The organism is Mesorhizobium sp. M0698 (assembly GCF_040320455.1).
Lineage (GTDB): Bacteria > Pseudomonadota > Alphaproteobacteria > Rhizobiales > Rhizobiaceae > Mesorhizobium.
In genome coordinates, this window is the sequence record NZ_JAMYPQ010000001.1 from 220,013 (window position 1) to 333,383 (window position 113,371).

The 113,371-nt window shown below is 63.4% G+C and carries 104 protein-coding genes, 1 other RNA gene and 1 pseudogene (2 of these 106 cut by a window edge); 76 read left to right on the top strand and 30 right to left on the bottom strand.

The features are described from left to right. The 4 genes from NKI16_RS01160 to NKI16_RS01175 form a co-directional block, all read left to right on the top strand. Positions 1–608, top strand: partial view of an ABC transporter permease gene (locus NKI16_RS01160; RefSeq protein WP_352621208.1) — the 3' portion only. 271 nt of this gene lie to the left of the window's left edge; only the last 608 of its 879 coding nucleotides appear in the window; its start codon lies off the left edge, out of view; it ends in the stop codon at positions 606–608. Continuing rightward, the gene (locus tag NKI16_RS01165) at positions 605–1,741 is read left to right on the top strand and encodes an ABC transporter permease (protein ID WP_352684704.1); all 1,137 of its coding nucleotides are present in this window, start codon (positions 605–607) and stop codon (positions 1,739–1,741) included. Before NKI16_RS01160 ends, NKI16_RS01165 begins: the two co-directional genes overlap by 4 nt. 40 nt (positions 1,742–1,781) lie before the next feature. Beyond that, positions 1,782–2,753 (top strand): ABC transporter substrate-binding protein, encoded by a 972-nt coding sequence (locus NKI16_RS01170; protein WP_023675876.1) that lies wholly within the window; start codon positions 1,782–1,784, stop codon positions 2,751–2,753. 153 nt (positions 2,754–2,906) lie between these two features. Then, positions 2,907–3,350, top strand: coding sequence for a CHRD domain-containing protein (locus tag NKI16_RS01175; RefSeq protein WP_352578725.1), 444 nt, complete (start codon positions 2,907–2,909; stop codon positions 3,348–3,350). A gap of 40 nt (positions 3,351–3,390) precedes the next feature. Here the strand turns inward: NKI16_RS01175 and NKI16_RS01180 are convergent, their stop codons facing one another. The 3 genes from NKI16_RS01180 to NKI16_RS01190 form a co-directional block, all read right to left on the bottom strand. Then, on the bottom strand, positions 3,391–5,040 hold the full coding sequence (locus NKI16_RS01180) for a thiamine pyrophosphate-binding protein (RefSeq protein ID WP_352784188.1): 1,650 nt from the start codon (positions 5,038–5,040) through the stop codon (positions 3,391–3,393). Continuing rightward, entirely contained in the window at positions 5,037–6,212 is a 1,176-nt protein-coding gene (locus NKI16_RS01185; RefSeq protein WP_023675879.1) for a CaiB/BaiF CoA transferase family protein, read from the bottom strand. The genes NKI16_RS01180 and NKI16_RS01185 overlap by 4 nt, the downstream gene beginning before the upstream one ends. A 78-nt stretch (positions 6,213–6,290) precedes the next feature. Continuing rightward, on the bottom strand, positions 6,291–7,226 hold the full coding sequence (locus tag NKI16_RS01190) for an alpha/beta fold hydrolase (protein ID WP_023675880.1): 936 nt from the start codon (positions 7,224–7,226) through the stop codon (positions 6,291–6,293). A 266-nt stretch (positions 7,227–7,492) separates the two neighbouring features. On the opposite strand from NKI16_RS01190, the gene NKI16_RS01195 reads away from it, so the two are divergent. The 4 genes from NKI16_RS01195 to NKI16_RS01210 all read left to right on the top strand — a co-directional run bounded on the left by NKI16_RS01195 (position 7,493) and on the right by NKI16_RS01210 (position 10,546). Further along, positions 7,493–8,278 carry an alpha/beta fold hydrolase gene (locus NKI16_RS01195; RefSeq protein ID WP_198023545.1) on the top strand — a complete coding sequence of 262 codons (786 nt, stop codon included), beginning with the start codon at positions 7,493–7,495 and terminating at the stop codon, positions 8,276–8,278. Beyond that, positions 8,275–8,724, top strand: a complete 450-nt coding sequence (locus NKI16_RS01200) for a MarR family winged helix-turn-helix transcriptional regulator (protein WP_023675882.1) — start codon at positions 8,275–8,277, stop codon at positions 8,722–8,724. The genes NKI16_RS01195 and NKI16_RS01200 overlap by 4 nt, the downstream gene beginning before the upstream one ends. Before the next feature lie 120 nt (positions 8,725–8,844). Beyond that, positions 8,845–9,858: a ribonuclease T2 family protein gene (locus NKI16_RS01205; protein ID WP_352621201.1), complete on the top strand. Its 1,014-nt coding sequence runs from the start codon at positions 8,845–8,847 to the stop codon at positions 9,856–9,858. A 73-nt stretch (positions 9,859–9,931) separates the two neighbouring features. Beyond that, the gene (locus tag NKI16_RS01210) at positions 9,932–10,546 is read left to right on the top strand and encodes a hypothetical protein (protein WP_156937311.1); all 615 of its coding nucleotides are present in this window, start codon (positions 9,932–9,934) and stop codon (positions 10,544–10,546) included. Between the two features lie 27 nt (positions 10,547–10,573). Here the strand turns inward: NKI16_RS01210 and NKI16_RS01215 are convergent, their stop codons facing one another. Beyond that, positions 10,574–11,869, bottom strand: a complete 1,296-nt coding sequence (locus tag NKI16_RS01215) for a GGDEF domain-containing protein (RefSeq protein ID WP_352571800.1) — start codon at positions 11,867–11,869, stop codon at positions 10,574–10,576. 241 nt (positions 11,870–12,110) lie between these two features. Here NKI16_RS01215 and ettA point away from each other — a divergent pair, with 241 nt between their 5' ends. The 5 genes from ettA (at position 12,111) to NKI16_RS01240 (ending at position 17,086) form a co-directional block, all read left to right on the top strand. Next, positions 12,111–13,760: an energy-dependent translational throttle protein EttA gene (ettA, locus tag NKI16_RS01220; RefSeq protein WP_352453385.1), complete on the top strand. Its 1,650-nt coding sequence runs from the start codon at positions 12,111–12,113 to the stop codon at positions 13,758–13,760. Positions 13,761–13,805: 45 nt separating this feature from the next. Continuing rightward, positions 13,806–14,576, top strand: a complete 771-nt coding sequence (gene tam, locus NKI16_RS01225; RefSeq protein WP_023675886.1) for a trans-aconitate 2-methyltransferase — start codon at positions 13,806–13,808, stop codon at positions 14,574–14,576. 114 nt (positions 14,577–14,690) lie between these two features. Further along, entirely contained in the window at positions 14,691–15,026 is a 336-nt protein-coding gene (locus NKI16_RS01230) for a hypothetical protein (protein WP_023675887.1), read from the top strand. Between the two features lie 121 nt (positions 15,027–15,147). Continuing rightward, on the top strand, positions 15,148–16,269 hold the full coding sequence (locus NKI16_RS01235) for a beta-ketoacyl-ACP synthase III (protein WP_023675888.1): 1,122 nt from the start codon (positions 15,148–15,150) through the stop codon (positions 16,267–16,269). 199 nt (positions 16,270–16,468) lie between these two features. Continuing rightward, complete coding sequence (locus tag NKI16_RS01240; protein ID WP_023675889.1) at positions 16,469–17,086, top strand: MOSC domain-containing protein; 618 nt, start codon at positions 16,469–16,471, stop codon at positions 17,084–17,086. A 638-nt stretch (positions 17,087–17,724) separates the two neighbouring features. Here the strand turns inward: NKI16_RS01240 and NKI16_RS01245 are convergent. Both NKI16_RS01245 and tsaA read right to left on the bottom strand, forming a co-directional pair. Beyond that, positions 17,725–18,036: a DUF2293 domain-containing protein gene (locus NKI16_RS01245; protein ID WP_023676798.1), complete on the bottom strand. Its 312-nt coding sequence runs from the start codon at positions 18,034–18,036 to the stop codon at positions 17,725–17,727. Next, positions 18,033–18,575, bottom strand: a complete 543-nt coding sequence (gene tsaA, locus NKI16_RS01250) for a tRNA (N6-threonylcarbamoyladenosine(37)-N6)-methyltransferase TrmO (RefSeq protein ID WP_051406133.1) — start codon at positions 18,573–18,575, stop codon at positions 18,033–18,035. The genes NKI16_RS01245 and tsaA overlap by 4 nt, the downstream gene beginning before the upstream one ends. Before the next feature lie 142 nt (positions 18,576–18,717). Between tsaA and NKI16_RS01255 the strand changes: the two genes are divergently transcribed. From NKI16_RS01255 to NKI16_RS01270, 4 genes are all read left to right on the top strand, one after another. Then, on the top strand, positions 18,718–19,740 hold the full coding sequence (locus NKI16_RS01255) for an ArsR/SmtB family transcription factor (protein ID WP_023676796.1): 1,023 nt from the start codon (positions 18,718–18,720) through the stop codon (positions 19,738–19,740). Further along, positions 19,740–20,657: a methylenetetrahydrofolate reductase [NAD(P)H] gene (gene metF / locus NKI16_RS01260; protein WP_023676795.1), complete on the top strand. Its 918-nt coding sequence runs from the start codon at positions 19,740–19,742 to the stop codon at positions 20,655–20,657. Before NKI16_RS01255 ends, metF begins: the two co-directional genes overlap by 1 nt. A gap of 603 nt (positions 20,658–21,260) precedes the next feature. Further along, positions 21,261–21,698 (top strand): MbcA/ParS/Xre antitoxin family protein, encoded by a 438-nt coding sequence (locus NKI16_RS01265; protein WP_023676794.1) that lies wholly within the window; start codon positions 21,261–21,263, stop codon positions 21,696–21,698. Beyond that, positions 21,699–22,388, top strand: coding sequence for an RES family NAD+ phosphorylase (locus NKI16_RS01270; RefSeq protein ID WP_352589415.1), 690 nt, complete (start codon positions 21,699–21,701; stop codon positions 22,386–22,388). 111 nt (positions 22,389–22,499) lie between these two features. On the opposite strand, the gene NKI16_RS01275 is transcribed toward NKI16_RS01270, so the two are convergent. After that, positions 22,500–23,417 carry a DMT family transporter gene (locus NKI16_RS01275; protein ID WP_023676792.1) on the bottom strand — a complete coding sequence of 306 codons (918 nt, stop codon included), beginning with the start codon at positions 23,415–23,417 and terminating at the stop codon, positions 22,500–22,502. A gap of 226 nt (positions 23,418–23,643) precedes the next feature. Here NKI16_RS01275 and NKI16_RS01280 point away from each other — a divergent pair, with 226 nt between their 5' ends. Beyond that, positions 23,644–24,864: an alanine racemase gene (locus tag NKI16_RS01280; RefSeq protein WP_023676791.1), complete on the top strand. Its 1,221-nt coding sequence runs from the start codon at positions 23,644–23,646 to the stop codon at positions 24,862–24,864. 140 nt (positions 24,865–25,004) lie between these two features. On the opposite strand, the gene NKI16_RS01285 is transcribed toward NKI16_RS01280, so the two are convergent. Next, positions 25,005–25,736: an SDR family oxidoreductase gene (locus NKI16_RS01285; protein ID WP_023676790.1), complete on the bottom strand. Its 732-nt coding sequence runs from the start codon at positions 25,734–25,736 to the stop codon at positions 25,005–25,007. 123 nt (positions 25,737–25,859) lie between these two features. Here NKI16_RS01285 and NKI16_RS01290 point away from each other — a divergent pair, with 123 nt between their 5' ends. After that, positions 25,860–26,753: a LysR family transcriptional regulator gene (locus tag NKI16_RS01290; RefSeq protein ID WP_023676789.1), complete on the top strand. Its 894-nt coding sequence runs from the start codon at positions 25,860–25,862 to the stop codon at positions 26,751–26,753. Positions 26,754–26,861: 108 nt separating this feature from the next. Here NKI16_RS01290 and NKI16_RS01295 read toward each other — a convergent pair whose 3' ends face one another. Further along, positions 26,862–28,034, bottom strand: a complete 1,173-nt coding sequence (locus NKI16_RS01295; protein WP_023676788.1) for a lytic murein transglycosylase — start codon at positions 28,032–28,034, stop codon at positions 26,862–26,864. Between the two features lie 80 nt (positions 28,035–28,114). Then, positions 28,115–28,912, bottom strand: a complete 798-nt coding sequence (locus tag NKI16_RS01300; RefSeq protein WP_023676787.1) for a glycoside hydrolase family 25 protein — start codon at positions 28,910–28,912, stop codon at positions 28,115–28,117. Between the two features lie 406 nt (positions 28,913–29,318). Between NKI16_RS01300 and NKI16_RS01305 the strand changes: the two genes are divergently transcribed. Next, complete coding sequence (locus tag NKI16_RS01305; protein WP_023676786.1) at positions 29,319–30,698, top strand: serine hydrolase domain-containing protein; 1,380 nt, start codon at positions 29,319–29,321, stop codon at positions 30,696–30,698. Positions 30,699–30,722: 24 nt separating this feature from the next. Here NKI16_RS01305 and NKI16_RS01310 read toward each other — a convergent pair whose 3' ends face one another. From NKI16_RS01310 to NKI16_RS01330, 5 genes are all read right to left on the bottom strand, one after another. Further along, a complete protein-coding gene (locus NKI16_RS01310) occupies positions 30,723–31,031 on the bottom strand; it encodes a HigA family addiction module antitoxin (protein ID WP_023676785.1) in 309 nt (102 codons plus the stop codon). A 12-nt stretch (positions 31,032–31,043) separates the two neighbouring features. Continuing rightward, positions 31,044–31,340 (bottom strand): type II toxin-antitoxin system RelE/ParE family toxin, encoded by a 297-nt coding sequence (locus NKI16_RS01315; RefSeq protein WP_352456184.1) that lies wholly within the window; start codon positions 31,338–31,340, stop codon positions 31,044–31,046. Positions 31,341–31,475: 135 nt separating this feature from the next. Further along, positions 31,476–32,141 carry a class I SAM-dependent methyltransferase gene (locus tag NKI16_RS01320; RefSeq protein ID WP_352625430.1) on the bottom strand — a complete coding sequence of 222 codons (666 nt, stop codon included), beginning with the start codon at positions 32,139–32,141 and terminating at the stop codon, positions 31,476–31,478. Further along, entirely contained in the window at positions 32,138–33,385 is a 1,248-nt protein-coding gene (locus NKI16_RS01325; RefSeq protein ID WP_352625428.1) for a BtaA family protein, read from the bottom strand. The genes NKI16_RS01320 and NKI16_RS01325 overlap by 4 nt, the downstream gene beginning before the upstream one ends. An 82-nt stretch (positions 33,386–33,467) precedes the next feature. Next, on the bottom strand, positions 33,468–37,343 hold the full coding sequence (locus NKI16_RS01330; protein ID WP_352782015.1) for a hydantoinase B/oxoprolinase family protein: 3,876 nt from the start codon (positions 37,341–37,343) through the stop codon (positions 33,468–33,470). Positions 37,344–37,525: 182 nt separating this feature from the next. Here NKI16_RS01330 and NKI16_RS01335 point away from each other — a divergent pair, with 182 nt between their 5' ends. The 7 genes from NKI16_RS01335 to NKI16_RS01365 all read left to right on the top strand — a co-directional run bounded on the left by NKI16_RS01335 (position 37,526) and on the right by NKI16_RS01365 (position 41,528). After that, positions 37,526–37,732: a hypothetical protein gene (locus NKI16_RS01335; protein ID WP_023676780.1), complete on the top strand. Its 207-nt coding sequence runs from the start codon at positions 37,526–37,528 to the stop codon at positions 37,730–37,732. Between the two features lie 197 nt (positions 37,733–37,929). Then, positions 37,930–38,649 (top strand): TerB family tellurite resistance protein, encoded by a 720-nt coding sequence (locus NKI16_RS01340; RefSeq protein WP_352622670.1) that lies wholly within the window; start codon positions 37,930–37,932, stop codon positions 38,647–38,649. After that, entirely contained in the window at positions 38,646–39,413 is a 768-nt protein-coding gene (locus tag NKI16_RS01345) for an N-acetylmuramoyl-L-alanine amidase (RefSeq protein ID WP_352622672.1), read from the top strand. The genes NKI16_RS01340 and NKI16_RS01345 overlap by 4 nt, the downstream gene beginning before the upstream one ends. Before the next feature lie 185 nt (positions 39,414–39,598). Further along, complete coding sequence (locus tag NKI16_RS01350; protein WP_352782014.1) at positions 39,599–40,342, top strand: lytic transglycosylase domain-containing protein; 744 nt, start codon at positions 39,599–39,601, stop codon at positions 40,340–40,342. Between the two features lie 59 nt (positions 40,343–40,401). Beyond that, positions 40,402–40,800, top strand: an RNA gene (gene rnpB / locus NKI16_RS01355) — RNase P RNA component class A. Between the two features lie 151 nt (positions 40,801–40,951). Further along, a complete protein-coding gene (locus tag NKI16_RS01360) occupies positions 40,952–41,236 on the top strand; it encodes a type II toxin-antitoxin system ParD family antitoxin (protein WP_352622674.1) in 285 nt (94 codons plus the stop codon). Beyond that, complete coding sequence (locus tag NKI16_RS01365; RefSeq protein ID WP_352622676.1) at positions 41,226–41,528, top strand: type II toxin-antitoxin system RelE/ParE family toxin; 303 nt, start codon at positions 41,226–41,228, stop codon at positions 41,526–41,528. Before NKI16_RS01360 ends, NKI16_RS01365 begins: the two co-directional genes overlap by 11 nt. Before the next feature lie 8 nt (positions 41,529–41,536). Here NKI16_RS01365 and NKI16_RS01370 read toward each other — a convergent pair whose 3' ends face one another. Then, positions 41,537–42,652, bottom strand: coding sequence for a cystathionine gamma-lyase (locus NKI16_RS01370; RefSeq protein WP_352622678.1), 1,116 nt, complete (start codon positions 42,650–42,652; stop codon positions 41,537–41,539). 406 nt (positions 42,653–43,058) lie between these two features. On the opposite strand from NKI16_RS01370, the gene mraZ reads away from it, so the two are divergent. From mraZ to NKI16_RS01490, 24 genes are all read left to right on the top strand, one after another. Next, on the top strand, positions 43,059–43,517 hold the full coding sequence (mraZ, locus tag NKI16_RS01375; protein ID WP_352570487.1) for a division/cell wall cluster transcriptional repressor MraZ: 459 nt from the start codon (positions 43,059–43,061) through the stop codon (positions 43,515–43,517). Continuing rightward, positions 43,514–44,545: a 16S rRNA (cytosine(1402)-N(4))-methyltransferase RsmH gene (rsmH, locus tag NKI16_RS01380; protein WP_352622680.1), complete on the top strand. Its 1,032-nt coding sequence runs from the start codon at positions 43,514–43,516 to the stop codon at positions 44,543–44,545. The genes mraZ and rsmH overlap by 4 nt, the downstream gene beginning before the upstream one ends. Positions 44,546–44,549: 4 nt before the next feature. After that, positions 44,550–44,927, top strand: coding sequence for a cell division protein FtsL (gene ftsL, locus NKI16_RS01385; RefSeq protein WP_023676771.1), 378 nt, complete (start codon positions 44,550–44,552; stop codon positions 44,925–44,927). Next, positions 44,924–46,669 carry a peptidoglycan D,D-transpeptidase FtsI family protein gene (locus NKI16_RS01390; RefSeq protein ID WP_352570485.1) on the top strand — a complete coding sequence of 582 codons (1,746 nt, stop codon included), beginning with the start codon at positions 44,924–44,926 and terminating at the stop codon, positions 46,667–46,669. Before ftsL ends, NKI16_RS01390 begins: the two co-directional genes overlap by 4 nt. 52 nt (positions 46,670–46,721) lie before the next feature. Beyond that, positions 46,722–48,176, top strand: a complete 1,455-nt coding sequence (locus tag NKI16_RS01395; RefSeq protein ID WP_352622682.1) for a UDP-N-acetylmuramoyl-L-alanyl-D-glutamate--2,6-diaminopimelate ligase — start codon at positions 46,722–46,724, stop codon at positions 48,174–48,176. Continuing rightward, entirely contained in the window at positions 48,173–49,606 is a 1,434-nt protein-coding gene (locus tag NKI16_RS01400) for a UDP-N-acetylmuramoylalanyl-D-glutamyl-2,6-diaminopimelate--D-alanyl-D-alanine ligase (protein ID WP_023676768.1), read from the top strand. Before NKI16_RS01395 ends, NKI16_RS01400 begins: the two co-directional genes overlap by 4 nt. A gap of 24 nt (positions 49,607–49,630) precedes the next feature. Next, positions 49,631–50,713, top strand: a complete 1,083-nt coding sequence (mraY, locus tag NKI16_RS01405) for a phospho-N-acetylmuramoyl-pentapeptide-transferase (RefSeq protein ID WP_023676767.1) — start codon at positions 49,631–49,633, stop codon at positions 50,711–50,713. Positions 50,714–50,721: 8 nt separating this feature from the next. Next, positions 50,722–52,122 (top strand): UDP-N-acetylmuramoyl-L-alanine--D-glutamate ligase, encoded by a 1,401-nt coding sequence (gene murD / locus NKI16_RS01410; RefSeq protein ID WP_352622685.1) that lies wholly within the window; start codon positions 50,722–50,724, stop codon positions 52,120–52,122. After that, positions 52,122–53,273, top strand: coding sequence for a putative lipid II flippase FtsW (gene ftsW / locus NKI16_RS01415; protein ID WP_023676765.1), 1,152 nt, complete (start codon positions 52,122–52,124; stop codon positions 53,271–53,273). The genes murD and ftsW overlap by 1 nt, the downstream gene beginning before the upstream one ends. Position 53,274: 1 nt before the next feature. After that, entirely contained in the window at positions 53,275–54,399 is a 1,125-nt protein-coding gene (gene murG / locus NKI16_RS01420) for an undecaprenyldiphospho-muramoylpentapeptide beta-N-acetylglucosaminyltransferase (RefSeq protein WP_352456167.1), read from the top strand. Then, positions 54,396–55,802 (top strand): UDP-N-acetylmuramate--L-alanine ligase, encoded by a 1,407-nt coding sequence (murC, locus tag NKI16_RS01425; RefSeq protein ID WP_352456166.1) that lies wholly within the window; start codon positions 54,396–54,398, stop codon positions 55,800–55,802. The genes murG and murC overlap by 4 nt, the downstream gene beginning before the upstream one ends. Next, positions 55,799–56,764, top strand: a complete 966-nt coding sequence (murB, locus tag NKI16_RS01430) for a UDP-N-acetylmuramate dehydrogenase (protein WP_031211769.1) — start codon at positions 55,799–55,801, stop codon at positions 56,762–56,764. Before murC ends, murB begins: the two co-directional genes overlap by 4 nt. Positions 56,765–57,079: 315 nt before the next feature. After that, positions 57,080–58,006 carry a D-alanine--D-alanine ligase gene (locus NKI16_RS01435; RefSeq protein ID WP_352619502.1) on the top strand — a complete coding sequence of 309 codons (927 nt, stop codon included), beginning with the start codon at positions 57,080–57,082 and terminating at the stop codon, positions 58,004–58,006. Then, on the top strand, positions 57,994–58,935 hold the full coding sequence (locus NKI16_RS01440; RefSeq protein WP_352456163.1) for a cell division protein FtsQ/DivIB: 942 nt from the start codon (positions 57,994–57,996) through the stop codon (positions 58,933–58,935). The genes NKI16_RS01435 and NKI16_RS01440 overlap by 13 nt, the downstream gene beginning before the upstream one ends. Further along, positions 58,932–60,239, top strand: coding sequence for a cell division protein FtsA (gene ftsA, locus NKI16_RS01445; RefSeq protein WP_023676759.1), 1,308 nt, complete (start codon positions 58,932–58,934; stop codon positions 60,237–60,239). Before NKI16_RS01440 ends, ftsA begins: the two co-directional genes overlap by 4 nt. A gap of 68 nt (positions 60,240–60,307) precedes the next feature. Then, complete coding sequence (gene ftsZ / locus NKI16_RS01450) at positions 60,308–61,978, top strand: cell division protein FtsZ (RefSeq protein WP_352570480.1); 1,671 nt, start codon at positions 60,308–60,310, stop codon at positions 61,976–61,978. 279 nt (positions 61,979–62,257) lie between these two features. After that, positions 62,258–63,205 carry a UDP-3-O-acyl-N-acetylglucosamine deacetylase gene (lpxC, locus tag NKI16_RS01455; protein ID WP_254818982.1) on the top strand — a complete coding sequence of 316 codons (948 nt, stop codon included), beginning with the start codon at positions 62,258–62,260 and terminating at the stop codon, positions 63,203–63,205. Positions 63,206–63,409: 204 nt separating this feature from the next. Continuing rightward, positions 63,410–64,279, top strand: coding sequence for an outer membrane protein assembly factor BamD (locus NKI16_RS01460; protein WP_023676756.1), 870 nt, complete (start codon positions 63,410–63,412; stop codon positions 64,277–64,279). 13 nt (positions 64,280–64,292) lie between these two features. Beyond that, the gene (gene recN / locus NKI16_RS01465) at positions 64,293–65,966 is read left to right on the top strand and encodes a DNA repair protein RecN (protein ID WP_352622688.1); all 1,674 of its coding nucleotides are present in this window, start codon (positions 64,293–64,295) and stop codon (positions 65,964–65,966) included. Between the two features lie 241 nt (positions 65,967–66,207). Then, a complete protein-coding gene (gene ligA / locus NKI16_RS01470; protein ID WP_352622690.1) occupies positions 66,208–68,415 on the top strand; it encodes an NAD-dependent DNA ligase LigA in 2,208 nt (735 codons plus the stop codon). After that, positions 68,415–69,107 carry a DUF2461 domain-containing protein gene (locus tag NKI16_RS01475; RefSeq protein WP_023676753.1) on the top strand — a complete coding sequence of 231 codons (693 nt, stop codon included), beginning with the start codon at positions 68,415–68,417 and terminating at the stop codon, positions 69,105–69,107. Before ligA ends, NKI16_RS01475 begins: the two co-directional genes overlap by 1 nt. 122 nt (positions 69,108–69,229) lie before the next feature. Further along, the gene (locus NKI16_RS01480; RefSeq protein ID WP_023676752.1) at positions 69,230–69,958 is read left to right on the top strand and encodes an AzlC family ABC transporter permease; all 729 of its coding nucleotides are present in this window, start codon (positions 69,230–69,232) and stop codon (positions 69,956–69,958) included. Then, positions 69,955–70,251 carry an AzlD family protein gene (locus NKI16_RS01485; RefSeq protein WP_023676751.1) on the top strand — a complete coding sequence of 99 codons (297 nt, stop codon included), beginning with the start codon at positions 69,955–69,957 and terminating at the stop codon, positions 70,249–70,251. Before NKI16_RS01480 ends, NKI16_RS01485 begins: the two co-directional genes overlap by 4 nt. Before the next feature lie 316 nt (positions 70,252–70,567). After that, positions 70,568–71,458 (top strand): LysR family transcriptional regulator, encoded by an 891-nt coding sequence (locus NKI16_RS01490; RefSeq protein WP_023676750.1) that lies wholly within the window; start codon positions 70,568–70,570, stop codon positions 71,456–71,458. Here the strand turns inward: NKI16_RS01490 and NKI16_RS01495 are convergent. After that, positions 71,448–73,292, bottom strand: a complete 1,845-nt coding sequence (locus NKI16_RS01495; protein WP_023676749.1) for an aminopeptidase P family protein — start codon at positions 73,290–73,292, stop codon at positions 71,448–71,450. The genes NKI16_RS01490 and NKI16_RS01495 overlap by 11 nt on opposite strands. 200 nt (positions 73,293–73,492) lie before the next feature. Between NKI16_RS01495 and NKI16_RS01500 the strand changes: the two genes are divergently transcribed. Continuing rightward, positions 73,493–73,672 carry a hypothetical protein gene (locus tag NKI16_RS01500; protein WP_031211768.1) on the top strand — a complete coding sequence of 60 codons (180 nt, stop codon included), beginning with the start codon at positions 73,493–73,495 and terminating at the stop codon, positions 73,670–73,672. Positions 73,673–73,711: 39 nt separating this feature from the next. Here the strand turns inward: NKI16_RS01500 and NKI16_RS01505 are convergent, their stop codons facing one another. Both NKI16_RS01505 and NKI16_RS01510 read right to left on the bottom strand, forming a co-directional pair. Further along, positions 73,712–74,584 (bottom strand): 50S ribosomal protein L11 methyltransferase, encoded by an 873-nt coding sequence (locus NKI16_RS01505; RefSeq protein ID WP_023676747.1) that lies wholly within the window; start codon positions 74,582–74,584, stop codon positions 73,712–73,714. A gap of 11 nt (positions 74,585–74,595) precedes the next feature. Further along, complete coding sequence (locus NKI16_RS01510) at positions 74,596–75,174, bottom strand: SCO family protein (protein ID WP_023676746.1); 579 nt, start codon at positions 75,172–75,174, stop codon at positions 74,596–74,598. A gap of 205 nt (positions 75,175–75,379) precedes the next feature. Here NKI16_RS01510 and NKI16_RS01515 point away from each other — a divergent pair, with 205 nt between their 5' ends. The 3 genes from NKI16_RS01515 to NKI16_RS01525 all read left to right on the top strand — a co-directional run bounded on the left by NKI16_RS01515 (position 75,380) and on the right by NKI16_RS01525 (position 77,206). Continuing rightward, a complete protein-coding gene (locus tag NKI16_RS01515; protein WP_023676745.1) occupies positions 75,380–75,868 on the top strand; it encodes a CreA family protein in 489 nt (162 codons plus the stop codon). Positions 75,869–75,964: 96 nt separating this feature from the next. Next, positions 75,965–76,606: a DapH/DapD/GlmU-related protein gene (locus NKI16_RS01520; RefSeq protein ID WP_352570472.1), complete on the top strand. Its 642-nt coding sequence runs from the start codon at positions 75,965–75,967 to the stop codon at positions 76,604–76,606. A gap of 168 nt (positions 76,607–76,774) precedes the next feature. Continuing rightward, a complete protein-coding gene (locus tag NKI16_RS01525; RefSeq protein WP_031211766.1) occupies positions 76,775–77,206 on the top strand; it encodes a low affinity iron permease family protein in 432 nt (143 codons plus the stop codon). Between the two features lie 69 nt (positions 77,207–77,275). On the opposite strand, the gene NKI16_RS01530 is transcribed toward NKI16_RS01525, so the two are convergent. Then, entirely contained in the window at positions 77,276–78,148 is an 873-nt protein-coding gene (locus NKI16_RS01530; protein WP_352922221.1) for an SDR family NAD(P)-dependent oxidoreductase, read from the bottom strand. Between the two features lie 130 nt (positions 78,149–78,278). On the opposite strand from NKI16_RS01530, the gene NKI16_RS01535 reads away from it, so the two are divergent. Beyond that, complete coding sequence (locus NKI16_RS01535) at positions 78,279–78,560, top strand: hypothetical protein (protein ID WP_023676741.1); 282 nt, start codon at positions 78,279–78,281, stop codon at positions 78,558–78,560. A 7-nt stretch (positions 78,561–78,567) separates the two neighbouring features. Here the strand turns inward: NKI16_RS01535 and NKI16_RS01540 are convergent, their stop codons facing one another. After that, positions 78,568–79,143: a TMEM175 family protein gene (locus NKI16_RS01540; protein WP_023676740.1), complete on the bottom strand. Its 576-nt coding sequence runs from the start codon at positions 79,141–79,143 to the stop codon at positions 78,568–78,570. 156 nt (positions 79,144–79,299) lie between these two features. On the opposite strand from NKI16_RS01540, the gene NKI16_RS01545 reads away from it, so the two are divergent. Continuing rightward, positions 79,300–80,508 carry an MFS transporter gene (locus NKI16_RS01545; protein ID WP_023676739.1) on the top strand — a complete coding sequence of 403 codons (1,209 nt, stop codon included), beginning with the start codon at positions 79,300–79,302 and terminating at the stop codon, positions 80,506–80,508. Between the two features lie 9 nt (positions 80,509–80,517). Here the strand turns inward: NKI16_RS01545 and NKI16_RS01550 are convergent, their stop codons facing one another. After that, positions 80,518–81,990 carry an MATE family efflux transporter gene (locus tag NKI16_RS01550; RefSeq protein WP_352622699.1) on the bottom strand — a complete coding sequence of 491 codons (1,473 nt, stop codon included), beginning with the start codon at positions 81,988–81,990 and terminating at the stop codon, positions 80,518–80,520. Between the two features lie 192 nt (positions 81,991–82,182). Here NKI16_RS01550 and NKI16_RS01555 point away from each other — a divergent pair, with 192 nt between their 5' ends. Continuing rightward, positions 82,183–82,971 carry a L,D-transpeptidase gene (locus NKI16_RS01555; RefSeq protein WP_023676737.1) on the top strand — a complete coding sequence of 263 codons (789 nt, stop codon included), beginning with the start codon at positions 82,183–82,185 and terminating at the stop codon, positions 82,969–82,971. Positions 82,972–83,117: 146 nt separating this feature from the next. Here NKI16_RS01555 and NKI16_RS01560 read toward each other — a convergent pair whose 3' ends face one another. Next, a complete protein-coding gene (locus NKI16_RS01560; protein WP_352922223.1) occupies positions 83,118–84,596 on the bottom strand; it encodes an esterase-like activity of phytase family protein in 1,479 nt (492 codons plus the stop codon). Positions 84,597–84,843: 247 nt separating this feature from the next. Between NKI16_RS01560 and NKI16_RS01565 the strand changes: the two genes are divergently transcribed. Genes NKI16_RS01565 through NKI16_RS01590 form a run of 6 tightly spaced genes read left to right on the top strand, consistent with a single transcriptional unit; the run spans position 84,844 to position 91,301 of the window. Further along, positions 84,844–85,833 (top strand): sugar phosphate isomerase/epimerase family protein, encoded by a 990-nt coding sequence (locus NKI16_RS01565; RefSeq protein ID WP_023676734.1) that lies wholly within the window; start codon positions 84,844–84,846, stop codon positions 85,831–85,833. 40 nt (positions 85,834–85,873) lie between these two features. After that, on the top strand, positions 85,874–86,932 hold the full coding sequence (locus tag NKI16_RS01570; protein ID WP_352456545.1) for a sugar ABC transporter substrate-binding protein: 1,059 nt from the start codon (positions 85,874–85,876) through the stop codon (positions 86,930–86,932). A gap of 56 nt (positions 86,933–86,988) precedes the next feature. After that, the gene (locus tag NKI16_RS01575) at positions 86,989–88,521 is read left to right on the top strand and encodes a sugar ABC transporter ATP-binding protein (protein ID WP_352622703.1); all 1,533 of its coding nucleotides are present in this window, start codon (positions 86,989–86,991) and stop codon (positions 88,519–88,521) included. Positions 88,522–88,537: 16 nt separating this feature from the next. Further along, positions 88,538–89,515: an ABC transporter permease gene (locus tag NKI16_RS01580; RefSeq protein WP_352456543.1), complete on the top strand. Its 978-nt coding sequence runs from the start codon at positions 88,538–88,540 to the stop codon at positions 89,513–89,515. Next, positions 89,512–90,387 carry a MurR/RpiR family transcriptional regulator gene (locus NKI16_RS01585; RefSeq protein ID WP_352622705.1) on the top strand — a complete coding sequence of 292 codons (876 nt, stop codon included), beginning with the start codon at positions 89,512–89,514 and terminating at the stop codon, positions 90,385–90,387. Before NKI16_RS01580 ends, NKI16_RS01585 begins: the two co-directional genes overlap by 4 nt. Beyond that, on the top strand, positions 90,384–91,301 hold the full coding sequence (locus NKI16_RS01590; protein WP_352622709.1) for a ribokinase: 918 nt from the start codon (positions 90,384–90,386) through the stop codon (positions 91,299–91,301). The genes NKI16_RS01585 and NKI16_RS01590 overlap by 4 nt, the downstream gene beginning before the upstream one ends. Positions 91,302–91,311: 10 nt before the next feature. On the opposite strand, the gene NKI16_RS01595 is transcribed toward NKI16_RS01590, so the two are convergent. Further along, positions 91,312–92,337, bottom strand: a complete 1,026-nt coding sequence (locus NKI16_RS01595; protein ID WP_352622711.1) for a LacI family DNA-binding transcriptional regulator — start codon at positions 92,335–92,337, stop codon at positions 91,312–91,314. A gap of 196 nt (positions 92,338–92,533) precedes the next feature. Between NKI16_RS01595 and NKI16_RS01600 the strand changes: the two genes are divergently transcribed. From NKI16_RS01600 to NKI16_RS01620, 5 genes are all read left to right on the top strand, one after another. After that, positions 92,534–93,568, top strand: a complete 1,035-nt coding sequence (locus NKI16_RS01600) for a Gfo/Idh/MocA family protein (RefSeq protein ID WP_352622713.1) — start codon at positions 92,534–92,536, stop codon at positions 93,566–93,568. Then, complete coding sequence (locus NKI16_RS01605) at positions 93,568–94,473, top strand: sugar phosphate isomerase/epimerase family protein (RefSeq protein ID WP_502897559.1); 906 nt, start codon at positions 93,568–93,570, stop codon at positions 94,471–94,473. Before NKI16_RS01600 ends, NKI16_RS01605 begins: the two co-directional genes overlap by 1 nt. Positions 94,474–94,578: 105 nt before the next feature. Next, positions 94,579–95,592, top strand: coding sequence for a substrate-binding domain-containing protein (locus NKI16_RS01610; protein ID WP_352622716.1), 1,014 nt, complete (start codon positions 94,579–94,581; stop codon positions 95,590–95,592). A gap of 86 nt (positions 95,593–95,678) precedes the next feature. After that, positions 95,679–96,473 carry an ATP-binding cassette domain-containing protein gene (locus NKI16_RS01615; protein WP_352622718.1) on the top strand — a complete coding sequence of 265 codons (795 nt, stop codon included), beginning with the start codon at positions 95,679–95,681 and terminating at the stop codon, positions 96,471–96,473. Further along, entirely contained in the window at positions 96,470–97,519 is a 1,050-nt protein-coding gene (locus NKI16_RS01620) for an ABC transporter permease (RefSeq protein WP_352589528.1), read from the top strand. Before NKI16_RS01615 ends, NKI16_RS01620 begins: the two co-directional genes overlap by 4 nt. Positions 97,520–97,528: 9 nt before the next feature. Here NKI16_RS01620 and NKI16_RS01625 read toward each other — a convergent pair whose 3' ends face one another. After that, positions 97,529–100,252, bottom strand: coding sequence for an ATP-dependent helicase (locus NKI16_RS01625; RefSeq protein ID WP_352922225.1), 2,724 nt, complete (start codon positions 100,250–100,252; stop codon positions 97,529–97,531). 252 nt (positions 100,253–100,504) lie between these two features. Between NKI16_RS01625 and NKI16_RS01630 the strand changes: the two genes are divergently transcribed. After that, positions 100,505–102,817, top strand: coding sequence for a glucose/quinate/shikimate family membrane-bound PQQ-dependent dehydrogenase (locus tag NKI16_RS01630; protein WP_352622722.1), 2,313 nt, complete (start codon positions 100,505–100,507; stop codon positions 102,815–102,817). A 10-nt stretch (positions 102,818–102,827) separates the two neighbouring features. On the opposite strand, the gene NKI16_RS01635 is transcribed toward NKI16_RS01630, so the two are convergent. Continuing rightward, the gene (locus tag NKI16_RS01635) at positions 102,828–103,259 is read right to left on the bottom strand and encodes a hypothetical protein (RefSeq protein WP_352622724.1); all 432 of its coding nucleotides are present in this window, start codon (positions 103,257–103,259) and stop codon (positions 102,828–102,830) included. Between the two features lie 9 nt (positions 103,260–103,268). After that, positions 103,269–103,418, bottom strand: a complete 150-nt coding sequence (locus NKI16_RS01640; RefSeq protein ID WP_023676719.1) for a hypothetical protein — start codon at positions 103,416–103,418, stop codon at positions 103,269–103,271. 264 nt (positions 103,419–103,682) lie between these two features. Here NKI16_RS01640 and NKI16_RS01645 point away from each other — a divergent pair, with 264 nt between their 5' ends. Next, the gene (locus NKI16_RS01645) at positions 103,683–104,582 is read left to right on the top strand and encodes a dienelactone hydrolase family protein (RefSeq protein WP_352622726.1); all 900 of its coding nucleotides are present in this window, start codon (positions 103,683–103,685) and stop codon (positions 104,580–104,582) included. Here NKI16_RS01645 and NKI16_RS01650 read toward each other — a convergent pair whose 3' ends face one another. Next, complete coding sequence (locus NKI16_RS01650) at positions 104,583–105,485, bottom strand: EamA family transporter (RefSeq protein ID WP_352622728.1); 903 nt, start codon at positions 105,483–105,485, stop codon at positions 104,583–104,585. It abuts the gene before it with no gap. 90 nt (positions 105,486–105,575) lie between these two features. Here NKI16_RS01650 and NKI16_RS01655 point away from each other — a divergent pair, with 90 nt between their 5' ends. Then, complete coding sequence (locus NKI16_RS01655) at positions 105,576–106,055, top strand: Lrp/AsnC family transcriptional regulator (RefSeq protein ID WP_352622763.1); 480 nt, start codon at positions 105,576–105,578, stop codon at positions 106,053–106,055. Between the two features lie 72 nt (positions 106,056–106,127). On the opposite strand, the gene NKI16_RS01660 is transcribed toward NKI16_RS01655, so the two are convergent. Next, positions 106,128–106,325, bottom strand: a complete 198-nt coding sequence (locus NKI16_RS01660) for a hypothetical protein (RefSeq protein WP_023676715.1) — start codon at positions 106,323–106,325, stop codon at positions 106,128–106,130. Positions 106,326–106,472: 147 nt separating this feature from the next. Continuing rightward, positions 106,473–106,958 carry a thioesterase family protein gene (locus tag NKI16_RS01665; protein ID WP_352622730.1) on the bottom strand — a complete coding sequence of 162 codons (486 nt, stop codon included), beginning with the start codon at positions 106,956–106,958 and terminating at the stop codon, positions 106,473–106,475. A 119-nt stretch (positions 106,959–107,077) separates the two neighbouring features. Here NKI16_RS01665 and NKI16_RS01670 point away from each other — a divergent pair, with 119 nt between their 5' ends. The 4 genes and pseudogenes from NKI16_RS01670 to NKI16_RS01685 form a co-directional block, all read left to right on the top strand. Then, the gene (locus NKI16_RS01670) at positions 107,078–108,496 is read left to right on the top strand and encodes an FAD-binding oxidoreductase (protein WP_352622732.1); all 1,419 of its coding nucleotides are present in this window, start codon (positions 107,078–107,080) and stop codon (positions 108,494–108,496) included. 5 nt (positions 108,497–108,501) lie between these two features. After that, entirely contained in the window at positions 108,502–109,059 is a 558-nt protein-coding gene (locus NKI16_RS01675; RefSeq protein ID WP_352622734.1) for a hypothetical protein, read from the top strand. Positions 109,060–109,162: 103 nt separating this feature from the next. Further along, positions 109,163–109,680: pseudogene (locus NKI16_RS01680) on the top strand (hypothetical protein). Between the two features lie 114 nt (positions 109,681–109,794). Further along, on the top strand, positions 109,795–113,371 hold the 5' portion of the coding sequence (locus NKI16_RS01685; RefSeq protein WP_352622736.1) for an AsmA family protein. Its footprint extends 545 nt past the window's final position; the window shows 3,577 of its 4,122 coding nt (coding positions 1–3,577); its start codon is at positions 109,795–109,797; its stop codon lies beyond the right edge, outside the window.

The window sequence follows — 113,371 nt, forward strand, 5'->3', positions numbered from 1 at the left end:
CCTGGGTGACGCTGTCGTCGACGCTGCTCGGCTTTGCTTTCGGCACGGCGCTCGGCATCGTCATCGCCGTCGGCATCGTGCATGTGGCGACGCTCGACCGCAGTCTGATGCCGTGGATCATCGCCTCGCAGACCATTCCGATCCTGGCGGTGGCGCCGATGATCATCGTCGTGCTGGCGGCGATCGGCATCACCGGGCTTATCCCGAAGGCGCTGATCTCGACCTATCTGTCGTTCTTCCCGGTGGCGGTCGGCATGGTGAAGGGACTGCGCTCGCCCGAGCTCACCCATCTCGACCTGATGCACACCTATAATGCCAGTGCCTCGCAGACCTTCTGGAAATTGCGTGTGCCGGCTTCGGTGCCGTTCCTGTTCACCTCGATGAAGGTGGCGGTGGCCGCCAGCCTGGTCGGCGCCATCGTCGGCGAGTTGCCGACCGGCGCCGTCGCCGGCATCGGCGCCAAATTGCTCGCCGGCGCCTACTACAGCCAGACCATCGACATCTGGTCGGCTCTGGTTGCCGGGTCGGTGGTCGCGGCGCTGCTGGTGATGGTCGTCGGCATCGCCGGGCGCCTTGTCGACCGCGCCATGGGCGGGAGGCCGGCATGAGCTCCATCCTGAGCCTTTCCTCAATCACGCCTCGATGCTGGCAGGGGTATGCCGCGCTTGTCCTGCTTGCCGGCGCGCTGCTTCTTTGGCCGCTCGTCAGTGCTACGCCCGGTTACGGCATGGCAACTGCGGTTTTGATTTTCATTTTGCTGCTCGTGGCAATCGAGGCCGACAACTTTCCACCGATGATCGGGCTGGTGTTGCTGTTCCTTGGCGCGCATGGTGCAGCGTGGATGCTGCTCGCCGGCATAACCGGCAATGAGGGCAGCGCTCGCGCATCCTTCTATCTGCTGCTCGTCGCGGCGTGGTTTTTGGCCTGGCGCTGCGTAACGGTCTTGTCGTCGTTTCGCCCGACATCGCGCTGGGCGTCAACCGCCCTGCGCCTGATCATTCCGGCCATCTTCGGCGCCTGGATCCTGATCATCTGGGAGGCGGTGACGCGGGGTGCCGGCATTCCCTTCATCCTGTTGCCGCCGCCAAGCGCCATCGGTGCACGCATCGTCGGCTCGCTGCCGGTGCTGGGGGCCGATGTCAGGCAGACCATCTTCAAGGCGGTTATCTTCGGCTATGTGGTGGGGAGCAGCGCCGGCTTCCTCGTTGCCATCGCCGCCGACCGCGTGCCGTTCCTGCGGCGCGGGCTTTTGCCGATCGGCAATATGGTGTCGGCGCTGCCGATCATCGGCGTCGCGCCGATCATGGTCATGTGGTTCGGCTTCGACTGGCAGTCGAAGGCAGCGGTGGTCATCATCATGACCTTCTTCCCGATGCTGGTGAACACCGTCGCCGGGCTTGCCGCCTCCGGCCATATGGAGCGCGACCTGATGCGCACCTATGCCTCGAGCTACTGGCAGACGCTGTTCAAGCTGCGGCTGCCGGCGGCGGCACCCTTCATCTTCAACGCGTTGAAGATCAATTCGACGCTGGCGCTGATCGGCGCCATCGTCGCCGAGTTCTTCGGCACGCCGGTGGTCGGCATGGGCTTCCGCATTTCGACGGAAGTCGGGCGGATGAACATCGACATGGTGTGGGCGGAAATCGCAGTTGCAGCACTTGCGGGTTCGGTCTTTTATGGCGTGGTCGCTCTTTTCGAGAGAGCAGTCACGTTTTGGCATCCCTCTGTCCGTGGTGGATAGGGGCGGTGGGTTTAGGGCGCTAACTTCAGAGGGTAAAAACATGAAAAGACTTGTTGTTTCGATGCTGGCCGGCGCGATGTCGCTTGCCGCGTTCCAGGCGATGGCCGCGGACAAGGTGACGCTGCAGCTGAAATGGGTCACCCAGGCACAGTTCGCCGGCTATTATGTCGCCAAGGCCAAGGGCTTCTATGACGCCGAGGGCCTCGACGTCGACATCAAGCCCGGCGGACCGGACATTGCACCGGAGCAGGTTATTGCCGGCGGCGGCGCCGACGTCATCGTCGACTGGATGGGCGGTGCGCTGGCTGCGCGCGAGAAGGGCGTGCCGCTGGTCAACATCGCCCAGCCGTTCAAGAAGGCCGGCATGGAGCTGGTCTGCCCGAAGGACGGTCCGATCAAGACGGAAGCCGACTTCAAGGGCCACACGCTCGGCGTCTGGTTCTTCGGCAACGAGTATCCGTTCTATGCCTGGATGAACAAGCTTGGCCTCAAGACCGATGGCGGGCCGGACGGCGTCACCGTGCTCAAGCAGAGCTTTGACGTGCAGCCGCTGATCCAGAAGCAGGCGGATTGCATTTCGGTCATGACCTATAACGAGTACTGGCAGCTCATCGACGCCGGCTACAAGCCGGAAGAGCTGACCGTCTTCAACTATTCCGCCATGGGCAACGATCTGCTCGAAGACGGGCTCTATGCCCTGGAGGACAAGCTCAAGGATCCGGCCTTCGAGGACAAGATGGTGCGTTTCGTGCGCGCTTCGATGAAGGGTTGGAAATACGCCGTCGACAATTCCGACGAAGCGGCCGGCATCGTCATGGACAATGGCGGCCAGGACGAGAATCACCAGAAGCGCATGATGGGCGAAGTCGCCAAGCTGATCGACAATGCCGATGGCAAGCTCGATCCGGCGACCTACGAGCGCACCGCCAAGGCGCTGCTCGACCAGAAGATCATCAGCAAGGAGCCTACCGGCGCCTACACGACGGCGATCACCGACAAGGCCATCAAATAGGGACTATCAGGCAAGCTCTGTTGGAAGACGAAAAGGGGCGGGCGACCGCCCCTTTTTAGTGGGATGTAAAATGAACGTTACCGGCGGAAACATCCGCTCGCAAAATCGTTGTGCCGGTGCATCCGCCTCAAGGGTGTCACAACGGAGGTTTCCATGCGCATCCAGTCCTTCACGCCGATGCTTTCGGCGCTGGCCATTTCTGCAGCCATCTTCTCTGCTTCACCGGCCTTGGCCGAAACCATAAAGATGGCGGCGACGCTCGATGGTGCTCAGCAGAACCCGCCCGTCACAACGAAGGGCAAGGGCACCGCCACGCTCAGGTTCAACACCGCCACCAAGAAACTCAGCTGGACCGTGAGATATTCCGGCCTCAGCGGGCCGGCGAAGGCCGCACACATTCACGGCCCGGCGGCAAAGGGTCAAAACGCCGATCCAGTGGTGCCGTTCGAAGGCAAGCTGAAGAGCCCGATCAAGGGTTCGGCGACATTGACTGATGCCCAGGCCACCGATCTTGAGGCTGGCAAATATTACGTCAACATCCACACCGCGGCCCACGCGGACGGCGAGATCCGCGGCCAGATCGAGAAGGCCAAATAGGCAGATCACGACGACAAAACAGGGCAATCATCCTGTTTTGTCAGGCCTTGTCGCGAATCTGGGTCATCGTGCGGGTCGGCGTGATGGCTTCAGGGTCGAGCCTGATCTCTACGATCGACGGCTTGCCGCTGGCCCGCGCTCGCTCGAAGGCCGCGGCGAAGTCGGCGGTCTTTTCCACCGTCTCGCCATGGCCGCCATAGGCACGGGCCAAAGCAGCAAAGTCGGGATTCTTCAAGTCCGTGGCGACGACACGGCCGGGATATTCGCGCTCCTGATGCATGCGGATGGTGCCGTAGATGCCATTGTTGACGACGATGACGATGATCGGCAGCCCGTATTGCACGGCGGTGGCGAATTCCTGGCCGTTCATCAGGAAACAGCCGTCGCCGGCGAAGGCGATCACGTCGCGGTCTGGGAAAAGCTGCTTGGCGGCGACCGCCGCCGGCGTGCCGTAGCCCATCGAGCCGGATGTAGGTGCTGCCTGCGTGCCGAAACGCCGGAAGCGATGGTAGCGATGCACCCAGGTGGCGTAGTTGCCGGCGCCGTTGGCGAGGATGGCGTCGTCCGGCAGAATCGTTTCGAGATAATTCATGATCGGCCCCATCTGGACGGCGCCGGGGCCGCTCTCCGGAGGCGTCGACCAGTCGAGATAGGCGGCGTGCAGCTTCGCTGCCTCAGCCGCCCACACCGGCGTTGCGGCCGGCTTGCGTCTGGCAAAGGCTTCGACGAAAGCGGCAGGCGAGGCATTGATCGCCAGCGCCGGCCGGTAGACGCGGCCGAGTTCGCCGGCGTCGGCATGGATATGGACCAGCGTCTGGTCGGGGTAGGGACTCTTCAGCAGCGTGTAGTCGGATGACGGCATCTCGCCCATGCGGCCGCCGATCAGCAGCACAAGGTCGGCCTGCTTGATGGCGGTTGCTACCTTGGGATTGATGCCGATGCCGACATCGCCGGCATAGTTCGGGTGGAGATGGTCGAACAGCATCTGGCGGCGGAAGGAGCAGCCGACCGGCAGCGACCAGGCTTCGGCTATCGTCCGCATCCGTGCAACGGCCTCCGCGTCCCAGCGCGTACCGCCGAGGATGACGAAGGGCCGCTTTGCCTTGTTGAGCAACACTTCCAGTGCGTCGAGCTCGACTTCGCCAGGCCGCGTCTCGACAGGGGTATAATGCCGGGCGTCCGGTGCCTCGGCGAGGCTGGTCAGCATGTCCTCGGGCAGCGAGATGACGACCGGGCCCGGGCGACCGGACGTCGCCACCGCAAAGGCGCGTGTGACGAATTCGGGTATGCGTGCGGCGTCGTCGATCTCGACCACCCATTTGGCGATATCGCCGAAGAACCTGACGTAGTCGACCTCCTGGAAGGCCTCGCGCCCCTTGGCGTGGCTGGCGACCTGGCCGATGAACAGGATGAGGGGGACTGAATCCTGCATCGCGATGTGGATGCCGGCCGAGGCATTGGTGGCGCCTGGGCCGCGGGTGACAAAGCAGATGCCGGGCCTGCCGGTCAGGCGGCCGTGGCAGTCGGCCATCATTGCGGCACCGCCCTCCTGGCGGCAGACGATTGTGCGGATCGGTGAATCATGCAGCGCGTCGAGCACCGCCAGATAGGATTCGCCAGGTACGCAATAGATACGGTCCGTTCCGTTGGCTTCGAGCGCATCGACGATGAGTTGTCCGCCGGTCTTCATTTTCCTGACCTCTCCAGTTCGGCAAGGATTTCTTGGGTGTGTTCGCCGAGACGCGGCGACGGGCGCTCATAGACCAGCGGCGTGCCGGACATGACCATCGGCGCCCGCACCGAGGGCAAGAGATTGCCATGGCCGTCATCGAGGTCGAGCCGCATGCCGCGCGCTATGGTCTGCGGGTCGGCAAACATCTGGCCGATGTTGTTGATCGGGCTGGCCGGCACTCCGGCAGTCTCAAGTCTGGCCAGCAACGGGTCGCGATCGAAGGCTTTCAGCGCCTCGATCATATGCTCGCGCAGCTTCGCCCGGTTGGCGACGCGGGCGGGATTGGTGGCGAAGTCAGGGTTCGACGCCAGCTCATCGAGGCCGACGGCAGCGCAGAACTTTGCGAACTGGCCGTCATTGCCGACCGCCAGGATGATGTGGCCATTTTTCACCGGCACCACTTCGTAGGGCGCGATGTTCATATGCGCATTGCCCATCTGCACCGGCGACTGTCCGGAGACGAGATAGTTGAGGTTCTGGTTGCCGAGCGTCGAGATCTGGGTGTCGTAGAGCGCCATGTCGATATGCTGGCCTTCGCCGGTCTTCTCGGCATGGCGAAGCGCCGCCTGGATGGCGATGACCGAATAAAGCCCGGTGAAAACATCTGAAATAGCGACGCCCGCCTTTTGCGGTTCGCGGCCGGCTTCGCCGGTGATCGACATCATGCCGGCCATGCCCTGGATGATGAAATCATAGCCGGCACGCGGCGCATACGGTCCCGACTGGCCAAAACCGGTGATCGAGCAATAGATCAGCCGCGAGTTGATTTTCCTCAGGCTGTCATAGTCGAGGCCGTATTTCTTCAGTCCGCCGACTTTGAAGTTTTCGATCAGCACATCCGATGTCGCGACCAGCCGGCGCACCGTCTCGGCACCCTCGTGCGTCGAGAAGTCGATGGCGATGGAGCGCTTGCCGCGGTTGCAGGAATGGTAATAAGCGGCCGAAAGGTTCTCGCCGTCATGGCCGATGACGAAGGGCGGTCCCCATTTGCGGGTGTCGTCGCCGCCGTCCGGGCTCTCGACCTTGATCACGTCGGCGCCGAGGTCGGCAAGCAGCTGTCCGGCCCATGGCCCGGCGAGGATGCGTGCGAGTTCGATGACGCGGATGCCTTTGAGCGGAGGCTCAGTCATGGATCACCGTGGTTGATCGAAAGCGCAGCCTCTATCAATCCCGCGCGCCGCTGTCACGGCCCTTGCAATGGGCCAGTATCACTGTGCCCTCAGCACGCGGTCGGCCCAGGCGGCAAAATCCTCCATGATGATGTCTCGGTTGATCTCGTTCAGGCTTTCGTGGCGGGTTTTGGCGTAAACCTTTGAAACGAGATTCGAAAAACCCATCATGTGCATCCGGCCGGCAAGATGGCTGACCGCCTTGCCGCCGTCCGAGGCCGGATCTTGCTCGCCTCCGACCAGATTGACGAACAGGTCGCGCCGCACGCCGGAAAAATTGCGGTCGCTGCCGCAATGCAGCGTCATCATGACGATGTCCTGCCACATCGACACCGATGCGTCCCAGCCGCAAAGCGGGTCGGCGATGTATTTCTCGACTTCAACGGCATCGCGCGACAGCCAGTCGAACGGCGTCCGGTGATTGGGCACCGCCTTGCCCCAGGCCCGGAACGTCAGCCGGGGCAGCAGGCGCGACGGCACGTCTGAGCCAAGCCGGAACTTTTCCCAACCAAGCATGGCCAGCGCGATTTGGCCGAGCAGTCCGGCCGAGAAATTGCCGTTCCAGATCGCGGCGGCATGGATGCGCGCCGAGTGGCGGAGGACAAAGTTCAGCGCGACCGACGCGCCCAAGGAGTGACCGAAGACGATGACCGGCAGGCCCGGCTGTTCCCTGGCGATGAGATCATGGACGGCGGCGACATCGGCGATGACCTTGGCACCGCCATCCACATCGGCGAACCTGCCAGGTGGCGCGTCGGGCGCCTTGGTGGCGCCGTGGCCACGGTGGTCGTGCGCGTAGACCTGGTAGCCGCGCTCGCCAAGGAAATCGGCGAAACGGGCATAGCGCGCCGCGTGCTCGGCCAACCCGTGATTGACCTGGACAATGGCGCGCGGTTGGCCGATGGCGTGTTTCACATAAAGGTTGAGCTCGGCGCCGGTCGGCGATGCCAGCATCCTCTGCTTGTCAAATGGCATGTCTCGCTCCCGTCGGCGACTGTTGGGCGACGCAGCGATCGACGTCAAGGGACGTAGGTACCCATTCGACGGTAGTTGACAGCATGCTGTCAATGTGATTACATGACAGCATACTGTCAAATGGTCAGCGGCAGATTGGGGGTATGACTATGAAAACCACCGGGGCCATTTCGCGGCGTGCAATCTTGCTGGCGGGCTTCGCCTTCACGACGACCACCCTGTTGTCAGGGATTGCTGCGTTCAGTCAGGAAACCAGGGAGATGACCATGATGACGTCCACTGTTCCAGGCCCGCAAGGCCAGCTTGCCACTTATAGGATCAACGCCGGCAATGGCCTGCCGATCATGTTCCTGCATGGAGATTGCAGCCGCGCTTCCCACTGGGACCGGGTGATGCAGCTCTCCGTCGAAGGCCGCGAGGCGGTAGCCTTCGATTTTCGCGGTCATGGCGCCTCCGCGCCGGCGCAGGACGGTGACTATGGTTATGACGGTCGTGCAATGGATGTCGGTGCCGTGGCCGACGCGTTTGGCCTGAAGCGGTTTCTCATTGTCGCGCACAGCGGCGGCGGTGGCGTGGCGCTCGCTTATGCCGCCAGCCATGCCGACCGGGTCGCCGGTGTCTTGCTCGTCGACCCGGCGACCGATCCTCGTGCGCTGCCGCAGGCGATTCGTGACGGCTTTGTCCGCGATCTGGCCGGTCCGCAAGGCCGTGATGTCCTGAACGCCTATTACACGTCGATTGCCGGCCCTAACGCGGCTGTTCGCCAGCGTGTTCTGGCCGATGCGGCAGTGGTCGATCCGGCGGCGAGGGCAAGTGTCGGCAAGGCACTGGCCGAATGGAACCCGGAGCCGGCACTCGATGCGTATCGCGGGCCTATGTTCGTATTGGCTACCGAGGCCAGTGACACTCCAGCCGCGCTCTACCGGCTGCGCACGGACATTCCGCGCCAGATCGTGGCGGGCAGCGGCCATTGGGTGATGCTTGACAAGCCCGAGGTCGTAGCCGAAGCCGTTAATAATTTCGTCGCGACCATCGAGGCCGGCCAGAAATGACGACCAGGACCGAAGCGGCAAATGTGCTCACCGAACTGGTGCTTGCCGTGTTCAGGATGAACGGCAGTTTTCTGGATGCGGCCGACCGGCTGGCCGCTCCAACCGGGCTGACGGCAGCGCGCTGGCAGGTTTTGGGTGCAGTTTTGAAGGAGCCGAAATCTGTGGCCGACATCGCCCGCGACATGGGTCTCGCCCGTCAGAGTGTACAGCGGCTGGCCGACATACTGGCTGCGGAGGGGCTTGCCGCCTACGCCGACAACCCGGCGCATCGCCGCGCCAAGCTGTTGTCGATAACCGATGCCGGCCGGGCAGCGGTCAAGAATATCGGCACACGCCAGCATGTTTGGGCGAACCGCGTTTCGGAGGGTATGGACGCCGACGCGCTGAAAGCCTCGCTTGATCTGCTGCGCACCCTGACGGAACGGGTGGAGGCGGGCGGATCCTGATCGACCGCGCGGGAGCCGTCTCAATGCGCTGGCGATTGTTTTTACGGCCGGCGAAAGAAATCGTAATTCTGACATGTCGCAAGTTTCTAGCTTGCGGCGTGAATCACGAGGAGTGCCGGAATGCGGATTTGGGCGATATGGGGGGCGGTGTTTGTTGCGTTTGCTGGCGCAAGCGCGGCGCGGGCCGATGTGAAGATGACCGGCTCTTTCGTCGCCGATGCCGCCTGTCCGGCAACGCAGGCGATCAAGAGCGGCAAGAATCCCGGCAATGTCTCGACCGCGGCTGGTCAGAGTTATGATCTGCTGGCCGGCAACAAGGACGCGCCCACGCACTATCTCATTCGCGTGCCGGGCGCCGATCCGGAGCGCCGCTGGGTTAAGATCAGCTGCGGTCGTGTTTCGGGCGGCAGCGCGTCGACGATGCCGGCTGCACCGGCGCCTGCCGAGCCGAACAAGCCATCGGCGTCCGGAAAGCCGGAATATGTCTTCGCGCTGAGCTGGCAGCCGGCTTTCTGCGAGACCAAATCCAGCAAGGCCGAATGCCGTGCGCAGACCGCCGCCGGTTTCGAGGCGACCCACTTCACCTTGCATGGGTTGTGGCCGCAGCCGAACGGAAATTTCTATTGCCAGGTCGCCGCAAGCGACAAGGCGAACGACGATCCGGCGCACTGGCGAGACTTGCCGCCGGTCACCCTTGACCCGAAAACGCGAGCGGAACTCGACCAGGTGATGCCGGGCACCGCATCCGCCCTCGAAAGGCATGAATGGATCAAGCACGGCACCTGCTACGGCAAGAGCCAGCAGGAGTATTTCGCCGTCGCTTTGAACCTGATGCGCGCGATGAATGCGTCGCCGGTGCGCGATCTCTTCATCAAGAACATCGGCAAGCAACTGACATCCGATCAGATCCGCAGCACCTTCGACAGTGCCTTCGGCAAAGGCGCGGGCGACCGGGTCCGCGTGTCCTGCGTGGTCGATCCTTCGAACGGCAGGCGGCTGATCGGCGAACTGACGCTCGGCCTGACCGGCCCGATCGCTTCGAACGCTTCGCTCGGTGCCCTGCTGCTTGCCTCGGCGCCGACAGCCAAGGCTGGCTGCCCGAAGGGCGCGGTCGATGCTGTCGGGTTCCAGTAAACAGGCCGTACGCGACTGTCGCTTTGCACCGGGGATGGTATGATCCCGGGGGCATCATTCATAGGGGGTGGCGATGAGTGGTATGACGGGCGGCGCGCTGGCGCGGCTGGCGTTCTGGGCCAAGGGCATGACGGCGATCCGCGACGGCCATATGGAGTGGCCGGGCTTTTCCTACACCGAAGTGGAGTGGGCGCGCATGACCACGCTCGCCAAACCCGTCGGCGGCGGCACCTACCAATTGTTCACGCTGGTCAACGCGGCGATCTTCATCGCCATTGCCGCGCTCGGGATATTCTGTGTCTTCCTGCCGCTGGCGGCGCTGCTGTTCCCGGTACCGGCCGAAACCAGTGCGATCAAGTTTTCGCTGCTCCTGGCGGCATGCGCCTTCCTGATCATCGGCATCGGCCTGCCGATTTCGCTGCGTCTTTCGACCACGCTGGTGGCGCCGAAGGCAATGCGGGCCGCGCTTGTCGCCGTGCCCGGCGACCAGGCGCTTGCGGCAAAAGTGTCATGGCAGATCAACCGGATCACGCTCGTGCTCTGCGGCCTGCTGGTACCGGGCATTCTTCTGTTCATTGCCTACGACATCGAAGCCGGCCCGATTATTACCGCGTTGAAATGGCTGGCGATCGCGCTGATGGCGGTTTCGGTTGCGATCGGCGGATGGCAGCGGCGCAAACAATCCTGATTGAGCCAATCGCAGGCCTGGGCAGCGTTACGCGCCGGCGCTGCGCTCCGGCCTGGTCCATGTGTTGCGGGCGTCTGCTTCGTTGCCGCCCGGTTCGCCGACAACGCGATCGCGTCCCGTGGATTTGGCCTTGTAGAGACGCTGGTCGGCCAGCGCAAAGAGATCGGCAAGGCAACGGGTCGTCTCGCTGACCGTCGAGATGCCGGCGCTGACGGTAATGTCGAACCGGCTGGTGCTCGCGGACGTCTTGACCGCTTGCCTGACGGTTTCGCCCAGCAGTCTGGCGAGCGGCTGCGGACGCCAGCCGAGGATGGCGAATTCCTCACCGCCGATCCTGAACAATTGATCTTCGGTCCCGACAAGTTCGCCAAGCAAAATTGCCAGGGCTTTCAGCACCTTGTCTCCCTCGGCGTGGCCGAAGCGGTCGTTGATCGATTTGAAGTGGTCGACATCGATGATCAGCAGGCTGAGCGCCCTGGCGGTCCGCAGGCTGGCGGCGACGGCGGCCTCGCCATCGCTGTCGAAGCGCCCCCTGTGCAGGAGGCCGGTGAGGCCGTCGCGACCGACATGCTCGACCAGCGCCTCATAGCGCTCGCGATAGGTCAGCGTGTCGAAAATGTCGGAAAGCCCGCGCGCCGCCGGCACCTGCCGCGCCTCGAACCACCTGATATAGCCGACCAGCATGGTGCTGTAGACCAGGGCCGCTGCCATCTTGGCGAACCAGCCGCCGAAGAACACCGCGACCGGCGCGCCGGTGACGAAATGCAGCGCCGTGAAAAAGCCTGCCTGGTCGAAGGTGAGCACGCAGGCGACGGAGACCAGGATGCGGGTGAAAAGCGCCTTGCGCAGATATTTGCCGAGCTTTTCATAGAGCAGAATGATCAGGATGGCGTCGACGAACAGCAGCGTCGTGCCCCACACCATCAGCCAGCCCATCTCGTCGATGAAGCCGATGTCGGGAAGCTTGCCGTCGGGCAGCGGTGCGATGTCGTGCAGGCGCAGGATCAGCACGAGCCCGATCATCAGGGCATTGCCGAGCAGCAGGCCATAAATCGGCTGCCGGACAGTTGCCGCGTCCTCCTTGATGTAGAGCAGGAGCAGCATGACCAGCTTGCCGGAAAACAGCACGGCCGAACCCGGCGATACCATGCCGAACGGCAGCGCGACGTAGAAGACGCTGGCGAGATAGGTTTCCAGGAAATGCATGACGCCAAGGGCGCAAACAAAGACGCCGAGGCCGATGCGGCCCCTGAACCGGAAAAGCGTGACCATGATGCCGAAATAGAGAACCGCTTCGGCAAAAAGCAGGAAACTGTTCAACACGGCCCGATCTCTCTCCCCGAAATCGCGGCTGCCAGCGATTTCCCATCCAACATTGTTTGACGCGGAATGGTTAACCGGAGCTTTCGCCTGGGCGCCGGCACGAAATGAAGCGGCTAAGCGTTTGTGGGTGCGACCAAATCCGCTTGGGGCCAAAACTGTTTGCCGTTCGCGGCCGCATCGCTTACATAGCCCCCAACTTCCATTCAATCCGACATCAGTCGACTTTTCAGGGAAAGCGCGCGTGGCACGCCAGTTCATCTATCACATGGCCGGCCTCAACAAGGCCTACGGCACCAAGAAGGTGCTCGAGAACATTCATCTGTCCTTCTATCCGGACGCCAAGATCGGCATCCTCGGTCCCAACGGCGCCGGCAAGTCGACGATCCTCAAGATCATGGCCGGCATCGACAAGGAGTGGAGCGGCGAGGCCTGGCTGGCCGAGGGTGCTACCGTCGGTTACCTGGCGCAGGAGCCGGCGCTCGATCCGAACAAGAACGTGTTCGAAAACGTCATGGAAGGCGTCGCCGCCAAGACCGCCATCATCGAGCGCTACAACGAATTGATGATGAACTATTCCGACGAGACGGCGGACGAGTCGGCCAAGCTGCAGGACGAGATGGACCGGCTCAACCTCTGGGATCTCGAACAGCAGGTCGAGATGGCGATGGAGGCACTCGGCTGCCCGCCCAAGGAGGCCGATGTCACCAAGCTGTCGGGCGGCGAACGCCGTCGCGTCGCGCTTTGCCAGCTTTTGCTGCGCCAGCCCGACCTTCTGCTGCTCGACGAGCCGACCAACCATCTCGACGCCGAGACGACGGCGTGGCTGGAAAAGCATCTGCGGGCCTATCCGGGCGCGGTGATGATCATCACCCACGATCGCTACTTCCTCGACAATGTCACCGGCTGGATCCTCGAGCTCGATCGCGGCCGCGGTATCCCGTACGAAGGCAACTACACCAAATATCTCGAAGCCAAGGCCAAGCGGCTCAAGCAGGAAGGCCGCGAGGACGATGCGCGCCAGCGGGCGATCGGCCGCGAGCGCGAGTGGATCCAGTCCAGCCCGAAAGCCCGGCAGACCAAGTCGAAAGCCCGTATCCAGGCGTTCCAGGATCTGCTGGATGCAGCCGACAAGCGGCGTCCGAGCGACACCCAGATCGTCATTCCGCATGGCGAGCGGCTCGGCAATGTGGTGATCGAGGTCGAGGGCTTGTCGAAGGGCTTTGGCGACACGCTTTTGATCGACGATCTCGAATTCAAGCTGCCGCCCGGCGGCATCGTCGGCGTCATCGGCCCGAACGGCGCCGGCAAGACGACGCTGTTCCGCATGATCACCGGCCAGGAAAAGCCCGATGCCGGCACCATCCGCGTCGGCGAGACGGTCAAGCTCGGTTATGTCGACCAGAGCCGCGACGCGCTCGACCCGACCAAGACGGTCTGGGAAGAGATCTCGGGCGGCGCCGAAGTGGTCAAGCTCGGCAAGTTCGAAGCCAACACCCGCGCCTATTGCGCGTCGTTCAATTTCCGCGGCGGCGACCAGCAGCAGAAGGTCGGCAACCTGTCCGGCGGCCAGCGCAACCGCGTGCATCTGGCCAAGATGCTGAAGACCGGCGGCAATGTGCTGCTGCTCGACGAACCGACCAACGATCTCGATACCGAAACGCTGGCCGCACTTGAAGACGCGCTCGAGAGCTTCGCCGGCTGCGCCGTCATCATCTCGCACGATCGCATGTTCCTCGATCGCCTGGCGACGCACATCCTCGCCTTCGAGGGCGACAGCCATGTCGAATGGTTCGAAGGCAATTTCGAGGATTACGAGCAGGACAAGATCCGCCGGCTTGGGCCTGAGGCGGTCAATCCGCACCGCATGACGTATAAGCGGCTGACGCGGTAAGACATTTACAGGGCGGCGAATTCTCAAATGATCTGAGGAACCAAGATGGCCGACTGGTCCGCCGCCCTCTACCTGAAATTCGAGGACGAGCGCACCCGCCCCGCGCGCGATCTCGTTGCGCAGGTGCCGGTGCCGGAACCGCGCCGGGTGGTCGACCTTGGCTGCGGGCCGGGCAATTCGACCGAATTGCTGGTCGAGCGCTGGCCGCGGGCACAGATCAGCGGCTTCGATACCTCCCTCGATATGGTCGAGAAGGCCAGGGCGCGCCTGCCCGGCGTCAGCTTTGCCTTGGCGGATGCGGCGGCGTGGCAGCCGAACGAACCGGTCGACGTGATCTTTGCCAATGCGGTGTTTCAGTGGCTGCCGGAGCACCCGGCGGTCTTCCAGCGGCTGATGGGATTTTTGGCGCCCGGCGGCGCGCTTGCCGTGCAGATGCCGGACAATATGGCTGAGCCTTCGCACCGGCTGATGCGGGAGACCGCGGCCGAGATGCCGTTTGCCGAAAAGCTCGAGCGCGCGGCCCGCGCGCCGCTGCCGCCGGTCGCGTTCTACTACGACCTTTTGTCGCCATTCTCGGATCGGCTCGATATCTGGCACACGATCTACAACCATCCGCTGGCCGATGCCGAGGCGATCGTCGAATGGGTGAAGTCGACGGGGCTGAAGCCGTTCCTCGATCCGCTCGACGAGAACGAGCGGCAGCTTTTCCTGAAGCGCTACACGGCCGGGATCAGCGAAGCCTATCCGAAAACGGCAAGCGGCAAGGTATTGCTGCGCTTTCCCCGTCTCTTCATCGTGGCGCGGCGTTCTGCTTAGAAGCTCTTAGCTACACCCAAAAACAGCCAGCAGCGGATGCTTGACCGGCTTTCGCCGTCATGCGCATCTCGCTGGGGCAGGGATAAGGCCCTTCATGGGCCATGGGGATGGATGATGACACTGAAAAAGATGGGTTTCGGCGGCAGCGTTTGTGCGGCCGCTGTGCTTGCCTTGTCTATATCGGCGGAGGCCAAGCGAGCGCGCTGCTTCACCAGCGACGACGGCTATTTCTCGTGCAGCTATCGGGCGCTGGACGATGCCGGCAGCTTTCGCATCTCGGCGCCGGGTTATCCGACCTACGTCCTGGAAATCGACGGACCGGGTTTTGCCTATGGCTATGTCAATCTCGGCCGCCGCAACGTGCCGCTGCCCGGGCAATTCGTGCGCAGCCGCGATGACGGTGCCTGCTGGAACAACCCGCAGACCAATACCAAGCTCTGCGCCTGGTAAAGACCCGTCCCAGGGACTTGATTTAAGCCGGCATAAACTGGCTAGGTGCAAAAGAGGTTGCGCCGAGCTTTTTGCGGCGTCGACATGAAGCCGCAACGCCTGCGCACGGGACGAACTGGAAATGCATCGCGTCATCATCAGCGGCATCGGCGTTGAAATCCCCGAAGCTTCGATCACCAATGAGGAACTCGTCGCCAGCTTCAACAGCTGGGTGGACATGGAGAACATCCGGCGCGAGGTGTCGGGCGAGCCGCTGGTACAGAAATCGGACAGTGCCTTCATCGTCCATGCCTCGGGCGTCCAGACCCGCCATGTCATCGAACGGGAAGGCATCCTCGACCCGACCCGCATGGCGCCGCGCTTCCCGGCGCGGCCCGACGATGCGCTGTCGCTGGAGGCCGAGTTCGGCATCGCTTCGGCCGGCAAGGCGCTCGATCATGCCGGGCTGAAGCCGGGGGATATCGACCTGGTGATCTGCTCGGCCTCGCACCATCAGCGGCCCTATCCGGCGATCGCCATCGAAATGCAGCAGGCGCTGGGGACGAAAGGCGCCGGCTTCGATATGGGGCTTGGCTGCTCTTCGGCAGCGGCGGCGTTGCACATCGCCGTCAATCTGGTGCGGGCAGGGGCGCACAAGCGCGTGCTGGTGACGACGCCGGAGATCATCACCGGGCATCTTAATTTTCGCGACCGGCAGACGCATTTCATCTTCGGCGACGCTTCCGTGTCGATGATCGTCGAAGGGCTTGCCCAGGGCGAGAAGCGGCCGGGGCGCTTCGAGGTGCTCGACACGCGCGCCTGGACGCAGATGTCGAACAGCATCCGCACCAATCTCGGTTACTTTACCCGCGCCACCCAGGACGATCCGTATATGATCGATCTGGAAGGCAATCTGATCAAGCAGATCGGCAACAAGGTGTTCAAGGAAGTCACCGTTGCCGGCCACAAATTCATCGTCGAATTCCTGGCCGAGCACGGGCTGACGCCGCAAGCGATCCGGCGCTTCTGGCTGCATCAGGCCAATGCGCGGATGAACGCCATGATCCTGAAACTGTCGTTCGGCCATGACGTCGACCACGACCGCGCGCCGATGGTGCTGGAGCGCCTCGGCAACACCGCCGCCGCCGGTGCCATCATCGCCCTGTCGGAGAACCATGCCGACATGAAGGCCGGCGACTACGGCCTGCTCTGCGCCTTCGGCGCCGGCTACTCGATCGGCGGCGCGCTATTGCGCATGCTTTAGATTTTGTTTTACGCATGTCGTTGTCCCAAAACCGCTGCACACTTTTGGGCGACATGCATTAGCTCGGCGCGAACGGCACCAGCATCGGAACGCGCCTGGCATAGTCGCATCAGCCGTCTTGATCGGAGCATCAGCGCTTTCGACTGGACCTGATGAGCTGACCGCGGCTAATTGCGCGTATCACGCGAGGCACGAACCCATGCTGGATCTTTTTCCCGAAGCCGAAACTCCGGTCGAGATCGTCCCGTCGCGAAAACTCGCCGCCAGGGTGGCAGCGCTTTACCTCGCACCGTTCGATCGTTTTGAGACACGAGCGGTGGATACGCTGCAACTCGGTTTCGACGGCATTGAAGGCGATTTCCATGCCGGCACGACGCGGCGCTCCGGCGGGCGGGAACCCTGGTATCCGCGCGGCACCGAGATGCGCAACGAGCGGCAATTGTCGATCGTGGCAGCGGACGAACTGGCAATCGTCGCCGAACGGATGGGCATCGCCGAGATCAAGCCGGAATGGATCGGCGCCAATCTCCTGATCGAAGGCCTGCCGCACCTCTCGATGCTGCCGACCGGCACGCAGCTGTTCTTCAAAGGCGGCGAGACCGTCAAGATCGACGCGCAGAACGGGCCTTGCCGGATCGCCGGCCGGTCGGTCGCCGAAAATGCCGGGATGCCCGACCATGAGGCCGGAGCGCTGCTGTTCCCGAAGGCGGCGAAGCGCTTGCGTGGGCTCGTCGCCTGGGTCGAGAAGCCCGGCACGATCGCGGCCGGCGAGGAGATTTCGGTACGCGTGCCGGAGCAGTGGATTTACCGGGCCTAGTTGTTTTCCAGGCAAGGCGGCATTGCCAGTCAAAGCCGCGTTCCTTCGTACCCCGCTATCCTGCAGGGCAGGGAGGCACTGTCCCTCGACCTCTGAGAACCTGGGTTCCTCGCCCACCGCGAAGCGGGGGAGAGGTGGCCGCGAAGCGGCCGGAGAGGGGCCTTCGTAGAGCGCGGTTCCCCCTCTCCGTCTCGGCTTCGCCGAGCCACCTCTCCCCCACTTTCGTGGGGGCGAGGAACCCAAGCTGGAATGAAGCCGCGATGCCAACCTGAAGCGATTTCCCTAAAACACAGCAAGTTTGTTCTTGCTTTGTGCCGGCAGCTATGCTACTAATTTCGGTATGGTGCCAATTGGCTCCAACGACCCGCCCACCGAGGCGGGTTTTTTATTTCAAGCTTTGAAGGTTCCGGTGTTGCCGACCTGATGTTGGCGGGACAGCGCCCTGGACAGCACCCCCTCTGGCCTGCCGGCCATCTCCCCCTCAAGGGGGGAGATTGGGTATCTTGTCTGCTTCCGCCAATCACCAACGTTGCAGGATTGGCGGCTAGGGCGAAGCTGCTGATCTCCCCCTGGAGGGGGAGATGGCCGGCAGGCCAGAGGGGGGCGCCGTAGAACTCGACGCGTGTGCCTGCCATTCTCTACGCCTCATCCTCATCGTCGAGCAGCCGGGTGGCGCGCCAGCGGGTCAGCACGATGTTGGTCTGTTCGATGACGAAGAAGCGCGCGGAATCGCGGTCATAGCCTTCGGCCAGCAGCTTTTCGTAGTCGGTGTGGGCGTGGCGAATATGCGCAATCGTCGCCAGCCATACGGCAATGCTCGGCGGCAAGCTCTTCATGTGCACGGCGCCGGCATCGGCACGGATATTTTCCATGTCGGCATAGGGCGCCAGCGGCAGGAGCGCTGTCAGCGCCTTGGCGATAGCGCGGCGGCGGCCGGTCGGCGCGCTCACTGCTCATCCCATCTGGGGGGCTCGCCCGATCTGGACGACTCGTCCCGCCCGGACATGGTCGCCTCGGCGAAGGCATCGGTCGAGGCGAAATAAGGCTTGATGTCGATGACCGGCGTGCCGTCGAGCACGTCGATGGCATCGAGATCGACGCGGCCGGTGTCGATGTCGACGCCAACCAGCCTGGCGACATGCAGCCCAATTGGGTTCGGCCGGGCAGGGGAGCGCAGCGAAAAGACGCCTTTCGGCTCCGTGGCATGGCGGGGTTTCTGGACAATCAGTTGCCGCGGTGCATGGTGCAGCCAGGACAGGACGATCACGTGGCTGGCGCGTTCCAGCCCAAGCAAGCCATCACGATAAGGCGGGTTGATGACCAAGTGCGCCGGCTGTCCCGTCTCCCGCGCGGCCTTCATGTTCTTGGGGCAAGTTTCCCGTGTCGTCCACGGCGAGGCGATGCGGCCGATGAAGACGACATGGCCATCCGGCGGCATCGTTGCCGGGTCGGTTTCCAGGAGCTTTTCGCCGCTGCGCGTCTCGAACATGGTTCTCGCCTCGATCATGCGTCCGTTTTTGCGCGATCCGCCACGCATGCGTCATTTTCTTGTCCGGAAGCGACATAGCGCTTGCAAGCCTATCCAAACCGACATAAACATATGTTTATATCTTTTCAAAGAGAATGCTCGCATGCATGTCGCTCTCGACACGATGGTAGATACATTGAAGGCGGCGGCGGAATCCAGCCGGCTGCGCATATTGGCGCTGCTGTCGCGCGGCGATCTGACCGTTTCAGATCTCACCGAAATCCTCGGCCAGTCGCAGCCGCGCGTCTCGCGCCATTTGAAATTGCTGCTGGAGGCAGGGCTGATCGGCCGCTACCAGGAGGGCTCGTGGGCGTTCTTCCGGTTATCGGATTCCGACGCGTCGCGCGATTTCGTGCTCAGGCTGGTCTCCGGCATCCGCGGCGCCGATCCGCAGGTCGAGCGTGATCTCGAACGGCTGGCCGCAGTCAAGCGCAAGCGGCAGGACCGGGCTGCCGAATATTTCTCGGTAAACGCCGCAAGCTGGGACCATATCCGCTCGCTGCATGTGCCGGATCGCGCGGTCGAAGCAGCTCTCATCAAGCTTGTCGGCAAGCGGCCGTTCCAGTCGATGCTCGATCTCGGCACCGGCACCGGACGGCTGCTCGAGATCTTTTCGCCGCTCTATCGGCGCGGTGTCGGCATCGACATGTCGCGCGAGATGCTGACGGTGGCGCGCGCCAATCTCGACAAGGCCGGCGTTTCGAATGCGCAAGTGCGCCAGGGCGATATTTTTGCGCCACCGGTCGAACGCGACGCCTTTGATCTCGTTACCATCCATCAGGTGCTGCATTATCTCGACGATCCCGCCCGCGCCATCCGCGAGGCGGCGCGTCTGTTGCGCCCGGCCGGCCGGCTGGTGATCGTCGATTTCGCGCCGCACGCGCTGGAGTTCTTGCGCGAGGAGCACGCGCATATGCGTCTCGGCTTTTCCGACCGGCAAATTGGCGACTGGTTTTCCGAGGCCGGCCTCGACCTTGAGGACAGCCAGGAATTCGAGCCGCGCGGCGGCAACGAGGCCAAGCTCACCGTCAAACTCTGGCTCGGCCGCGATCGGCGCATGCTGATTGCCGAGCCTTCCAACGACAGACAACCGGCCAATGCGTATCCGATAGGGGAAACCGCCTGATGAACCAGTTCCGCTTCTCCCGCCGCCCCGACATCGGCGACAAGGTCAGGGTTTCGTTCGAGTTCTTTCCGCCGAAAAACGATGAGATGGAAGCAAGGCTGTGGGACACGGTCACCCGGCTTGAGCCGCTCAAGCCGAAATTCGTCTCGGTCACCTATGGCGCCGGTGGTTCGACCCGCGAGCGGACGGCCCGCACCGTCAAGCGCATCCTCAATGAAACGACGTTGACGCCGGCGGCGCACATGACCTGTGTCGATGCGGCGCGTCACGAGGTCGATGCGGTGATCCGGGAGTTCGCCGATATGGGCGTCAAGCGTTTCGTCGCCCTGCGCGGCGATCCGGCCGAGGGCGTCGGCGCGGCCTACCGGCCGCATCCGGAAGGCTATGCCAATGGCGCCGAACTGGTTGATGCGCTGAAGGGCGCCGGCGATTTCGACATATCGGTCTCGGCCTATCCGGAAAAGCATCCGGAGAGTCCGGATTTCGCCACCGACTTCGACATGCTGAAGCGCAAGGCCGACAACGGCGCGACGCGGGCGATCACCCAGTTCTTCTTCGACAACGATCTCTATGAGCGCTATGTCGAGCGGGCACGGCGGGCCGGCATCTACATACCGATCGTGCCGGGCATATTGCCGGTGCACAATTTCACCCAGGTCGCCAACTTCTCGGCGCGGTGCGGCGCATTGGTGCCGGCATGGCTGGCCGAGCGCTTCGATGGGCTGCAGAACGATCCGCAAACGCATGCGCTGGTGGCATCTGCCGTGGCCGCCGAGCAGGTGCTGGACCTTGTCGAGCGCGGCGTCGGCGATTTCCACTTCTACACGATGAACCGGGCCGATCTGGTCTTCGCCATCTGCCACATGATCGGCATCAGGTCGCACGAAGTCGAGGCGGCGGGATCCGCCGCGGCGTAAGGCGGCAAGCTCCTTTTTGAAATGTCAAAGATCGGGGGAATGCAAAAGGCCGGGCAAAACGCCCGGCCTTTCAAATGGTTTGGACTATTCGGTGCTGGTCTTCCCCCGCTCAGCGGCTTTATGGAAGGACGCCCATAATGAGGGCGCCGATGAATGCAAACGCAGCACAAATCATCAATGCGTTGATCGGCCTCGTCAGTCCCATGTCATAGCCTCCTCTTAAAGAGCTATGGCGAGAGTCTAGGGTCATTTGTGCCACAGGCAAGCAGAAACTTTGCTGCAATGCGACGAGATTGTGGAATTTGCGACCTGCCGTTTGCCGTTAGGCATTGAAACTCTTTGTCAAAAGCCGGCTCGGGACCTGTGAATAATTTGTGGCAAAGCCGTGGCAGCACGAGAATGGCAGCGCTACCGCGGCAGAAATCGGAATCGATTTTCGGAACGACTGAAGATTCGACGCGTCCTTTGCGCATCCAACCGGATGCTGCACGCTATACGCACTCTATACGAATGCGGCGGGCAATCGGCAGCGTTGTGAGATAGCCAGGACTTGAATTTTCTGCCAATTGGCAGTATATTGACTGCCAAGTGATGGAGGTCGGAATGAGTGTCGCTTATGCGGTTCGCGATCCTGCAAATCAGGCTTTGCCGGCAAATCTGGCGGATGCCTCGGCACGGGCGCGGCTCACGCCAGCGGCTGTTGCCGGCATCGTCAGGCTCGCAGACATCTGGCATCTGACCAGCACCGAGATCTGTACCTTGATCGGCGACGTGTCGGAGAGAACCTGGTTCCGCATGAAGAAAGGCGAGTGGGAGGGCGTTCTCTCCCAGGATTCGCTGACACGCATCAGCGCCCTGATCGGCATCTTCAAGGGACTGCGGCTTCTGTTCTCCGAAGCGCTTGCCGATGAATGGGTGCGGTTGCCGAACAAAGGGCCTCTTTATGGTGGCCGGCGCCCCCTGGACGTTATGATCGAGGGCGGCATTCCGAAGCTGCTGCAGGTTCGCCAACATATCGACGCTTTGCGCGGTGGACTTTGAATGCAGATCCCGCCGCGCGCTGACATTTCCCAGCGCGACACGATCCGGCTGATTTCGACAGGCAGGCTCAAGGAACCGGTCCTGATGCCATTGGCCAGGAATCATGGAGATTTGGAGGACCTTGCGGAGCTCGAAGGAGCCACCAGCGGCCGCCTTCAGGCGCAGCAAGGGGGATTGCCCGACCTCGATCCGCGCGAACTGGTTTTCGGGAGACCGGGCTACACCTTCATCAATGCGGCGTTCGCTTACACCCGTCCGGGCGGCAATCGTTTCAACGATGATGCCAGGGGCGTCTGGTACTGTGGGTTCGATGCGGAAACCGCGCTCGGCGAGGTCTCGTTTCATCTGACGCGCGAGCTTGCCGCGATCGAACGGTTCGAAAACGTCACCGACTACGCGGAGCTCGTTGCCGACTTCATAGGCTCGTTTCACGATCTGCGCGGTGCTGAGTTCAGCAAGGACCCGGTGCTCGATCCGGATACTGTCTTAGCCTATCCTGCCGGTCAGGCGCTGGCGAAGCAACTCCGCAAGCAAGACGCCGCGACCGGTCTTGTGTATCCTTCCGTGAGACATGTCGGCGGGACCTGCCTTGCCGCCTTCCTTCCCGATCTCGTTCAGAATCTCCGGCAAGGCGGTATCTGGCGTCTGGAATGGCAGGGTTCATCTGTTCCCGCGATCACGCCCATATAGCGCCATCTCTAAAGCGCGTCGCGTTCGACCGGCCTCGTGCGACGCGCTTTAGGTTCTTGTTCTATGCATGTCGTTATCGCAAAACCGCTGCACACCTTTGCGCGACATGCATTAGCGCCGCCCGAACAGGCGACCATCGATGGTGACGAGGCCGAGCGCGATCAGCGCCATGCCGCCCAATTCGAACAGTTCGAGCCGCTCGCCCAGGAACAGGAAACCGAGCAGAATGGCACTGGCCGGCACGATGAGCGTGACCAGCGAGGCGTTGGTGGCGCCGGTCGAGGCGACGAGATTGAAATAGAGGATGTAGGCGAAGGCCGTCGACAGCAGCGCCAGTGCCAGCACCGCCGCCCAGACCGGCGGCGAGGCCGAAAACAGATTGGCGGCATCATAGGTGAACAGAACGACCGGGATCATGATGATGGTCGAGCAGGTCAATTGTCCGGCGGCAATGACCGGTGACGGCACACCCTTGAAGCGGCGGGCGATCATCAGCGCAACCGCATAGGATAGCGACGCTCCGATGAGCGCGAATTTCGCCCAGACCGGACCGCCGAGCCCGGCGACGAGGCCGGGGCCGATCATCACCGCCGTTCCCGCGATACCGAGGGCGATACCGGCAAGCTTGTTCCACGACAGCTTTTCGTCCCTGGTCAGGGCGTTGGCGAGGATCAGCGTCCAGAACGGCGTCGTCGAATTGAGCACCGAGGCGACACCGGCGCCAAGCTCGGTCTGGCCGGCAAAGATCAGCGAGAAAGGGATGACATTGTTGGCGAGCGCCAGCAGGAAGAACAGGCCGGCATGCGGCAAGGCGAGGCGAAACGACGGGCCGCGGACCGCAAGATAGAGCTGCAACGCGATCGCCGCTATGGTGACGCGGAACAGCACCAGCACCAGCGGCGGAAGTTCCGCTACCGCAATACGGGCAAAGAAGAACGAGCCGCCCCAGATGGCGCCGAGCAGCAGAAGCTGCGCCCAGTCCTTGAGCACCATCGGACCGCGCATCGTGGTGGTGGCAGCTATCGCCATTGGTCGTCCTCCCAGACGAGATGCCTTGCTCTTCAGGCGTCTGTTCACGCCATACCCGATCCGGCCGCAAGGGCCACCCGAAACCTGAGCGATGGCCTAGCTCGCTCATAACTCGGCGTGCAGCACCGGCGTAGCGCCGCGAAGCCAGGGCGGCGAGACATAGAATTGTTTTCATTAGCCGCTAGCTTGGATTAATTGTGCGCAGCCTCAGTCAAGGGATTCGTCCATGCAGCGATTCGAAAATGCCCGCGAGGCAGCGCTGGCGCTTCGCCCGGACGATCCGATCTATTGCTTCCGCCCGCAGGTGCTGAAGGCGGACGCCAAACAGTTCATGGGCATGTTTCCCGGCAAGACCGCCTATGCGGTCAAGACCAATGGCGAGCGGATCGTGCTCAACGCGCTGGTCGAGGCCGGCGTCAGTGCCTTCGATGTGGCCTCGCCCGGCGAATTCGCCGCCGTGCGCGCCGTCTCGCCGGGCGCCGAGATGCTCTACATGCACCCGGTGAAGGCGCAGTCGGACATCAGGCTGGCGCTGGAAAAATACGCCATTCGCGTCATTTCGCTCGACCATGAGGACGAGATCACCAAGCTGACCAGGGTGGTGCGGGCTCTCGACATCGATCCGGGCGCCATCACCGTGTTCGTGCGCATCCAGACGAAAGGCTCGGCGGCCTACGAACTGTCGAAGAAGTTCGGCGCCGGACCGGCCAATGCGGTCGAACTGGCCGAACGGCTGAACCGGACGGGCTACAAGGTCGGGCTGTGCTTTCACGTCGGCAGCCAGATAGAGGATCCCGACACCTATGAGCGGGCGCTGGCCTCCGCCGACTGGGTGCGCAACCGCGTCGGTTTCGACATTGCCGGGCTCGATGTCGGCGGCGGCTTTCCGGCCGAATACGGTCATGATCCGAACAGCCGCAAGCCGGAAATGCCGTCGCTCGGCCAGATCATGTCGCGGTTGTCGGGCGACCTCCAGGAGTACCAGTTCGACCAGATGCCGCTGGTGGCCGAGCCCGGCCGGGTGATCGTGGCGCGCTGCCTGTCGCTGATCGTGCGCGTGCTGCTGCGCAAGGGCAAAAGGCTCTACATCAATGACGGCATCTGGGCGTCGCTGTCGGATTCATGGACCGGCAAGATCACGCTGCCGGCGCGCTTCATCCCCGATCCGGCGATCCGCTCGCGCAATGGCGAGGACAAGACCATCGTGCCGTTCAAGGTCTGCGGCGCGACCTGCGATTCCGTCGATATATTGTCGCGGCCGTTCTGGCTGCCCGAAACCGTCGATACCGGCGATTGGATCGAGATCGGCCATATCGGCGCCTATTCGCTGTCGCTCCGAACACGGTTCAACGGCTTCTATCCCGACACTTTCGTCGAGGTGGCGACGCCATTCGACGAAGGCGATGCGCCGCAGGGGTTTGCCAGCCTGGAGACGATGGCGGATTAGTTAATGGTGGAATAGTGAATAGTGAATAGTGAATAGAAGTAGTTCTTGCGTTCCGTCCCGCTCCCGTGAATCGTCACCATTCACCATTCACCATTCACCATTCACCATTCACCATTCACCATTCACCATTCACCATTCAGTCAGGCCACGCCGCCGCCGGCCTGGATATTCTCGCCGGTAAGCCAGCGAGCCTCGTCCGAGGCCAGGAAAACCGCGACATCGGCGACGTCGCGCGGTGCTCCGATCCGGCCGAAGGGCGACATGCCGGCGGCCACGGCGCGGTCCCGTTCGGGAAGCAGGTCGGTGTCGGTGAAGCCTGGTGAAAGCGCATTCACGGTAACGGAGCGCGGGCCGAGTTCGCGCGAGAGGACGCGGACGAACTGCTCGACGGCTCCCTTGCTGCCGAGATAGAGCGCCGTCTGCGTGAAGAACATCCTGGTTCCGCCGGTGGAGACGGCAATGATGCGGCCACCGTCGCGAACGCGGCGCGCCGCTTCCTGAAGCGTGAAGAAGGTGCCCTTGGCATTGGCGCCGAACACATTATCGAAGTCCGCTTCGGTGGCCTCGACGAGCGGCTTTATGACAGCGACGCCGACATTGGCGACGACGGTGTCAATCGGCCCCATCTGTCTTTCGGTTTCGTCGAACAGCCTGCGAATGTCGGGAATGCTGGAGACGTCCGCCTGGATGGCGACGGCTTTTCCGCCAATCCCTTCAATGGCGGCAACCACTTCCCTGGCTGCTTTCTCGTTGCCCACATAGTTGACGACCACGGCAGCACCCTTGGCCGCGAGCCCCTCGGCGATGGCGCGCCCGATGCCGCGCGAGCTGCCGGTCACAAGTGCGGTTTTGCCTTCGAGTGGACGATGCATGGCTGTTCCTTCCGTCTGATTACGGCCGCCTCGATCGAGCGGCGTTCCAGGGAAACCTATGGGCATGCTATTGCTCAGAGAATAGCCTATTATCTTACTGACTTGTTAAGCCTGGGGTACATAATGCGCGGAACCGAGTTTTCCGAACTCACGGCATTTGCAGCAATCATCGAAGAGGGCAGCTTCGTCCGCGCCGCGGCCAAGCTCAGGATTTCGCCTCCAGCACTCAGCCAGACGATACGCGGACTGGAAGAGCGTCTCGGTGTCCGCCTGCTCAACCGCACCACGCGCAGCATGTCGCCGACGGCTGAGGGCGAGAAGCTGTTTGCCCGCATCGCACCGGCGTTCAGCGAACTGGAAGGGGCCGTCGCCGACGCGCATGCATCACGCGGCCGGCCGGCAGGCTCGCTGCGCATCAATGTTCCGCGCATTGCCGCCACGCGTTTCATCGCGCCGATCCTCGGCGATTTCCGCCGCGCCTATCCCGATATCGCCCTCACAATCATTGTCGACGACATGCTCACCGACATCGTCGAGGGCCGCTTCGATGCCGGAATCAGATTGGGTGAGCGGCTGCACAAGGACATGGTGGCGGTGAAACTCAGCGAGGAACTCGAGATGGCCGCAGTGGCGGCGCCGAGCTATCTGGAGCATCACCCGATACCGCGTCACCCCGCGGACCTGCATCAGCACCAGTGCATCAATTTCCAGTGGCCGAGCGGCGGCAACATCTACCGGTGGGAGTTCGCCCGAGGCCAACGTGCTTTGGAAGTGGCCGTCAGCGGCGGCCTGACGATCAACGATACGGAACTGATGATCGGGGCGGTTCTGGATGGGGTCGGCGTGGCGTACATGCTGGAATATCAGGTCCGGCCATGGATCGAAGCGGGAAAGCTCATCCGCTTTCTCGACGCCTGGTCGCCGAGATTTCCGGGTTTTCATCTATATCACGCGAGTTCCCGCCAGGTTCCGGCGCCGTTGCGAGCGTTCATCGATTTCCTGCTTGCCAGGCGGTGATGTGAATAGTGAATAGTGAATAGTGAATAGTGAATAGTGAATAGTGGTAGCTCTGGTGCTCAATGCGGCTCCGGTGCTATTCTTTTTACCATTCACCATTCACCACCCTCACAGCCTGTCCAGCAGCTCCGGAGTCGGCCAGCCGTCGACCGGCAGGCCCAGCCGCTTCTGCTCGCTGCGGATCGCTTCGCGGGTGTTGGTGCCCAGTATGCCGTCGACGGTGCCGACGTCATAGCCTTTCGCCTCGAGCTTGGTCTGCAGCGCCTTCATCTGGTCGCCGTTGAGGCCGGGTTCGGGGTTGCGCGGATCGAATCGCGGCGCGCCCCCCAGCCGGGCGGCAAGATTTGCCGCGGTCAGGGCATAGGTGAAGGACTGGTTCCACTCGAGATAGACGTCGAAATTGTCGTAGGTCAGGAAGGCTGGCCCCTTGCGACCCATGGGCAGCGCCAGGCCGGCCTTCAGGCCGTTGTCGAGAAGCGGCGTACCGTCGGGCCTGGTAACGCCCCACTGCGCCCACTGCGTCAACGGCAGCTTGTTGGTGCGTCCCGTCTGCTCCCACGGCAAATCGTCGGGCACACGGACTTCCTCGATCCAGGGCTGGTCGCGCTTCCAGCCGCGCGACTGGATCTTGCTGGCCGTGCTCATGATCACGTCCGGCGCGCTGCCGCGCAGGTCGACCAAGCCATCGCCGTCGCCGTCGACGCCGTGGCCGAGATAGTCGGAAGGCAACATCTGCGTCTGGCCGATCTCGCCGGCCCAGGCACCGGTCACGTCGGCCGGCACCACGCCGCGATCGATCAACATCAGCAGCGGCACGATCTGCGGCCGGAACAACTGCGGACGGCGGCAGTCATGCGAGAGGCTCACCAGCGCGTTCAGCGTATGAAAATCGCCCTGCACGGCGCCAAAATCGGTCTCCAGGGCCCAGAAAGCGGCGATGACCGGCGCCTGCACGCCGTATTCGCGATCGGCGCGGACAAAGACCTCGGCATATTTTTGCAGATTGGCCGCACCTTGCTTCAGCCGATGGGACGAGATCATACGGTTCGAGAATTCGATGAAGGTCTGGGTGAAGACGCCCTGGGCACGGTCGCGTGCCAGCGCCTTTTCATCGAGGGTGGCGTTTTCCAGCGCAGAAAGGCCGGCAGCGCCGACGCCGGCCGCCCTGGCTTCCGCCGCCACGCCCTGCTTCCATGCCTCGAAATCGCCGCCGCATTGCTGTGCCGCGGCCGGCACGGCGCTCAGGAGCAGCGCCGCGAGAAATCCAAAGCGCGATCGCATCGCCATCCTTCCGAGAAGATTACCAGCGGTTGCGGGCATCCGTCATTGGCTGTGTCGAAAAGCAGGCGGCAGGCCTGGTGTCAACGGGTGTTCTGCCGCAACCACTTCTTCCACGCGGCTTCGGAGCCATTGAAGACGCTGATGTCGGCGTTTCCGGTCATGCCCGGCACGACGCCCGTTCCGGTATACTGCCAGAAGGTGAAGGGATGGCTGCCGTATTTCTGGCGCGGGTGGCCGGCGACGGAGCGCAGCCAGTAGGGGTAATTGCGGAAGCCCGATAAACCGTTATCTTCGAAGAAATCGACAGACGTGTAGATGATTGGCTTCTTGCCGTAGTATTTTTCGACGATTTCGAGGAACGTGCTCATCTCGCTGCGTACCGTGGCGGGATCGGGCCGCAGCTTGCAGGTCGGCGATTTCGGGTTCCATTCCATGTCGAGAACCGGCGGCATCGCCGAACCGTCTTTGGGCACGTTCTGGATGAACCAGCGCGCCTGGGTAGCGGCCGGCGTGCAAAAGTAGAAAAAATGATAGGCGGCACGGGGGATGCCCGAGGCCCTGGTGCGGCTCCAATGCTCGTTGAAAGCTTCATCGAAACGGTCTCCGCCTTCGGTTGCCTTGATAAAGGCGAAGGAGATGCCGCTGGCCCTGGCCGCCGGCCAGTTGATCGATGTCTGGTATTTGGAGACGTCGGTGCCGTGGACGGCGTAGCTCCACGGTGCGCCGCTGTCCCATTCATGCGGGTCGGAATCGGCAAAACGCGGCGCGCGTACCGCAACCATCGAGGCGCTGGACGACGACAGCGATGGCGTCAGATCCTCGACCGTCGAGCAGGCGCCAAGCAGCATCAGCGTGATGAGGACCGCGAAACGGCGCATCGCTACTTCCCGAGCCGGTTTCAGCCGGCCGCTGATGGGTCTTTCCGCGGGTGGCCCCTCGACCGGGCGCGGCGCGTTTGAAACCGACTTACGCGACGCGCCTGGATCTTCGTTTCATGCATTCCCAAACCGTTACGCAGTTTGGGACGCACGCATTCAAGCCCCGCCGGACGGTCACCCCACAGGATCGCCCGGTCTGTCCTAAGCGCGTCGCTTCGACGCGCTTAGCTCTTTTGTCTATGCATGTCGTTGTCCCAAAACCGCTGCGCACTTCTGGGCGACATGCACCTGTGATCGCCGATCATGGTTGATATTCGGTTGACGGCGCTCGACAAGAGCCGCGATTTTGCCGAAACAATGGCGGCAAATCGATGACATAGATCGAGCGCGCCCGGGGGAACTCAAAATGCAGATCCTTTTGAAGTTCGTCAAATGGCTGCTCGGCTTGGCTGTGCTGGCCGCCGCGGTACTCGCCGGCTGGCTGTATTTCGCGCCGCCGGAACTGATCCGCGTCGGTTCCGGCTATGCCGCCAAGATCGTCTGTTCGAACGTCTTCATCGCCGGGCGAGACGCCGACGATGTGCTTGCCGTCGATGTGCAGGCGCCGGGTCATCCGCTGCTGAAGCTGATGAGAGTGTCGGTGGACAAGGAGAAGGGAACGGTTTCGGCGGGCCTGTTCGGCGTGCTCGGCAAGAGTGTCGCGGTCGCCCGCGACGGGCTCGGCTGCGCTTCGGTTCCCGACGGCGATATTGCCGCCGCCAAGGCTATCGCGGGAGCCGCGCCAGCGGCGGCGCCGCTGCCCGATGCGATCTGGCCGGAGGGCGACAAGGTCGGCGCCTCGCAGGATCCCGAGGTCACGGCAATTCTCGACGATCCGGCGTTGACCGGTGCCGGCATGCGGGCGGTGGTGGTGGTCAAGAACGGCCGCATCGTCGCTGAGCGTTATGGCGACGGCTTTTCCGAAAAGACGCCGCTATTGGGCTGGTCAATGACCAAGACGGTGAATGCGGCGATCGTCGGCACGCTGGTGAAGGAGGGCAAGCTGGCGATGACCAACCAGGGTCTGTTCGGTCCCTGGAAGGGAGATGGCCGCGCCGTGATCAGCCTCGCCGACATGATGGCGATGTCGAGCGGGCTGGAATTCAACGAGGATTATGGCGACGTCGCCGACGTAACGCGCATGCTCTATCTCGAACCGGACATGGCGGGCTTTGCCGGATCCAAGCCGCTGACCGGCGAGATCGGCAAGGTGTTTTCCTATTCGAGCGGCACGGCGGTGATGCTGTCCAGGCTGTGGCAGGACGCAATCGGCGACAAGGACAAGGCACTGGCCTGGCCGAGGACCGCGCTGTTCGATCCGCTCGGCATGCAGAGCGCTGTGCTTGAGGCCGACGAGCACGGCACCTTCGTCGGCTCGTCCTATCTCTATGCCACGGCATGCGACTGGGCGCGCTTCGGCCAGTTCCTGCTGCAGGGCGGCGTCTGGAACGGCCAGGAGATCCTGCCCGCCGGCTTCGTCGACTGGATGCGGGAACCGGCAACTGCCTCGAAAGTCTACGGCAAGGGGCAATTATGGATAGAAGGACCGGGCGACGAAGAAAACCCCGGCGCCGGCACTGCCGCCGGCCTGCCCAAGGACACCTATTGGATGGAGGGGCATGATGGGCAAACGGTTGCCATCATCCCCTCGGAGCAGCTGGTTGTGGTGCGGCTCGGGCTGACGCCGGCCAGGCTCGGCTATCGGCCGCAGGCGATGGTGGCGGCGCTGATCAAGGCGCTGCACTGAGGAATGCGGCGGTCGCAGTCTTGTCTATGCGACTGTCGCCAAAGGTTTGGCGCGATCAACACGCGCCCGCTCGTCGGGTGAGTTCATAACCGTCCAAAGATCATTACGGCGCTGGACGTTCAACCAGAAATCCGGGCTGTTGCCAAACACCCGCGCCAGAATGAGCGCGGTAGCCGCCGTCACGTTGCGGCGGCCGTTGCACAATTCGTTCACATGCTTGCGCTGGACGCTCATAGCTTCGGCCAAAGCCGCCTGTGTCAGGCCGAGTGGTTGCATGAATTCTTCCGTAAGAATTTCGCCAACCGTTGCTGGCTTGCGTGCGGTCATCAACATGTCTCACCTCACTTATATATAACTGTGGTCGTCGAGATAGATGTCCGACGCCTCGCCCCGGCCCCCGTCCCAGCGGAAGACCAGCCGCCATTGTTTGTTGACACGGATCGAATGGAAGCCTTCGAGATTGCCGCGCAACTTCTCGAAATGGTTGCTGGGCGGCACACGCAAATCCTGATCGATCGCCGCGTCGTCAATCATCTGGAGCTTGCGGAACAAGCGGCTTTCGAGATCGGACGGAATATTGCGGGAGTGGGTGTCGTCCACGAAGAAAGCCCGCAGCCATCCATCTCTAAAGCCGATGATCATCCCATGCTTCCGGCGAGGAGATAATGTACCACTCCTTGGGTCATATGGCAATGTGTGATTTAGCCAATTAACTGATTTCAGCCACGGCCCTCATTTAGGATTGGAGCCCCAAAACCTTCCACGGCAAAATTGATATTAGATGGCGATCTTGCTCACGGCGAGCCAGCTGTAGCCGCGATAAAGTGTTTTGAATCGAACGCTTGCGCCAACTCTTGCAGATTCCGAATCCAGAATCGCGCGCAACGATTGACGCGGCTCGACGTGGAATTTTTTCAGCCAGCCGCGCAACAGCTTGCGGAACCAGCTGGGCAAGGCTTCCTGCTGGCCAAAATCGACGACATGCAGCGAGCCACCCGGTGACAGAGCAGCAAGAGCCGCGGATACCGTCTTTTCCCAGCCGGGGATCATCGACAGCGAATATGAGACAAAGACGCGGTCGAAACTTTCGACGCCGAACAGCGCTTTCGCGTCGAAATTCGTGGCATCGCCGCGCACCAGCGTGACGCGGCCGGAGAGGCCTTCGCGCGCGAGGGCGGCAGTGGCCGTCTCCAGCATCTCGGCCGAAATATCGAGGCCGAAGAAGCGCGCGCCGGGATAGCGGCGGGCGGCGAGGATGATGTTGCGGCCGGTGCCGCAGCCGAGCTCGAGCACGGTGCCGCCGGCCGGCACATCCAGTCCGGCGATAAGCCGGTCGCGGCCGAGCAGATAGTATTTGCGGGTCAGGTCGTAGATATGACGCTGCCAGCGGTAGACGCCGTCCATCAGTTCGGCATGGCTGGCCGGCAAGTCGGTCGTGCTCATGCGGACCGCTTCACATAGAGATGGAAGCCGCCATAGATGGCCGAGCGGTCGCGCGCCGAAAACTCGCGCGAGGCGTCGTTCTCGTAGCGCCACTGATCGAGCAGCGAATTCGAGACGCGGCCGGGCAGCAGGCTGGGTTCCGCTGCGGTGCGGAAGATGACGCGGGCGCCGGTGGAGGCGGTTCGGGTGATCTCGGCCCACAACTCGTTGAGCTGGTCGTCGGTCATCCAGTCCTGTGCATCGAGCAGCACGAAGCGATCCACCGAGCCGGCATCCTTGCGGGCAAGGAACTCGATCAGATTGGCGTGGTGGATGGCAACGCGATCGACATTGTTGCGGATCGTCTTGTAGTTGCGCTTTTCGAGATAGGCGGGCAGGGCGGCCTCGCCCGGATCAGGGTAGCGGCGGGCGAAAGCCTGCCAGGCGAAATAATTGGTCTTCAGCGGAAAATCGCAGGCGAGCTTTTCCAGTCGTGCCTTCAGCACGCTGGCCATGGTGCCGTCACCCGAGGTGATCAGCGAATCGTACTGGGCCGGCGGAATGCCGAGGCCGAACAGCGAAGCCTTTCGCGAGGTCGCCCATTTCAGCAGCGGTTTTTCGAAGACCGGCGCCAGCTCTTCGTCGAAGAAGCGGCGCTGATCGGCGATGCTCTTAGCGTCCATGATTCCGGCCGGGTCGACGCCGAAGAATTTTGCGGTGCGATGGCCCATCGCAATGAACAGGCCAAGCAGGCCGGTCTGGTAGAAATTGCGGTCGAAGACGGCGATGCGGCGACGGCCGCGCCAGTTGCGGCGCTCCCAATAATGGCGGCTGACCGGGTCGAGATGCGGTGCGATGAAGCGATCGTAGGCCTGTGAATTGTGCCCGGTCTCAGCCGCGCCGAAGAAACGGAACAGGTCGCCCTGCGACGGCAGGTGACGGACGGCTTCGAGCTTCATGCGGTTCAGCGCGATATGGGCAGCGTTGAGGTCGACGGCATCGATCCTTTCCGGCGAGCGGGTGAGATAGGCAAGGATGTTACAGCCGCCGGAGGCAATGGTGACGATGCGGTGGCCCGTCCCGAGCTGCATCGCGTCCATGTCGATTTCGGGGTCTTCCCAGATCTGCGGATAGACGAGGCCGGAGAACAGGAAGGCGAACAGGCGCTCGGAGATGCCGGCTTTCGACAGCGGGCGGTTCTGGTAGACGGCCTTGCCGACTTCCTTGCCGCGGCGAAAAACCAGGTCCCCAGAAATGTCCGTCATGGCAAGGCGATTCCCCGTTTGCTTTGCCGCAAGCGGGTAGCGCAGGGTGATGACAGGCCAGTGACAGCCTGTTGACGCGAGTTCAGGCCTTGCCAAATCCACCTGGGGTCGGCGTCGTCACGATGACCGCCTCGCCAGCGTCGAGGATGGTCTGATCGCAGGCTTTCAGCGTCTCGATCGCGCCGGTCTTGCGGCGGACCTTGGTCGAACCGGCCTCGCCATCGCCGCCTCCGTCCAGTCCCCGCGGCGGGCGGTTGCGATGCGAGGACAGGATCGCGCATTCCATTTTTTCGAGGAAGCGGATGGTGCGCCCGGTGCCGTCGCCGGCATTCCATTTGCCTTCGCCGCCGGAGCCTTCGCGGATATGAAAATCCTCGAGCAATACCGGGAAACGCAGTTCCAGCACTTCCGGATCGGTCAGGCGCGAATTGGTCATATGGGTGTGGACGCCGGAGGTGCCGGCAAAACCGCGGCCGTCGTTCATCCGGCCAGCCGGCGAGCCCGAGCAGATCGTCTCGTAATACTGGTATTGCTTGTTGCCGAAGGTGAGATTGTTCATCGTGCCTTGCGCATTGGCCATCGCGCCCATGGCGCCGAACAGCGCGTTGGTGACGTGCTGAGAGGTCTCGACGTTACCGGCGACGACTGCCGCGGGATAGGCGGGCTTCAGCATCGAGCCGTCGGGAATGACGATGTTGATCGGCCGCAGACATCCGGCATTCATCGGGATGTTGTCTTCGACCATGACGCGGAAGGCATAAAGCACAGCGGCTCGGGCGACTGGCTCTGGCGCATTGAAATTGTTCTTCATCACCGGCGACGTTCCGGTGAAGTCGACGGTCGCTTCGCGCTTCCGCCGGTCGACCGATATCTTCACCTTGATCATTTGGCCGGTGTCGGTCGGATATTCGTATTCGGAACTGTCGGGCAGCCGCTCCAGAACGCGGCGCACGCTTTCGGCGGCATTGTCCTGGACATGGCCCATATAGGCTTCGACCACATCGAGGCCGAAATGCGCGACCATCTTGCGCAGCTCGGCGACGCCCTTTTCGTTCGCGGCGATCTGCGCCTTGAGGTCGGAGATGTTCTGGTGCGGATTGCGCGCCGGGTAGGGGTGGTTGGTGAGTAGCGTCTCCAGGTCCTTCTCGCGGAACCGGCCGCGATCGACGATGCGGAAATTATCGAACAGCACGCCTTCCTCGTCGACGGTTGTGGCAAGCGGCGTCATCGAGCCGGGCGCGGTGCCGCCGATGTCGGCATGATGGCCACGCGAGGCGACGTAGAAGAGGATCTCCTCCCCCCTCGAGGGGGAGGTGGCGGCGAAGCCGCCGGAGGGGGTCGTTGCGGCAGTGCTCGACGCACTTGTGGTGCCTTCTGCGAGGACCCCACCCGGCCGCTTCGCGGCCACCCTCCCCTCAAGGGGGAGGGAAAACACCGGCGTCACCACTGTGATATCAGGCAGATGGGTGCCGCCATTGTAAGGTGCGTTCAGCGCAAAGACGTCGCCGGGGTGAATGTCGCCGGAATTGAGCCGGATGATGGTCTCCACCGAGCGGTCCATCGAGCCGAGATGCACCGGCATATGCGGTGCGTTGGCGACCAGCGCGCCATTCCGGTCGAAGACGGCGCAGGAGAAATCGAGCCGCTCCTTGATGTTGACGGAATAGGCAGTGTTTTGCAGCGTTACGCCCATCTGTTCGGCGATCGACATGAACAGGTTGTTGAAGACCTCCAGCATCACCGGATCGGCTTCGGTGCCGAGTGCGGCCTGTCGGCGCTTCTTCTCGACGCGCCGCATCAATACGTGGTCCTTGGCGGTGATCTCGGCCTGCCAGCCCGGCTCGACGATAATGGTCTGGTTCGGCTCGATGATCAAAGCAGGGCCGGCGATCTTGTTACCAGGCTTCAGCGTTTCGCGAGGGAAGATGCCGGCGTCGCGCCAGACGCCGTCGACAAAGATTTTCCGGTTCCCGGAAGGACTTGCGGCCATGTCTTCAACAACTGAATCGCTTTCGTCGCGGCCGGTGCCGCCGGTATCGGTACCCTCGACGCCGACCGATTCGACGATCATCGGCTTGTCGTCGTAGACGAAACCGAACTGCGCCTTGTGCGCCAGTTCGAAGTCCGCCTTGGCCTGCGCAATCGAGCCGTGCCCGAAGTTCACAGGCAGCGCGGTATCGGTGCCGTCGTAGCGGATCTGCAGCACCGGTCTCGAGGCGACCGCGTCTTCGCTGATGCCTTGCGCGGCGAGTTCGTCGATGACGGCTTTGCGCAGCGTTGCGATGAGTTCATCGATCGCTGGCCCGGAATTGTCCGCCAGCGGCTTCAGCAGCGCCTGCTGGCGTGACGCAAATACAGAGGATAGGCCGATGCCGTATGCCGAGAGCAGGCCTGAGAAGGGATGGATCAGCACCGCCTCCATGCCGAGCGCATCGGCGACCAGGCAAGCGTGCTGGCCGCCGGCGCCGCCGAAGCAGTTCAGGAGGTATTCGGTGACATCGTAGCCGCGCTGCACCGAAATCTTCTTGATGGCGTTGGCCATGTTTTCGACGGCGATGGTGATGAACCCTTCGGCGACGGTTTCCGGCGAGCGGCCGTCGCCGATCTCGGCGGCAAGTGCGGTGAATTTTTCGCGAACCGTCTGGACGTCGAGCGGTTCGTCCTGGCCCGGTCCAAAAATAGCCGGGAAGAACTCGGGCTGCAGCTTGCCCAGCATGACATTGGCGTCAGTGACGGCCAACGGGCCGCCGCGCCTATAGGCGGCCGGGCCGGGATTGGCGCCGGCCGAATCCGGCCCGGCGCGAAAGCGGCCGGCCTCGTAATGGAGGATCGAGCCGCCGCCTGCAGCAACGGTGTGGATGCGCATCATCGGCGCGCGGATGCGCACGCCGGCGACCTCGGTGTCGAAGGCGCGCTCGTAGTCACCATCGTAATGGGCGACATCGGTGGAGGTGCCGCCCATGTCGAAGCCTATGACTTTGCCGAAACCGGCGAGTTTTGCCGTCTCGACCATGCCGACGACACCGCCGGCCGGGCCGGACAACAGCGCATCCTTGCCCTGGAACATGTCGGCGGCGGTGAGGCCGCCCGACGACATCATGAACATGAGGCGAGGGCTTTCCCTCCCCCTTGAGGGGAGGGTGGCGGCGAAGCCGCCGGGTGGGGTCGGCTCGACTGGGTTCGACACTCTGGCGGTGCCTTCTGAGATGACCCCCTCTGGCTGCTGCGCAGCCATCTCCCCCACAAGGGGGGAGATTGGCGCGGCACCCAGTTCCGCCGCAACCCTTTGCACATACCTAGCCAGGATCGGCGACAGATAGGCGTCGACCACCGTGGTGTCGCCACGGCCGACCAGCTTGATCAGCGGCGAGACCTCGTGACTGACCGAGACCTGCGAGAATCCGAGCTTTCGACAGACTTTGGCGACCGCCTTTTCGTGCTCGGGATGTTTCCAGGCATGCATGAAGACGATCGCGACCGCATCGATGCCGTCCGCCTTGGCTTGCTCAATAGCCGGGCGTACGGAAGCAATGTCGAGCAGGCGCTCGACACTGCCGTCGGCGCGAACCCTTTCGTCGATCTCGACGACACGCTCATAGAGCTGTTCGGGAAGGATGATCTGCTTGGCAAAGATATCGGGCCTGGCCTGATAGGCAATCCTCAGCGCATCGCGGAAGCCTTTGGTGATGAGCAGCAGCACACGGTCGCCCTTGCGCTCGAGAAGGGCATTGGTGGCAACCGTGGTGCCCATCTTGACATCGCCGATCAGAGCGGAGGGGATTGGAGCGCCGGGTTGGACGCCGAGCAAATCACGAATGCCCTGGATGGCAGCATCGGCATAGGCTTCGGGATTCTCGGACAGCAGCTTGCGCGGGTGCAGCGCGCCTTCCGGGTCACGGCCGATGACATCGGTGAAGGTGCCGCCACGGTCGATCCAGAAATCCCATTTTGCAGTCACTGCGGCGGCTCCCTGGATTTTTCCCTGTTCGATCTGTTAGCTCGCGAGGCCCTGACCGGCAATCGTCAAGTGATTGGAATATGTTACAGGCAGAAATGCAACGTTACGAAACTCATGCGCAGCTTACGCATTGTGTCCTCGACCGCCGCCGGTAACGGAGGCGTGATTAGAGGAGAGATATCATGAAGAAACTCATTCTTGCGTCGGTGTCGGCGCTTGCGTTGCTTGGCCTTGCCGCCTGCAGCAACAGCGGCACCGACAACACCACGACGCAGAGCACCAACCCGCCGGCATCCGACCAGACGATGAAGCCGGCTGCTCCTGACGCCAACAAGCCTGCCGAGCCGGCTCCGGCTCCGGCGCCTGCGCCGGCTGCTCCGGCTCAGTAGTCAATGTGACAACCAAGGAAAGGCTGGCCTCACAGGCCGGCCTTTCTGCTGCTTACGATACCAGCGCCTGGCGGCCGAGTGCGACGACGTGAGCGCTGGCGCCAGCCGCCTCAGGCATTGCGCCAAATCGATTGGGCCAGCCCCTGCGGCACTGTCTTGGCTTGATAGCGATGGGTGGTTGGCCCTATGAAGCCCCCATGTCGATTTGGGACCGCCTTGGCGACTTCGTCACACGCGTTTCATCTTCAGCGTCGTCAGGCGTCGCCGAAGTGGTCGAGGCCGTGCGCACGGTTTTCTCCGGCGATGCCGATCTGCGCCGGCGCGTCGCCTTCTCGGTGGCGATGATCGCCCTGTCGGCCAAGATGGCCAAGGCAGACGGCATCGTCACGCAAGACGAGGTGCGCGCCTTCCAGGAAATATTCGAGGTGCCGAAGGAACAGAGGCGCAATGTGGCGCGGCTCTACGATTTGGCCAAACGCGACATTGCCGGTTTCGAAACCTATGCCGTGCGGATGGCGCAGCTTTGCGGTTCGGGCCATTCGAACTGCCTGATGCTCGAGGACATACTCGACGGGCTGTTCCACATCGCCAAGGCCGACGGGATGGTGCATGAGCGCGAGGGCGAATTCCTGCATCGCATCGCCGAGATATTCCGCATCGATGAGGCGCATTACCAGAGCATCCTGGCCCGGCATGTCGATCTGGGTGCCGCCGATCCCTATGTTGTTCTCGGCATCGAGCGCGGGAAGCCGTTCGAGGAGGTCCGCAGGCGCTACCGCAAGCTGGTCTCCGACAATCATCCGGACCGGCTGATCGCACGCGGCCTGCCGCAGGAATTCATCAAGATCGCGACGACCAGGCTGGCGGCGATCAACGCGGCCTATGAAATGATCGAGCGGGGCCTGCGGCACGCATGAGCGGCTTTCCGCCCGATGAGCCGAGCGCCGAGGTCAGGGTATCGCCGAATTTCGGACCACGGCGCGGGACGCTCGGACCCGATATGATCGTGCTGCACTACACCGGCATGGCTACCGGCGCCGGTGCCGAGGCATGGTTGTGCGATCCGGCAAGCGAGGTCTCGTCGCACTACCTGGTCCATGAGGACGGCCGAATTGTTCAGATGGTAAGGGAAAGCGACCGCGCCTGGCATGCCGGCAAGAGCTCGTGGTTCGGACAGAGCGACATCAACTCCTGTTCGATCGGCATCGAGATCGTCAATCCGGGGCATACGCTCGGCTATCGCAACTTTCCAAAACCGCAGATCGACGCGGTGATCGGCCTGTGCGCTGGGATCATCGAGCGCCATTCCATTCCGGCGCAGCGGGTGCTTGCCCATTCCGACGTGGCACCGGGGCGAAAGGTCGATCCAGGCGAGAAATTTCCATGGAAGGCCTTGTTTGCTGCCGGTATCGGCCATGTTGTGCCGGCAGCACCGATCCGGCGCGGCGCCGTGCTGAAGCCAGGCGATACCGGCGCCGAGGTAGAGGCGCTGCAGTCGATGCTGGCGCTCTATGGTTATGGCGTCGAGATCACCGGCACTTTCGACCGGCAGACCGAAATCGTGGTCGAGGCATTTCAGCGGCATTTCCGGCTGCGCCTGGTCGATGGCATGGCTGACGGATCGACGATCCGCACGCTGGAAAGGCTGCTCGCTTACGCAAGGATAGCCTCTCTCAAATAATCTTTTGCCAGCTTAAAAGTTACAATCTGTTACTCAAAGTGACTTGCGTCGCCTTCTTTGGCGCCAATTCCGTCGTCAAAGGCGATCCGTACAGATTGTCGGACGTCTATCCCCCCACATGTTCCGATGTTGATTGAGGGTATCTGCGCGAAGTTCTTTGTGCAGATCAAACAGAACAGGATCACATGCAGAAATTGACCGTTTTAACGGCAGCCATTGCTGCCGGCGTAATGACTTTTGCCTTCAGTGCGGCGAACAGCGCACCGCTGAGCCAGCGGGCCGATCAGGGCTTCAGTGCCGCAGCCGGCAAAACCGCCATGCCGAAGGGTGGTGCAAAAGTAGAGAAGACCGCCACCGCAAAAGTGGAAAAAGCGGCCGCGGTAGGGACGAAAAAGCCAGTCTCCGCGAAAAGGCCAACTGCTGCGAGAAAGACAATCGCCAAACAGCATGTGAAGCGTAACCGCAAACGCATCGACCGCATGGCAACGGCGTCAGTCGCTCCGAAGAGCAGGCCAGCGCCTCAGGCGGTGGTTGTCGGCGGCAGCGGACAGTATTCGGCGATCATTGCGCGTTATGCCGCCAGCTATGGCGTCCCGGTGTCGCTCGCCAACGCCGTCATCAAGATCGAAAGCAACTACCAACCGAACCAGGTCGGCAGCGCCGGCGAGATCGGCCTGATGCAGATCAAGCCGGCGACGGCAAGGATGATGGGCTATAGCGGTTCGGTTCAGGGTCTCTACGATCCCGATACCAACATCAAATACGGCATGAAGTACCTTGCCATGGCGCGGGATCTCGGCGGCGGCACGACCTGCGGCACGATCCTGAAATACAATGCCGGCCACGCCGCCACACGGATGAACCCGGTGTCCGCAGCCTATTGCGGCAAGGTCAAGGTGCAGCTGGCAGCACTTGGAGCGCCCGCCTGACAAGCGACAACTTGCTTTTTCGTTTGCGTTTTCGGGCCTGAACCCCTTTATACGCCTTGCCAGCTGGCCGGGCGGCCGCACCCGCGAAGCCGAAAGGCTGCGGGTGAGGAAAGTCCGGGCTCCATGGAGACACGGTGCCGGTTAATGGCCGGCGGGGGCGACCCCAGGGAAAGTGCCACAGAAAGCAAACCGCCACGATCCAATCGTGGCAAGGGTGAAAGGGTGGGGTAAGAGCCCACCGCGCGACTGGCAACAGGAGCGGCACGGTAAACCCCACCGGGAGCAAGACCGAATAGGGGCGGTGCGAGGGGAAACCCTCGAGGGCTGTTTCCGGCTCACCGTCCGGGTAGGTTGCGTGAGGCGCATGGCAACATGCGCCCAAGATGAATGGCCGCCACGTTCTCGCCCCGTAAGGGGCGAGGGCCATACAGAACCCGGCTTACAGGCCAGCTGGCAGTTTTCCCTATAAAGGAAATCTCCTGATATCAGCAGGTTGCGTCTTCGGGCGCAGCAGTTGATTCAGTTTTCGACCCGCAATCGAGCGCGACATTCCTTGAAAATGGTGCGATTAAATCGTACCATTTGGATGACGGTATTCAGGAGCGCGTCATGGGACAGGTCGATAAACGCAGCATCACGCTGTCGCCGGAACTGGCCGCGGCAGTCGACGACGTGGTCGCCGCCGGCGAATATGCCTCGGCGAGCGAGGTGATCCGCGACGCGCTGAGGCAATGGAAGGACCGGCGCGACCTGCTCGGCTACACGGTCGAGGAATTGCGCAAGCTGGTGCAGGAGGGGATCGACGGCGGACCGGGGCTGGACGGGCCGCCAATCATGGAACGGCTGCGCGCCAAATATCTAAAAATGGCCGGAACCAAAGGCCTTGAGGAGTGAAATACCGCCTGCTTCCTCAGGCATTGATCGCGACCTCGAAGCCATCGGCGACTACATTGCCGAACAGAATCCAAATGCGGCGGTTCGGCTCGTGGATCTCTTGCAAAGGCGGTGGGATTTGCTGACCCTGCACCCCTTCTCAGGTGCGCCGCGCGAAGACATCGCAACCGGAATCCGTCACCTGATCGTCGGCGAATACCTCACCTTGTATCGTGTCCGCGAAGAGGCGATCGAAATCATTCGCGTGCTGCACGGCCGGCGCAAGATTGATGCCGACGATCTGAATTCGTGATTGCCGATTCAGCCACCGATTGCGTCTAGCGACGCCTCGATCGCCTGCCAAAGCTCTTCCACCGGCTCGCAGCCGATCGACAGGCGAACGAAGCCGGGCGGAACGGCATCTCCCCTTTTTGATCGCCGTTCGGCCGAAGTGTGCACGCCGCCGAACGACGTCGCGGCCTGCATCAAGGCGCAATTGTTGATGAAATCCTCGGCCTTGTCCTCCGAGGCGAGCACGAACGAGATGAGAAAGCCGAAGCGCTCCATCTGGGCGCGGGCAAGATTGTGCGATGGATCGCTCTCCAGTCCCGGAAAGCGCAAGCCGCTGATCGCGCGATGGTTTTTCAGCCGTCGCGCTATCATTTCGGCGGAAGCGCACATGCGGTCGAAGCGCACGTCCAGCGTTTCGAGGCCGCGATGCACCAGCCATGCCTCGAACGGCCCGGGGATGGCGCCCGACGTCTCGCGCCAGTCGGTCACCCTCGAGATAATGTCCGCGTCGCGGCTGGCGACATGGCCGAACAGCACATCGGAATGGCCGTTTGGTGCCTTGGTATCGGCGGCAATGACGATATCTGCGCCGAGATCGAGCGGGCGCTGGCCGAAAGGCGTCATCGTCGTGTTGTCGACCACAAGCACCGCACCCGCTCTATGCACGGCCTCGGCGACGGCTGCGATGTCGCATATGTCCAGTCCTGGGTTGGCGGGCGTTTCGACGAAGGCAAGCCGGTATCCGTCGAAGCCGCCGTCGAGGAAGTTCGACGTCGGCCGGACATCGTAAGCGACGCCGAAGGACTTCAGGAAGCGCTCTGCCAGCGCTCTCGTCGTGTGATAGCCGTCGGACGGCAGCAGGATACGGTCGCCGGCTTTGAGCAGGCCGAAAAATACCGCCGAGATGGCAGCCATCCCCGAGGGAAAGGCGACGCATGGGGCGTCTTCCAGATGCGCCAGCATGTGCTCGACCGCATCCCAGGTCGGATTGCTGAAGCGGCCATATTGATCGAAGCCGGTGGCGTCGCCGGGCGCATGAAAGATGGCGGCCATCGTCAGGGGCAAGGGGATCGGGTCGCCCTTGGCCAGCCCGCCGCGGCGCAGATGGGGAAGTGCCGCGGCGCGTGACTTGGCTGTTTCGGACATGATTTCAAACCTCGTTACTGACCGGAAAAGGAGATGCCGAGGCTATGCGCGGCAGCGATCCGCAGCAAGTCGGCTCCGGTTGGGCCACACGGCTCTAAACGCTTCGTTAGGCTTAATAGACGATAAAGACCGGAGTGCCGTCAAAGCTGCTCTCCCCAGTCGTGGCAGGCGCGTTTTGAAGACTGTTCCCGTTGACGCCCATAACACCCCATGATATCCCATTCCGATACTCAAGCCTTCGTTCCGTGTCAGGGTGAAGCGTACGCCAATCGGGCAGCCGCGGCGGCTGCGCGTTTGCCTGCGTTCGCCCGTCACAACGAAGCGGGTTTTGGACGCCGACCGGGCTGGGGCGGCGCGGATAGGAAGATGCAGAGGGGTGCGGCGGCGCAAGCGGCCGTAACGCGTAATGGACCGGTTTCTGTCGAACGCGGTGAACAGGATCGATGCGAAGGGACGGGTGTCCGTGCCGGCGCATTTCCGTGCCGTTGTGCAGAAACGCGGCTATTCGGAACTTTATGCGCTACGCTGCCTGGATCGCCCGGCGATGGATGTCGGTGGGCTCGACCTGCTCGATCGCTACGAGCAGCGCATCGCCCAGGAAGACCCGTTCCTGCAGACGGCGGACGACATGTCGTTCTTCTGCCATGGCGATGGAACGTTTCTGAAGCTCGACCAGGACGGCCGTATCACGATGAGCGATTTCATTCGCGAGCATACCGGCATTTCAGCGGAAGTGGCCTTCGTTGGCCGCGGCAATTTCTTTCAGATCTGGGAGCCGGGACGGCTCAGCGCCTATGGGACGGAAGCACGTGCCCGGCTTTTGCAGCTTCGGCAGGGGACGAAGCCCGGGGAGCGGCTGGAATGATGGCGGGCGACGGCGATGAAGTTCATGCCGCTGGCGGACCAGCCCGTCACATTCCGGTCCTCCTTGCCGAAGTTCTGGAGGCGCTGGCGCCGACAAAAGGCGAGGTGATCGTCGACGGCACGTTCGGTGCCGGCGGCTACACCAAGGCCATTCTGGCAAGCGGAGCCTCGGTCGTCGCCATCGACCGCGATCCGGATGCGATCGCGGCGGGGCGGGCCCTTGAACAGCAGTCCGGCGGCAAGCTCAGGCTTGTCCAGGCACCGTTCTCGACGCTCGACGAGCAGGTTGAAAGTGCCGATGGCGTCGTGCTCGACATCGGCATCTCCTCCATGCAGATCGACCAGCCGGAGCGCGGCTTTTCATTCCGGGCCGATGGACCGCTCGACATGCGCATGGCGCAGGCGGGCCTGAGCGCCGCCGCCGTCGTCAACACCTTCAAGGTGGGCGATCTTGCCCGCATCTTCGGTTTTCTCGGCGAGGAACGCCATGCCGGGCGCATCGCCCGCATGATCGAGAGCCGTCGCGAAAAACGCCCCTTCGAGCGCACGCTCGACCTTGCCGATGCCATCGAGACGCATATCGGTCGCGCGCCGAAAGATAAGATCCATCCGGCCACCCGCGTTTTCCAGGCGCTGCGCATCTTCGTCAATGACGAACTCGGCGAACTGGCCAAGGCACTGTTTGCCGCAGAGCGCGTGCTGAAACCGGGCGGGCGGCTTGCCGTGGTGACCTTCCATTCCCTCGAGGACCGCATCGTCAAGCGCTTCATCGCCGACAGAGCCGATTCAGCGACCGGATCGCGGCACCTGCCCGAGGCGCGGGCGCGCACCGCCACCTTCACCAAGAAGGGCGGCGGCGTGACACCTAGCGATGCCGAGATAACGGCAAATCCGCGGGCGCGCTCGGCAAGGCTGCGCGCTGCGATCCGTACAGAGGCGCCGGCGCGCGCCGGCGATTTTTCGATTTTCGGCCTGCCAAAACTGCCTGGCCCAAAGCTTCCCGGCGCCGATCGACCGGGAGAGAGGTGAGCACGTGTTTCGTACCAGCGACATAGTCCTGATCGCCGTCATGGTTTCTGCGGCTGCCCTGACCTACAAGACCAAGCGCGAGGCCGAGGAGCAACTGGCGGCAGTGCACAAGATCCAGGCGCAGATCCGTTATGAGGAGGACACGATCGACCTGCTCAAGGCGGACTGGAGCCTGCTTACCCAGCCGTCGCGCCTGCAGAAGCTCACCGAAATCTACAAATCGCAACTCGGACTCGAGCCGGTCAATGCGCGGCAGATCGTCGGGCTGGACGATCTGCCGGCGAAACCCGTCAATATCGAGGACCTTTCATCGCAGCGGCTGGGCGGCATGGCCGATATCGGCGGCAAGGATCCCGTGGTGACCGGAGGCATCGTCCAATGATCACCGGATTTCCAATCGCCGCCAGATTTCCAAAGGTTGGCAGGCTGCTGAAGCGCGGTTCGAAGCCCAGCGCGGGCGGATCGATCGTGGTCGAAGGTGCCCGTAAGGCGACCGGTGGCAAGGGCAGGACCCGCATCATCATGACGATGGCGGTGTTCTTCGGCATCTATTCGACCATTGCCGGGCGGCTGGTCTATCTGGGTTTCCAGAATCCCGACCTGTCGGGCGGGCCGCAGAGCCGGGTGACGGCATCGCGACCCGACATCGTCGACCGTAACGGCGAAGTGCTGGCGACCGACATCAAGACCGCGTCGCTGTTTGCTGAGCCGCGCCGCATCGTCGATGCCGACGAGGCGATCGAAAAGCTGTCGACGGTGCTTCCCGAGATCGACTACGAGCAGACATATAACAAGCTGAAGAGCGGCGCCGGGTTCGTCTGGCTGCAGCGGCAACTGACGCCGAAGCAGCAGGCCGACATCATGCAACTCGGCATCCCCGGATTCGGCTTTCGCACCGAAAAGCGCCGGTTCTATCCGGCCGGCGAAACCTCGTCCTACATTGTCGGCCTCACCAACATCGACAATCAGGGCATCTCCGGCATGGAGAAATACATCGACGAACAGGGCTTGAGCGACCTTCAGGCGTCGGGCCTGGCGGTGGCCAAGGATTTGAAGCCGGTGCAGCTCTCGATCGACCTGCGCGTCCAGCATATCGTGCGCGACGAGGTCGCCACCGGCATGGAAAAGTACCACGCGATCGCGGCGGGCGCCGTTGTGCTCAACGTCAAGACCGGCGAGGTGCTGGCGATGGCGTCGGTTCCGGATTTCGATCCGAACAACCCCTATAACGCGCAGGACAAGGACAGGCTCAACCGTATGTCGGCCGGCCTCTATGAAATGGGGTCGACCTTCAAGAGCTTCACCACCGCTATGGCGCTCGATTCCGGCAAGATAACGCTGCAAAGCCGTTTCGACGCGTCGCGCCCGATCAGGATCGGCCATCAAACCATCCATGATTTCCATGGCAAGGGCCGGGTACTGTCGGTGCCGGAAGTGTTCATCTACTCCTCCAATATCGGCTCTGCCAAGGAAGCCGAAGCGGTTGGCATCGACGGACACCGCGAATTCCTGCATCGCCTGGGAATCCTCGAGAAGATGCAGACCGAACTGCCGGAAGTCGCTCGGCCGACCGAGCCCAAGGTCTGGAAGCAGGTCAATTCGATCACCATCGCCTTCGGCCACGGTGTGTCGACGACGCCGCTGCAGACAGCGGTCGGCTGCGCCGCGCTGATGAATGGCGGCTATCTGATGGACCCGACCTTCCTGCCGCGCACGCAGGAGCAGGCGATGGCGGTGGCCAAGAAAGTGGTCAGCGACAAGACGGTCGAGGGCATGCGCTATCTCTATGCACTCAATGCCGAAAAGGGATCCGGCCGCAATGCACGGGTGCCAGGATACCGGGTGGGCGGCAAGACGGGAACGGCGGAGAAGGTTGTCAACGGCCGTTACTCGAAGGAAAAGAATTTCAACGCCTTCGTTGCGGCTTTCCCGATGGACGATCCGCAATACATAGTGCTTACGATCGCCGACGAACCGAAGCCGGAAAAGCCCGGCATGGGTGCTACGGCCGCCTCGAACGCGGGCATCATGGCTGCAAACATCATCCGACGTGCGGCTTCCATGCTTGGCGTGAAGCCAGATTTCAGCCATGAAAATGGTGCAACGCTGGTTTCCTATCAGTGATTCTTGGCGCGCCGGCAACTGCGCGCTATTTTGTTGCGATGAACGAGGTTCGATGAAGCTGAAAAATCTAGCCGGTATCCTGCCTGTCGAGGGGACAGCTTCCTTCGACATGGAGGTTACAGGGATTTCGTCGGATTCCCGCCAGGTAACACGGGGCGTCGTCTTTTTCGCGCTCACCGGCTCCAAGGCGGATGGCGCAGCCTACGCAGCCGATGCCGCGAGCCGCGGCGCTGCAGCGATCGTGGTCGGCAAGGGCAGTGCCGTCGCCGGGCTGCCAGTCCCGGTTCTTGTCGTAGACGATCCGCGCCTTGCGCTGGCGCTGAGTGCTGCACGTTTTTTCGGCATGCAACCGCAAACCATGGTCGCGGTGACCGGAACCAGCGGCAAGACCTCGGTCGCCGCATTCACCCGGCAGATATGGGAGCAGGCGGGTTTTGCCGCCGCCTCGATCGGCACGACCGGCGTGGTGGCGCCGGGCCGCAACGAATATGGCTCGCTGACCACGCCGGATCCGGTGGCACTGCACAGGCTGCTCAAGGAGCTGGCGGAGGCCGGCGTCACCCACGCCTCGATGGAAGCGTCCAGCCATGGCCTCGACCAGCGCCGGCTCGACGGCGTCAAGCTTGCGGCCGGCGGCTTCACCAATCTCGGCCGCGACCATATGGACTATCATCCGACGGTCGAGGACTATCATCGCGCCAAATTGCGTCTGTTCGACGCGCTGCTGCCGAAGGGCGCGCCGGCGGTCATCTTTGCCGACGACCCGTGGTCGGAGCCGACGATCAAGGCGGCGCGGGCAGGGGGACTGAATGTGCTGACGGTCGGCCGCCACGGCGATTTCCTGCGGCTGAAGCGGGTCGAGCACGAGCGCCACCGCCAGCGCGCCGAGGTCGAAGCGGACGGCGTTCTCCATGAAGTCGACTTGCCGCTGGCCGGCGACTTCCAGATTGCAAATGCGCTGGTGTCGGCCGGCCTCGCCATTTCGACTGGAACATCTGTTGCCAAGGCGTTAATGGCGCTGGAGAAATTGAAGGGCGCGCCGGGACGGCTCGACCTTGTCGGGACGGCCGCCAACGGCGCGCCCGTCTATGTCGACTACGCTCATAAGCCGGATGCGCTGGAAAACGTGCTGGCTTCGGTGCGCCCCTTTACCACCGGCCGCGTCATCGTCGTATTCGGTTGCGGCGGCGACCGCGATCGGGGCAAGCGGCCGATCATGGGCGAGATCGCCACAAGGCTGGCCGACGTCGTCATCGTCACCGACGACAATCCCCGCTCGGAAGTACCCGAGACGATCCGCGCCGCGATCCTGGAGGCCGCACCTGGCGCCATCGAGATCGGCGACCGGCGCAAGGCCATCCACGAGGCGGTCGGGATGCTTCACGCTGGCGACACGCTGATCGTGGCCGGCAAGGGCCATGAGAAAGGCCAGACCATCGGCACCGAGACGCTGCATTTTTCCGATCATGAAGAAGTTCGCTCGGCGCTGCGGGAGCAAGCAGCGTGAGTTATCTGTGGACCTCCGAGGCGCTGGTTGCCGCCATGGATGGCCGGCCGCTCGGTCCGATGCCTGAAGGCATCGCCGGCATTTCCATCGACAGCCGCAGCCTGCAGCCGGGAGACGCTTTCTTCGCCATCAAGGGCGAGGCTATGGACGGCCATGATTTCGTCACCGCCGCCATCAAGGCGGGTGCCGGCGTGCTGATCGTCGCCGAGGGCAAGCTGCCGTCGCTGGGGCGGCTGACGGCACCGATGATCGTCGTGGAGGACGTGCTTGTCGCTCTGGAAAAGCTCGGCGTTGCCGCGCGCGCACGCTCAAAGGCCAGGGTGATTGCCGTGACCGGGTCGGCGGGCAAGACCACCACCAAGGAAGCACTGCGCCACGCTCTCTCCGCGGTCGGTACGGTGCATGCATCGGCCCAGTCGTTCAACAATCACTGGGGGGTGCCGCTGACGCTGGCGCGCATGCCGCAGGGTTTCGACTATGCCGTCTTCGAGATCGGCATGAACCATCCGGACGAGATCCGGCCGCTGGTCAAGATGGTCCGGCCGCATGTCGCCATCGTAACGTTGATCGCGGCGGCTCACCTCGGCTTCTTTCGCAACCTGGACGAGATCGCCAAGGCCAAGGCAGAGGTTTTCGAGGGACTGGAGCCCGGTGGCGCCGCCCTTCTCAACCGCGACGATGCGCGCTGGAAGCTGCTGGAGAAGATGGCCAAAGAGGCCGGCGTCGAGCATGTCTACGGGTTCGGCGAGAATGCCCGGGCGACCTTCAAACTGATCAAATGCGAGCTCAATGCCGATCACTCGGTCATCACCGCCAAGATTGGCGGGCACGAGATTGTCGCCAGGATCGGCGCGCCGGGCCGCCATATGGTGCAGAACGTGCTCGCGGTGCTTGGTGCCGCGCATCTGGTCGGCGCCGACGTCACCAGAGTTGCGCAGGCGCTGGCCGATCTTTCGCCCGAACGCGGACGCGGCAAGCGCTATGTGTTGCGTCACCCCAACGGGCCGATCACGCTGATCGACGAGAGCTACAACGCCAATCCGGCGTCGATGAGCGCTGCAATGGCACTGCTCAACACGACGCCGGTGTCGGGCGAAGGCAGGCGCATTGCCGTGCTCGGCGATATGCTCGAGCTCGGCAGCCATTCGGCGAAATTGCATGCCGCGCTTGCCGGTCTGATCGTCGGCACCGACACGCGCACGGTCTTTCTCGGCGGCCCGGAGATGCGGGCGCTGGCCGACGTTTTGCCCGGCGAGATCAGGACGGAGTACCGCGCCGGTGCGGAAGATCTGAAACCGGTTCTTCTATCGGAATTGAAGCCCGGCGACGTGGTTATGATCAAATCGTCGAAGGGCATAGGCTTTTCAAAGCTGGTCGAGGCGTTGCTCGGCAAGTTTCCGGCGGAAGCCACAACCAGCAGACAGACCTAGGATCGGTCCGGGGGACGCAAGCGCATGCTAACACTGCTCGTCGAATTTGCGGACAAGATCTCGGTCTTCAACGTCTTCCGCTACATAACCTTCCGCACCGGCGGAGCGCTGATCACAGCGGCGCTGATCGTGTTCATCTTCGGACCGACCATCATCAATTCGCTGCGGCTGCGGCAAGGCAAGGGCCAGCCGATCCGTGCCGACGGGCCGCAGACGCATTTCAAGAAGGCGGGAACGCCGACAATGGGCGGACTGATGATCCTGTCCGGCATCGTCGGTTCGTCCCTGCTGTGGGCGAACCTGTCGAGCATCTACGTCTGGGTGGTCCTGCTGGTGACGCTGGGATTCGGCTCGATCGGCTTTTACGACGATTATCTCAAAGTAACCAAGCAATCGCATCTCGGCTTTTCCGGCAAGGCGCGGCTGGGGCTCGAATTCGTCATCGCCGGCATCGCCGCCTGGGTGATCATGCATAACGGCCAGGCGCCGTTCTCGTCATCGTTGACATTCCCTTTCGCCAAGGAGTTTCTCGTCAATCTCGGCTGGTTCTTCATCCCGTTCTCGTGCTTCGTCATCGTCGGCGCCGGCAATGCGGTGAACCTGACCGACGGTCTCGACGGGCTGGCGATCGTGCCGATCATGATCGCAGCCGCATCCTTCGGCGTCATCGCCTATCTCTCCGGCAACGCGGTGTTCGCCGAATATCTGCAGATCCATTTCGTGCCCGGCACCGGTGAACTTGCGGTGGTCCTTGGAGCGGTGATCGGCGCCGGTCTCGGTTTCCTCTGGTTCAATGCGCCGCCGGCTGCGATCTTCATGGGCGACACCGGCTCGCTGGCGCTGGGTGGGCTGATCGGCACGGTCGCGGTGGCGACCAAGCACGAGATCGTGCTGGTCATCGTCGGCGGCCTGTTCGTCGTCGAGATATTCTCGGTCATCATCCAGGTCGGCTACTTCAAGATGACCGGCAAGCGCGTCTTCCTGATGGCGCCGATCCACCATCATTTCGAAAAGCTCGGCTGGACCGAAAGCCAGGTGGTGATCCGCTTCTGGATCATCGCCGTCATCCTGGCGCTGGTCGGCCTGTCGACCCTGAAGCTCAGATAGGAGGCCGCTTGATCCCCGCCGCATCCTTTTCAGGCAAGCGCGTTTCGCTCTTCGGGCTCGGTGGCTCGGGGATTGCCACGGCGCGCGCGCTGATCGAGGGCGGCGCGAATGTGCTGGCCTGGGACGACAATCCCGATAGCGTCGCCAAGGCCGGCGCGGTCGGCATCACGACAGCGGACCTGCGCGGTGCGGACTGGGCGAGGTTTTCCGCCTTCGTGCTGTCGCCCGGCGTGCCGCTGACGCATCCCAAGCCGCACTGGACCGTCGAGCTGGCGCGGGGCTCAGGCGTGGAGATCATCGGCGACATCGAGCTTTTCTGCCGCGAGCGGATGCTGCTGGCACCGGCAGCACCTTTCATTGCCATTACCGGCACCAACGGCAAGTCGACGACCACGGCACTGACGGCGCACATCCTAAAATCGGCTGGGCGCGACACGCAGATGGGCGGCAATATCGGCCGCGCGGTGATGACGCTCGATCCGCCGCAGCCTGAACGGCACTATGTGGTTGAGTGCTCTTCCTACCAGATCGATCTTGCCCCTTCGATCAATCCGACGGCCGGTGTGCTGCTCAACCTGACGCCGGACCATCTCGACCGCCATGGCACGATGCAACACTACGCCTCGATCAAGGAGCGGCTGGTGGCCGGCAGCGAGACGGCAATCATCGGTGTCGACGATTCCTGGTGCGCCCAGATCGCCGATCGGCTGGAGCGGGCCGGCCGGCAGGTCATCCGCATCTCCAAGCGCCTGCCGCTGACCGACGGTTATTTCGCTGACGGCACCAACTTAATGGAAGCCGTGCACGGCCGCTACAGCCGTGTCGCCTTCCTCGAAGGCATCGGCTCGTTGCGCGGCCAGCACAATGCGCAGAACGCGCTGGCCGCCGCCGCCGCCTGCCTCAAGGTCGGGCTCGAGCTCGGCGAGATCCAATCCGGACTGGAGAGTTTCCCTGGGCTGGCGCACCGCATGGAGCAGGTCGGCCGCAAAGGGCATGTGCTGTTCGTCAACGATTCCAAGGCGACCAATGCCGATGCCGCTGCACCGGCGCTGTCGAGCTTTGCGCGTATCTACTGGATTGCCGGCGGCCTGCCGAAAGAGGGCGGCATCGAGCCGTTACGCGGCTTCTTCCCGCGCATCGCCAAGGCCTATCTGATCGGCGAAGCCGCACCGGCCTTTTCGGCGACGCTGGGCGAAGCGGTGCGCTACGAGATATCAGGCACGTTGGCGGCGGCAGTCGAACACGCCGCCCGCGATGCGGCCAGGGATAGTAGCGGCGAGGCAGTGGTGCTGCTGTCGCCGGCCTGCGCCAGTTTCGACCAGTTCAAGAATTTCGAAGTCCGCGGCGAGGCGTTCAGGCAAGCCGCAACCGCCATTGATGGCGTGAAGCCCATCGGAGGGACACGATAATGCAAAGCCGTCTCGACAAAAGCCCTGTGGCGACCTGGTGGTGGACGATCGATCGCTGGTTCCTGGCGGCGTTCCTGTCGCTGATGGGGCTCGGCATCGTTTTGTCCTTCGCCGCAAGCCCGGCGGTGGCCGAGCGCATCGGGCTCGACAGTTTCCACTTCGCGACACGCCAGATTATCTTCACCATTCCGGCGCTTGGGGTAATGCTGGCCGTCTCGTTCCTTGAATCCAGGCAGATCCGGCGCATGGCGCTGGTCATGTTGTGCATCATGCTGTTTCTGATGGTGGCGGTGCTCTATATCGGCGTCGAGGTGAAGGGCGCGCGGCGCTGGGTGTCGCTAGCCGGCCTGTCGATCCAGCCGTCCGAGTTCCTGAAACCGGCCTTCGTCATCATCTGCGCCTGGCTGTTCGCCGAGCACAAGCGCCAGCCCGACATTCCGGGCAATTTGTTCGCCATGTTGCTGCTTGCACTGGTCATCTCGCTGCTGGTGGCGCAGCCTGACCTTGGGCAGACCATGCTGGTGCTCGGCACCTGGGGGGTGATGTTCTTCATGGCCGGATTGCCGTGGCTGTGGATCGTCGCGCTGGGTGCTGCAGGCGTCGGCGGCGTGTTCGCCGCCTATGCAGTGTTCCCGCACGTTGCCGGCCGTATCGACCGCTTCATGACCGGCGAGGGCGACACGTTCCAGGTCGACATGGGCCGCGAGGCGCTGATCAATGGCGGCTGGTTCGGCGTCGGGCCGGGCGAGGGCACCGTCAAACGGGTCATCCCCGACAGCCATGCCGACTTCGTCTTCTCGGTCGCAGGCGAGGAATTCGGGCTGATCATGTGCTTCTTCATCATGTCCATCTTCGGGTTCATCGTGCTGCGCGGCCTCAACACGGCACTCAAGGAGCAGGACGATTTCACACGCTATGCGGTTGGCGGCCTGGTCACGGTCTTCGGCCTGCAGTCGGTCATCAACATGGCCGTCAATCTGCAGCTGATGCCCGCCAAGGGCATGACGCTGCCGTTCATTTCCTACGGCGGTTCCTCGCAGATCGCGATCGCCATCTCGATGGGCATGGTGCTGGCGCTGACGCGCAAGCGCCCGGAAAAGCGCAAGCAGCTGGGCTTCATGCCGTCGCCGCGTGCGATGCCGGCGGAGTGAGATGGCCAAGGGGGTCATCCTTCTGGCGGCGGGCGGAACGGGCGGACATCTGTTCCCGGCCGAGGCGCTGGCACATGAGCTCAAGACGCGCGGCTGGGCGGTACATCTGGCCACCGACGACCGCGCCGAGCGCTATGCCGGCAGGTTCCCCGGCGACGGCGTCCACGCTATCGCCTCCGCTACCTTCGGGTCGAGAAATCCGCTGACTGTCGCGCGGACCTTCTGGACCCTGTGGCGTGGATTCCGCCAGTCGTCCGCCCTGATCGCCCGGCTGAGGCCGAATGCGGTGGTGGGCTTCGGCGGCTATCCGACGCTGCCGCCGCTGTTCGCGGCGACGCGACGCGGTGCGCCAACGCTGATCCATGAGCAGAACGCGGTAATGGGCCGCGCCAACAAGGCGCTCGCGCCGCGGGTGACGGCGATTGCGGGGGGCTTCCTCAAGGCCTCCGGTCCCTTCTCGGCCAAGATCGTGGAGACTGGCAATCCGGTCCGGCAGGCGGTGCTCGACGTGGCCGGCAGGCCCTATGCCGTGCCCGAGCCCGGCGGACCGCTGCGGCTGCTCGTCTTCGGCGGCAGCCAGGGCGCGCGCTATTTTTCCGACACTGTGCCTGAGGCGGTGGCGGCGATGCCCAGCGCAATGCGCTCGCGGCTGAGCATCGTGCAGCAGGCACGCGGCGAGGACGAGGCGCGGGTGAGAGAGCACTACCGCGCTCTCGGCATCGAGGCCGAGGTCGCGTCGTTCTTCTCCGATCTGCCGGCGCGCATGGCCGCCGCGCATCTCGTCGTCTCACGCTCGGGCGCGTCGACGGTGCTCGAGCTTTCGGTGATCGGCCGGCCGGCCATCCTCGTGCCTCTTCCGCATGCCCTCGACGACGATCAAGGCCACAATGCACAGATCCTCGTCAATGCGGGGGGCGCGGTGATGCGGCGCCAGCCCGGCCTCGACGCGGCGGCGCTCGCAGGCGAGATCGTGGAGTTGCTGGGCGACGGCGACAGGCTCGCCGCCATGGCCTCGGCGGCCCGCTCGGTGCGAAGACCCGACGCGGCGCGGTTGCTCGCCGATCTGACAGAGGCTATTGCGTCCAGGAAATCCGTTTCGGAATTCAGGAAGGAGACGCACGCATGAAGATGCCACAGACGATCGGCCTCGTGCATTTCATCGGCATTGGCGGCATCGGCATGAGCGGCATCGCCGAGGTGCTGCACAATCTCGGCTACAAGGTGCAGGGATCCGATCAGGCTGACAGCGCCAATGTGCAGCGGCTGCGCGACAAGGGCATCGAATGCTTCGTCGGCCATCAGGCCGAAAACCTCGGCGAGGCCGAAGTGGTCGTCGTCTCCACCGCAATCAAGAAATCCAACCCGGAGCTGAAGGCGGCGAGAGAGAAGTTGCTGCCGATCGTGCGGCGCGCCGAAATGCTGGCCGAGCTGATGCGCTTCCGGCAGGCGGTCGCGATCGGCGGCACGCATGGCAAGACGACGACGACTTCGATGGTGGCGACGCTACTCGAAGCCGGCGGGCTCGACCCGACGGTAATCAATGGCGGCATCATCAATGCCTATGGCACCAATGCCCGCATGGGAGACGGCGAATGGATGGTGGTCGAGGCCGACGAGAGCGACGGCACCTTCCTCAAGCTGCCGGCCGAGATTGCCGTCGTCACCAATATCGACCCCGAGCACCTCGACCATTACGGCTCCTTCGACAAAGTGCGCGAAGCGTTTCGTCAGTTCGTCGAGAATGTGCCGTTCTACGGCTTTGGTGTGATGTGCACCGACCATCCCGAGGTGCAGGCGCTGGTCGCCCGCATCGAGGACCGGCGCGTCATCACCTATGGCGAAAATGCGCAGGCCGACGTGCGCTTCACCAATCACCGCATGGACGGCCCGACCTCGGAATTCGACGTGGTGATCCGCGACCGCAAGACGCACGGCCAGATAACGATATCAGGCCTGCGGCTGCCCATGCCCGGGCGCCACAATGTCTCCAACGCGACGGCGGCGATTGCCGTCGCGCATGAGCTCGGCCTTTCGGCTGAGGCAATCAAGAAGGGCCTGTCGTCTTTCGCGGGCGTCAAGCGGCGCTTCACCCATACCGGTTCGTGGAACGGTGTCGATGTGTTCGACGATTACGGTCATCATCCGGTCGAGATCACGGCGGTACTGAAAGCTGCGCGCAGCGCTACCAAGGGTCGCATCATCGCCGTTACACAACCGCATCGCTTCACCCGGCTGCGCGATCTGTTCGACGAGTTTTCCGTCTGCTTCAACGACGCCGATACGGTAATGGTGGCGCCCGTCTATGCGGCCGGCGAGGAACCGATCGACGGCGTCACGTCCGACGCACTGGTGTCGCGCATCCGCTCCGGCGGCCATCGCGACGCACGCTACATCGAAGGTCCGGCGGCGATTGCGCCGATCGTGCGCGAGGTGGCGAAGCCGGGCGATTTCGTCGTCTTCCTCGGCGCCGGCAACATCACCCAATGGGCCTATGCGCTGCCCAAGGAACTCGGCGGGACCATCTCATGATGCGCGGCCAGGCGTTGATCGAGAAGCTTGGCGACCGGCTTGCCGGACTGCGCGGCCGCATCACGCCCAATGCCGAGATGGACAAGATCACCTGGTTTCGAGCCGGCGGGCTCGCGGACGCATTGTTCCAGCCGGCCGACGAGGACGATCTTGCCACGTTCCTGAAGGCGGTGCCGGAGGAAATTCCGCTGACCATCGTCGGCGTCGGCTCGAACCTGCTTGTCCGTGACGGCGGCATTGCGGGCTTTGTCATCCGGCTTTCGGCCAAAGGCTTTGGCGAGACCGAAGTAATTGCGCCGACCACGATCAAGGCGGGCGCCGCGACACCCGACAAGCGCCTTGCGGCCGTTGCCTACGAGGCAGGCATCGGTGGCTTTCATTTCTACCACGGCATTCCCGGCGCCATTGGCGGAGCGCTGAGGATGAACGCCGGCGCCAATGGCGTCGAGACGCGCGAGCGCGTGGTCGAGGTGCGGGCACTCGACCGCAAGGGCAATGTTCATACGCTGAGCAATGCCGATATGGGCTATGCCTATCGCCATTCAGCGGCGCCGTCCGGGCTGATCTTCACGTCGGCGCTGCTCGAAGGCATTCCTGAGGACAAGGCGGCGATCAAGGCCGCGATGGATGCTGTCCAGAACCATCGCGAGACCGTGCAGCCGATCCGCGAAAAGACCGGTGGCTCTACCTTCAAGAATCCTGAGGGCACCTCGGCCTGGAAGGAGATCGACAAGGCCGGCTGCCGCGGCCTGATGGTTGGTGGGGCGCAGATGTCGCCGATGCATTGCAACTTCATGATCAACACCGGAACCGCCACGGGCTACGAGCTTGAATATCTCGGTGAGACGGTGCGTGCGCGCGTGCTCGAAAGATCAGGTATCCGGCTGCAGTGGGAGATCAAGCGCATCGGTAATTTTCGGCCGGGCCATGCCGTCCAGGAATTTCTCGGGCAGTTACTTTAGGCAAGCTGACCGCCGTTGCCTTTCGGAGTCATGAATTCACATTTTGCTGCCGTTTTTGCGGAAAGTGAATCCATCGGAATCGTAAGCACTTGCCAGCGAATCAACTCTCTGATTCTCTGCCCTGAAGCGTTTCCTGATTTGAGTCGTTTCGACGCGTTACTCGCGTTTCCGTCTGGGGGGGCAACCTGCCGGGAGACTCGGACTCAATGTTGCGGAAACACGGGAGCGAAGTTGCTCGGGCGCATTTGAGTGCGCGCGATGCTTTTCGGGCCATGCATGATGGTGCAGGCCTGCTGTGAGAGGAAATGACGGGGAATGACAAGCAAGCACGTGGCCGTCCTTCTGGGGGGATTCTCGTCCGAGCGGCCCGTGTCCCTGTCGTCGGGCAAAGCCTGTGCCGATACGCTCGAGGGAGAGGGCTACCAGGTCACCCGCGTCGACGTCTCGCGTGACATCGGCTCGGTGCTCGCCGAGCTCAAGCCTGACGTCGTCTTCAATGCGCTGCACGGCCCCTTCGGCGAGGACGGCACCATCCAGGGCATCCTCGAGTACCTCGCCATTCCGTACACCCATTCCGGCGTGCTTGCCTCGGCGCTTGCGATGAACAAGGAACAGGCCAAGAAGGTCGCGAAGGCGGCCGGCGTTCCGGTGGCGGAATCGAAGGTGGCCAATCGCTTCGCCATCCAGAACAAGCACCCGATGAAGCCGCCCTATGTAGTCAAGCCGGTCAACGAAGGATCGAGCTTCGGCGTCGTCATCGTGCATGAAGGCCAGTCGCATCCGCCGCAGATCATCGGCTCGTCCGAGTGGAGATATGGCGACGCGGTGATGGTCGAGCGTTATGTGCACGGGCGGGAATTGACGTGCGCGGTGATGGGCGATGTGGCGCTCGGTGTCTGCGAGATCATCCCGACCGGCCATTCCTTCTACGACTATGATTCAAAATACGTCGCCGGAGGATCAAAACACGAATGCCCGGCAAAACTTTCACCGAATATTTACCAAAAAATACAGACACTGACGCTCAAGGCTCACCAAGCTATCGGCTGTCGGGGCGTTTCCCGGTCGGACTTCCGTTATGACGATCGTCACTCCGAAAACGGCGAAATTGTCTGGCTCGAGGTCAACACCCAGCCGGGCATGACGCCGACGTCTTTGGTGCCGGAAATCGCCGCGCAAGCGGGACACTCGTTCGGCGATTTGTTGAGTTGGATGGTGGAGGACGCTTCGTGTCTGCGTTGAAGTGGGGACAGGGCAAGGGGAAGGGCGCGGCCGGGCCGGCGCTGTTCGGCATGCCGTTGTCGTTCGACCATTTCGTGCTGCCGCGCCTGCTCCGCCGGCCGGTGCGCGTGCTGGCGCGCCTCGGCGAAGGCGACTTCGAAGCGCCGCCCTATTGCGCTGCCATGCTGTCGGCGGCACTGCTTGTTTCGAGCAGTGCCTATGGCGCCTATCTCGGCGGATATTCCGACGCCATCGTCCAGAGTGTCACCGCCCGCACCGGCTTTGCCGTCGACCAGGTCAAGGTCGTCGGCAACCGCGAAACGTCCGAGATCGATATTCTCGACAGGCTGGAACTCGACGGCTGGACCTCGCTGATCGGCTTCGATGCCGAAGCCGCGCGCGAACGCATCACCACGCTACCCTGGGTCGAAGCCGCGGCAGTGCGCAAGGTCTACCCGCATACGCTGGAAGTGCGCGTCGAGGAGCGCGAGCCGTTCGCGCTGTGGCAGCAAGGCAGCGCGCTTTCGGTCATCGAGAAATCCGGCACCGTCATTGCGCCATTCTCCGGCGGCAAACAGATATTGCTGCCGCTGATCATCGGCACCGGCGCACCGGCCAAAGCGCCGGATTTCCTAGCCAAGATCAAGAATTATCCGGAGCTCGCCGCGCGGATCAAGGGCTATATCCGCATCGGCGAACGGCGTTGGGACCTCAAGCTTGAAAACGGCATCACGATCAAGCTTCCCGAAGACGGTGAGGATCAGGCGATTGCCGACCTGGTCAGGATGGATCACGAGAACGGGCTTTTGACGCGCGACATCGCCGCCGTCGACATGCGCCTTTCCGATCGTCTGGTCGTCCAGTTGACGCCGGAAGCGGCGACACAGCGCCAAGCCGCGCTCGACGAAAAGCCCAAGATGCTGAAGCGCAAGCCGGAGACGAAGATATGAGCTGGCTTGGCGGCAATAGCGATGCCTCGTCGCGCCGGTCCGGCATCCTGACGGTGCTGGATGTCGGCTCCAGCAAGGTCTGCTGCGTGGTGGCCAAACTCAAGCCGCGCGACGATGGCAAGCTGCTGCGCGGACGCTCGCATCGCGTCCAGGTGATCGGCATCGGCCACCAGAAATCGCAAGGCGTGAAATCGGGCGTCGTCATCGATCTCGACCGTGCCGAGCACGCCATCCGTCTTGCCGTCGACGCCGCCGAACGCATGGCGGGACTGACGGTCGATTCGCTGATCGTCAACATGACTGCCGGCCGGCTGAAGAGCGAGGCTTTTTCGGCCACCATCAATCTCGGCGGCCATGAGGCCGACGAGGCCGACATCAAGCGCGTGCTTGCCGCCGGCGCCAAGCAGGCGTTGCGGGCCGAGCGCGAGGTGATCCATTCGCTTCCCGTAGCCTTTTCGCTGGATGCCGAGCGCGGTGTGCGCGATCCGCGCGGCATGGTTGGCGACCAGCTTGGCGTCGACATGCACGTGCTGACAGGCGACGCAGCGCCCTTGCGCAATCTGGAGCTCTGCATCAACCGCTCGCATCTGTCGGTCGAACGCATGGTGGCGACGCCCTATGCCAGTGGGCTTGCTGCGCTGGTCGACGACGAGCTCGAAATGGGCGCGGCCTGCATCGACATGGGCGGCGGCACGACGACGATCTCGGTGTTTTCGGAAGGCAAGTTCGTCCATGGCGATGCCATCGCGATCGGCGGCAACCACGTCACGCTGGATATGGCCAAGGGCCTGTCGACCTCGCTCGATGCCGCCGAAAGGCTGAAAGTGATGCATGGCTCGGCGCTGCCTGGCAGTGCCGACGACCGCGACCTGGTTTCCATCCATCCGATCGGCGAGGACGGCGAGGTGCCGTTGCAGATCCCGCGCTCGGTGATGACGCGCATCATCCGCGCCCGCATCGACGAGACGCTGGAATTGTTGCGCGACCGGCTGAACAAATCCGGCTACGGCAACGCCGTCGGCAAGCGTGTGGTGCTGACCGGCGGTGCCAGCCAGCTTGCCGGCCTGCCAGAAGCAGCACGCCGCATTCTCGGCCGCAATGTGCGCATCGGACGCCCGCTTGGCGTGGCAGGCTTGCCCGAGGCGGCCAAGGGGCCGGCTTTCTCGACCCCGGTCGGACTTCTGATCTATCCACAGATGGCGAGCTTCGAGAGCCGGCCGGCGAAGGGAATTTCCGGTCTTCGGATGACCGGAACAGGCGGAAAACTGCATCGAATGAGTCAGTGGTTGAGAGACAGTTTTTAATTTTGACGGGGACAGCCCCATAGGCGGCCGCGGCGGCGAAGCGGCGGGAAAGGCAAAGGACGAAGACAATGACCATCAATCTGCAGAAGCCGGACATCACCGAGCTCAAGCCGCGCATCACCGTGTTCGGTGTCGGCGGCGGCGGCGGCAATGCCGTCAACAACATGATCACCGCCGGCTTGCGCGGCGTCGAGTTCGTGGTGGCCAACACCGACGCGCAGGCACTGACGATGTCGAAGGCCGAGCGGCTGATCCAGCTCGGCGCGCATGTCACCGAGGGTCTCGGCGCCGGATCGCAGCCTGAAGTCGGGCGCGCGGCGGCGGAGGAATGCATCGACGAGATCATCGATCATCTCTCCAACACGCATATGTGCTTCGTCACTGCCGGCATGGGCGGCGGCACCGGCACCGGGGCGGCTCCCGTCGTTGCCCGCGCTGCCCGCGAAAAGGGTATCCTTACCGTCGGCGTCGTCACCAAGCCGTTCCACTTCGAAGGCCAGCGCCGCATGAAGACGGCCGACATGGGTATCGAGGAACTGCAGAAATGCGTCGATACCCTGATCGTCATTCCCAACCAGAACCTGTTCCGGCTGGCCAATGACAAGACCACCTTCGCCGATGCCTTCGCCATGGCCGACCAGGTGCTCTATTCGGGCGTTGCCTGCATCACCGACCTGATGGTCAAGGAAGGCCTGATCAATCTCGACTTCGCCGACGTCCGCTCGGTCATGCGCGAAATGGGCAAGGCGATGATGGGGACTGGCGAGGCTTCGGGCGAGGGCCGTGCAATGGCCGCGGCGGAAGCCGCCATCGCCAACCCGCTGCTCGACGAGACCTCGATGAAGGGCGCCAAGGGCCTGCTGATCTCGATCACCGGCGGCCGCGACCTGACCCTGTTCGAAGTCGATGAGGCGGCAACCCGCATTCGCGAAGAGGTCGACCAGGATGCCAACATCATTCTGGGCGCCACTTTCGACGAGGAACTCGAAGGCGTTATCCGCGTGTCAGTGGTCGCCACCGGCATCGACAAATCGGCGGCCGAAATCGCTGCCGCGCCGATCGCCATCCGCACGGCTCCGCCGAAGGCGGCCAGCCGCCCGGCGGCCCAGGTCACGGAAATGCGCCCGGCGCCTGTCCAGCAACCGATCTATGAACCACGTGCTGCCGACCCGGTCGCCGAGGCCATTCAGCTCGCCGAGGCGAATGCGGCAGCGGTGGCGCAGGCCCGCCCGGCACCGGTCGCGCATGCGGAAGACTTCCGTCCGCAGAGCAAGATCTTCCAGGCGCCTCCGGCTCAGCCGCAGCCGATGATGCAGCCAGCGGTTCAGCAAGCGATGCAGCCTGCTCCGCATCGTGAAATGCCGCAGCCGGTTGCCGCAGCACCCCAGCGCATGCCGCGGGTCGAGGATTTCCCGCCGCAGGTGAAGGCCGAAGTGGAAGCCAAGGCGCGCCCGGCCGACCACGAAAACAGCGGCCCGATGGGCTTGCTCAAGCGCCTGACCAACGGCTTGACCCGCCGCGAAGAGGAGCCTGCAAGGCTGCAGCCGGCGCAGCCGCGCGAACCGAAACTGCGCCAGGCGCCGGCGGAAGTGCGCCGCCTTGCCAGCCAGGATCCGCAGCTTTACGCGCCGCGCCGCGGCCAGCTGGACGAGCAGGGCCGACTGACGCCGCAGAGCCGGGCTGTCCAGGAAGACGATCAGTTGGAGATTCCCGCCTTTCTGCGCCGACAGGCCAATTGATCTGTTAACGGTTCGTAACAGTTGTTAACAGGCGAGCAGGAGACTGTTCGCCTGTTAACGTTAAAAACGATTTCAGAACAAGGACTTATGAGGCGTTCCCTCCCGGGACCGCAGTTACAAAGAGTAAGAAACCGTGATTTGGAGTCTCCCTGCGGGATCATTATCTTCGCCACCGACCAAAGTCGGTTTGCTGGGAGTCTCGGGGAAGTGGCCCTGCCTGCCGATCAATCAAGAGCCGCGCCCTCAGGGCAGATGAAGCGGACCTAGGCAGTACGGGCTATGGGGATTGTTTTGCACGACTATCAGACGACACTTAAATCGCGCGCGACGCTGACTGGCATCGGCGTTCACAGTGGCAATCCGGTCACCGTCCATTTCCTGCCGGCGGATGCCGATACGGGTGTCGTCTTCCAGCTTTCGAATGCAAGCGGAAGCCACGAATTTCGCGCGCTCGTCTCCGAGGTCGGCGCCACCGATCTCTGCACCATGCTTGGCGATCCGCAAGGCGAGCACATTGCCACGGTCGAGCATCTGATGGCGACGCTTTTCGGGCTTGGAATCGACAATCTCGTCATCGAAATCGACGGCCATGAGGTGCCTATCCTCGACGGCAGCGCAGTGATGTTCGTCGAGGCCATTGACCAGGCAGGCATCGAAACGCTGCCGGTCAAGCGTCGCTACATCAGGGTGGTCAAGCCGGTTCGCATCGAGAACGGCGCCTGCTGGGCGGAGTTCAGGCCCTATGACGGCACGCGCTTCGAGATCGAGATCGATTTCGAAAGCCCGGCGATCGGGCGCCAACTTTTTGCATCCGACATGAACGCCGACATTTTCCGCCGCGACGTCGCGCGGGCCCGCACGTTCGGTTTCATGAAGGACGTCGAGCGGCTGTGGGCGGCCGGCTATGCGCTCGGCTCCTCGTTGGAAAACTCCCTGGTGATCGGCGACGACAACCGCGTGATCAACATGGGAGGCCTGCGCTATCCCAACGAGTTCGCGCGCCACAAGACGATGGATGCGATGGGCGACCTGGCGCTCGCCGGTGCCCGGTTCATCGGCTGCTTCCGCTCCTATCGTGGTGGCCACAGGCTGAACGCGGCTGCGCTGCGCCGTCTCTTGTCGGACCGTTCGGCTTTTGAGATCGTCGAGACAACGCGCCGCGAGCGCGGGCGTACCGCGGAGATGAGCGCCGTCAACGCACCCCTCTATGCGCCCTGGATGATCTGATTCTTAAGGTCTTACGGCCCCCGTTGCGGTCAAGCTGTGTTGCATGGATGCATCACCGGCCGGCCAAATTACACAGCTTTCCAGGTGGCGCCAAACCGCCACAAAAATGTGCGATTGGCCGGGGATAGCGTTGCCGGGCAAGGCAATTATGGTTTATGGCTGCTGCCGTCGACTGAAATGACGCCGAAAGGGCGGAATCCAAACATGTTTTTCAAGCGAGTTGGTCAATCGAAGGCGCTGCGGCGGGCTGTTTTCCTGGCGCTTTCGGTGGTCGTTCCATCGCTGTTTCTGTCGGCCTGCATGTCGTCCGAGAAGGACGTCGATCTGTCGACCTATGTCGATCAGACCGAGCCGGCCGACGTGCTCTACAATCAGGGTCTCGCCAATCTGAATGCCGGGCGACTGCAGGAGGCAAGCCGCAAGTTTGACGCCGTCGACCGCCAGCATCCATATTCCGAATTCGCCCGCAAATCGATGGTGATGGGTGCCTTTGCCGACTACCGTCAGGGCAATTACGATGAGGCGATCGGTTCGGCCAAGCGCTACCTGACCCTGTACCCGTCGACCGACGATGCAGCCTATGCCCAATATATTATCGGGCTGAGCTACTACCGCCAGATCAAGGACGTCACCCAGGACCAGAAGGAAGCGCGTCTTACCGTGCAGACGATGCAGGACCTCGTGACGCGCTGGCCCACGTCCGAATATGCCGACGACGCCAAGGAGAAGATCCGCTTCGCCAACGATCAGCTCGCCGGCAAAGAGATGCAGATCGGCCGCTATTATCTCGAGCGCCGCGAATACATCGCAGCCGTCAAACGGTTCCGCAACGTGGTGGAGAACTATTCGAACACACGCCATGTCGAGGAGGCGCTGGCGCGTCTGACCGAGAGCTACTATGCGATGGGGCTAACGTCGGAAGCGCAGACCGCTGCGGCCGTGCTCGGCACCAACTATCCCGACAGCCAGTGGTACAAGGACTCCTACAAGCTCCTGCAGAGTGGTGGGCTCGAGCCGCGCGAGAATGCCGGATCGTGGATCTCCAAGGCCGGGAAGCTGATCACCGGCGCCTGAGCGGCGCGTCACCATGCTCTCCAGGCTGTCGATCCGCGATATCGTTCTGATCGAGAAGCTGGACATCGACTTCTCGTCCGGCCTTTCGGTGCTGACCGGCGAAACCGGCGCCGGAAAGTCCATCCTGCTCGACGCCTTGTCGCTGGCGCTTGGCGCCCGCGGCGACGCCTCGCTGGTGCGGCATGGCGCGGCACAAGGCCAAGTCATCGCCGTGTTCGACGTGCCGCGCAATCACGCGGCTCGCATGCTGCTTGCCGAGAATGCCATCGAGTACGACGGCGACATTATCCTGCGCCGCGTCCAGACGGCTGACGGCCGCACGCGCGTGTTCGTCAACGACCAGCCGTCCAGCGTGACGCTGATGCGCGACATCGGCCGTGCGCTGGTCGAGATCCACGGCCAGCATGACGAGCGCGCTTTGGTCGATCCCGGCGCCCATCGCGAGTTGCTCGACAGTTTCGGCGGTCATCTGGGTGCCGCGCGGGCAACCGGCGAGGCGTGGCGGCATTGGCGTACCTGTGAGCAGGAATTTTCACGGCACGGGGCCAAAGTCGAGGCAGCTGCCCGCGAGGCCGATTATCTGCGTGCGGCGGTCGCCGAATTGACCAGGCTCGATGCGCAACCGGGCGAAGAGACCGAGCTCGCCGAACTGCGCGCCTCGATGATGCGTGCCGAAAAGATCGCCTCGGAAATCCACGATGCGCAGGATGTGCTCTCGGGCCGGTCCTCGCCCTTGCCGCAGTTGGCCAGCCTGCTCAGGCGGCTGCAGCGCAAGGTGACGGAAGCGCCCGGCTTGCTCGAGGATGTCGTCAAGTCGCTCGACGAGGCGATGCTGTCGCTCGACGCGGCGCAGTCGGGCGTCGAAGCCGCACTGCGCGCCACCGAATATGATCCGCAGCGGCTGGAGAAAGCCGAGGAGCGGCTGTTTTCGCTGCGTGCCGCGTCGCGCAAGCACAGCGTCGCCGTCGACGACCTGGCACAATTGCGTGACACCATGGCGGCCGACCTTGCCGATCTCGACGCCGGCGAAGAGCGCCTGCATGCGCTGGAGACACAGGCTGCAGCGGCGCGCCAGGCCTATGACATTACGGCGGCCCAGCTGTCGTCGCTTCGCCATGCGGCGGCCGTCGGGCTGACCAAGGCGGTAATGGCCGAACTGCCGGCGCTGAAGCTCGAACGGGCCGAGTTCATCGTCGAGATCGCAAGCGATGCCGAGAGCCGCATGGAAGAAGGCATCGACCAGGTCGAGTTCTGGGTGCGCACCAACCCCGGCACCAGGCCCGGCCCGATGATGAAAGTCGCTTCCGGCGGCGAGCTTTCGCGCTTCCTGCTGGCGTTGAAGGTAGCACTCGCTGACCGGGGCTCGGCGCCGACCTTGGTCTTCGACGAAATCGACACCGGCGTCGGCGGTGCGGTTGCCGACGCCATCGGCCAGCGGCTGGCGCGGCTGGCAAAACGCGTGCAGGTGCTTTCGGTCACGCATGCACCACAAGTGGCGGCGCGCGCGGCGACGCATTTCCTGATCTCCAAATCGGGCGGGGCCGACCGGGTCTCGACCGGCATCGCCGAGATGGACCGGGCGGCGCGGCAGGAAGAGATCGCACGCATGCTCGCCGGCGCCACCATCACCGACGAGGCGCGCGCGGCGGCCGAGCGGCTGCTGCGGGAGAACACCGCTGCAGCCTAGAGCGGTTCATCGTTTCACGGAAACGCCGAACCGCTCTACTTCTTTGTTTTGCGCAATTCCGGACGGAAAACCGTTTCACACTTTTCCCGGAATTGCTCTAGACGAGTTCGTTTCCGGCGCTCGTGACCTGAGTCAGGGTCTGGCGCCATCCTGCTGTTCAGGAATGATTTTCCGTGCCTGGTCTCTCCCTCGTGAGAGAATCCTGCTCTATTGTGTCGCGCCACCGTGGAGGGAGCAGTGCATGGACGAAAAACCAGTCGATTCGCTCAGCGAAAGCGAGGCGGCAAGCGAGTTGAAGCGGTTGGCGCAGGAGATCGCCGAGCACGACCGGCGCTACCATGGCGAGGACGCGCCGATAATCACGGATGCGGAATATGACGCGCTGACGCGGCGCAACCTCGCCATCGAACAGCGCTTCCCCGCTTTGGTGCGTGAGGATTCGCCCTCACGCAGGGTCGGCGCGCCGCCGGCGGAAGGCTTTGCCAAGGTGCGCCACGCGGTGCCGATGCTCAGCCTAGCCAAGGCCTATACCGACCAGGACGTCGCGGACTTCATCGAACGGGGCCGGCGATTCTTTGACCGCGACAAGGATCTGAACATCGCCTTCACGGCGGAGCCGAAGATCGACGGGCTATCGGCTTCCCTGCGGTATGAAGGCGGTGTGTTCGTGCAGGGAGCAACGCGCGGCGACGGCGTCGTCGGCGAGGACATCACCGCCAATCTCAAGACCATCGCCGATATTCCCAAGACCTTGAAGGGATCGGACTGGCCCGAGGTCATCGAAATACGCGGTGAGGTCTATATGACCTACGCGGAATTCGAGGCGCTGAAGCAACGTTCGGCGGCGATAGGCGGCCAGGATTACGTCAATCCGCGTAACACGGCGGCCGGGTCGCTCCGTCAGAAGGACCCGTCCGTTACCGCCAGCCGCAACCTCAAATTCTTTGCCTATGCCTGGGGCTATACGACGAAGGATCCGGCTCCGACCCAGTACGATTCGGTGCAGAAGTTCGCGGAATGGGGATTCAAGGTCAGCCCGCTGATGGTCCGGGCAAGATCGGTCGAGGAACTGGTCGCGCACTATCACCTAATCGAGACCCAGCGCTCATCGCTCGGCTACGACATCGACGGCGTCGTCTACAAGGTCGACCAATTGGAGTTGCAGCGCAGATGGGGCTTTGTCACCGGCGAACCACGCTGGGCCATTGCCCACAAATTTCCAGCCGAACAGGCGATGACAACCGTGCTCAGGATCGACATTCAGGTGGGCCGTACCGGTACGCTGGCGCCCGTTGCCCGGCTTGCGCCCGTCACGGTCGGCGGCGTCGTGGTCGAAAATGTCACGCTTCACAACGAAGACTACATCAAGGGTCTGGACAGCAACGGCCAGCCGATCCGCGACGGCTATGATGTGCGTATCGGCGACACGGTGGTCATCCAGCGGGCAGGGGACGTCATTCCGCAGATCGTCAGCGTCGTAGCCGACAAGCGTCCGCCAGATGCCGTGCCCTACGAATTCCCGCACAACTGTCCGATCTGCGGCTCGCCGGCAAGGCGCGAGATCAACGAGAAGACCGGCAAGGAAGATTCCCGCCGACGTTGCACCGGCGAACTGATCTGCCCTGCGCAGGCCGTGGAAGGATTGCGCCACTTTGTGTCGCGCGGCGCCATGGATATCGAAGGCCTGGGCGCTGAAAACATTGACCTGTTTTTCAATGCCGGGTTGGTCAAGACAGCCGCCGATATCTTCACCCTCCGGGACCGCCGTCCCGCCGTCACCAAGGCGCTGGCGGAGCGACGGGAGGAGCAGGCCAGGCAGCGCGAGGCCGCATCGGGCAAAACGCGCAAGAATGTACGCAGCATCGAGGAACGCAACTATGACGGCCTCGACAAGCTCTTCGGTGCCATCGACGCTCGCCGCGAACCGGAACTTGATCGCTTCATCTTCGCGCTGGGCATTCGTCATATCGGCGAAACGACGGCCGCTGTGCTTGCCCGAACCTTCTCGACGATCGAGGAGTTGATCCGCATTGGCAAGGAGACGGCAGCGGCAGCCGATCCACACACCGTTTTTCCTTCGATCAACGGCATCGGCGATACCGTGATAGGCGCTCTTCGCGATTTCTTCGGCAATGAACGCAACGACGCCGTGCTTGAAGCGCTGCTCACACAGGTCCATCCGAAGCCGTACATTGTGAACGTCTCAGCCGACAGTGCGGTCGCCGGCAAGACAATCGTGTTTACAGGCACGCTGGAAAAGATGACGCGCCCGGAGGCCAAGGCGATGGCCGAACGCCTCGGCGCGAAGGTCGCCGGCTCGGTTTCTGCGAAGACCGATCTCCTGGTGGCAGGGCCAGGCGCCGGTTCCAAGCTGAAGGATGCGACCAAATTCGGCATCGAGGTGATCGACGAGGACACCTGGCTGCAGCGGATCGGCAAGGGCGGGTGATGGCGGCTGCGTTCAACGGTTTTGGGCAAAAGGCCATTCCCTTCCTCAAGGCGCTGGATTTTCATCAGAGCCGGGAGTGGTTTTTGGAAAACCGCGACCTTTTCGAACGCGACCTGCGCGGTCCCTTCGGCGATCTGGTCGAGACGCTCTCCGAGCGCTTCATGGCATTGGGGCTCGGCCTGCGCGGCGACCGCAAGAAGTCGCTGTTCCGGATTAATCGCGATGTGCGTTTCGCCAAGGACAAACGGCCTTATAACCGGCATTTGTCGGCGATCCTTTCGCCCGACGGCACCAAGATGGAACAGGGCGTTTTTTACGTCCATATCGGGCTCGAGCGATGCTTTGCCGCCATTGCCTGGTGGCAGCCCGGACCGGAGCTATTGCTGGCGCTGCGCAACGCGATCGCGAAGCGGCCCGCTGAATTCCGCAGCCTCGTCGCGGCGCTGAAGAAGAACGGCCTCGAGCTCGACCCGGACGGCTGCATGAAGCGCACGCCGCGCGGCTTCGAGCATATCGCCGAGCCCGATCTCGCTGCCGCGATCCGCAACCGGCATTTTGCCGTCCGGCACGCAATCGAGCCGGCGGATATCTACGGAGCTGGATTGGTCGACGAACTCGTCGACTTCGTCATGCGGGCAAAACCGCTGCTCGACTGGGGCAGGGCGATCGATGGCAAGGCTTCGCCGCGCTAGGCTCGGAAGCGAGCTTGCCGCGACGCTTCAGCCATCATTTCCGCTGATCGTTTGCCTCAAGCAAATTGGTGTGACAAGCCGGGCCGCTCTCTCTACATACGGCCGTTCCCAAGGAGCGATCGATGTCGGCGGAAGCAATCTCCGAAAACGGAGCGAAAAGCGATTTCTGGGACGGCGTGCGGCTCAGCATGCCCGTCGTGGTGGCGTCGGCGCCGTTTGCATTGCTGTTCGGTGCGCTCGCAGTTGACAACGGGTTTTCCGTGCTCGAAGCGTTCCTGATGAGCGCAACGGTGTTCGGCGGCGCCAGCCAGATGGTCGGCATCGAGCTGTTCGGCCAGCATGTCGCGCCGTGGCTGATCGTGCTGTCGATCTTCGCGGTGAATTTTCGCCATGTGCTCTATTCGGCTGGCATCGGCCGGCGCATCGCGCATTGGCCGCTGATCCAGCAGGCGATAGGCTACTTCGTGCTTACCGATCCGCAGTTCGCGGTGGCCGAGCGCAAGGCGGAGGCCGGCGAGACCGTCGGGTTCACCTGGTATATGGGGCTTGGGCTGCCGGTCTATGTGTTCTGGACCATCGAAAGCGCGCTCGGCGCGATGTTCGGCAAGCTTATTCCCGACACCCATGCGTTGGGCATCGATTTCCTGCTGCCGATCTATTTTCTCGGCCTGGTCATGAGCTTCCGCAAGCGGCCGCTGTGGCTGCCGGTGGTCATCGCCAGCGCTGCCGCCTCCATCATTGCATACAAAACGGTCGGCTCGCCCTGGCATGTCTCCATAGGTGCGCTGGCCGGCGTGCTGCTCGCCGTCATCCTGCCGCCCCGCCACAGCGGCGTGGAGGTACGGCGATGAGCACGACCTTGTGGATCATCATCGCCGCTTCGATCGCGACCTATCTGACCCGCATCGGCGGTCATCTGGTGATCTCGCGTTTCGATCAAATCCACCCGCGCGTCGAAGCCGGGCTCAGCGCCGTGCCGGCGGCGGTGCTGACCACGCTGGTGGCGCCGGCGGCGCTCAGCGCCGGGCCGGCGGAATGGGCAGCCTTGATCGTTGCCGGCTTGGTCTCACTGCGCGGCGGCCTGATGGCGATGTTCCTGGCGGGTGCTGCCGTGCTGATCCTCGCGCGGCAGCTCGTCGGCTGATCGACTTTTGCCTTGGCGGCGAGAGCACACATGCGTTTTACCGCAGCGACTATTGCCGCGCCGACCCGCGACAGGCTCAGCCGGATCGCCTCCGATCTCTCCTGGTGGGCGCGACGCACGGCGTCACTATAGAGGGCTTCGCGCTGCTTCGGCGTCAATGCGCTTAGATCGGTCGGCTGGATGCCGAAGGGCTTACGCGACATTTCCATCTCCCCTGGTTTGCCGTGTTGATCGGCAGCTACACCGGCGATTTACGGGAAAGGCATAATCAGTTAAAATGAATAATTAAGATCGTTATGTTCTCCAGGAGAGATGTATGGATTTGGCCGATCTGCGCATCTTCCGCACGGTGGTGCGCGAGGGTGGAATCACCAGGGCGGCGGAAAAACTGTTTCGCGTGCAGTCGAACGTGACCACACGCATCCGGCAGCTCGAGGAGGATCTCGGCGTGCAGCTGTTTATCCGGGAGGGCAAGCGCCTGCACGTATCGCCGGCCGGTCACAGATTGGTCGGCTATGCGGATCGGCTGCTGGCGCTTGCGGAGGAGGCGCGAACGGCGATGCTCGATCCACGCCCGCGCGGCACTCTTCGCCTAGGTGCCATGGAGAGCACCGCTGCGGCACGGCTTCCAAGTCTGCTCGCCGAATACCATGCACGGCATCCCGAAGTGGAAATCCAGTTGCGCACCGGCAATCCGCAGGTTCTCGCGACCGCCATGCTTGCCGGTGAGCTCGATGCAGCGTTCGCCGCCGAGCCGATCGCCGACGCCCCATTCGAAAAGCTGCCCGCGTTTCACGAGCAGCTGGTCATTGTCTCGGCGGCATCGCGCGTTTCGGTCGAAGACCACCTGGACATGCCCAAAACCATGATAGCCTTCGAGCACGGCTGTCCGCACCGCAAGCGGCTGGAACAATGGTATGCGCGCCGAGGGTTCATGGCCGAGAAAACCATCGAGCTTGGTTCATACCATGCCATCCTTGGTTGCGTGGTGGCTGGCATGGGCATAGCGCTGATGCCGAAAAGCGTGCTTTCGGGTTTCCCGGAAAGCCGCTGGCTAAAGCTGCACGAACTGCCCTCTGACGAAGACAACGCCGTCACGGTGTTGTTCTGGCGCAAGGGAGCCGGTTCTCCCAACGTCACCGCTTTGCAGGGACTGCTTGCGGAGCAATGCCTGTCAACCGGCGTTGCCGCCGCGGCTATTGCTTGAAGTCGTGCGGCAGCGGCGCGGTTGCCTTTTCCAGCCAGGCCAGCGTTTCGCCGTCGAGCATCGGTCCGATCTCGGCCAGTACGCGCGCATGGTATTCGTCAAGCCAATGCAACTCGTCGCGGGTTAAAAGGTCCGATCGGACCAGCCGCTTGTCGATCGGCGCCAGCGTCAGTGTCTCGAAGCCGTGCATGGCGATGTCGCCGCCCTCGATTGCCTCGGCCGGTGTCACCAGAATCAAGTTCTCGATGCGGATGCCGTAGGAACCTTCCTTGTAATAGCCGGGCTCGTTGGAGACGATCATGCCGGCCAGCAGCTTTTCGGTACCGGTCTTGGCGATACGCTGCGGGCCCTCATGCACGGCAAGATAGGAGCCGACACCGTGCCCGGTGCCATGGGCGAAATCGCAGCCGTGTCTCCATAGCGCCAGGCGCGCCACTGCATCGATTTCGGAGCCGCGCGTGCCCTGGGGGAAGCGCAGCATGGAGATGCCGATCATGCCTTTCAGCACCAGCGTGAAGCGCTCGCGCATCTCCTCGGTTGGCGCGCCAATCGGAACCGTGCGGGTAATGTCGGTGGTGCCGTCCTGGTACTGCCCGCCGGAATCGAGCAGGAACAGCTCGCCATCCCCCAGCTTGCGATTGGTGGCGCGGGAGACGCGGTAGTGCATGATAGCGCCGTTAGGACCAGCGCCGGAGATGGTATCGAACGATACGTCGCGCAGCGGCATCTGCGTTTCTTCGCCGGTCTGACGGCGCGTCTCCTCAAGCCTGGTGACAACGGCGATTTCGTCGAGCGTGCCGGGCTTCTGGCGGTCGAGCCAGCACAGCAGCTTGGCGACCGCGGCGCCGTCGCGGCGATGTGCGGCGCGTGCGCCGGCGATCTCAGCTTTGTTCTTTGTTGCGCGTGGAATGCGGGCCGGATCGGGCACGGCAATGACGGTGCCGCCATTATCCTCGACCAGCATCCTGAGCTTGTCCGCCGCTAGAACCGGGTCCAGCGCGATTTTTGCACCGCTCTTGGCCTGGGTGACGATTGCCGTTTCGAATTCACCTGGGTCGTGCAATTCGGCGAGCTGCGTCAGGTAGGCCGCGACGGTGCGCGAAAACTTGCGCTGGTCCATGAAAAGCAGATGCGAGCCGTCGGCGGCCAGCACGGCAAAGCCGAGCGCCAGCGGTGTGTGCGGTACGTCGCCGCCACGGATGTCGAACGCCCAGGCAATGGAGGAGGGGTCGGTCAGCACGGCATGGGTGGCGCCGTCCTTCTCGATGGCCGCTGCCAGCCGCACCAGCTTGTCCTTGGCCAGTTCGCCGGCAAAGCCGATCGGGTGGATCTCGACCGGTGCCAGTGGCGGCCCGGGATGGTCCTGCCAGATCGCGTCGATCGGATTCTCTTCGAGCGGCACCAGTATCGCGCCGGATTTCTCGGCCGAGGCTTTCAGCGCCTTGACGTCGCTGATCGTATGCAGCCACGGATCGAAGCCCAATCGCACGCCCTTGCCGAGATTGTCCTTGATCCAGTTGGCCGGCGGGTTGTCGACAAGGCTCTCGATCGAAAAGATGTCGAGATCGACCTCCTGGCGCACCTGCAGCGTGTAGCGCCCGTCGACAAACATGACGGCGCGCTCGCCAAGCACAATGGCGACTCCGGCCGAGCCGCTGAAGCCGGTCAGCCATTTCAGCCGTGCCGAGCGATCGGCGACATATTCGCCCTGGTGCTCGTCGGCACGGGGCACAATGAAGCCATCCAGCCCGTTGGCCGCCAACCATTGGCGCAGCATTGCCACGCGCGGCTTGCCAACGGCCGGATCGCCGGCGGAATCGAAGGTCTGGAACATGTCGGCTCTCCTCGAATGCTGGCGCGACCGTAGCGCATGACCTCGAAAATCGGAATCGATTTTCGGACCGATCATTCCCGGTTGCTGCGTGTCTCTTTGCGCATGGACGCCATGCAGAATCGACGATTTCAAAAAGCGTCAGCAGAGCTTACCTTCTTAATGTGGAGGAAAAGTCCTGTTGCCCTGCAAAGGAGACCGTCATGTCCACGATTTCACCTAGACGCGGATTTTTCAGAAACGCTGTGAAAGCGCTGATCGAAGCTCGCCAGCGCGAAGCGAGCCGGTATGTGAGCGGCGTTCTGCTTGGCTTTGACGACGAAACGCTGAAAGCTCACGGCTACGATCGCGAACAGCTGAAGAAAGCGGCGAACTCGCGCTAGGTCCGAGTTGATTCCGGCTTGCGTTGAAGGCGCTGCGCCTCAGCGCTTGAGGTGAATCGTCACCCAGCCCCCGCGGTGCAAGGTGCGGACGTGCCGGAATTTCTGGCCGACATAGGCCGCGATTACCGCATCGCGCTGGCGCTCGAGGATGCCCGACAAAACGATCGAGCCACCGAGCGCGATATGTCCGGCCATTTGCGGCGCCAGACGCATCAGCGGCCGCGCCAATATGTTGGCGACGATCAGGTCGAAGGGCGCACGCGCGGCAAAGATCGGATGATGAAAACCGGGCGCCGCCACCGTTTCAATGAGCCCCTTGACCTGGTTCAGCCGCGCATTGGCGGCGGCCACCTTGACGGCGACCGGGTCGATGTCGGTCGCCAGCACCGGTATATGCGCGAGCCTGGCCGCTGCGATGGCGAGCACCGCGCTGCCGGTGCCAAGGTCGAGCGCGTTGCGCGGATGCTCGCGCTGTATGACCTGCTCCAGCATTTCGAGGCAGCCGGCGGTGGTGCCGTGATGGCCGGTACCGAAGGCAAGGCCGGCCTCGATCTCGATGGCGAGCTCGCCGCTGTGGCGCTTCCTGCGGTCATGCGCGCCATGGACGAAGAAGCGCCCGGCCCGCACCGGCTTCAATCCCTCCAGCGAGCGCGCCACCCAGTCGATGTCGGGCAGCGCTTCGCGCGCTATCGGTTTCGACAGCGACAGTCCGGCAAGGATGTCCCTAAGCCGCGCCTCGACCGCATCGACGTCGTCGTCGGCATAGAGCGATACTTCGTGGATGTCGCTGTCCTCGTCGACCTCGAGCACCGCAATCGGCAGGCCCTCATCGTCGAATGCCGCACCGAGCGCCGCGAAGATGCGATCAGCCTCGATCTTGCCCGCGGTGAAATACAAACGCGTCTGCGTCATTACCGGATATGTCAACCTTCCGCCGCCAGCCGTTTGAGCTTGGCGATGGCGGCATCCGGGCTTTCGCCATAAGCAATGGTGCCGGCGAAATCGCCCTTGGCGTTGAGCAGCAGCACCGAAGCAGTGTGGTCCATCGTGTAGTCGCCGTCGCTCGTGTCGACTTTCTTCCAGTAGATGCCGAAGGACTTGGCCATGGCGTGGACCTTTTCGGGATCGCCTGATATGCCGAGGATGCGATCGGAGAAATTGCTGACATAGGTGTTCATGATTTCGGGCGTATCGCGCTCCGGGTCGACCGTAACGAAATAGGCACGCAGGTTCTTGCCGTCGTCGCCCATCGTCTTCAGCCAGCCGGCCAACTCGAAAAGCGTGGTCGGGCAGACTTCCGGACAGTGCGTGAAGCCGAAGAAGACGACGCTGGGGTGGCCGCGAAACGCGGCTTCGGTGACCGGCGCGCCCTTCTGGTCGACCAGCGTGAACGGTGCTCCGAACGGCTCGCCGCCATAATGTCCGCGGTACCAGTCGAAGGTGAGCCAGCCGATTCCGGCGGCCATCAGGACGAGAATACCGACCAGAATTGAACGCATCATCAGTGAAAGTCCGTCGTTATTCCATCGGGCGCCGGGTTGGCGCCGTGAAGGCCCTGGCTTGGCGAACACTCTTAGCGGTTCGGTCGTGCCGACGCAAAGATGTCGCGTTGCCGCAACCGGCAATCCTCTGGGAGGCGATCTGCTTGCAAAGCGCTGCCGTTCGTCCCACCTGAGGTCGGCAAAATTCGAACCGCAGGAGGCCTCTTTGCGAAAACTGATTGGCGGCGCGTTAGCCGCATGCCTTGTCATTGGCGCCGGCGCGGCCGCCGCCGAGGAAGTCGGCAAGGTCGGCGTCGATTGGCTCGGCAACGATATCATCGTCGAGGCGATCAAGGATCCGAAGGTCGAGGGCGTGACCTGCCACGTCTCCTATTTCGACCGTGGCGTGATCGACCGCCTGCAGAAAGGCAACTGGTTCGAGGACCCGTCCGATTCCTCGATCTCCTGCCGCCAGACCGGGCCGATCACCATTGGCGACATCGACATGAGCGAGGCCGGCGAGGAGGTGTTCAAGCAAGGCATCAGCCTGATCTGGAAAAAGCAGGTGGTGAACCGCATCTACGACAAGGCCAACGAGACCCTGATCTACCTGTCGCATTCACGCCAGGTGCAGGATGGCTCGGCAAAAATGTCGGTCACCACCGTGCCGCTCTACGGCCAGAACGTGGTGTGGACCAGCGGCAAGCCGAAATAGAGACTTAAGGTGCTACAGGGTCCTTGGCGCGTCCAAACGGATGCGCGGCGCTGCACTCGGCTTGCGAGACTATGCGCGCGGGCGTAAAGCGCGCGCATGGACCGTCCCGAACACCTTGTCCTGAAAGATCCCGAGCCGCGCATCCATCCGACGGCGGAGCTGAAGGCGTGCAAGCTTGGACGCTACGCGTCGATCGGCGAGCGGGTCATCCTCCGCGAGGTGACGGTCGGCGACTTTTCCTACTTCGAGCGCCACGCCGAGGCGATCTATACGACGATCGGCAAATTCTGCTCGATCGCCGCCAACAGCCGCATCAATGCGCTGGAGCATCCGGTCGAGCGGCTGACGCAGCACAAGATCAGCTATCGGCCCAACGAGTATTTCCGCTGGCTGGGTGTAGATCAGGCGTTCCGCGACCGGCGGCGGGCGAAAGCCGTCAGCATCGGCCATGATGTCTGGATCGGCCATGGCGCCGTGATCATGCCTGGCGTAGTGATCGGCAACGGCGCGATCGTCGGTGCCAACGCGGTGGTGACGCGCCACGTGCCGGCCTATGCAATCGTCGCCGGCGTTCCGGCCAGGCCAGTGCGGCAGCGCTTCAGCGCGGAAACTGCGGCCCGGATCGAACGGCTTGCCTGGTGGGACTGGCCGCTCGAGAAACTGGCCAGGGCAGTCCCCGACATGCAGGCCTTGCCCATCGAGGCTTTCCTCGACCGCTGGGAAAACGACGCCGCCTGAGTTCGGGCTATCTGCAAGCGGTCCGACGGCCTGCGCGATCTGCTCCTCCAACAATGTACCCGCGACCTTCCGCCGCGAGGGAACCAGGAGCGGCTGCCAACTGTTTCTGCAGACACAATGAACTCGGCTTCCGTCCGGGTTCGTCGCCCGGCTGTTGAGGGAGTTTGAATGATTGAGAAGCTTTTCACCAGGATCGCCAACAACGTCGCCCATTTTGCCGGCCTGCCGCCGACGTTTGCCGTCTGTTTCCTGATCATCGTCGTCTGGGCGGCAAGCGGGCCGATGTTCGGCTTTTCGGACACCTGGCAGCTCGTCATCAACACCGGCACGACGGTCGTCACCTTCCTGATGGTGTTTCTCATCCAGAACACCCAGAACCGCGATGGCGCTGCGATCCAGGCGAAGCTCGACGAATTGATCCGGGTCAGCACAGCCCAGAACACCTTCATCGGTATCGAACACCTGACTGAGACCGAGGTCGAAGAGATCCGCAAGAAATGCGAACAGGCAGCGAAGCGGCATGATCAGAAGCTTGCCGAGTTGGCAGCCGAGAAAGCCATGGCGAAGAAGCGGAACACGAAGAAGCACGCAGCGGCGTGATATAAAGGTCCGGCGCATACCTGCGAAGATCGGATCCGATTCTTTGCTACGGTGATCTTCGGTTCGGGATCATGCGGTGCGTGTCATGAATGCCGCGAAAGCATCTTTGTAGTCCGGGTGCCAGCGCGACAGGGCAGGGCGGTTCTCGATGAGGTCGCCAATCGCCCAGCCCATGCGCTTTTCGTCCATGGACCGGGTCGCCTCGTTATCGGGACACAGGATGTAGAAATCGCCACGCAGTAGCGAGGCCAGCATGAAGTCGATGACCTGCTCGCCGGTCCAGGCGCCGGCCGGCTTTTCGGTCGCACCTTCGGTCAGGCCGGTAAAAGTGAACCCGGGGATAAGCAGATGCGCCGCGACACTGGCGCCCGGCTCGTTGCGCAGCGCGTGCGCCAGGCCTTCGGTATAGGTCTTCACGCCCGCCTTGGAAACGTTGTAGGCGAGGTTGCCGGGCGGCGTGGTGATGCCTTGCTTGGAGCCGGTGTTGACGATCAGGCCCGGCTTTCCCGCCGCCAGCATGCGCGGCGCAAAGGCCTCGACGCCATGGACGACGCCCCAGAAATTGATATCCAGCAGCCGTTTCCAGGCGTCGCGGTTCTCCCACGGCTTGCCGGGATTGTTGCCGACGCCGGCATTGTTCATCAGCAGCGATACGTCGCCGAAGGCGCCGAATGTCATTTCGGCCAGCCGGTCGAGTTCGTCGGCCTTCGAGACATCGGTGGCGACGGCAAGTACGGCGCTGTCGCCGGCGATGGCGGCGACGGCGCGTCGGGCCTCATCGAGGCGTGCGCCGCCAATATCGACCAACACGATGTTCATGCCCATCGCCGCCAGCCGTTTGGCCGCGGCAAGGCCGATGCCGCTGGCCGCGCCGGTGATGACGGCGACATTGCCGGAGGCAAGCGCGGGCAGGGCGGTCTGGATCTCGGCGTCGGTGGTCATGATTTTCTCCTGTTCTGGCCGCGGCGAACTTAGCGCGGAAAGAGGCTCGCGCAAGCCGGTACCGGCATCTTCGGGTTGACCGCATCGGCGGGCGCTGCGCATGCTGATATCGAAAAAGGAGACCTGACGATTGACCGACTGGATCGAGATCCTGAAAGAACAGACCGCCACCGGCGACCAGATGAGCCGCGAGGTGCCACAAATGCTCGCCAATCCCGACATCAGCGAAGCGCAAGTTATGACGCTGTTTTCGGCGCTCGAAAAACAGGCCGAATTCGTCGAAAAGCTGCGCATGGCGCTGGAAAAATTCGGCCATGATTTTTCAGTGATCAAGGCGGCCGAGCGGCTGGAGGAGCGCTACGCCGACCTTGCCGCTTCGGTAGCGGAAAAGCTGAAAGCAATGCGAGGCTAGAAGGGGCCTATTTCTCGATCAGCCGCTCGAAGCGCCTGTCCGGCACGAACCAGATCATCGCCACCAGGACATAGATCGAGACACCGATCCAGTGATTGACGAAGGTCAGCGCGATGGCGGAAAGATAGAGGACCAGCGAGATCTTTCCCTTGAGGTCATTGCCCAACGCCCTGGCGAAGAGAGTCTCATTGCCGTGCAGTCGATGCAGGGCCATGGTGAGGATGTTAAAGCCGATGGCGCAGAGCGCCAGGTCGACGCCATAGACGGCAACCGGCACCGGCGCGAAATGGTTCTCACCCATGAAGGCTGTCGTCGCCGGCATCAGCGATAGCCAGAACAGCAGGTTGAGGTTCGCCCACAGCACGCGGCCGTCGACCCGCTGCACGGTATGGAACATGTTGTGCAAATTGTTCCAGTAGATGCCGACATTGATGAAGGACAGCACATAGCTGAGGAAGATCGGCCAGAGTGGTGCCAGCGCGGAAAAATCCTCGCCATGCGGCACCTTCAATTCCAGCACCATGATGGTGATGATGATGGCGACCACGCCATCGGTGAATGCCTCGACTCGTCCCTTGCCCATGAATCTCCCCTGACAATCCGCTGAAGTTAAAAGAGGATCTCGCTCAGCGCCATCGGCAAAGCTGCCAAACTTGTCAGGAGCAAGCCGGGGAGGGGGAACGGCTGACGCGAAAAAGGCGTTAGGATGTCAGATCCCGAACAGCAAAAGGTCGAAAAAATGACAGCTCACGCTCAAGTCATGACGCGCGATCACGAACTCGGCGGCCGCGCTGCAGCGGCCGCCGTGGCCGCCATGATTGCGGCTCTTTTCGCCGGCAGCACGGCGCTGACGCCGCTTTACATCATCTACAAGCAGCTCTTCGGCTTCTCGCAGATCACTTTGACGCTGGTCTACGCCGTCTATGTCATCGGCAATCTGGCAGCGCTTCTGATGTTAGGGCGTGTGTCCGATGTCATCGGGCGCCGTCCAATGGCATTGGCCGGGATGGCGGTGGCCGTCGTCAGCGCGGTGGTTTTCCTCTTCGCCGAAAATGTCGCCTGGCTCGATATCGCCCGAATTCTGAGCGGACTGGGAATCGGCGTTGGCGCGGGCACCGGCACCGCCTGGCTCGCCGAATTGCTCCCGACCGACGACAAGTCACAGGCGGCGACGATTGCCACCAGCACCAATTTTCTCGGCCTCGGCCTCGGTGCGCTGGGGGCCGGGTTGCTCGCCGAATACGCGCCCTGGCCGCTCAGGCTGACATTCGTCGTCTACCTGGCGATGCTCGCGACTGTAACCCTGCTGGTCTGGCGCACGCGGGAAACCGTTTCGCGGCCGGGGAAACTGGCTGACGTTTCGATGCGACCGCGGCTTTCCGTGCCCGATGACATCCGCGCAAGTTTCGTTGCGCCGGCGGTGACCGGCTTTGGCGCAATGGCGCTGGTCGGCTTTTATGCAGCACTCGCACCGAGCATTTTGGCGCAGCAACTGCAGGTAACCAACCATGCCGAAGCCGGCGCTCTGTTCTTTGAATTGGCAATCGTGACGGCCGCCACCATTGTAGCGACGGCACGTCTTTCGAGCCGAGCCGCGATGTTCGCGGCACTTGCGCTGATGATCCCAACCGTCGCACTGGTCGTTGCGGCGCAGGTCTTCGCCTCGATGGCCATAATGATTGCCGGGACCGCCTTGTGCGGCGGGGCGGCAGCGCTCGGCTATCGCGGCGGCTTGCAAGTGGTGAACGAGATCGCGCCGGCGGACCGGCGCGCCGAAGTCGTCTCGGCCTTCTTCATCTGCTGTTTTTGCGGCAACGCGCTGCCGGTCATCGGCATCGGCGTTCTGTCGACGGTGGCAGGTGCGACCGTGGCAAGCCTGGCCTTTGCCGGCATGATTGTCGTCTTTTCCCTGGTCGCTCTCGGGTTTGGCGCGAAATACGCGCGCTGAGCCGACCTTTCAGCCGTTCGGTGTCTCGGGCGAAAGATGCGCGCGCTGGCGCGGTACGCCGAGGCCGGTATCCGGCGGTTCGCCGGCAGCCGGCCGGCTCTCGATCATGTGCAGGCTGCGCCAGCGGCCGAAGCGATAATAGGCCGCGGCCAGCACGAGCGAGGTTATAGAGCCAGCCGGAAAGCTCCACCACAGAGCTTCCTCGCCGATCACGCTTCGGAAGAAATAGGCGAAGCTCGTGCGCACCAGCAGCACCGAGATCACCAGGATGATCAGCGGCGGCATCACCGCGCCGGTGGCACGCACGGTGGCGAAGAGCACGATGGTGATGCCGAACAGGATGAAGGACCACGACGCGATCTTGTTGATGTGAGTGGCGATCTCGATTGCTGCACTGTCGCTGCCAAGGAAGAGGCTGAGCACCGCGCGATCGAATACGAACAGCAGCGCGACGAGCATGCCGGTGAGCACAAGGTTGAAGCCGACGCCGGAGGCGGCGATGCGTCCAATCCGGTCCCAGCGCCCGGCGCCGACATTTTGCGCCGCCATGGACGACACCGCGGCGCCGATGGCGAGCGCCGGCATCTGGATATAGGTCCAGAGCTGTGCGGCTATGCCGTAGGCAGCCGCGACCTGCGAGCCGTACGAGTTGACCATGCCCATCACCGTCAGCGCCGCGGCCGAAACGACGATCATCTGCAGGCCCATCGGCACGCCCTTGAAGACGACAATGCGCAGCAGCGCCGGGTCCGGCCGCAGCAGAACGAGATTGGCGCCGGCCAGCCGCAGCGGGTGCTTGCGCGCATAAAGCACGATCAGGATGGCAACCACGCTTACCGTCTGGCCGATCAGCGTCGACGCGGCCGAGCCGGCGATGCCGAGTTCGGGGAACGGGCCGATGCCGAGGATGAGCAACGGGTTCAAAACGACGTCGAGCACGACGGCCAGCGCCATGAACAGGAAAGGCGTGCGCGAATCGCCGGCGCCGCGTAGCACCGTCATGACGAAGGACAGCAGGTTCATCATCGGCACGGCGAGGAAGATGATGCGCAGATAGGAGCGCGCCAGCGGCAACGCATCGGCCGGCGTGCCGAGCGCATCGAGGATCGCATCGACCCAGATCCAGCCGCAGACCGCGAACACCACCGAGACGAGGAAGAAGAAGGTGGCGCTGGTTCCGACGATGCGCCGGGCTTCGGGCAGGTCACGAGCGCCGACGGATTGTGCGACCAGGATGGTCGCCGCCATGCCGATGCCGAAGACGGTGCCGAGGATGAGAAACAGCACGAGGTTGGCATTGGACGTGGCGGTCAGCGCCGCTTCACCGAGGAAACGGCCGACCCACACGGCATTTATCGAGCCGTTGAGCGACTGCAGCACATTGGAGCCGAGCACCGGCAGGGCAAACAGCAAAAGGGTGCGCGGGATAGGCCCACTGGTGAGGTCGCCGGTCTGCCGGCGCGGGGGCATGTTGTCGTCCATGGCAGGCAACTCGGCGAAGGCTTGTCTGAGTCCGCAATGATTGCCGATTTAACGGGAGAGGTCGATGCGGCGCTGTAAATTCCGCCTGGCGTGCCTTGATCTAAGCATTTCTCAAACCTTTCGGAATCGTATATTGATCCCGCACGCGTGGGGCCGCATTTTCCTGGATCTCATCGGTAAGCCGGGGGGCTCATGTCCGATATTCCGTTGTTTTTTGAGCGCCTGAACCGGCGCGCCTTTCTTGGTGCATCCGCTCTGGGCGCGGCCTCCGTGGCTCTTTCGTCGTGCACCACGACGGACGTGGCGGCGCCGCCGGTGCCCGCGGCACCAAGCGATCCGGCTCTCGGCGATGCCGCAAGCATGTATGCCGCGCGCATCGACGAGGGCTATCAACTGCCGGCAATTCCGGTAGCCAAGGTCGATCCGAAATTCGTGCGTCAAATCGTGGCCGACCCGACTGGAGAAAAACCCGGCACGATCGTCGTCGATACTTCCGAGCACTTCCTCTATCTGGTGCGCGACGGCGGCAAGGCAATTCGCTATGGCGTCAGCCTCGGCAAGGCCGGTTTCGGATGGACCGGCAGCGCCGTGGTTCAGGCGAGAAAGAAGTGGCCGGTCTGGACGCCGCCGCCGGAAATGATCCAACGCCGGCCGGAACTGGCGAAATACAAGGACGGCATGCCGCCCGGCCCGCAGAGCCCGCTTGGTGCCCGCGCGCTGTATCTCTTCCGTGACGGCAAGGACACGATGTACAGGCTGCACGGCACGCCGGAGTGGGATTCCATCGGGAAGAACGCTTCCTCCGGCTGTGTGCGCTTCATGAATCAGGACATTATCGACCTCTACAGCCGCGTCGATGGCGTCGTGCCGGTCTTCGTGCGCCCGAACCTGTCGGCCGCCGGGAAGATCGCCGCCGTGTCAAACAGGACGGCCGAGCCGATCGATGCAGGCGTGCCAAGGGACGCGGAGATGTTGAGGTAAGTGCCTTCGACTGGATCGTCAGTCGCAGGTTTTGCGATGCTTAGGACACCGTCTTTTCGCGGGCGAGCCGCAACTGAAGGGGCACGACCGTTCAATCGCGCCAGCTCAGGCGGACGCGTTCGGCGCCTCCGCCTGTATGGCTGCCGCTACTTCCCGGTGAGGCCTGGGAGCGTGACCTGATAGACCAGGAACATGGTGTCGACATCGGCGCCATCCTCGGCCTTGTAGGCCGCGCCGACCTGGAAGCCGTCCTGCGTGAGGAAGTCATTGTCATTGGCGACGAACAGGAAATAGTCGTCGGGCAGCTTTGGATCGAGGACGCTCACCACCGACATCGCCTCCCATTTCTCCGAAAGGTTGTTGCGGTCGTTGGGCGCGCCATTGTGCAACCCGAAGCGGCCGAGCTCGCTCTTGTCGTTGATGTCGATGAACGGCGTCAGCTTGGCCGGCGTCACCGATGGATCGAGCTCACCCTTGGGCGCCAGCGGCTTGTCCTTGTCGAACTCTGTGCCGGCGATGTCGGTTGCCGCCGACACATCGACGACGCTGATCTCGCGATGGAGCGAGGTGTCGCCCTTCAGCCCCTGGCCGTTGCCGCTGTCGCGCGCCAGCATCAGGAAGGTCTTGTCCGACAGCGCCACGATTTCACTCTGCGCGGCGATCTTGGTTTTGCCCTTGGCATCGGTGAACACCGGCAGCGGCACGACATATTCATGCGCGAGCTTGAGCTGGCCGGGATCCGAGGCATCGTAGACCAGCACGCGCGTGTTCTGGCGCGTCGAGGCGGAATCGCCGCCATCCTGCCTTGGGGCCGACTGCAGCACGGCAATCAGGAACTTCCCGTCCGGCGTCAGCGCCATGCCTTCGAGGCCCTGGTTGTTCTGACGGCCGGTTTCGGGATCCTTCGGATCTGGGTCTGCCGCGCCAGGTCCCGGATTGTTGGAAGCAAAGTTTGGCGTCCCGTGACGCATCGGGACAAGCGCCGCCGGCGGCTGCGTTGCCGACATCAGACGCCCATCGGCGGAGAAGCGGTAGATGTTCGGACCGTATTCGTCCGAGATGAACATCGTGCCGTCGGGCAGCCGTGCGATCGCTTCGTTATCGAGCGCGAGCTTGCCGTTGGCTTCGGGCAGGATCGGCATGTCGTCGGTCGCGGCACGCACGCCGGTGAGCGGATCGAGCCCGGTTGCGTCGGCGCCCTTGTCGTCGGTCAAAAGCATGGTGTCGGCAAGCGTCGCCCTGAGGCCCGACTGTTCCTGGCCGGCGGCTGGCACTGCACCCGGCGTGATCGGAGCGAACTCGATGGCAATCGTGTTGAGGCGCGGCCGGTAGTCGGTAGTACCGACGACATTGTAGCCGCGATCCGGCAACAGCCACAACGAGCCCTTGTAGCCGTCGGCGCCATGCGTCCAGCCGGCAGCATCGATCGACATGCCTGAGCCGGAGCCAAACGTCTCGCCGAACTTGTCCTTCTGGCTGGCCGGGATGCGGCCGACGCCGACCAGGCCCTTGTTGACGAAGCTGACGCCGCCGACGGTCGCGGAGTTTTCTGCCAGGGCCGGAGTCAAGGCGGTGAACATCGCCAGCGCGACAGCGAGGGACGCGGTTCGGTGCAGGTTTTTCATGGATATCCTCTTTGAGACAAAGCTGCCGGGGCCCGAAAAAGCGCCGCGTCGCATCGAGGATGCCGCGAAAGCCTTCGGAGAAGCGATCTAGGACGCGAACATGATACTTGCGTGACAGTGCCGCGCTTGCTTTGACCCTTGTGGTCGCAACTGGCCTGGACATGCGAATCCGTCGCCGCCGAGAGTGCAATTAACAACTTTACAAATTATCGTTCTTATGTGAAGTTATGACGATGAAAGGCCACCGATGACAGTCTGTCGTTTCGCCACCCGCCTCAATTCCTTTGCCTCGCGGCCACAGGCCGAGTGGCCCGATCTTGTCGGCAAACCGTCCATGCTGCAAATGGCGGCACGTGCGGCGAAGGTTGCGGAGTTGACCGATCTCGACCTCAACTTTCCCGACCATGTCGATGAAAAGCCTGCGGAAATGGCGCGCAAACTCCGCGATCTCGGGCTTTCCATCAATGGTTTCGCCATGCGCTACTACTCCAACCCGGCCTTCAAGCTCGGCGCCTTCACCAATCCGGATCCGGCCGTTCGCCGCGAGGCCATCGACATGACCAAGGCCGGGATCGACGCCGCGCGCGAGGCTGGCGCCAGCCTGATGACGCTGTGGCTCGGGCAGGATGGCTTCGATTATGCTTTCCAGGCCGATTATGCGACGCTCTGGCAACACGAAATCGATGGAATTCGTGAAGTTGCGGCGCATGACCCCGATTGCCAGATCAGCCTTGAATACAAACCCAACGAGCCGCGCTCCTACAGCCTGATGCCCGATGCGGCGACGACGTTGCTGGCGATCCGCGAGATCGGCCTGCCCAATCTCGGCGTGACGCTCGATTTCGCCCATGTGCTCTACGCCGACGAGCAGCCGGCTTTCGCCGCTGCGCTCGTGGCACGGCACAGCAAGCTGCTCGGCGTGCACCTCAACGATGGCTATGCCAAGCGCGACGACGGCTTGATGGTCGGGGCCGTGCATACGCTGCAGACGATCGAGCTGCTGCGCCAGATCCGCCGCAACGGCTACGCCGGCGCCATCTACTTCGACACGTTTCCCGATATGACCGGGCTCGACCCGGTCCACGAATGCGAAGTCAACATCGCGACTGTCAAGCGCATGCTGCGCGTCGTCGATCGGCTGGACGGGGACAACCGCATGTTAGCCGCCGTCGACCGTCAGGACGCGATCGCGTCGCAAGCCATTATCCAGGAAGCCATGCTCGGCCCGGACAGCTGAGGCCCGGCCGCATATTCCGTTCAACAAGGGAGGAAGGACCATGAAATTTCTGCTTGCCACCGCTACCGCTGGCCTGATGGCGCTGTCCATCGGCTCGGTGTTTTCCGCAGACCTCGCGCCGCTCAATTCCGACACCGAGAAGGATCGCATCGACTGGTCGCAGCTCGAGGCCAAGTTCGGGGCCTTCCCCAAGCTGCCCGAGGGTACCAAGGCGGGTGCGGTCTCCAAGACGCTGACCAATGAATACTGGCGCTCGCTGGGAGAGGGCTACAAGTCGTTCGGCGACCGCACCGGCGTGCCCGTCGTCTACCAGGCGGCGCAGAGCGAGGGCGACCAGCTCGGCCAGCTCACCATCGCCGAAGGCCTGGTCACGCAAGGCTACAACGTGCTGCTCGTTTCGCCGCAGACCGACTCCAACCTGCAGCCGATCATGGAACAGGCCAAGGCAGCCAATGTGCCGGTGGTCAACGTCAACGACGCGGTCATCCCGCAGGCCGAGCACTATGTCGGCAATGTCCAGCGCGACAACGGCGTGCGCGTCGCCAAATGGTTCATCAAGAACCGGCCGGATGGCGGCAAGGTCGCCATCGTCGAAGGCCAGGCCGGCGTCTACGCCGCCGTCCAGCGCACCGACGGCTTCAAGACCACCATCACCGAAGCCGGCAAGTTCGACGTCGTCGCCAGCGTCCCCGGTAACTGGGATCGCCAGACCTCCTACGACGCGGCCACCAACATCCTGCAGCAGCACCCCGATCTGATCGGCTTCTATGCCAACAATGACGGCATGGCGCTGGGCATCGTCGAAGCGGTCAAGGCCGCCGGCCTAAAGGACAAGGTCGCCGTGTTCGGCACCGACGGGATTTCCGACGCCTACGCCTCGATCCGCGCCGGCGAGCTGACCGGCACCGTCGATTCGTTCCCGGTGCTGACCGGCGAGGTGGCGCTGGAATCGGCGCTGCGACTGGTGGCCGGGCAGAAGCTGCCGCGCGTCGTCGCCACGCCGCAGGCGCTGATCACCAAGGACAATGCCGACCGCTACTCCGGCGCCGGCGACGCCGTGCGCAAGGCGCTGCTCGAGGACGCGGCAGCGGGCCAGTAGAGCAGGGCCGGCGGGTGCCGGCCTTGGGTCGGCACCTTGCCTGGAGAACCGAAGCAATGTCAGTCATCTCCCGGCTGCAATTCGAGGGCATTTCCAAGGTGTTTCCGGCCGTGCGGGCGCTGAGCGATGTGTCCTTTTCGGTCGGCGCCGGCGAGATCCATGGCCTGCTCGGTGAAAACGGCGCCGGCAAATCGACGCTGCTGCGCATCCTGTCAGGCGTCTACCGGCCGACGGCGGGAAGCGTGCTGATCGACGGCAAACCGGTGACGCTGAACAACCCGGTCGCGGCGCGCGCCGCCGGCGTGGCGATGATCCATCAGGAATTACAGCAGGTGCCACGCCTCAGCGTCGCCCAGAACATGTTTCTCGGCCATCCGTTGACGCGCGGCGGCGTCTTCGTCGCACGGCGCGAGCAGGAAAGCCGCGCTGCGGAAGCCCTGGCCGCCATCGACCCGACCATCGATCCGGCAGCCCCGCTTGGCAGCCTGAAGGTGGCGCAGCGGCAGATCGTCGAGATCGCCCGGGCGCTGCTCGACCGCGCCAGGATCGTGGCGATGGACGAGCCGACGTCGAGCCTCACGCCGAGCGAGTTCGAACGGCTGGCGGAAGTCATTGCCGGTCTGGCACGCGACGGTGTCGCCGTCGTTTATGTCTCGCACAAGCTGGACGAGGTGTTCGGCATCTGCGAGCGCGCCACTGTCATGCGCGACGGCGTTGTGGTCGAAACCGTCGATCTCGCGCAGATGTCGGAAAAGGCCGTCGTTTCGATGATGGTCGGCCGCGAGCTTGCCCAGGAACAACACCGCTCGCATGCTTCCCCCGAGATCAGGCTGAGCGTGCGTGGCCTCGCCTCGGCAACCAAGGTCCGTGACGTTTCGTTCGACCTGCATCGCGGCGAGGTGTTGGGCATTGCCGGCCTGGTCGGGTCCGGCCGCACCGAACTGCTGCGGCTGCTGGCCGGCGCCGACCGGGCCTCATCAGGCGCAATAGAGATCGACGGCAAGGCGGTAAAGCTTTCCAGTCCGCGCGACGCGATCGCGGCCGGCATCGGCCTGGTGCCGGAGGAGCGCAAGCGCGAAGGCATCGTGCCGTTGCGGTCGATCTCCAGCAACATGGCGCTGGCCTCGATGGGCGTGTTCGCGCCGCGCGTCCTCATCGACCATCGCCGGCTGAAGCGCGTGACAGCCGAGAAGATGAAGCGGGTCAATCTCAGGCCGTTCCTGCTCGACCGGCCGATCCGCCTGTTCAGCGGCGGCAACCAGCAGAAAGCGATCATCGGCCGCTGGCTGGCGGCGGGAACGCGGATCCTTCTGTTCGACGAGCCGACGCGCGGCATCGATGTCGGCGCCAAGGCGGAGATCTACCACCTGATCGAGGAACTCGCCGCCGAAGGCCATTCGGTAATCGTCGTGTCGTCCGAACTCCCCGAGGTGATCCGGCTCGCCGACCGCGTGCTGGTCATGCGCGACGGCACGGTCGCCGCCGAACTGGGCCGCGCAAGTCTCAGCGAACAGGCGATCGCCGCGCACGCCATACCCCAAACGGAGATTGAGGCCGGCAAGGCGCAAGGCCGTCGGGCCGGTGCATAACGGACAGGACCAGCGGATGACCGATATAACCCAACACACAGCAGCGCGCCCAAGGGCAGATTTCCTGCACCGGTTTTCCGTGCGCGACGCCGGCACGCTGATCGGACTGGTGGTGATCCTCGCCGTCTTCGGTGCACTGGTCCCCGGCTTCTTTGCCGAGCGTAACCTGATCAACATCCTGCAGCAATCGAGCATCAATGCCTGCCTGGCGTTGGGCATGACGCTGGTCATCATCTCGGGCGGCATCGACCTGTCCGTCGGGCCGACGGCAGCCCTTTCGGCGGTCATCTCGGCCTCGATGCTGGTTGCCGGCGTGCCGTTTCCGCTGGCCATCGCCGCCGGCTTCGCCATCGGCCTCGCCTGCGGACTGCTCAACGGCGTGCTGGTTGCCTATGTCGGGCTGCAGCCCTTCATCGTCACGCTGGGAACGCTCAGCACCTACCGGGCGCTGGCGCTGATCTATACCGGCGGCAATCCGGTGCTCGGCCTGCCTGCCGGCTTCCGTGCCATCTTCAACGGCTCGCTGTTCGGATTGCCGTTGGCGGTCATCATCGTGGCCGTGGTCGCGCTGATTGCCTGGATCATCCTCAAGAAGACGCCGTTTGGCGAATATCTGCTCGCCGTCGGCGGCAATGAGGAGGCGGCCTACATAGCCGGCGTGCCGATCGCCCGCACCAAGATCGCCGCCTATATGATCTCGGGCCTGCTGGCAGCGCTTGCAGCGCAGATCCTGATCGGCCGGCTGGGTGCGGCCGAACCCATTCTCGGCAATCTCTGGGAGCTCGACGCCATAGCAGCGGCGGCGATCGGCGGTGCCTCGCTGATGGGCGGCAAGGGCAGCGTCGTCGGCACCATCCTGGGTGCCGTCATCCTTGGCAGCATGCGCAACGGCCTGACGCTGATGAACGTGCAGTCCTTCTATCAGCTCCTGGCAACTGGCCTTATAATCCTCGCCGCGATGCTTATCGATCGCGTGACGAGGGGACGTGGATGACCTTGACCGGGCTGGACCTGAAAGCGGTAGGACCGCGCATTCGCATGATGATGCCGCATCTGACGCCGCTCGAGGCGAAGGTGGTTGAAACCGTCTTCGGACGGCGCGGCTTCGACGAGACCATACCGCTCAAGCAGATCGCCGAGGAGGCCGGTGTGTCGGAGGCGATGGTGGTCAAGATCGCCAAGAAGCTCGGCTTCTCCGGCTATCGTGATTTCCGCACCGCGGTCTATGAATACAGCCGCCTGCCGACCGCCGAGATGCATCAGGAGCTGTCGGTGGACGACAGTTCGGCCGAGATCGTGCAGAAGGTGTTCCGCACCTCTATCCAGGCGCTGGAGGAGACGCTCGCCATCCTCGACATGGACGATTTCGACCGCGCCGCTGATCTTCTCTACCGCGCCAAGAACCGTGACTTCTATGGCGTTGGTGGCTCGGCGCAGATCGCGCGCGACGTCTCGCACAAATTCCTGCGCATCGGCATCCGCACGTCTGTCTACGATGATTCGCACATGATGCTGATGTCGGCCTCGCTGCTCGACACCGACGACATCGCCGTCGGCTTCTCGCATTCGGGCAATACCAGCGCCGTCATCGACGCCATCCAACTTGCGCGCAAAAGCGGCGCGCGCACGCTGGCCATCACCAACTATGACAACTCGCCGTTGGCAGCCGTCGCCGACATCGTGCTTTGCTCGACCGCGCAAGGCTCGCCGTTGATGGGTGAGAACGCAGCGGCGCGCATTGCCCAGCTCAACATTCTCGACGCGCTGTTCGTCGCGGTCGCGCAACGCGACTACCAGGCGGCGGAGCGCAATCTCGGCCGCACCATGTCTGCGGTGACGTCGAAACGGAAAGATAAGGGCACATGACGGCTTCCCCGCCGCTGGTGACCGTATTCGGCAGCCTGCATTACGACATCATGGTCGAAGCCCCCGATCGCCCGCGCAAGGGCGAAACGGTGACCGGCCATTCCTGGCATCCGAAATGCGGCGGCAAGGGCGGCAACCAGGCGGTGTCGGCAGCGCGGGCCGGCGTGCGTGCGGCAATGATCGGAGCTGTCGGCGATGACGATTTCGGCCGCGCGCTTCTCGATAATCTCGACCGCAAAGGCGTCGACCAGCGCTTCGTGGGAGTGGCTTCGGGCGCCGGCTCGGGCATGAGCGTGGCGATTTTCGACGACAGCGGCGACTATGGCGCGGTGATCGTCTCGGGCAGCAACCTCACTCTCGGCGAAAAGAACATTGCGGAGGCGGCCGAGCTGATCGCGCAAACGGCGGTGCTGCTGTTGCAGAACGAGGTGCCGGAAGCTGCCAACATTGCCGCGGCGCGAGCGGTGAAGGCGCATGGCGGCCGCGTCGTCCTCAATGCGGCACCCGCACGAAAACTGTCCGGCGAACTGATCGCACTCACCGATATCGTCATCGTCAATGCCATCGAGGCGGAGTTCCTGGCCGGCATTGCGGTCGTCGACACGCTCGAGGGTGCTGCGAAGGCGGCCGGCATGCTCGTCGGTTTCTATCCGGCTGCAATCGTCACGGCCGGCGGCGAGGGCGTTGCCTATTGCGACCGCGACGGCCAGGCATTCGCCTTGCCGGCGATGCCGGTGGAGGTGGTCAGCACCCACGGTGCCGGTGATGAATTCGTCGGCGCCTTTGCGGCGTGGCTTGCGCGTGGAGAGCCCGTCGAGGCGGCACTTGCCGCCGCCAATGCCGCCGCTGCCTCGCTGGTCGCAACGCCGGAGCGCGAGCGCGGGGGTCTTGATCAATCTGAGCCTGCTCAGTGACCGCCGCGATTCAATCGCTGTCGCGCGCGATCAGTTCCAGCGGCCAGACTTCACGGATGATGCGGGCGCCTTCGTCGCCGGCGTAAGCCGGGATCGATGCCAGCAGCATTTCGGCCAACCGCTCGCCCATCGGCTCAAGCGCCGGGCGGAAGCCGGTCAGCGCCGGCGAAAAATAGCGGCAGAGCGGGGTGTCGACGATGACGATCACCGCGATGTCGTGGCCGGGCTTGATGCCCGCCTCGGCCAAAGCCTTGCAGCCGCCAAGCGCCATCGCGTCGTTGTTGAAGATGATGGCGGTCGGCGGGTCCTTGGAGCGCATGACCTTCGGCGTCACCGCGTAGCCGCCGGCCTCGTTGATGAAGCCGTCGGCGATCAACTCGGGGTCGAATTCGATGCCGTGCCGCCGCAACGCCTTGCGATAGCCGGCGAGGAACAGATAGCCGAAATTGAGGTCGAGCGACGGGCGGATGGCGGCGATGCGGCGGTGACCGCGCGCGACGAGACGATCGACCGCGTCTGCTCCGGCTTTTTCGAAGTCGAGGTCGAGCGAGGGGTAGGCATCGCCGCCGGAGCGGCTGCGGCCGAGCGTCGCGAACGGGAAACCGGCCTGGGTCAAATAGTCGATGCGCTCGTCTTCGCGCCGCGTCCAGGCCAGCACCACGGCATCCGCCCTGCGGGTCTCGACGACACGGCGCAGGCGCTCCTGCTGATAGTCGCCCGGCGCGCCCATCACTACGATCAGGTCGAGGCCGCTTTCGGCGAGCTTGGCCTGCAACCCGGTCAGGAACGGAATGAAGAACGGCTCGCCATATTCCTGGTCGCCCGGATGAGGCTGCAGCATGAAGGCGATCGAATGGGTGGCGCCGCGCTGCAGGCTGCGGCCGGACTGGTTCGGCGAATAATTCAGCTTCTTGGCCGCATCGAGCACGCGCTGGCGTGTATCGGCATTGACGTCGGCGCGGCCGTTGAGCGCGCGCGACACCGTGCCGATCGAAATATTCAGGTGACGTGCAAGGTCGTGAATACTGGACGCCAAAGGACAGTTCTCCCCCTTGCTTGGCTAGCACCGGCTGCTCTCCGGGCCAAGCCGACGCCACGATTTTTCACAGCCGGCCGATTGACATTCTACGCCATCGGGTGTGTTCTCGTAAACGTTTACGGAAGAACGTTTGCGGCCCTGCCGTGAACGCCGTGACGATCGGTCTGGAGGGGCCGAGAGGGAGGAGTGCTGGATGATCAATGTCGTCCTGGTCGGCTGCGGCGCGATGAGCAAAGCCTGGCTCGATGCGGCCAGGCAGATCGACGGGCTCGCCATTGTCGGCCTGGTTGATCTCGACGCCGAAAGGGCGCGGGCAAGGGCGCGCGAATACGAGCTTTCCGGCGCCGTCATCGGAACCGACCTCGACGCCGTGCTCGACCAGACCAGGCCCGACGCGGTATTCGACGTCGTGGTTCCCGCCGCCCGCCGCGAGGTCGCGCTTTCCGCCTTTGCCCACCATTGCCATCTCTTGACCGAAAAGCCGCTGGCCGACAGCCCGGACAATGCGCGTGCCATTGTCGAGGCGGCCCGCAGCGCCGGCCGCATCCATGCCGTCGTGCAGAACCGCCGCTATGTCGCCAACGTCAGGCGCATCCGGCGCTTTCTCGATTCCGGCGCCATTGGTGCGCCAACCAGCATCCACGCCGATTTCTTCGTTGCGCCGCATTTCGGCGGTTTTCGCGAAGAGATGCGCCATGTGCTGCTGCTCGATATGGCGATCCACACATTCGATGCAGCCCGCTACATGGTGGCCGGCGAACCGGCCGGCGTCTATTGCCAGGAGTGGGAGCCGGCCAACTCCTGGTATCGGCAAGGGTCGTCGGCAACCGCAAGCTTCGACCTCGGCGGCGGCAAGCTGTTCACCTATGCCGGCAGCTGGTGCGCGGCCGGCTTCCGTACCAGCTGGGACAGTACATGGCGGATCGTCGCCGAGCGCGGCAGCATTGTCTGGGACGGCGCGGACGGGTTGAAGGCGGAAGTCGTGCGGCCGGTCCGTGAAGGCCTGTTCGACCGCACCGAACCGATAGCCGTGCCGCCGCTCGACCCGGCAGATCGCGTCGGCGGCCATCTCGGCATCATCCAGGATTTCGTCCGCGCCGCCGAGACCGGCACCGCGCCGGAGACGCGCGGCGCCGACAACATCAAGAGCCTGGCCATGGTTTTCGCTGCGATCGAGAGCGCCGAAACCGGGCGCCGGGTCGCCATCGCTGCACAGGAAGGATCATGATGCCAAACCCGCTGCTCGACATCAGGATCGGCACCATGGTGCGGGCCAATCTGGACGACCCGGCCGCCTATGTCAGGCAGATCCTGCCGCTCGGCTTCGAGAGCATCCAGCCGTTCTTCTGGCAGACGCTGGGCGGCAAGGACATTCCACGGCTGGCGGGCGAGATCCGCGAGGCGATCGGCGATGCCGATGTCGTGGTCTCGTCGATCGGCGTGTTCGGCAATCCGCTGGAGAGCGGCGAAGTCGATCGCGGCGTGCTCCAGGCCTGGGAAACGATCATCGACAACGCGCATCTGTTCGGCACCAATGTGGTCAGCGGCTTCACCGGCCGCATCCGCGGCAAGCCGCTGCCTGACAGCCTGCCGCGTTTCCGCGAGGTCTGGGGGGCGCTCGCCAAGCGCGCCGCCGACAAGGGCGTGCGCATCGCGTTCGAGAATTGCGCGATGGACGGCAACTGGGCCAGCGGTGACTGGAACATCGCCCACAATCCGGACGCCTGGGAGCTGATGTTCAACGAATTGCCAAACGACAATCTCGGCCTGGAATGGGAGCCCTGTCATCAGCTGGTCTACCTGATCGATCCGATCCCGCAGATCCGCAAATGGGCGCCGCGCATCTTCCACGTCCACGGCAAGGACGCGACGGTGCGCTGGGACGTGATCCGCGAACATGGCGTGTTCGGCCGCCTGCCGTTCGTTCAGATGCGCACCCCTGGCTTCGGCGATAGCGACTGGACGCGGGTGATGAGCGAGCTGCGGCTGGCCGGCTACAAGGGCGCCATCGACATCGAGGGCTGGCACGACCCGGTCTACCGCGGCGATCTCGAGATCACCGGCCAGGCGCGGGCACTGGATTATCTCCAACAATGCCGGGGAGGCGCAAGCTATCTGCCGAACCCGGTGTGAGAAGTCGGCCGGCGGGAGGTGCCGGCCAGCGAAAGATTGCGGCGCAATGCCGAAGCGATCGTCAAAACCCCTCGGCTAGCGAGGGAACAAAGGGAGGATAAGTGCATGAGCATTACGATGAGAAGGACAGTTCTGCGCTCGACCGTCGCGGCGGCCGCGATGGCGCTCGCCGCCGCACTCTCGACCTTGCCGGCGCAGGCGCTCGATGCCCAGTGGTGTAAGGATGTCCATATCCGTTTCTTCGTCGGCGGCGCCGAGGGCGATGCCTTCGGCACGATCGTCTATAATGGCGCGAAGCAGGCGGCGGCCGATCTCGGGCCGAAGGTCGACTACATCTTTTCCCAGTGGGATGTCGAGAAGATGGTGCAGCAATTGCGCGAGGCCGTCGCGGTCAAGCCCCAAGGCATCGCCATGATGGGCCACCCGGGCGACGCCGCGATCATGCCGCTGGCCGAACAGGCGCACAAGGACGGCATCAAGATGATGTACCAGAACGTGCCGGTGCCGACGGTCACGGCGGCGTTCGGCGGCGGCTATGTCGGTGCCCAGCAGGAGCAGCAGGGCCGCGCGCTTGGCGCCGAGGCGGTCAAGCTGGCCGGGCTCAAGGCCGGCGACAAGGCAATCATGATCGGCCCGTTCGAGAACGAGAGCCGCGGCGCGCGCGAACGCGGCACTGTCGCTGCCCTCAAGGAAGCGGGCGTCGAGGTCATACAACTCTCCTCGCCGCCAAGCGGCGAATGGGCTTCCGATCCCAATCTGGCCATTCCGGTGATCACCGCCGCACTGCTCAACAACCCTGATGTCAAGGCGGTCGGCTATCCCGGCGGCCAGATGCTCGGCAACGTCGCCACCTACATGCAGGCGGCGGGCAGGAAGCCAGGCGACATCTTCAACTTCGGCTTCGACACCAGCCCGCAGATCGTCGAGGGCTTCAAGGGCGGCTGGGTGCAGCTGACGGCCGACCAGCAGCCGTTCCTGCAGGGCTATCTGCCGATCCTCAGCCTCTGCCAGCAGGTGGTGCTCGGCCTTGCGCCGATGAATGTCGACACCGGCGCCGGCTTCGTCACGCCGCAGAATTACGAGATCGTCGCCGAGCTCGCCAAGCAGGCGCTGCGCTGACCTCCCAAGCCGTCGGCCGGGATCGAGCCCGGCCGGCGGGACCGCCGGCGAAAAGGCCGGCACGCGACAATCAAGCGAGGATCGCCATGGCCGAACGCATCATCGAACTGCGCGACATCAGCAAGTCCTATGGCCAGGTCTATGCGCTGGGCGGGGTCAATCTCAGCGTCGATCGCGGCGAGGTGGTCGGCCTGATCGGCGACAATGGCGCCGGCAAGTCGACGCTGATCAAGATCCTGTCCGGCGTGGTCAAACCGACCAGCGGCGAGATTCTCGTCCGCGGCAAGCCGGTGACCGGATGGAGCCCTGCGCGCTCGCGCGACGCCGGCATCGAGACCGTGTTCCAGGACCGGGCGCTCGCCGTGCAGCAGACGATCGTGCGCAACATCTTCATGGGCCGCGAGCTCACCGGCTGGCTTGGCTGGCTGAAGGTCAACAAGGAGATCGCGGAGGCGAGCCGGCTGATGCGCGAGATCGGCTTCACCTCGAAAGTGTTCACGCCACAGTCGATCGTCGGCCAGCTCTCGGGCGGCGAACGCCAGGGCGTCGCGATCGCGCGGGCCATCTATAAGAAGGCGGAGCTGATAGTCCTCGACGAACCGACGACCGCGCTATCGCTGACCGAGACCGCCAAGGTCTTCCACTTCGTGCGCCAGGTGCGGGCGAGCGGGCGCTCGATCCTGTTCATCGGCCACAACATCCACCACGTCTTCGATATCGCCGATCGTTTCGTGGTGCTGGACCGCGGCAAGGTCGCGCTCACCGCCGACCGCAGCGAGGTCAAATCGGCCGAAGACCTGATCAATTTCATGGAAGACGTCGCCCACCCCAGCGGATTGCCGGGGTTGCACGACGGCGATGCGGGGAGGGCGGCACGATGAGCAAGACCATGGAACCCGATCTGCAGAGCCCCCTCGGCGGCACGCATGGCGAAACCGCCGGGAAAGAGTGGAGACACCCGTCCGACAATTGGCTGCGCGGGTTCATCCTCGACAACCGCGCCGCGCTCGGCACGCTTGCCGTGTTCATCGTCATGATGGCGGTGTTCATGATCGCCAACCCGATCGTGTTCACCACCTGGTATCTCTACAGCTCCGTACTCACCACGCTGCCGGTGGCGCTGTTCGTGGTGGTGCCGCTGGTCTTCGTCGTCACCTGCGGCGAGATCGACTTGTCGTTTCCGGCGACCATGGGCTTTGCCTCCTGGGTGTTTGCGCTGGTCGTGCAGGCCGGCTACGACCCGTTCCTCGGCATCGCCGCCGCAATGGTCACCGGCATGCTGCTCGGCTTCCTGGTCGGCTCCCTGGTCGTTTATGGCGGGCTGTCGTCGCTGATCGCCACGCTCGGCATGAACTTCCTGCTGCGCGGCCTGATCCAGATCATCAACGAGGGCAGGTCGACGGCGCTGACCGGCCTTGCCGACAGCTGGGCCTACAAGATCTTCTCCAGCCAGCTCTACGGCATTCCGGTGCAGATCTTCTGGGCCATCGCCTTCGTCGTACTGTCGGCGCTGCTTTACAACCGCCATCGCTTCGGCGCGCAGGTCAAGGTGGTCGGCGACAATCCCGACAGCGCCCAGCAGATGGGTATCGATGTCAAGCGCGTGCGGGTAAAAGTGTTCGTCTTCGTCGGCATCGGCGCGGCAATCGCCGGCACGTTCTCGGTGATGATCAACTTCACCTGGTGGCCGACGGCGGGCGACGGATACCTGCTGCCGGTGCTGGCATCGGTGTTCGTCGGCGGCACTCCGACCTGGGGCGGCATCGGCACTGTTGTCGGCGGCGCGATCGGCGCGGTCACGGTCTCCTTCATCCAGACCGGCGTCGTCGCGGCGGGCCTGAGCGGCTTCTACGTCCAGTTCTTCAACGGCCTGATCATCATCCTGTCGCTGCTCGGCCACAAGTGGAACCAGGCGCGGTATCGGTGAAGGGCGACCTCAAACCCCAGTAACAAACCCGTCCAGTACGCGTTTTTGGCCGGCTTTGTCGAAGTCGATGGTCAGCTTGTTGCCTTCGATGGCGGAAATGTTGCCGTTGCCGAATTTCTGGTGGAAGACGCGGTCGCCGATATTGAAGGGGGACGGCGTGTCGGCGACGGATTTGGCGACCAGCTCGCCGTCGATTGTGCGGCCCTTGACCGAGGTGCGGCCGGCGCCGTAGCCGGAGTCGGTTTCGCCATAGCCGATGCGCTCGACCTGGTGGCCGGAGCGCGTGCCCCAATTGCGGTCGGTCGCTTCGGTGCGGTTGGCCTGAGCACGCTGCCAGCCCGGCGTCGCATAGGTGCTGGAGAAAGCGCCGGATTTCTCGGCGCCGTTGTTGCCGCCAATGTTGTCGAAGCGCGACGCTCCATAGGGGTTCTGCCTGCCCGCCCCTTGGCCACCACGACCGGAGGCGAACGAGCCGCCGCCGTAGGAATTGCCGTAACCGCCGTAGCTGTTGCCGCTCTCGGAAACTTCGACATGGGCTTCCGGCAGCTCGTCGAGGAAGCGCGACGGGATGGTCGATTGCCAGAGGCCGTGGATGCGGCGGTTGGAGACGAACCAGATGTGCAGGTTCTTCTTGGCGCGGGTCAGGCCGACATAGGCGAGGCGGCGTTCCTCCTCCAGCCCTGAGCGGCCGCCCTCGTCGAGCGAGCGTTGGTGCGGGAACAGGCCTTCTTCCCAGCCGGGCAGGAACACGGTTTCGAATTCGAGGCCCTTGGCCGAATGCAGCGTCATGATGTTGACGGCGTCGAGCTCGGCATTCTGCTCGGCGTCCATCACCAGCGCGACATGTTCGAGGAAAGAACGCAGCGATTCGTACTCCTCCATGGAGCGGATCAGTTCTTTTAAGTTCTCGAGCCGGCCGGGCGCTTCGACCGAACGGTCATTCTTCCACATGTCGGTGTAGCCGCTCTCCTCCAGAATGGTCTCGGCGAGCTCGGTGTGCGGGGTGGTTTCGAGAGCCTTCTGCCAGCGTTCGAAATTGGCCGATACCTCGCGCAGCGCGGCGCGCGGCTTCGGCTTCAGCTCGTCGCTCTCGGCGAGTTTTGCCGCCGCCTCCAGCATCGGGATGCGCAGCGCGCGTGCGGTGTCGTGGATCTGGCGGATGGTGGCCTCGCCAAGGCCGCGCTTCGGCACGTTGACGATGCGCTCGAAGGCGAGGTCGTCTGCGCCTTGCGCGACGACGCGGAAAAAGGCCAGCGCATCGCGGATTTCGAGGCGCTCGTAGAAGCGCGGGCCGCCAATGACGCGGTAGTTGAGGCCGAGCGTGACGAAGCGGTCCTCGAATTCGCGCATCTGGAAGGACGCGCGGACGAGGATCGCCATGTCGTTGAGATTGTGCTTCTGGCGCTGATAGGCCTCGATGGTCTCGCCGACGGCGCGGGCCTCCTCTTCGGAATCCCAGGCGGCATGGACATGCACCTTCTCGTCGTCCTCGGCGATCTTTTCGGTGAACAGCGTTTTGCCGAAGCGGCCCTCATTGTGGGCGATGAGGTGGGAGGCGGTGCCGAGGATGTGCGCGGTCGAGCGATAGTTGCGCTCCAGCCGGATGATGGTGGCGCCGGGAAAATCCTTGTCGAAGCGCAGGATGTTGTCGACCTCGGCGCCGCGCCAGCCATAGATCGACTGGTCGTCGTCGCCGACGCAGCAGATATTTACGGTGGACAGGCGCGGGCTTCCCTCCCCCTTGAGGGGAGGGTGGCCGGGCGAAGCCCGGTCGGGTGGGGTCCGTGCGGCAGTGCTCGACCTACCGGCGGCAGTGCTCGACGCTCTAGCGGTGCGTTCTGCGGCAACCCCCCCCGCCCGCTTCGCGGGCACCTCCCCCTCAAGGGGGGAGGATTGCGGCCGCTGTGCCAGTAGGCGCAGCCACATGTATTGCGCGGTGTTGGTGTCCTGATACTCGTCAACGAGGATGTAGCGAAAGCGCTTGTGGTATTCCTTCAGCACGTCCGGATTGGCGCGGAAGATGCGGATCGGGTGGCACAGGAGATCGCCGAAGTCGCAAGCGTTCAGCGTTTTCAGCCGCTCCTGGTAGGCCTTGTAGAGCTCGCGGCCCTTGCCGTTGGCGAAAGCACGGGCATCGCCCTCGGGGATGTCGGCGGGGCCAAGGCCCTTGTTCTTCCAGCCGTCGATCATCTGGGCGAACTGCTTGGCCGGCCAGCGCTTGTCGTCCAGCCCTTCGGCCTGGATGAGCTGCTTGATCAGTCGCACGACATCATCGGTGTCGAGAATGGTGAAGTCGGATTTGAGCCCGGCCAGCTCGGCATGTCTGCGCAGCAGCTTCACTCCGATCGAGTGGAAGGTGCCGAGCCACGGCATGCCCTCGACATTGCCTTCGCCGATCAACAGGCCGATGCGCTGCTTCATCTCGCGCGCCGCCTTGTTGGTGAAGGTGACGGCGAGGATCTGCGAGGGGAAAGCCTTGCCGGTGGCAAGGATGTGAGCGATGCGGGTGGTGAGCACCCGCGTCTTGCCGGTGCCGGCGCCGGCCAGCACCAGAACCGGGCCTTCGGTGGTTTCCACCGCCAGCCGCTGCTCGGGGTTCAACCCCTTGAGATAGTCGGGCGCATTGTTGTGGCCGCTGCGGGCAGCCATGGCGCGCGCGGCAATGCCCGACGGGGCCACGGGCCGCGCGTTCGGTTCGTCAAAAAAGGGCATGTCTTCCGAAAAGCCGGACATCTCTCCCCGAATGTAGTGATTCGGCAGCGAAAGGCCAGAAGTGTCTCCGTTTTGTTCTCTGTCCAGCCGGTAGACTCACAATCTGAATGGGTCCGCTAACCAAAACGCCGGGCTTGCGATGGGCCGGCGCCGTAAAACGCCGAGCTTGCTTGACAGGGGAGGCGGGCCGGAGAAAGTTGCGTGGGGGCAGGAACGCAATGCGGGGTTGCCCATGGACGCGTCGCGGAGCGCACCAGTCGAAGGAGCACCGTCTTGGCTGTGGTCATCACCTCCCTGATCCTTTTCCTCATCGGCCTGGCGGTTGGCGGCGGCGGCATCTGGCTCGTGACGCTGGGGGGCAGCTGGTATTACGTCATCGTCGGTCTAGCTTTCCTTGTCGCGGCCTGGCTGCTCTACAGGCGCAGATCCACGGCGCTGTGGCTCTACGCGGCGATCGTGCTCGGCACGCTCGCCTGGGCGGTCTGGGAGATCGGCTTCGACTGGTGGGAGCTCGGCCCGCGCGGCGGCATCATCGTGCTTGTCGCGCTATGGCTGTTGACGCCATGGGCGCGGCGCGGGCTTACCGGTCCCGACGGACGCGCACCGCTTATCCTCGCCGTGCTGGCATCGCTTGCCGTCGCCGGCTATTCGATGACGACCGATCCAAAGGATATTACGGGTGAACTCAACACCGACAAGGTGACGCCGACGGCCGATCTCGGCGGCAACGTGCCGGCTGGCGAATGGCACTATTACGGTCGCACGCAATATGGCCAGCGTTATTCGCCGCTCGACCAGATCACCGCCGAAAACGTTGCCAATCTGCAGCCGGCCTGGACCTATCGCACCGGCGACGTGAAAGGGCCCGACGACATCGGCGAGACGACCTATCAGGTGACGCCGCTAAAAATCGCCGACACGCTCTACATCTGCACGCCGCATAATTTCGCCATCGCCATCGATGCCGCGAGCGGTAAGGAGAAATGGCGCTTCGATCCGCAGGTCAAGCTCAACAAGGACCGCCAGCACCAGACCTGCCGCGGCGTGTCCTATTATGCCGATGCCAAGGTCGCCGCTGGCCAGCCCTGCGCCACACGCATCTACCTGCCGACATCCGACGCCCGGCTGATCGCGCTCGATGCGGCGAATGGCCAGGTCTGCCCGACTTTCGCCGAAGGCGGCACGCTGAACCTGCTCGCCAACATGCCATATCCGAAGCCGGGCTATTATTATTCGACCTCGGCGCCGCTGATCGTCGCCAACAAGATCATCGTCGGCGGCGCGGTCAACGACAATTATTCGACGCAGGAGCCGTCCGGGGTCATCCGTGCCTACGATGCCGACACCGGCGCGCTGTTGTGGAATTGGGATTCCGGCAATCCGGACCAGACGATGCCGCTGCCGCCGGACCAGACCTACACCAACAACTCACCCAACATGTGGTCGACGGCGAGCGTCGACGAGAAGCTCGGGCTGCTTTATGTGCCGCTCGGCAACAAGACGCCGGACCAGCTCGGCGCCGGGCGCAGCGCCAATGACGAGAAATTCTCCTCGTCGATCACCGCGCTCGATCTCAACAGCGGACAATTGCGCTGGGTGCGGCAGACCGTGCACCACGATCTCTGGGACATGGACGTGCCGGCGCAGCCGACGCTGGTCGACATCACCACGGAAAGTGGCATGGTGCCGGCGCTGGTCGGGCCGACCAAGCAGGGCGACCTCTATGTTCTCGACCGGCGCAGTGGCGAGCCGATCGTTCCGGTCAAGGAAGTACCGGCGCCGGGCGGCGCGATCGAGGGCGACCATACCTCGCCGACGCAGCCGCTCTCGGATCTCAGCTTCAGTCCGAAACCGCTGACCGGCGCCGACATGTGGGGCATTACCATGTTCGACCAGCTGGCCTGCCGGATCGAGCTTCGGAAGTTGCGCTATGAGGGCCGCTACACGCCGCCGTCGCTGCAGGGCTCGCTGATCTACCCCGGCAATTTCGGCACCTTCAACTGGGGCGGCGTGGCAGTCGATCCGGTCCGGCAGGTGATGTTCGGCATGCCGACATACCTGGCGTTCATCTCCAAGCTGGTGCCGCGCGCCGACGTGCCGCCGCCCGGCGACACCAAGGGCAGCGAACAGGGCCTGAACCGCAATGACGGTGCGCCTTACGCAGTCATATTGAAGCCGTTCCTGTCGCCGCTCGGCATTCCCTGCCAGGCGCCGCCCTGGGGCTATGTGGCGGGTGCCGACCTTCGGACCGGCAAGATCGTCTACAAGCATCGCAACGGCACCGTCTACGACATGACGCCATTGCCGCTGCCATTCAAGGTCGGCGTGCCCGGCATTGGCGGGCCGATGATCACTGCCGGCGGCGTCGCCTTCCTCGGTGCGGCGGTCGATGACTATGTGCGCGCTTATGACCTGACGACCGGCAAACAGCTTTGGCAGGCGCGGCTGCCGGCGGGCGGGCAGTCGACACCGATGACCTACACGGTAGCCGACGGGCGCCAGTTGGTCGTCATCGTTGCCGGCGGCCACGGCTCGGTCGGTACCAAGCCGGGCGACTATGTGATGGCCTATACGCTGCCGAAATAGAGAAGTTCCTTCATAGCCCGAGATGCCCTTTCAGGTCGGGTACCGATGCAAGTACCTCATTGGTCAGCTGCGGGCCGGCGGCTGTCTCGGCCTGCTGGACCAGCATCGTGCCGGCCTGGCTGATCTGTGCGAGCGTAAGGCCTGATGCCTTGAGTATGGCGACCCCGTTGATCAGCGCGCCGGTCTTTTCGCCGAGAGCGCCACCGAGCGCGCCCTCCAGCGAGGACAGGAGGCCACCACCGGAAGCTGCGCCGGGAGCCATGACATCATATTGCTTGGCCAGGGCGTCGGCTCCCGGGATCTTGGCGAAGAAGCTGGACAGAGTCGTGCCTTCCGCCTCGTGTTCGAGCACCGAGAAAATCGTGCCGGCGATCTTTTCCGTCAAAGCCTGGTTGAGACCGGATTTCTGGGAGACGGTGTTGATGATGTCCTGAACGTCCATGACCTTTCCTCAGGCTTTGGTGTTTGCGGGCGGGTGCCGGTTGGCGCGGATTTTGATCAACGATCGTTTGAATGCGGTGAAGGCGGTGAACCGCAGCGCCAGCAAAGCCATAGCGGCGAGGGCGAACCCACTTGCCAGAAGCGGGGAGGGAAAGGTCATGGGCGTATTCCTTCGTCGTCAATCAGGCATTCTTTTCCCGCCAAATGGCCATTCTCGTTCGCCAAATGGCCCGAGTAAGGCATAGCCCTTCTTTTTACATTGTGGTGCGTGCATTTAGCATTGCCACAAAGGACCAAAATTTAACGACAGTGCGGCGCGCGGCATCACGGCCCTCGTGCAGGGACTTATGGCAGCCTCACTCAGCCGTGACTGGACCAGGCAAGCTTCGGCTCTATGTTGCCGCGGGGGGCCGAGGAGCAAGCCATGACAACACCTGCCGGACCCACTGTCGCCGAGCCTGTCATTACCCAGGCGATGATCGATGCCTATGACGAATACACGCATCTGACGCTCGACCGGCGGCGCTTCATGGAGCAATTGACCAGGCTTGCCGGATCGGGTGCGGCAGCTGCCGCGATCGCGCCGCTGCTGGCGGCGAACTCGGCCCAGGCGGCAATCGTGGCGGAAGACGATCCGCATGTGAAAGGCGAGGACATCAGCTATCCCGGCAGCGCTGGCGAGATGAAGGGCTATCTGGTCAAGCCGGCGGACCAGACCGGCAAGCTTGGCACCGTCATCGTGGTGCACGAGAACAGGGGTCTCAACCCGCATATTCGCGATGTGGCGCGGCGCGTTGCGCTGGAAGGGTTCGTGGCGCTTGCGCCGGACTTCATGACACCGCTCGGCGGCACGCCGGACGATGAAAACAGGGCACGTGACCTGTTTTCCCAGCTCGATCCAGCACAGGTCGCCGCCAATGCCGTGGCAACGGTCGCCTATCTCAAAGGCTACAAGGACGGCAACGGCAAAGTCGGCGCCGTCGGCTTCTGCTGGGGTGGCGGCACGGTGAACATGCTGGCCGCCAACGCGCCGGACCTCGCCGCCGCCGTCGCCTATTACGGCATGCAGCCAAAGGCCGAGGACGTGCCGAAGATCAAGGCCGCGCTCATGCTGCATTATGCCGGGCTCGACACCCGCACCAATGCCGGCATCGATGCCTTCAAGAAGGCACTCGACGCGGCTCATGTCGAATACTCGGTCTATGTCTATGAAGGCGCCAACCATGCCTTCAACAACGACACGTCGGCGGCCCGCTACGACAAGAAGGCGGCTGACCTCGCCTGGGGCCGGACGATCGCTTTCCTCAAGGAGAAGCTGGCCTGATCAGTCCGGCGCCGGCTTATGGTACGCCACGCCGGCCACCACCAGGGCAATGCCAAGGCAGTCGGTGGCGCTCGGCACCTGCCGCAGCACAATGACGCCGATCAACGTCGCGGTGACCGGCAGCAATGACAGCATCAGCGCGAAGCTGGAGCGCGGCAGCCGCGACATGGCAAGCTGGTCGCAAATATAGGGAATGACCGACGAGCAGATGCCGACGCCGACCCCCGCAAGCAGCAGCGGCGGCGCCGAGAAAGCCGGCAGAGCATCGGCCAAACCGATCGGCAGAACGACGAGAAGGGCGACCGCCATGGCGGCACCCAGCCCGGCGATGCCATCGCCGGCGCCGCCGCGCGCGACGCGGTGGCCGAGCACGATGTAGCCAACGAACAGCGTGCCGTTGAGGAAAGCCCAGAACAGGCCGACGGGATCGCTCGACCATTTGACGTCGATCAGCAACAGGGTGCCGGCGACAGCGATTGCGAGGGCGGCGAGATTGCGCGGGCTTCTGAGGCCAACAAGCGCAACGCCGATGGTGCCGACGAATTCGATCGCCGCCACCAGCGAGATCGGCAGCCGGTCGAGCGCCAGGTAAAACGAGCAATTCATCACCCCAAGGCAGACGCCGAAAGCCACAAGCAACAACCGCGTCGAGCGATCGGCGCGGGCGAAGACCGCCCATGGCCGGGTCAATGGGGCAAAGACGAGTGCCGCGGTGGCGATGCGCAGCCAAGCCATGCCCAGCACGCCGACATGCGGGAACAGCAGCACCGCCAAGGCCGGTCCGAGATAGTGGAACACGGCGCTGACGCCGAACCAGAGATGCGGCGGGACCGCGTTTGCCAAGGTAAAGGCGGGGCCGGCGAGTGCCGGACTTGCTGCTGGGGCTTGCGTCCGATCTTGCATGGGATCAGTATCGCAGGCGATTTTTGCCGTTGATATGGATGATGGCCGGGCATTGCGGCCATTTCCTTTCCGAAAGCAAGGAGTATTCCGCTGAAACGCCTTCGAAATGAAAATAGCGATCTGGATCCGGCGGACCTGAAAATCCTGCGCCTGCTGGAAAAGGACGCGCGCACCAGCACCGCCGAACTGGCGCGGTCGGTCGGCCTGTCGGCGCCGAGCGTTGCCGAGCGCATCAAGCGGCTGCAGGAAAGCGGTGTGATCGAGGCCTATACGGTGCGTATCAATCCGGCCGCGCTCGGCATGAAGCTGTCGGCATGGCTGCGCATCAGGCCGGTGCCGGGGCAACTGGCTGTCGTGGCCGAAATCATCCGCGACCTACCGGAAATCGCCCAATGCGACCGGGTCACCGGTGAAGACTGTTTCATCGCGCTGGCGCATGTCGCCTCGGTGGCCGAGCTCGAGCGGGTGATCGACCGGCTCATTCCGTTCGCGATGACCAATACGGCGATCATCCAGTCGTCGCCGGTGGTGCCGCGATCGCCGCTGGGGGCGGTGAAGCGCCAGCCTTGACGCTTGGGATCGTTCGTCAGCACATCATCAGAAATGCAAACCGGACGGCCGGTCTGTTTCTTCCCCCACCGTTCAGGCGTGGCCGCGTTTCATCCGCGCCTGCTTCAGGATGGCGCGCCAGCGGATCATGGCGAAAGGGATCGGCTCGTTGTTGTTGGCGATGTGGAAGATCTCGTTGTTGAGGTTCTTCAGCGAGCGCCAGAAATCATAGTCGGTGATGCGTGGATCAGCCGCCAGCCTGTCCGCCTCGACCTTGATATCGGTTTTCATGCACGTTCCCCGAACCGCTGCTGCTCCGCCGCCCGTATCGCAATTCGATGCGGACGGTTTTCCAACGCCGCGCTGAGTCGTTCAACGTCTCAATTCGGCTTGTTCACGTTAAAACCTCGGTAAGGTTAACGGCGGTTGGACCGTGGTTCAAGCCGGCTTACGACGAATACCGATCGAGCGGCCGGCGCGCTCCGGCATCGGCAGGGCGGCATGGGCGGCGCGCATTTCTTCCACCCTGGCCAGGACGTCGGCGGGGAAGGGCGCTACCTTCGGGCCAGCCATGTCGACATGCAGCGACAGCGTTTCGGACGTGGCGGCAAGCCAGCCGTCGGAATGGCGGATTTCCTGGTAGGCCCTCAGTCGCTTGTCATCATGATCGAGGAGTTGGAACGAGACCGTGACCTTGTGGTCGAGATGCAGCTCCTGGACGTAGCAGACATGGACTTCCGCGGTGTAGATGGTCAGCCGCCGTTCTTTCACATAATCCGGCCCCATCCCCATCATCTCGAATGCTTCGTCGGAGCAGCGATCGAAAAGCACGTTATAATAGGCCATGTTGAGATGGCCGTTGTAGTCGATCCAGGCCTCCTCGATGTCCATGGCGCGAGAGACGAAAGGGGCAGGGATGGGCATCGGAAACTTCCTTCTCGTCATGCCGGGATGAGCGTGGACTGGACAGAGCGTGGTTGGTGAGACTACGCATCCGTAGATGCAGAACAAGGGTGGACGCTGGTCCATTCGCGGAGGAATCGATGGCTCTAAGCGACCTCAATCCGGTCGAGCGCAACGAAGCAGGCATTGCCGCCGTACTCGGCATCCTCAAGCAGCGGCTCGGCGAGCGATTCCAGACCGGCCAGGCGATCCGCGCCCAGCACGCGCACACAACGACCTATATCCCGACGCAGGCGCCGGACGGCGTCGCCTTTGTCGAGACGACGGAGGAGGTGCAGGAGATCGTGCGCGCATGCGCGGCGCATCGCGTGCCGGTGATCGCCTTCGGCGTCGGCTCTTCGCTGGAAGGCCACACCAATGCGCCGGGCGGCGGCATCTCGCTCGATACGTCACGTATGAACCGCATCATTGCGGTCAATCCGCAGGACCTCGACTGCACCGTCGAGCCCGGCGTGACGCGCGAGGATCTCAACCGGCATCTGCGCGACACCGGCCTGTTCTTTCCGATCGACCCGGGCGCCAACGCCTCGCTCGGCGGCATGGCGGCGACACGAGCGTCGGGCACCAACGCGGTGCGCTACGGCACGATGCGCGAAAACGTCCTGTCGCTGACGGCGGTGATGGCCGACGGGGAAGCAGTGACGACCGGCAAGCGCGCCAAGAAAAGCTCGGCCGGCTACGATCTGACGCGGCTGCTGATCGGTTCGGAAGGCACGCTTGGCATCATCACACAGCTGACTTTGAAGCTGCAGGGCATTCCACAGGCGATTTCAGGCGGCGTCTGCCCGTTTCCCAGCCTCGAGGCGGCGTGCAACGCGGTGATCGCGACCATCCAGATGGGCATTCCGGTGGCGCGCATAGAATTGGTCAACGCGCTGCAGATGCGGGCGATGAAGACCTATTCGAAGCTAGACTATCCGGAGAGCCCCTGCCTGTTCGTCGAGTTCCACGGCAGCGATGCCAGCGTCGCCGAGCAGGCCGAGACCTTCGGCATGATCGCCGAGGAAAATAGCGGCGGTCCGTTCCTGTGGACCAGCGTCGCCGAAGAGCGGACAAAATTGTGGAAGGCCAGGCACGATGCCTACTGGTCATCGCTGACACTGCGGCCGGGCGCCAAGGGCCTGTCGACCGATGTCTGCGTGCCGATCTCGCGCTTTGCCGAATGTGTCACCGAGACCGAGACGGATATCGCCGAGATGGGCCTGATCGCCCCGATCGTCGGCCATGCCGGCGACGGCAATTTCCATGTGCTGGTGCTGATGGACGTGGACGACCCGAAGGAGATCGCATTGGCGGAAAAATTCGTTGCGCGGCTCAATATGCGCGCCATCGCCATGGACGGCACCTGCACTGGCGAGCACGGCATAGGGCAAGGCAAGATCGGCTTCCTGCGGCATGAGCTCGGCCATGGCGTCGACATCATGCGCACGATCAAGCAGGCGCTCGATCCGCTGAACATCATGAACCCGGGCAAGATATTGCCGGGCGTGGCGAAGTAAGGGGTATGGCCGCCCTTGAGACACTTCTGCCAATCGAGGTGCCACCGTCGTCCGCCGGTGCACCGTTGCCTCACGTCTTTGCGGATGAAGGCAAGCTGCTCATCGCCTACCTCGCCAACAGGCCGGAGCCGTCATTCGATGGCACGAATCCGCGTTCGGTTTCGCCGGCAACGGATAACCAGCCCATCGCAATCCTGACGGCGGATCCTTATCTGGCACTGCAATTCGGCCCGCCGAATGACGAAGCCATCAACGGGCATCGGCTTTATGGGCTCGGGTTGAAGCCATATTCCGCGTTCGAAGTTTTCAACTCGTCCTGGATCGCTTCTCTGGAAAGGGCAAATCGGGTTCAGCCATCCCATACCCCTGAGCTGTTTTCAGGCTATCGCCATTTCATCCTGACGTTTCAAGATTCGACGCTGGAATTCATCGCTAAGAGTTTCTCGACTAGTGTTCGCGAGGGAGCGGTGTTGAGCGCACTGATGGAGAGCGTTGGCCATTCTGTTCCAGCGCATCGTGTCAAACCAACTGGATTTTTCACACGGCTTTTGAGACGCGGTTGATCGCCGAGACTTCCATGTGTCTTGATCGCATCGCCGTTTGGTCGCAGACTTCGGCCCAAGAGAACCGGGAAGAAGCGGTCTTCACCAACTGAGGAGCGGTGTCATGATGATTTCGTGCAAGGAAGAGGCTCGGGCACTGAGCGCCGACGAGCACGGTCTGGTCCAGAATCGCACCATCCGGCGGTGCAGGGTCATGCTGACGCCGAGCTTGCCGGCCTGGTCAAGCTGCTGAGAGAGCGGCGCGACGAGGCGCAGACCGAGGCGCATCGGCGCCGACGCGAAATACGCGGCAAAGGCTCGCCGAAGGGGACTGCCGCCTCAAAGCTGATGGCGGCTCGCAGTGGAAGCTTGCAGTGCTGGCGATGGCCATGCGACGGCTCAATGGCGAGACCGAACGCCGCCGCCAACTGTTGGCGCGTGTTTCGCTGGTCGAGAATGCACGCAAGGCGCTGTCCATGAGCAAGGCGCTGCCGCGGACGGTCCCGAGTTCAACACGCGTACCGCGCACAAAGGCATGCGCGCGGTCGTGAGCCGGCGGCCAGAGAATCTGATCCGACCGATGGAACGCGGCCGGCAGCGGCAGGCGGCAAGGTGGCGCAAGCAAAGCGCGACGCGCGCTGAGTTTTCTTGGCTACCTTCTTTTGCTCTGGAGCCAGTCTGGCGGGAATTGCCTCTTTATCGACACGCTGATGCGGATAGAGTGCGGCTGACTTTCAATCAACCGCTTCGGAGTTCATGCTCGCACGCCTGTTCGTGATCTTCGGTGGGCTTCTCGTGCTGGTGCTGTGTGCGGCGCTGGTGGTGCCGTACTTTGTCGACTGGACAGGTTACCGTGCCGATTTCGAGCGCGAGGCGAGTGCCGTCCTGGGCCGCAAGGTGAGCGTGCGAGGCGATGCAACGGCAAGGCTGTTGCCGTTCCCCTCGGTGACCTTTTCCAACGTCGCCGTTGCCGGTGGCCCCAACGGCCAGCCGGCGATGACTGTCGAAACCTTTTCGATGGATGCAGAACTCGCGCCATTCCTGCGCGGCGAGGTGCTGATCTTCGATATGCGCCTGGTGCGGCCGAAGGCGACGATCGACATCGCCGCCGACGGCACGGTCGACTGGACGATACGGCCGTCCTCGCCCTTCGATCCCGGCCAGATCTCCATCGAGAAGCTGACGGTGACGGAAGGACAGATCGCGCTCAGCCACGCCGCCGGCGGGCGCAGCCATCTTATTTCCGAGATCAACTCGACGATCTCGGCCAAGTCGCTGGCCGGCCCCTGGCGGCTGGACGGCTCGCTGTTGCTGGACGGGTTGCGGACCACGATCGCCGCTTCCACCGGCAAGACCGAACCGGACGGGCAAATGCGACTCAGGCTCAAGGCCGATCCGGATGACTATCCGCTGGTCATCGAGACCGACGGCAATGTGGGCCTCGTCGAGGGCGCCGCGGTCTATTCGGGCCAGTTCAAGATATCGGGCGCAGACCGAACTGCGGCGCAGCTGCGCGGCACCGGCGGCGAGGCACTGAAAGTCAGCGCCGGCAAACTGGACCCGGGCTTCAGGCTGAACGGCAAGTTTTCGCTCGACCACCAGAAGCTCGGCGTCGACGAATTCCGCTTCGAGACCGGGCCGCGCGACAATCCCTACACCGCCGACGGCAAGGCTGCGGTCGACCTTGGGCTGAAGCCGCATTTCTCGATCGAGGCCAATGGTGCGCAGGTGCAGTTCGACGAGGCCGTGGGGGCGGCGGCCGGTGCCGGATTGACGCTGTCCGAGCGGGTGGCGGCGCTGGAGCAGGCGCTGCTCGATCTGCCGAAGCCGACCATACCGGGCACGGTCGAGGTGAAACTGCCGGCCGTGGTTGCAGGCGACACCACGGTTCGCGACGTGCATCTGTCCGCCGAACCGGCCGAGGGCGGCTGGGCGGTAAAATCGCTGGCCGCCACGCTGCCCGGCCGCGCCAAGCTGGAAGCCAATGGCTTGGTCAGCGTCGAGGATCATTTCGGTTTCACCGGATCGCTGCTTCTGGCGGTGGCGCAGCCCTCGGGCTTTGCCGCCTGGCTGTCGAAGGATGTCGACGAGGCGATCCGCCGTTTGCCGGCCGCGGGCTTCAAGGCCAACGTAGATTTGAGTGAAAAACGCCAGGCCTTCAGCGATCTCGAACTCATCCTCGGCAAGGCGAAGTTCTCAGGCCGTATCGATTCCAGCCAGCCCGACGACACAAGGCCATCGGTGCTGATGCAACTGGAAGGTGGCGAACTCGACGTCGATGGGCTCGCCGCCTTCGCCTCGATCTTCGTCAGCGACAAGGGCGCCAACCGCTTTTCCGACCGCGACCTCGATTTCCAGATCAAGGCCGGGCCGGTCAGCGCCGGCGGGTTGACCGCCGATAGCGTCGATACTGCGCTTAGATTGCGCGAGGGGCTGCTTGAGATCGATCGCCTGTCGGTCGGCGGACTTGCCGGCGCCTCGATCAGCGCCACCGGCCGGATCAAGGATTTCCCGGCGAGCCCGACCGGCAAGCTCGACGCCTCGGTGGTCGCCGTCGACCTCAAGCCGCTGATCGACGTCGCCGTCCGGCATTATCCGGATAATGCGGTGCTGAAGGGGCTGGCGGAGCGTGCTGCTGCCTATCCCGAGTTGTTCCAGGATGCGCGTATCGACGCGGTCACGAGTGCCGCAGACAATGGCGACGGTACGACCGGACTGGCAATGAGCGCACAGGGCAAGGCCGGTGGCTCGGCTTTTTCGGCGTCGTTGTCCGGCAAAGGGGCGCTCGACCGGCCTCTCGAAGCGCCGGTGACACTGACCTTCAACGCAAGGAATGCCGACGCCACCGCACTTCTGGCGCTTTACGGTCTGCCGGCACTGCCGCTCGGCATGCTCGGCGAGGCGACCACCGACGTCTCGGCCAAAGGCACGCTTGGCGGCGGCCTGGCGACACGCTTCAGCCTGGCCGGCAACGACTTCAAAGCTGGTTTCGACGGGACAATTGCCGACACGCCTCAAGGCGCGGCCGCCAAGGGCAAGGTCAGCCTTGAAACGGCCGACATCGAGCCTTGGCTGATGACGACCGGCGTCGGCCTGCCCGGCATGGGCACCGGCATGTCGACGTCGCTTGCAGCCGATGCCGATTACGGCAATGGTCTCCTGGTGCTGAGCGGCCTCAGCGGCGCCGTCAACGAAGCGGCGGTTTCCGGTGACGTAAATATCGACATCAAAGAGGGGCTGCCGCATCTTGCCGGCGCGCTGTCGCTGGACGAGCTGGACCTCGATCCGATGGCGGTGATGCTGTTCGGTGACCAGGCCTTCCTTGTCAATGACAGGACCTGGCCGACGGCACCGTTCAGCCAGAAATCCAGTCTGCCATTTACCGCCGATCTCGATCTGACGGCGGCGTCGCTTGCCGCCGGCCCGCTTGCCACCGCCTATGACGCTGCGCTGTCGCTGCAGCTCGACCAGGAGGGCATCCGCGTTTCCGACCTCAAGGCAAAGTTCCTCGGCGGCGCGTTGAGTGGCCTGTTCGAGCTCAAGAACAATGACGGCACCGGGCTTTTCTCCGGTCAGATGAAACTCGCCGGCGCCGATCTGGCAGCCGTGCTGCCGGAGGCCGGCATCAGCGGAAGCGGCGAGTTCTCGACGGCGCTTTCGACCAGCGGCAAATCGGTCGACGCGATGGTTGCGGCGCTGTCCGGTTCCGGCACGGCAACGCTCAAGGGCATGACTATTGCCGGCTTCAATCCCGATGCCTTTGGCGCATTCATCGCCAAGGCCGATGCGATAGGGCGCGATATCGACGCGTCGAAGACTGCCGGCTTCGTGCCGCAGATCGCCGCGGCGGGCAGTTTTCCGGCGCAGGACACCGATATTGCCTTAACCATCGCCGGCGGCACGCTGAGGGCGCCGCCGGTCAAATTCGAAAGCCCGGGCGCGACGCTGTCCGCCGACATCACCGCCGATCTGAACACCAGCACCGTCGACGCCAAGGGCGAGATCGCTTACCGGCCCGGCGACGAGGCGCTGGTCGGCTCCGAACCGATTTTGAATTTCAGCGTCGACGGGCCGTTCGGCGCCACCAAACGGCAGTTCGACAGCGAGCCGCTGGCACAGTTCCTGACCCAGCGTGCGCTGGAAAAGGAGCAGCAGCGGGTCGAAGCCATGCAAGCCGCACTGCTCGAGAAACAAAGGCTGCGGCGGGAGGTGCGCTACTACGCTGCGCTGCAAACCGAGCGTGAAAGAGCGGCGGAGGAACTGCGCAGACAACAGGAAGCAGCGCGGCTGAAGGCCGAGGCCGACGCCAAGGCAAAGGCCGAAGCCGAGGCTC

What these genes read in the sequence shown, in the direction of transcription:
- NKI16_RS01480 (WP_023676752.1), top strand. Translation starts at nt 69,230, where the DNA reads ATGTCGGCGGAAGCAATCTCCGAAAACGGAGCGAAAAGCGATTTCTGG.
- NKI16_RS01520 (WP_352570472.1), top strand. Translation starts at nt 75,965, where the DNA reads ATGGACCGTCCCGAACACCTTGTCCTGAAAGATCCCGAGCCGCGCATC.
- murG (WP_352456167.1), top strand. Translation starts at nt 53,275, where the DNA reads ATGGCCAAGGGGGTCATCCTTCTGGCGGCGGGCGGAACGGGCGGACAT.
- NKI16_RS01600 (WP_352622713.1), top strand. Translation starts at nt 92,534, where the DNA reads ATGATCAATGTCGTCCTGGTCGGCTGCGGCGCGATGAGCAAAGCCTGG.
- NKI16_RS01275 (WP_023676792.1), bottom strand. Translation starts at nt 23,417, where the DNA reads ATGGCGATAGCTGCCACCACCACGATGCGCGGTCCGATGGTGCTCAAG.
- NKI16_RS01305 (WP_023676786.1), top strand. Translation starts at nt 29,319, where the DNA reads ATGCAGATCCTTTTGAAGTTCGTCAAATGGCTGCTCGGCTTGGCTGTG.
- NKI16_RS01350 (WP_352782014.1), top strand. Translation starts at nt 39,599, where the DNA reads ATGCAGAAATTGACCGTTTTAACGGCAGCCATTGCTGCCGGCGTAATG.
- NKI16_RS01590 (WP_352622709.1), top strand. Translation starts at nt 90,384, where the DNA reads ATGACGGCTTCCCCGCCGCTGGTGACCGTATTCGGCAGCCTGCATTAC.
- metF (WP_023676795.1), top strand. Translation starts at nt 19,740, where the DNA reads ATGAACCAGTTCCGCTTCTCCCGCCGCCCCGACATCGGCGACAAGGTC.
- NKI16_RS01335 (WP_023676780.1), top strand. Translation starts at nt 37,526, where the DNA reads ATGAAGAAACTCATTCTTGCGTCGGTGTCGGCGCTTGCGTTGCTTGGC.
- NKI16_RS01340 (WP_352622670.1), top strand. Translation starts at nt 37,930, where the DNA reads ATGTCGATTTGGGACCGCCTTGGCGACTTCGTCACACGCGTTTCATCT.
- NKI16_RS01300 (WP_023676787.1), bottom strand. Translation starts at nt 28,912, where the DNA reads ATGCGCCGTTTCGCGGTCCTCATCACGCTGATGCTGCTTGGCGCCTGC.
- NKI16_RS01545 (WP_023676739.1), top strand. Translation starts at nt 79,300, where the DNA reads ATGACAGCTCACGCTCAAGTCATGACGCGCGATCACGAACTCGGCGGC.
- NKI16_RS01525 (WP_031211766.1), top strand. Translation starts at nt 76,775, where the DNA reads ATGATTGAGAAGCTTTTCACCAGGATCGCCAACAACGTCGCCCATTTT.
- tsaA (WP_051406133.1), bottom strand. Translation starts at nt 18,575, where the DNA reads ATGTTCGAGACGCGCAGCGGCGAAAAGCTCCTGGAAACCGACCCGGCA.
- NKI16_RS01640 (WP_023676719.1), bottom strand. Translation starts at nt 103,418, where the DNA reads ATGACCTTTCCCTCCCCGCTTCTGGCAAGTGGGTTCGCCCTCGCCGCT.
- NKI16_RS01170 (WP_023675876.1), top strand. Translation starts at nt 1,782, where the DNA reads ATGAAAAGACTTGTTGTTTCGATGCTGGCCGGCGCGATGTCGCTTGCC.
- NKI16_RS01370 (WP_352622678.1), bottom strand. Translation starts at nt 42,652, where the DNA reads ATGTCCGAAACAGCCAAGTCACGCGCCGCGGCACTTCCCCATCTGCGC.
- NKI16_RS01495 (WP_023676749.1), bottom strand. Translation starts at nt 73,292, where the DNA reads ATGTTCCAGACCTTCGATTCCGCCGGCGATCCGGCCGTTGGCAAGCCG.
- NKI16_RS01315 (WP_352456184.1), bottom strand. Translation starts at nt 31,340, where the DNA reads ATGATCATCGGCTTTAGAGATGGATGGCTGCGGGCTTTCTTCGTGGAC.
- NKI16_RS01580 (WP_352456543.1), top strand. Translation starts at nt 88,538, where the DNA reads ATGACCGATATAACCCAACACACAGCAGCGCGCCCAAGGGCAGATTTC.
- NKI16_RS01575 (WP_352622703.1), top strand. Translation starts at nt 86,989, where the DNA reads ATGTCAGTCATCTCCCGGCTGCAATTCGAGGGCATTTCCAAGGTGTTT.
- mraZ (WP_352570487.1), top strand. Translation starts at nt 43,059, where the DNA reads ATGGACCGGTTTCTGTCGAACGCGGTGAACAGGATCGATGCGAAGGGA.
- NKI16_RS01310 (WP_023676785.1), bottom strand. Translation starts at nt 31,031, where the DNA reads ATGTTGATGACCGCACGCAAGCCAGCAACGGTTGGCGAAATTCTTACG.
- NKI16_RS01295 (WP_023676788.1), bottom strand. Translation starts at nt 28,034, where the DNA reads ATGCGATCGCGCTTTGGATTTCTCGCGGCGCTGCTCCTGAGCGCCGTG.
- NKI16_RS01320 (WP_352625430.1), bottom strand. Translation starts at nt 32,141, where the DNA reads ATGAGCACGACCGACTTGCCGGCCAGCCATGCCGAACTGATGGACGGC.
- NKI16_RS01435 (WP_352619502.1), top strand. Translation starts at nt 57,080, where the DNA reads ATGACAAGCAAGCACGTGGCCGTCCTTCTGGGGGGATTCTCGTCCGAG.
- ligA (WP_352622690.1), top strand. Translation starts at nt 66,208, where the DNA reads ATGGACGAAAAACCAGTCGATTCGCTCAGCGAAAGCGAGGCGGCAAGC.
- NKI16_RS01265 (WP_023676794.1), top strand. Translation starts at nt 21,261, where the DNA reads ATGAGTGTCGCTTATGCGGTTCGCGATCCTGCAAATCAGGCTTTGCCG.
- NKI16_RS01490 (WP_023676750.1), top strand. Translation starts at nt 70,568, where the DNA reads ATGGATTTGGCCGATCTGCGCATCTTCCGCACGGTGGTGCGCGAGGGT.
- NKI16_RS01485 (WP_023676751.1), top strand. Translation starts at nt 69,955, where the DNA reads ATGAGCACGACCTTGTGGATCATCATCGCCGCTTCGATCGCGACCTAT.
- NKI16_RS01625 (WP_352922225.1), bottom strand. Translation starts at nt 100,252, where the DNA reads ATGTCCGGCTTTTCGGAAGACATGCCCTTTTTTGACGAACCGAACGCG.
- NKI16_RS01180 (WP_352784188.1), bottom strand. Translation starts at nt 5,040, where the DNA reads ATGAAGACCGGCGGACAACTCATCGTCGATGCGCTCGAAGCCAACGGA.
- NKI16_RS01570 (WP_352456545.1), top strand. Translation starts at nt 85,874, where the DNA reads ATGAAATTTCTGCTTGCCACCGCTACCGCTGGCCTGATGGCGCTGTCC.
- NKI16_RS01255 (WP_023676796.1), top strand. Translation starts at nt 18,718, where the DNA reads ATGCATGTCGCTCTCGACACGATGGTAGATACATTGAAGGCGGCGGCG.
- NKI16_RS01550 (WP_352622699.1), bottom strand. Translation starts at nt 81,990, where the DNA reads ATGGACGACAACATGCCCCCGCGCCGGCAGACCGGCGACCTCACCAGT.
- NKI16_RS01670 (WP_352622732.1), top strand. Translation starts at nt 107,078, where the DNA reads ATGGCTCTAAGCGACCTCAATCCGGTCGAGCGCAACGAAGCAGGCATT.
- NKI16_RS01325 (WP_352625428.1), bottom strand. Translation starts at nt 33,385, where the DNA reads ATGACGGACATTTCTGGGGACCTGGTTTTTCGCCGCGGCAAGGAAGTC.
- NKI16_RS01190 (WP_023675880.1), bottom strand. Translation starts at nt 7,226, where the DNA reads ATGCCATTTGACAAGCAGAGGATGCTGGCATCGCCGACCGGCGCCGAG.
- NKI16_RS01395 (WP_352622682.1), top strand. Translation starts at nt 46,722, where the DNA reads ATGAAGCTGAAAAATCTAGCCGGTATCCTGCCTGTCGAGGGGACAGCT.
- NKI16_RS01560 (WP_352922223.1), bottom strand. Translation starts at nt 84,596, where the DNA reads ATGAAAAACCTGCACCGAACCGCGTCCCTCGCTGTCGCGCTGGCGATG.
- NKI16_RS01650 (WP_352622728.1), bottom strand. Translation starts at nt 105,485, where the DNA reads ATGCAAGATCGGACGCAAGCCCCAGCAGCAAGTCCGGCACTCGCCGGC.
- NKI16_RS01175 (WP_352578725.1), top strand. Translation starts at nt 2,907, where the DNA reads ATGCGCATCCAGTCCTTCACGCCGATGCTTTCGGCGCTGGCCATTTCT.
- NKI16_RS01635 (WP_352622724.1), bottom strand. Translation starts at nt 103,259, where the DNA reads ATGGACGTTCAGGACATCATCAACACCGTCTCCCAGAAATCCGGTCTC.
- ftsW (WP_023676765.1), top strand. Translation starts at nt 52,122, where the DNA reads ATGCAAAGCCGTCTCGACAAAAGCCCTGTGGCGACCTGGTGGTGGACG.
- NKI16_RS01280 (WP_023676791.1), top strand. Translation starts at nt 23,644, where the DNA reads ATGCAGCGATTCGAAAATGCCCGCGAGGCAGCGCTGGCGCTTCGCCCG.
- NKI16_RS01235 (WP_023675888.1), top strand. Translation starts at nt 15,148, where the DNA reads ATGCATCGCGTCATCATCAGCGGCATCGGCGTTGAAATCCCCGAAGCT.
- NKI16_RS01555 (WP_023676737.1), top strand. Translation starts at nt 82,183, where the DNA reads ATGTCCGATATTCCGTTGTTTTTTGAGCGCCTGAACCGGCGCGCCTTT.
- NKI16_RS01585 (WP_352622705.1), top strand. Translation starts at nt 89,512, where the DNA reads ATGACCTTGACCGGGCTGGACCTGAAAGCGGTAGGACCGCGCATTCGC.
- NKI16_RS01540 (WP_023676740.1), bottom strand. Translation starts at nt 79,143, where the DNA reads ATGGGCAAGGGACGAGTCGAGGCATTCACCGATGGCGTGGTCGCCATC.
- NKI16_RS01270 (WP_352589415.1), top strand. Translation starts at nt 21,699, where the DNA reads ATGCAGATCCCGCCGCGCGCTGACATTTCCCAGCGCGACACGATCCGG.
- ftsA (WP_023676759.1), top strand. Translation starts at nt 58,932, where the DNA reads ATGAGCTGGCTTGGCGGCAATAGCGATGCCTCGTCGCGCCGGTCCGGC.
- NKI16_RS01345 (WP_352622672.1), top strand. Translation starts at nt 38,646, where the DNA reads ATGAGCGGCTTTCCGCCCGATGAGCCGAGCGCCGAGGTCAGGGTATCG.
- NKI16_RS01500 (WP_031211768.1), top strand. Translation starts at nt 73,493, where the DNA reads ATGTCCACGATTTCACCTAGACGCGGATTTTTCAGAAACGCTGTGAAA.
- NKI16_RS01645 (WP_352622726.1), top strand. Translation starts at nt 103,683, where the DNA reads ATGACAACACCTGCCGGACCCACTGTCGCCGAGCCTGTCATTACCCAG.
- mraY (WP_023676767.1), top strand. Translation starts at nt 49,631, where the DNA reads ATGCTAACACTGCTCGTCGAATTTGCGGACAAGATCTCGGTCTTCAAC.
- NKI16_RS01475 (WP_023676753.1), top strand. Translation starts at nt 68,415, where the DNA reads ATGGCGGCTGCGTTCAACGGTTTTGGGCAAAAGGCCATTCCCTTCCTC.
- NKI16_RS01565 (WP_023676734.1), top strand. Translation starts at nt 84,844, where the DNA reads ATGACAGTCTGTCGTTTCGCCACCCGCCTCAATTCCTTTGCCTCGCGG.
- NKI16_RS01460 (WP_023676756.1), top strand. Translation starts at nt 63,410, where the DNA reads ATGTTTTTCAAGCGAGTTGGTCAATCGAAGGCGCTGCGGCGGGCTGTT.
- murB (WP_031211769.1), top strand. Translation starts at nt 55,799, where the DNA reads ATGATGCGCGGCCAGGCGTTGATCGAGAAGCTTGGCGACCGGCTTGCC.
- NKI16_RS01620 (WP_352589528.1), top strand. Translation starts at nt 96,470, where the DNA reads ATGAGCAAGACCATGGAACCCGATCTGCAGAGCCCCCTCGGCGGCACG.
- rsmH (WP_352622680.1), top strand. Translation starts at nt 43,514, where the DNA reads ATGATGGCGGGCGACGGCGATGAAGTTCATGCCGCTGGCGGACCAGCC.
- NKI16_RS01240 (WP_023675889.1), top strand. Translation starts at nt 16,469, where the DNA reads ATGCTGGATCTTTTTCCCGAAGCCGAAACTCCGGTCGAGATCGTCCCG.
- NKI16_RS01510 (WP_023676746.1), bottom strand. Translation starts at nt 75,174, where the DNA reads ATGATGCGTTCAATTCTGGTCGGTATTCTCGTCCTGATGGCCGCCGGA.
- NKI16_RS01360 (WP_352622674.1), top strand. Translation starts at nt 40,952, where the DNA reads ATGGGACAGGTCGATAAACGCAGCATCACGCTGTCGCCGGAACTGGCC.
- NKI16_RS01205 (WP_352621201.1), top strand. Translation starts at nt 8,845, where the DNA reads ATGCGGATTTGGGCGATATGGGGGGCGGTGTTTGTTGCGTTTGCTGGC.
- NKI16_RS01615 (WP_352622718.1), top strand. Translation starts at nt 95,679, where the DNA reads ATGGCCGAACGCATCATCGAACTGCGCGACATCAGCAAGTCCTATGGC.
- NKI16_RS01665 (WP_352622730.1), bottom strand. Translation starts at nt 106,958, where the DNA reads ATGCCCATCCCTGCCCCTTTCGTCTCTCGCGCCATGGACATCGAGGAG.
- NKI16_RS01210 (WP_156937311.1), top strand. Translation starts at nt 9,932, where the DNA reads ATGAGTGGTATGACGGGCGGCGCGCTGGCGCGGCTGGCGTTCTGGGCC.
- NKI16_RS01390 (WP_352570485.1), top strand. Translation starts at nt 44,924, where the DNA reads ATGATCACCGGATTTCCAATCGCCGCCAGATTTCCAAAGGTTGGCAGG.
- NKI16_RS01185 (WP_023675879.1), bottom strand. Translation starts at nt 6,212, where the DNA reads ATGACTGAGCCTCCGCTCAAAGGCATCCGCGTCATCGAACTCGCACGC.
- NKI16_RS01290 (WP_023676789.1), top strand. Translation starts at nt 25,860, where the DNA reads ATGCGCGGAACCGAGTTTTCCGAACTCACGGCATTTGCAGCAATCATC.
- recN (WP_352622688.1), top strand. Translation starts at nt 64,293, where the DNA reads ATGCTCTCCAGGCTGTCGATCCGCGATATCGTTCTGATCGAGAAGCTG.
- NKI16_RS01605 (WP_502897559.1), top strand. Translation starts at nt 93,568, where the DNA reads ATGCCAAACCCGCTGCTCGACATCAGGATCGGCACCATGGTGCGGGCC.
- NKI16_RS01285 (WP_023676790.1), bottom strand. Translation starts at nt 25,736, where the DNA reads ATGCATCGTCCACTCGAAGGCAAAACCGCACTTGTGACCGGCAGCTCG.
- NKI16_RS01675 (WP_352622734.1), top strand. Translation starts at nt 108,502, where the DNA reads ATGGCCGCCCTTGAGACACTTCTGCCAATCGAGGTGCCACCGTCGTCC.
- NKI16_RS01530 (WP_352922221.1), bottom strand. Translation starts at nt 78,148, where the DNA reads ATGACCACCGACGCCGAGATCCAGACCGCCCTGCCCGCGCTTGCCTCC.
- ftsZ (WP_352570480.1), top strand. Translation starts at nt 60,308, where the DNA reads ATGACCATCAATCTGCAGAAGCCGGACATCACCGAGCTCAAGCCGCGC.
- NKI16_RS01505 (WP_023676747.1), bottom strand. Translation starts at nt 74,584, where the DNA reads ATGACGCAGACGCGTTTGTATTTCACCGCGGGCAAGATCGAGGCTGAT.
- NKI16_RS01195 (WP_198023545.1), top strand. Translation starts at nt 7,493, where the DNA reads ATGATGACGTCCACTGTTCCAGGCCCGCAAGGCCAGCTTGCCACTTAT.
- NKI16_RS01610 (WP_352622716.1), top strand. Translation starts at nt 94,579, where the DNA reads ATGAGCATTACGATGAGAAGGACAGTTCTGCGCTCGACCGTCGCGGCG.
- NKI16_RS01200 (WP_023675882.1), top strand. Translation starts at nt 8,275, where the DNA reads ATGACGACCAGGACCGAAGCGGCAAATGTGCTCACCGAACTGGTGCTT.
- lpxC (WP_254818982.1), top strand. Translation starts at nt 62,258, where the DNA reads ATGGGGATTGTTTTGCACGACTATCAGACGACACTTAAATCGCGCGCG.
- NKI16_RS01230 (WP_023675887.1), top strand. Translation starts at nt 14,691, where the DNA reads ATGACACTGAAAAAGATGGGTTTCGGCGGCAGCGTTTGTGCGGCCGCT.
- NKI16_RS01165 (WP_352684704.1), top strand. Translation starts at nt 605, where the DNA reads ATGAGCTCCATCCTGAGCCTTTCCTCAATCACGCCTCGATGCTGGCAG.
- NKI16_RS01660 (WP_023676715.1), bottom strand. Translation starts at nt 106,325, where the DNA reads ATGAAAACCGATATCAAGGTCGAGGCGGACAGGCTGGCGGCTGATCCA.
- murC (WP_352456166.1), top strand. Translation starts at nt 54,396, where the DNA reads ATGAAGATGCCACAGACGATCGGCCTCGTGCATTTCATCGGCATTGGC.
- tam (WP_023675886.1), top strand. Translation starts at nt 13,806, where the DNA reads ATGGCCGACTGGTCCGCCGCCCTCTACCTGAAATTCGAGGACGAGCGC.